Here is a 105,558-nt window from a genome sequence, read left to right on the forward strand (position 1 = left end):
CCGGGCCACCGGTGCATTCACGCCCCCAACCGGGGATATCACCGACTGGGCCCCGAGTGGAGGTCGCCAGCCGGCCTGGGCGCTCACCCCAGTGCGATTCCCGTCACGGGGCTGTCCAAAGTGACCACTGTGCGGGAGATGCCGCGGGCCAGATCGACCTCGCGGATCTCGCCGGAGAGGTCGGAGACATAGGCGAGACCGCGATCCAAGTCGAGCGCGAGTCCGATCGCCTCATGGAAATCGGTCTCCAGCACGCTGGGCGCCACAATGGCTTTGCCCGGCGCGGGGACCCGTGCCCGGTTGAGTGAGTTGCCCATCGGACCGTCTCCGCGATCTGTCCAGTAGAGCACTCCGGATTCGTGGTCGAGCTCGAGGTCGATGACCTCCGGCAGCCCGGAGGCGATGACGTCGCAGTCGACCCGGTCAGCAGCCGTCGACCCTTCGGGGATCTCGAGACCGGCGCGCAGAATACGACCCTTGCCGCCGTCGGCCGGTCCTTTCAGCGTCCAGTAGAGGACTCCCGCCTCACCGTCGACGGCGACTCCGACGCATTCTTCCTCGACGCTGTTTGCTCCGCGGTCGCGCGTCAGCACCAGCGGGGTCACCTGGCTGCCGTCGGACTCGCAGCGGTAGATTCCGCGACCTTCCCGGTCAGCCCAGTAGATGCGGCCGTCTTTGGGGTTGCGCGTGATCTGCTTACCTGTGGTGAACGCGCCACGTTCGACCACCTCGGCGAGGGTGCCCGTCTCAAGATCGATGGCGACGATGGAGCCGTTGCGGGTGGTGAAGGGCGGCTCGGCCATCGGCTCGTCGGTAGGGTCCGGTTCGCCCATCTGGGTGACCAGTGCCCGGCCGTTCTCCTTGTCGATGACGATCCCGTCGGGGGCTTCCTTGAGCTCCGTGCTCAGGATCGTGGTCTCTCCTGTGCTCGGGTCGATCTGAACCAGATTGCCCTTCATGACTTCGAGGGCGTAGAGGGTCGACGATTCGCCGCGGGCCACAGGAGGCACGTAGCCGTCCCATTCCATCGTGTCCGCTCCGGAGGTGCCATAGCCGACGGCATCGATCGCGCTGGTATCAGCTCCCGAGCTGTCGATGCCGACGATATCGATGGCATTCGTGTCGGTTCCCGAGCTATCGGTTCCGTACATTGGCTGGGTGGACATGGAGTCCTTCTTCCTGTGGACGTCGAAGGCGTGCGGCCGGAAAGGTTCGTTGGCTGAAGTATCTCAGAGGATGAGGCGGTTCGACAGTTGAGGTGCCCTCAGAATGCGAACCCTCTTCATCGCGCCAGCCTCATGCCATCGGCCTTATCTCACGCAGCGTGCTCAACAGCACGGGGCTGCGCAGCCGTAGCCGGCAGGAACCGACCCGCGCCCTTGAGACCGAAGGAGGTGAGGACCGCAGCGATGAGGACGAGGACGACCGCCGCACCTGCCGCCCACTGGACGCCGAGGTCGAAGGACGCCACAGCTGCCTCGGCGAGTTGGTCACCGAGGTTCCCGCTCTGGGCGCTCGCATGCTCGAGTGACGAGCCGAGGGTCTCGAACTCGGGTCCGGCTGCCGTGGTGCCCAGGGTGGATCGCAGGTGGGAGCCGAAGATCATCGTCGAGAGTCCGCCGAGGACGGCGGTTCCCATGACCGACCCGAATTCGTAGGCCGTCTCGGAGATCGCCGAGGCGGCACCCGCCTTGTGCGCGGGCACAGCGGCCAGGATGAGGTCGTTCGTGATGACCTCGGCCGTGCCGATGCCGACGCCCAGGACGAGGAACGAGATGAGCATGCCCGCGACCGAGTGCTCGGGTGTGAAGGCGACGATTCCGAGGCCGACAGCATTGAGCACGAGGGCACAGGGAACGACGACGCGCGGCTGCACTCGCGCCATGATCGGCACCGCCGCGTAACCGGCGACGATCGAAGTGATGAGGCCCGGGACGAGGACGAGCGCCGCCTCGACCGGGGACAGCCCGAGAACCAACTGGAGCAGCTGGGTGCCGAAGTAGAGGAACCCGGCCAGGCCCATGACGCTGAGCAGATTGGACGCCACCGCTGAGGTGAAGACCTGATTGGCGAAGAGCCGGACGTCGAGCAGCGGACGTGAGGAGTAGAGCTGGCGGAGGACGAAACCGGTTCCCGCAAGTGCGGTCACCGTGAGGCTGGCCCAGAAGAGCAGGTCCACACCGTCGGCCATGACGTGCTTGATGGCGAAGACGAGTGGGGTGAGCGTGAGCATGGACAGCACGATCGACAGCGGATCGATCCGGCCCGGGTTCGGGTCACGTGATTCCGGCAGCAGCACGATGGCCGCTGGGATGAAGATCGCGATGAGCGGCAAGTTGATGAAGAAGATCGCACTCCAATGAAAATGCTCGAGCAGAATTCCGCCGACGATGGGACCGAGTGCGGCGCCGCCTGAGAACATGGCGGACCAGGTGGCGATGGCGACTCGGCGGTCCTTGGCATCGAGGAAGATGTTGCGGATGAGCGAGAGCGTCGAAGGCATGAGGGTGGCGCCGAAGATGCCCAGCAGCGCACGAGAGGCGATGAGCATCTCCGCCGAGGTGGAGAATGCCGCCAGCAGCGAGGCCAGCCCGAAGCCGAAGGCGCCGATGACGAGCAGTTTGCGCCGGCCGACTCGGTCGCCGATGCTGCCCATGGCCACGAGGAGTCCCGCGAGCATGAGCGCATAGATGTCGACGATCCAGAGGAGTTGGGTACCGGTTGGATGGAGGCCGGTGCTGATGGCCGGTATCGCGAATCCCAAGACGGTGTTGTCGATCGAGATGAGCAGAACAGGGATCATCAGCACAGCCAGGCCAGCCCATTCGCGCCGGCCGGCGCGCAGTTGTGGTGTCTGTGTGGTGAACATGAAATCTACTGTACCGTCTAGACGGTACAGTAGACAAGGCTGCGGCCGGACATTTCTGCCCGGTCGACGATCCGCCTGCGCGCCTACCTATCTCGGACCAAAGTCAGCACCCAGTCACGCGTTCGAGCAGGATCGATGACGTCGTCGATGTCGAAGATCATGGCCGCACTCATGGCCTTCCCCTGTTCATATTCTGCCGCGATGAGGTCCTCTTCATGACGCTTCCGCTCACCATCGTCCTCGATCGCGGCCAACTCCTTCGCGTACCCGAGTCGCACAGCTCCTTCGAGGCCCATCGGCCCGATCTCACCACTGGGCCAGGCGATGGTGAAGGCGCTCGCGTCGAATCCTCCGGTGGCCATGGCCATCGCCCCGAGGCCGTACCCTTTGCGGATGATGACAGCACCGACGGGCACAGTCAGCGCGGCACCGGCAACGAAGAGGTCCCCGAACGCGCGAACTCCCGGCTCGTTCTCCGCCTCGGGCCCGACCATGAAGCCCGGGGTGTCGATGAGAGAGAGGACCGGAACCCCATGGTCCTGAGCCAACCGCAGATGCTGAGTGAAAGAGCGCGCAGCGTCGACGTCGATCGCCCCGCCGAGGTGGTGATTGTCATTGGCGATGAGCGCCAGGGGGTACCCATCGACTCGCATGAACCCGGTGACCGCTCCCGGCGCATAGCTGCGCCTCACTTCGATGAAGGTGCCGTCGTCCGCGATGGTGTCGATGACGTCGCGAATAGCGAAACTGCGCAGCCTGTCAGCCGGCACGATCGTTCGCGCTCGCTCCGCCTTCTCATCACCGAGGCGGCCCTCGGGTGATTCGTCGAACGAGTCTTTGCGCTCTTCACTTCGGCTTCCAGCCAGAATCCCGAGGGCCTCCCGAGCGATCGCCACCGCGGCAGACTCATCGTCGGTGAGGACGTCGATGACTCCGTTGGCGGTGTGGATGTTGACCGGCCCGATGTCCTCCGGTCTGTATCGACCGAGTCCCCCGCCTTCGATCATTGCGGGTCCGCCCATTCCGATGTTCGCGTCCGGTGTCGCGATGATGAGGTCGCAGACGCCGGCGAGCGCTGCGTTTCCGGCGAATGTTCGACCCGAGACGATGGCGATCAGCGGTACGGTGCCGCGCAGTCTGGCCAGGGACGCAAATGTAGGAACCTGCAGGCCGGAGGTCGGCCCTCTGTCGGTATCTCCGGGTCGGCCTCCTCCACCTTCGGCGAAGAGGACGATCGGGACCCGTTTCGTCTCAGCGAGCTGAATCAGCCGGTCGGTCTTCGCATGGTTGCGGGTTCCCTGTGTGCCAGCCAGAACTGAATAGTCGTAGCTGATGACGACCACTTCACGCCCGTCGACGGTCGCAGGCCCCCCGATGAGGCCGTCGCCCGAAGTCTTGGCGATGAGGTCGTCGATGCCGCGCCTGCGGGTCTGCGCCGCGATGACGAGTGGGCCGTATTCGACGAAGCTGCCGGCATCGACGAGATCGTCGATATTCTCCCGTGCTGTGCGACGACCCCGGCTGCGGATCTTGGCTAGCTGGTCTTCGCGTGCCACATCTCGGATAGCTGCATGCCTGTCCTGAACCTCGGCGACCCCGGGGTGTGGCTTGGAAGCAACGACGTCGTCAGCCTCACCGAATTCGGCACCGGAGAGGACGGCAAGCGGCTGTCCCGCCACAACCTGTTCGCCGACTGCGACGAGATGGCGGACGTTTGCAGACTTCGAACCGCTGACGGGATGGTGCATCTTCATCGCTTCGATGAGGACATACTCACTGTGGTCATCGCTGAGGGCGACAACCGCACCGCTCACGGTCGCGCGCAGCAGCGACTCCCCTGCACTCAGCACAGGTTCACAGCGATTCACGGAGGCTGCATCGCGCAGGTGCGACGATGCCTCGGCTGGGCTCGCAGCTTGCGACTCTCTTGCTCGAGCCTCGATCTCCTCGGCATGTTCGTCGTACGCCGATGTTGTCGAGTTCCCAAGTTCCAGGATTTCGGTGATGGCACGCAGCACCCCGGCGTTCGCCTCGATCCCAGTGGTGTGGAATTCGTCGAGAGCGCGCCTGGCGGCATCGATGGCCGCAGCGAAGGTGGGGCCGTGGATGGTGATCTTTCCGAGCAGAGGGTCGAATCCTCCGGTCACGCGGGTTCCCGCGGTTGCCCAGGTGTCGATGCGCACCCCGGGGCCCGTCGGCCACGTCAGCGACTCGATTCGGCCCGTGCTCGGTGCAGGCTCTCCCGAGTCGAGCAGAGTCTCTGCGGAGATGCGCAGTTCGATGGCGTTTCCCCGTGACTCCACATTGTCCAAGCCCGCGGGTGCTCGCCCCGCGGCGACGTCGAGCTGCGCTGCGACGAGGTCGAGTCCGGATACCGCCTCGGTGACGGTGTGCTCGACCTGGATACGCGGGTTGACCTCGAGAAGCCAGTACTCATTTCCGGCGACGAGGAACTCGACAGTCGCCAGTGAACGGTAATCAGCTGAGGAGACGAGTCGTACTGCGTCAGCATGGAGAGTGCGCCGCAGGTTCTCGCTGATCCCCTGTGCCGGGGCGATCTCGATGAGCTTCTGCCGGCGCCGCTGAATCGAGCAGTCACGGTCGCCGAGGACCACAGTCCCGTCAGGGGTGCCGATGACCTGCACTTCGATGTGGCGGGCACCGATGACCAACGCCTCCGCGAAGATACGGGCATCGCCGAATCCGGTTGCAGCCTCAGACGCGCATGCCCGCAGAGCACCGGCGAGGTCAGCAGATTCGGTGACGATGCGGATTCCGCGGCCTCCGCCACCGGCCAGGGCCTTGATGGCGATTCCTGCCGGGTGTGCGGCCAGGAGCGCTCGGGCAGCCCGAAGCGCCTCGCCTGCATCGGAGCCAACTCCAGAGCCGTTGTCATCAAGTGTCAGAAGACTGGTGGCCGGTGTGGTCGGGATTCCGATCTCTTCTGCACGAGAACGCGTGGCCTGTTTGTCTCCGAACAGCTCCAAAACATCGGCATCGGGACCGACCCAAGTCAGACCCGCCTCGGCGCAGGCACGAGCGAGCCGCGGAGATTCGGAGAGGAAGCCGTACCCGGGGTGAACCAGTTCACAGCCTGCCGACGTTGCCGCTGCGACGATGGCGTCGGGGTCGAGGTACGCGGATGCACCGACACCAGGAAGGGTGACGACCTCGTCGGCGAGCGTGACGTGCAGTCCGGCCGCAGAGCCCAGAGTTTCCTCATTCGCTGACTGCACGACCACCGCACGGTAGCCGAGGGCCCGGGCCGAGCGGATGATCCGGCAGGCGATCTCACCGCGGTTGGCGACCAGAAGGCCAACAGCCTCGGTGGAATTTGCAGCGATCAACGGTTTCCCTCCAGCAGTTCGTCGATGAGCACCGTCTTGCGGATCTTGCCCGTCGCGGTCATGGGCATGCCGCCGACGAAGACGAACTCGGGCACTTTGTACACGGCCATGTTCTCTTTCGCCCAGGTGGTCAGCGATTCACGGTCGGCAGCGGCGCCGTCGGCCAGGACGATGAAGGCAACAGGCAGCTGGCCGTGGTCGGCATCGTCGCGTGGGGCGACAGCCACCGTCTCGATGTCGGGATGGGCGCGAAGAAGGCCTTCAACCTCGGCAGGGAAGACGCTCATTCCGTTGACCTTGATCATCTCCTTGGTGCGCGCGAGGTAGGTCAGGGCGCCCTGGTCATCGAATCGTCCGGTGTCGCCGGTGCGCAACCAGCCGTCGATGAGCGAGTCCTCGGTCGCCCGCGGATTCTTCCAGTAGCCGGTCGTCACCGAGGGCGAGCGGACGAGGATTTCGCCGGTTTCGCCTACGGGCACCGGGTTGAGGTCGAGATCGACGACGACGATGTCGGTGCCGGGAACCGGGAATCCGCAGTACACGGGTTCGGCGCGCAGATCTCGATCGTCGTCCTGCAGTCCGAGGGTGAAGGTGTCCGAGGTGTGCGTCTCGGTCATGCCGTAGGACGCTTCGCGCAGAACGAGGCCTGTTCGCGATTTCCATCCTTCGCGCAGTTCGACGTCGAGTTTGCGAACGAAGGACACCGCTTGGCAAGTCTCCAACGAGGACAGGTCTGTGTCGGCGAACTCTGCGGTGTCGAGGAGGTCCATGAGTTCGACGTAGCCGTCAGCGGGTGAGACGACGCGGGTGACCCCTCGCTCGGCGATGCTGCGCATGGCCGCCTGCGGGTGCCAACGGGACATGATGACGACTTCGCCGCCGCCGTATATGGGCAGGAGCAGGCCGAAGTTCTCACCGGCGACCCAGAACATCGGCAGGAATCCGAGCGATACGACCCGTCCTTCGCCTGGGGACGTCGCCATTCCAGCCATTGCCGAAATCGCTGTGTACGAGAGGTGCCCGAGGGAGTGTTCGCACCCCTTGGGCAGCCCGGTCGTCCCGCCTGTGTAGTTGAGCGAAGCGAGCCGGTCGGGGTCTGCTGGCACATGGACGACAGGCTCCGAGGCGAGGACTCGGTCCCAATCGCCTGCGTCCTCGGGTGCCGGGACAGTATGAGGACAGTCGGCGCTGGGCTCTGGTGCCGACGAGACGGTGAAAAGTGCAGCGGGATCGGTCCACGTAATGTCGATGGGCTCAGGAAGTTGCGAGACCGCGGCTTCGACGAGGCTGCGCGAATGCGGGTGAGCGATGAGGTGAGTTGTGCCGGAGTCTGCCAATTGATGCCTGAGTTCTTCGGTCCGGTACATCGGGTTGACCGGAACGTAGACAGCGCCGAGCCAGGCGATCGCGATGAAGGAATGGACGAACTGCGGGCAGTTGCCCATGTACACGCCCACTCGAGTTCCCTCGGCGACACCGTGTTCGGACAGCCAGCCGGCCGTCGCCGCGACATCGTCTTTGAGCTGGCTCCACGTCGACGTCCAACCGTAGAAGCTCATTGCCGCTGAATCGGGGCGCTCGTTGGCCCAGTGGATCACCGTCTCGGCCAACCCAGGTCCGGCTGCGGCCTCAGGGACCGTGTGCGGGACCACTTCGGGCCACAGCGCTCGCAGAGAAGCGAGTTCAGCTGCCGATTTCTCCCACCAGGAAGTTCGAGTGTCACCATTGCTGCCGTTCATGGAAACTCCTTCTCACCGATCACCGCTGACCGATTGACGACTCTGTCAATCACAGTTCTAATCGAAGGAGTCTCCGTGTGCAAGCGCTGGATCGGCTCGGACCACTTGGCGAGACAGCTGTTGCGTGGCAGGCCCTGACGAATCAGTCGCTGCCGGATCGCGCGTTCGGGGGTCAGTCGTCGTGGGGGCGCGTTCAGGGATCAGTCGTCGAGAGCGGTGAGATCTCCGGTGAAGCCGATGATCGCGAAGTAGACCCGGGTTGCCTGATCGATGTAGTAATCCAGGCGGCTCATGTCGTTTCTGATCGCCGAGGCGGCATCGACGATGACCGCGTCCATGAGGTGGGCCGCGTATTCCTCATCGACACGAGGAGTCGCGAGGCCGGAATCCCGAACGCTGGTGATCTGACGCAGGATACGGCGGAAGGGCTTGCCGACGATGACCGCGTTGATCTCAGCAACCTGCGGATCTGTCTGTGCCCGCTTCTCAATGACGTCGAGGAGCTCAAGATTGTCGACATAGATGGTGATAAAGGCTTCGATCGAAGCCCGCGCTACGAGCACTGGATCATCCGCCATCGGCTTTGGGTAGTGGTGCGCTTCGAGGATTTCGTCCCTCAGTGTTGCTGCGACGACGCGGAACACCTCTGCCTTGGTGGCGAAGTAGACGTAGAAGGAGGGCCGCGAGACATCAGCCACGGCAGTGATGTCGCCAATCGTCGCCGCGTCGAACCCTTGGGAGGAGAAGACCGTCCGAGCAGCGACAAGGAGTCTGTCCTTGGTCTCCGATGCGAGGTCCCGCCGGATGTCGCGTGCCTTCGTCCAACCCATGTCCCGAATCGGTCGCTGTTCCATCGACACCTCCCCCGTTAGCTCCACCCATGACCCTTCGCCTGGGTATGGCGACAATCCTATCGGCGCACATCGATGCTTTAGCTTCAGCGACCGCGCATCTCCTCCATCGACTAGGCTCAGCGCTATGGCACGAAACCCCTCCGACACCAAAGAGAGACTGCTCGACGCGTTCGATACCCTGCTCGACGAACACGGCATCTCCGGGGCGACCTTGGACGCAGTCGCAGCGAAGGCCGGCGTCTCCAAGGGCGGACTGCTCTACCACTACGGGTCGAAGGCCGAGCTGATCAAGGGCAGTCTTGAACGTCTCAGCAGTCTGGTAGACGAAGATGTCGAATCCATGAAGTCAGCCGGCGATCGACTCCATCTCTATTACCTCGAGACGTCAGCCGAGGTCGGAACGCCCCTCGATCGCAGCCTGATCGCCGCAAGTTGCCTGGCCCAGGAACACGAGGATGCGAAGACTGCACTCCGAAAGACCCGCGAAGCCTGGTTCAACGTGCTCAATGACCACCTCGGTGATGCCGATCTGGCCATGACGATCCAGCTCATCGGCGACGGAATGTACTTCAACCAGAACTTCGGCCTCTCACAGGACGAAGCCTTGGCCCACGTCAAGAACGTCCTGGCACGGCTGGGGTTGTAGCCGCTCGCAAACACGCAGTGCCTGCAATCCGGATCGGCGATGAAGCGACAAAGCGGGTTGCAGGCACTGTTCTATAGTTGCCTACAGTTTCTTCAACCTCTCGTGTGCACCGCCGTATGGATAGCATCCCTTCAGGAGCGTCTTGGGAACCTTGCAGATGACGGTGTAGACCGTGTCCACTACGTTGGCGACCGGTGTGAGTGCTGTCTGGGAGACGAATTGGTACGAGTCCATCTGTGACATGCCAGTAATCTCCGCAACCCACGCGACCATGTCCGAATGGGCAATTCGGAAGGCATCTTCGAGCGGTCGTGCAGACCCACTCGCCATGATGAACTCATCTGTTTCGATGCGTGGCCACGGCGTGTAGACACCGGAAACCACATCGAGTGCGACTGTCGAATTCATCGCAGCTTCGACGGCCGTGCCGCAAGTTTCACCTTCACCCTGCCGGGCGTGCCCATCGCCGAAGCTGAACATGGCACCTTCCACATTCACCCCCAGATAACACGTTGCCCCTTTCCGCAATTCAGGAGTATCCATGTTCCCTCCCCACGAGCCGAGGGTCAGAGACGAATGGACTTCACCTTTCGGCGGAGCCACTCCAACCGTTCCGTGCATCGGGTCCAGCGGCAGGGCGTACACGTGATCGGAGTCATTGGCCACAAAGCCGACAGTCCGACGATCCCGGTCGATCGAGTAGCGCCACACATTTTCCTGCAACGGGTCCTGCAGGGACGCGGTGAGCGGGGTTGATGTGAGTGACCCGAAGAACGGGATCAACGCGCTGATTCCGAAGTCGAACCGAGGTTCGATCGACGTGAAATGCACTGCCAGAGAATCCCCGGGATGAGCCTGCGGAATGAAGAAAGGGCCAGTCTGAGGATTCAGGTAGCCTTCCATTTCCGCGTTGCTGGGCAGAGTCCCAACTTCATTGAGCCGGCCTGCAAAAGCATCCAGAGTAGACGTCGACAGCCGGGCCGGAACACCAACCTCGGCCACCGCATCGGTACCACCGAAAGTGTAGGTCAGCGCCTTCGGATCTCCGTCGAAATCCACCGCGTAGGTGACTTCATTCGCGTTCTTCAACTCCCAACCTCTTTCAGAATTCCGGATGCTTCGTATGAAAATCGGTGACTCTCTGGAAGGCGTTGGCGACTCGTACCAGCTCCTTCTCTGTCAGTGCTCCTCCAACCAGCTGACCGGCGACCGGTAATGTCTCGGCAATTGTGAACCCGATCGGGAACGTGATCGTCGGCATCTGGCTCATTGTGAATGGCACCGTGTAACGGTGCACTTCAGCCAGTTGCTCGGCTCCCATCGTCAACATGTCTACAGCGAGCGGCGCTTCGTAAGGCAACCCTGGGTTGAACATCATATCGACCGTCGACAGGACATTCTCGACCGCGCCCTTGAAGATTGATCGACGCTTGAGCACTTCCTGATACTGCACCGCAGATGCTCGTTTGCCGATGTTGATGACCTCACGTAGCCCCTCACCATATGAGGTTTCGTTCTCATCGAACCAGGCACCGTGAGCAAGTGCAGTCTGCACCCCGCAGACCGTGAACCAATCGTCATTGATCTGCTCGGGGTCGGGAAAGTTCACCGGAACAATCTCCGCACCGAGGGCCTCGAAAGTGGCAAGGGCAGCGATCATGCTGCTCTTCACCGTTTCTGAAACATCAGTGAGCGCCCAAGCAATGTCAATGCCAATCCGGGTGCCGGATAGGCTTATATCAGTTCGGGCGCCGTAGTGATCGACAGCCGCGGACAATGAAGTCGGGTCCTTCGGATCGAAGCCGGCAATAGCTTCGAGGACGATTCCCGCGTCGCGTGCCGACCGTGCCATCGGCCCAACGTGGTCAAGACTTCCTGCCAGTTCGAAGACTCCATATCTGCTGCATCGACCCCAGGTCGGCTTCAGCCCGGTCACCCCGTTGGCAGACGATGGCATACGGATAGAACCGCCAGTGTCTGAACCCAAAGTCGCAAAGGCGAGACCGCCCGCAGTCGAGGATCCACTTCCACTGGAGGAGACTCCCACCCAGCGGTCCAGACCCCACGGATTCTTCGGCGGCTTGAACGGCAGAGTGTGCTCTCCGTATATACCCTCCGTGGTGTGCACCCTCCCCAGGATGACCGCCCCAGCCTCTCGCAGACGCTGGACGACAGTGGCCGTAGTATCTGCCTTCATGCCTTTGCGGCTCGACATTCCAACTTCGAGAGGACGACCTTGGTCACCGTAGATGTCCTTGATCGCCATCGGCACTCCGTGCAGAGGACCCCGCCATTGCCCACGGCGATACTCCGCATCCAAAGCATCCGCAGCGTTGCGGGCAGAATCCACATCGACATAGGTATACGCCTGTAGGACCGGATCGACATCGGCTACACGTTGAAGCATATGGTCGACCACTTCACGCGAGCTGACTTCCCGTCGCATGATCTTGCCGGACACAGATTCCAGGGTCTCAAAGTGCAAACTTTCGTCACTCATGTGTCTTTCTCCTTCTATGCCTGATGCTTGGCCGCGTTGTCAACAAGGGAGTAAAAGCGTCCCTTGGTGATCACCGTCAGAAGTACGTGCAGGATCGGACCGATGAACATCGCAATGAACGATGCGTAGTAGATCGGATACATACCGGCAAGGCCTAGTCCCCCGATGATGACAGCGACTCCCATAGCGATCATTCCGCATGGATTCCAGTCTCTGATGACCTTCTCGTCATAATCGATCTTCTCCGTCGGAGCGTATTTGAACACTTTTCGGCACACGTAATAGTCCGCGAGGAGGATGAAGATCCACGTATTCGTCATGATTCCGGTGACTGCCAAGAAGGTGTCGGTGTACTGCAGAACGTTGACTGGATAGAGCGCAATACCCAAGATCAGGAGTCCGACCATCCACCAGTTGCGCCGGATCGGCCTCTTCGCGAATGCATCCCAAGTGTTGGAGAATGCGAGAGACCCTGAATAGAGGTTCATGACATTGATTCGAATCTGGGTGATGATGGCGAACACAACGCCAAGGAAGCCCATGACCATTGCGAAGACGAACCCGGGATCGGTCGAATAGAGGACTGGATCCCCCTGGGAGATACTCGGGTAGACCGTGAAAGCGAGGAGCGATCCCAGGATCAGGACGACGGCGATCATAATCATCTCGCCGAACATGATTCCTGCGGTCCCCTTGTACCCGATCTGAGGGCGTGAGAAGCGACCATAGTCCGTGGCGAGCAGAGCCTGGAACACGATCTGCCCATTCACCAACGAGAACGCCTGCCACATCACCGTGGGATCATCTGGAGTAAGTGAAACCCATTGCCCGGGCCCCGCAATTGCGTGGCCCTGAGAGAGCATAAAAATTCCGAGGATGAAAAGCCCCAAGAAGATCGGCATGCCGAAACGTTGCAGAATATTCATCGAGTGCATTCCACGCCAAGCAAAATACAATGCCGCGGCACCGACAAGCGCAAAGATAACACTTGCGGTCACCGAGCTCTGACCTACCCCGAAATATTCACTCAACGCATGCGAAACAATGCTTCCTTCAAAAATAAAGTAGAAATGTAGTTGATTCCATAAATGAAGGAAGCAACGGCTGACCCTTTTGCGCCAAACCCCAATCCACGGGTGAGGAGAACAAGACTGAGTCCTTCCTTCGACGCAATCTTCATAATGAGCGAACCAAGCACCGTGGACACCACAACCAGATAGCCGATCGGAATCAACATCATTGGCCAACCGACGAGGAAGCCGATCTGGCCCCCAAGAGTGAACCAGAACATCGCGGTGACGTTGCCCGTCAGAATCAGGAGGATTGCAAATGCAGGCCATCGCTGAGACCGTGGAACTCGCTTCGTTGCGTAACTTTCCATTTGATCATCCAGCGACGTTGCTGGACTTTTGAAGGCATCCCTGAGCGCCAATGTGACCTCTTTCATAGTCGAGACCTAGCAAGACTCACATGTCCAAGGCATTCTTGCAATGAAACTTATGGAAAATCCCAACTGTCAAGACTGCGATACTTCACAGTCATTGTGCAAAAACGCCTATTGCATTCCGGCGGCAGGTAAGGGATATGTTCGTGGTTGCCAAACTTAGTTGCCAATTCCGCTCAATTTACGTACTAAATCAGTGATCATCAAAACGCAATAGCGCGCCTGATTGTTGCCAGACCCGCCGCCCAAAGGCTCTGGAGTTGTGCGCATATAGTAGTGGAGGCTGCGCCGGTTCTCTGACGCAGCCTCCTCCTCATCTAGAGGGGTCGAGACCACCAACGTCTCAGCTCAGGTGGTGAGATTCTTGCAGGCCGTACACCGGCGTATCGATTCCCTCATAGCGCGCTTTGAGCTGGAGCCCCAGGTATAGCGAGTAGTGCCGTGACTGGTGGAGGTTGCCTCCCATGAACCAGAGGTTCTCCTGCTGAGTGGGCTTCCACATGTTCCGCTCTTCGCCCTCCCACGGGCCGGGGTCCTTGGTGGTATCGGAGCCGAGGCCCCAGCATTTACCCACCTTGTCCGCAGTCTCCTGATCGACGAGGTCAGCGACCCACCCGTTCATCGACCCGTATCCGGTTGCGTAGACGACAAGGTCAGCAGGCAGCTCGGTGCCATCGGCGAGTGCTACGGAGCCCTCGGTCAGATGGTCAACGTCGCCCTTGGCCAGTTTCACCTTGCCGTCGGCGACGAGTTCAGCGGAGCCGACGTCGATGTAGTAACCGGAGCCGCGGCGCAGGTACTTGAGGAAGAGCCCGGACTCGTCGTCACCGAAGTCGAGGTCGAACCCGGCTGCTTCCATCCGCTGGTAGAAGTCCTTGTCGCGCTCCTTCATCTGGTCGTAGAGCGGAATCTGGAATTCGTGCATGATCCGATACGGCAAAGAAGCAAAGATGAGATCGGCCTTCTCCGTGGTGACACCGTTGGCGAGCGCCTTCTCCGAATAGAGATCGCCGAGTCCGATCTCCATGAGCGAGTCGCTCTTGACGATATGCGTGCTCGAGCGTTGGACCATCGTCACATCGGCGCCGTGTTCGTAGAGCGCCCCGCAGATGTCGAAGGCGGAGTTGTTGCTGCCGACGACGACGACCTTCTTGCCCGTATAGGCGTCGGGACCCCGGTGTTCCGAAGAGTGCTGTTGCTCGCCCTTGAAGATGTCGGCCCCGGGGAAGCTCGGAACATTCGGCTTGCCGGACATGCCCGTGGCCATGACGAGCTGGGTCGGGTGCAACGTCACCTTTTCGCCATTGCGCTCGACTTCGACTGTCCACTGCTGCGACTTCTCGTCGTATTTCGCCGAGTTGGCCGTCGTCGACGACCAATACGGAATCTCCATCACCTTGGTGTAGAACTCCAACCAATCTGCGATCTTGTCCTTCGGGGCGAACACCGGCCAGTTGTCGGGGAATTTGAGGTAGGGCAGGTGGTCGTACCAGACCGGGTCGTGCAGGCACAGTGACTTGTAGCGTGATCTCCACTGGTCACCTGGACGCTCCCAGCGATCGATGACGAGAGCAGGCACACCGAGCTGACGCAGGCGAGCGCCCAAAGCAATGCCGCCCTGTCCGCCACCGACGACGAGGATGTACGGGTCAGCGCTCTTGCCCCAGGCGGCGTCCTCCTCGGCGAGCTTCTCCGACCAGGACTTCCGGTCGGGGTCGACTCCATGCTCGGCGCCCTTGACTCGGCGGTCTCCGCGGGGCTCTTCGTGGCCGACCAGTTCCTGCAGTGCGGTGAGCACGGTCCACGCTTTGGTCCCGTCCTCGTCGATGAGCCGGACGAGGCCCTTGCCACGTCCCACCGAGGTGGCGAAGGTGAACCAGGCTTCGGTCACTCCGTCAGCTGTCGCGGCGGGTTCGCTGAGTTCGAATTCCGTGGGCGAGACCCGATCCAAGTTGGCCGTCAGCAGATCGGTGACGCCTTCGGGGTTCTCCACCGTCTTGAGGTTCCAGGTGAAGGAGACCAGGTCCCTCCAATAGCTCGCCGTGGCGAACAGTCCCGCTGCGGCCTTGATATCCCGACTGCGCAGTGCGGATTCGAAGTCACCCAACCATTGGGTTGCGATGTCGTCGGCGGTGAGCTGTGGGCGTTCAACTGTCGTTGTCATGTCACTCCTCTTCGTTGAGCTGTGTGATCCCAAACTATGCCTAGGCGAACACCCGCGAAAGAGTTGCATGAAGTTGCATGGTCAGCGGTGCATGCCACACCTATACTCGAGACATGCCTCAGCCGGATCTGGCGCATCTCGCCAAAGATCTGTCACGCATTCACGATGCCGTGATCACCGGTGGATCACCGCCGGAGCAACCACGCGCGCTCGTCAAGCGCTCGTGGGATCGAATGCTGCGCTTGGGCCTCGACCCTGCCGGCGGCAATCACCGCATAGTGGCCGCCGAGGCGGACGTTCAGTCCCGCAGACACCGGTCGAAGCTGCGCCTGATCGTCGAAGAGATGAAATCAGTGCTTCTACAGGCCCCCGAGGCCGCAACGTTCATTCTCGTCGTCACCGATGCCGACGGTGTCATCCTCTGGCGCGATGGTGCCGCCGCCGCTCGCCGACAGGCCGATGGCCTGGGGTTCGTCGAAGGTGCCCATTGGTCCGAATCGATTGTCGGCACGAACGCCATCGGAACCGCCCTGGCCGAGGAAGCACCGGTACAGCTCTTCTCCGCTGAGCATTTCGAATCAGCCCAGCATCCTTGGTACTGCAGTGCCGTGCCCGTCCACGACCCCAATGATGGCCGGCTGCTCGGTGTGGTCGACATCAGCGGGCCTGCCCTCACTCTTCACCCCACTGTGCAGTCTCTGGTGACGACAGCCGTTCGCCTGGCTGAGGCGCGGCTGATGATCCATCAACAGGAGCGATTGAGCAGTCTGCGTACGCGAATGTCCACTGTCCTCCGAGGCAGCCGGTCGCCCGCTCTCGTCGTCGACGATGACGGTTGGGTCGCCTACCAGCAGGGAGTGCAGGCCCGGGACCGGATAGAAGTCCCGGCCCCCGATCGCACGATCCTCATCCCCGGCGCCGGGCTGTGTCTGCCCGAACGGATCGCAGGAGGATGGCTGCTCCAGCCCGCGAGCGGTGACGGCGGACGTCAGGTCGCCGTCGTGCTGCGACAGTCGGTGCAACCGGCGGTCGTCGAGATCGATTCGAACGGTGAGCCTCTCACCGTTCCGCTCACGCCGCGGCGGGCCCAGATCCTGGCGGCGATCACCTCGGCGGGGCCCACGGGCGTCAGCGCCTCCGAACTCAGCCTCAAGCTGTACGGAGATGCCGACCATCTGGTCACCGTACGCGCCGAGGTGTCCCGGCTGCGCAGGTCGATCGGCGCACTCATCGCCACCCAGCCCTACCGCTGGGCGGAAGGCGTGACCGCACGGCTCGAATGACATCGATTCCCGCCGAGGCGGTCCAACCTAATGCGCGTCAGCACCCCGGTAGGTGCCGAAGTTCCACAGCACTCCCTCGGGGTCCTGGACGCTGAAGTCCTTGGATCCGTAGTCCTGTTCGGTCAGCCCCATGACCTCGGTGGCACCGGCCTCAATCGCCCTGCGATAGAGATCCTCGACCTCATCAGTGGCGATGTAGACCGAGCCGGCCGCAACCCCGGTATTCGTCATGACTCCGCCGTCATCACGTACGGACCCGAGCATCACTCCTCCACCACCCGGCCAGCGCAGTTCGGCATGGTCGACGTGCTGCGGGTCATCGGCGTTCGTGTATTCGGCTGCGACCTCGAAACCGAAGGCCTCCTGCAGGAAGGCGATCGCGGCTTTCGCGTCGCGGTAGCGAAACGTCGGCCAGACGTTGGCTCCGTTGCTGTTCGACATGATGTGTCCCTTTCCTCGTCGTTTCGGTACACACCATCATGGGTCGACCCACGGTGCGCAGTCTTGGACAAATGGGAACTATCCCGAAAGTCGCACGATCGGATCGTCATCGAGCCAGCTCGTCGGATTCGTCCCGGTCAGCAGTTTGAAATCGCGATTGAGATGCGACTGATCGGTGTAGCCGCAGACTGCTGCAACCTCGGCCAGCGTTGCCCTGCTCGCCGTGATCATACGTCGGGCCCGGTCGAAGCGGATGACTCGCGCGGCCTCCTTCGGTCCGATTCCGAACTCGGCGCGAAACGCCCCATTGAGATGTCGTCTGCTCCAGCCGACCTCGTCCGCCACGAGCGAGACCGGCAGACCGCCGTGACTGCGCGCGATCCGCCGCCACGATTCGACCACCTCGGCGCGGGGGCCACCACTGCCATGGACGGTGCGAAGAAGAACATCGTCGAAGGCGTCGAAGCGCTCAGGCCAAGACGTTGCGACGTTGACGCGCTCATGAAGTTCGACGGCAACGGGCCGTGCAATGTCGTTGAGGTCAAGGGAATGGTGGGCGAACTCGACGGCGGGAACATCGAAGAAGACTGGTGCAGCGGTTCGCCGATGGCCACGATGAACGTCATCGTCCCTGACGGCAGACCGAGGTGGGTTCCAGCCGGAGCATCCGAGATGTCGTAGCCGACGTAGTCCCCGACGAAGGGCCGCAGCCGCGCATGCGGGCTGCGGATCAGGTCACCGTTGGCCGCCGCGGACATGTTCGCAGTGTAGTCCGGGCACCCGTGCCGCCTCCAGCAATCAGCGTGAATATCGCCGCGTCCAGCAATCAGCGCGAATATCTGCGCACACCTATTGACTTATGCAGGTAAATGCCTGCATATTGTAAAGGTGAGCGATCACAGCAATCTCGACCAGGTGTTCAAAGCACTGGCTGATCCGACGCGAAGACTCCTTCTGGATTCTCTTCGCCGCGAAAACGGACAATCCCTCCGCGAACTCAGCGAAGAGGTCTCCATGGCCCGCCAGTCGTTGACGCAGCACCTTGACCTTCTGGTCGAGGCTGATCTCGTTGTCGTAATCCGCCGTGGGCGAGAACGACGCCACTATCTCAATCCGCATCCTATTCACGAAATCGAGCGACGGTGGACACGCGATTTCGACCAACAGCACTTCAACGCCATCGACGCCGTGAAGAGCCGAGCTGAGGAGACAGCAATGAGCACCGATGAATTTCCCGACTATGTCTACGTCACCTATATCCGAGCCGCCCGCGAGGACGTCTGGGATGCTCTCACCAATGCCGACATCACACCGATCTACTGGAGTGGGATCGCGAATGTCTCGAACTGGCAGGTTGGCTCCGAATGGACCCATTGCAAAGACGGTGACCCCACCGGTGACTACGACATCTGGGGCCAGATCCTCGAGAGCAGTCCACCGGAGAGGCTGGTATTCACCTTCCAGCCCGCCGCACAGCCCCTCGAGACTCAGGGATCGATCGTCACCTATGACATCGAGCAGGCCGGTGAGGTCGTCAAGCTCACCGTGACCCACACAAACCTGCCCGACAAAGGCATGCTCAACGGGATCTCCCAGGGCTGGCCGGCCATTCTCGCCAGCCTCAAGTCCTACCTGGAGAGCGGCGAGGCGCTCCACTACGAGTCGCGCTGAACGCAACGCTGCAGCTCTCATCTGAAAGGCAATCGCAATGGACAACGACAATCACAATTTCACTCACACCTTCGAGGCACCGTGCTCACCGTCCGAAGCATTTGCGTGCGCAGCCCAGCCGGACCTCTGGTGGAACACGATGATCTCAGGAACTGCTCGCCACGTGGGTGAATCCTTCATCTACCAGGTGCCGGAATTCCACTACTCGGTATTCCGTGTCATCGAGTCCCTCGAGGGGAAGAGGCTGTCCTGGCGGGTCGTCCCCTCTGGACATCCTCAGGAGCTCGAGGAGTGGGTGGGCACCGAGGTCGTCTTCGATTTCGTCGAACTTCCCACCGGCACGCGGGTCGACTTCACCCACGTCGGCCTCCGGCCGCAGCTCGCCTGTCACACCGTGTGCACGACCGCATGGGGACACCACCTCACAGTCGGACTCCAGGCGCTGATGACCGGTGCCGACCCCCGCCCCGTTACCCCGGACTCAGGCGCCGAGGTGGCCGCTGAGGTCGGTGCCCAAAAGGCTGGGTGATGCCTTGCCGGGGCCGGGCAACAGTCACACCCCGGCCTGTGATCTCACGCCGTGCTGGCTGCGGATCAGGTCATCGATGGCCGCCGTGGACGTGTCCGCGCGGGTGGCCCCACCTCCGGATCATCAGTCATCCGGCATCGACTTCCAGATGATTTCGGAGGACTCCCTGTCCATTCCAAGTCCGAATCCGGCGGTGAGAACCTCGGCGAAGTCTGCGGCGTCGGTGACAGTGCGCTCGCAGCGATCGCCGTCGGGACTGTAGGACACTCGTCGCAAGCGGTGCCCGTCCAGGGTCAGCTTGAAGCCGTCGGGCAGTGACCTTACGAGGACCGGAGGCCCGGTGAATGGAGTTCCAGGCTTCGTTGATGTGAACCAGTTCGCCAGATCAAGATCGGCCTGGGGCCGAGGCACATCTGCGAATGCATAGACGGTGCGGAACTCCTGGTCGTCGCTCGTCCGAGACTGCAGAGCCCACTTCGCCTCTGCACGTATGTCCGGTTCCAATACCGCTTCGGCTGGGACGAGGCGGTGTTCACCGCGCGGCGTCCTCCGCGCTCGGCTGGAGGTCGACAGTTCGAGCGCGACTTCCGGCGTTCCGCCGCCGAACCCAGGATCCACGAGGAAGTTGCGGCCATCGACTCGAACGATCGTCGCCTGGTGCGTCAGCCCACCTGGTGCGACCCGACCTTCACCGAGGTGGACCCGAGCCAGGATCGGGTGTGCCGACAGTCCCAGGTCAGTCAGAACTGCACGGATGAGGATGGCGTGTTCGTGACAGTATCCACCGCGCCGAGAATCGAGCAGCTTGTCAGCCACCGACTCGAGATCGAGCGAAACCGCCCTCAGTTCACCGCGGGCAAGGTTCGCAACGACTTCGAGGTTCTCGAAGCAGATCGCCTGCGTGTGCGCCTGCAGAAGCTCATCGAGAAGGTCGATCAGCTGCGCAGGTGTCCCCTCTGTTCGGCGGTGCAGTTGTGCAGCAGAATCGCGAAGACCGAGCCGTTCTGCGTACCGATTGAGAAGTGAGAGCTGTGCCATGGGACGGCCTCCTGGGATGCAATGTCGAGGTGAGCACGGTATCGAGGTGGTTGCTGTCACCCCCGCAGCACGGACTCCAGCAGTCCAGGGAAACGGGAGTCAATGTCCTCCCGACGCAGTGTCAGGCGACGGTTCCGGCCGTGCAGTTCGCTGACGATAACACCGGCTTCGCGCAGGACTTTGACTTGATGCGAGCGCGTCGACTTCGGTGCGTTCGGATCCAGCGCCGAGCAGTTCGCCATGTCCATCGGACCCTCCTTGAGCTGCTGAACCAGAGCCAGTCTGGCTTCGTCGCTCAGTGCGAAGAGCACTGAGGTCAGCTCGATGTCCTCGCGATCGGGATGCGGCAGTTTCTCATTGGCAACCATAGTTCGATAATAGTTGAACTGTTTGAGAATGTCGTATAACCTCCAAGAATGGTTCCAAAAGTTTCGAACACTATGGAGGAGGCTTCTGTCTCCGCAGTTCAGCCGGCTCCCACCTTTGCTTGGTGGTCGCGCGAGCGCTGGCGTCTGCGCCTAGTCCTGATCGCAACCTCGGCGATGATGGCCGGAGCCAGCGCTCCGTCGCCGTTCTATCCCGTCATCCAGGCCGATTTCGGCTTTGCTCCGGTGATGATCACGGTGGTATTCGCCGCCTACGCCGTGGCATTGCTGGCGGCACTGCTCACTGCAGGCGCACTCTCCGATCACATCGGGCGCCGCCCCGTCATCTGTGCGGCACTCGTCGTGCTCGCCATCAGCATGTTTCTGTTCTGGCATGCCGACAGCGCTGCGGCACTGATCCTCTCTCGAGTCGTCCAAGGAATTGCCAGTGGAATTCTGCTGTCGACTCTCTCGGCGACGGTCGTCGACCTGGAACTGCCGCACAAGCCAGGCTCGGCCTCCTCGTGGAACGCAATTTCGGCTATGGCGGGCCTGGCCATCGGCGGACTGTTCGCCGGAGCAACTCTCGCCGTACTCGTCGAGGGCAGCGGCGCCTCGGTGGTCTTCGGAACCCTCGTGTGCACATATCTGCTGCTGGCCGGCATCGTCTGGGTCCTGCCGGAGACCTCGGCGCGACGCCGAGGAGCCTGGGCATCTTTGCTGCCGCGCGCGGCTCTGCCCCGGGAAGTCCGCAAAGCGTTCCTATTCGCGGTGCCGGCCTTCGTCGCCGGCTGGGCTACGGGAGGCTTGTACCTCTCCCTCGGCTCAAACATCATCACCACCGAGTTCCATACGAGTTCCCACCTCGTCAGCGGACTCGTCGTCACGATGCTCGCCGGCTCCGGAGGACTGGCCGGATTCTTCATGCGCAACCGATCCGCGCGCACCGTCACTCTCTACGGCACGATCTCACTCGCCGTCGGCAGCACTCTCACCCTGGTGGCGCTGACCCTCACCTCGCCCGAACTGTACTGCCTCGCCGTCATCATCACCGGAACCGGCTTCGGCACGGCCTTCCCGGGTGCGCTGAAGACCATCCAGGCAGTCGTGAAGCCTGAGGCCAACGCCGAGGTGATGGCCGCAGTCTTCGTCGTCTGCTACCTGGCATTCGGCCTTCCGGTCGTCATCGCCGGGATCCTCGTCCCCGCCATCGGGCTCTTCGCAACCGCATGCTGGTACGGCGGCTTCGTGGCATTCCTCGCCCTCTGCGCGGCGCTTCTCCGCTGGTTCAGCGGCGGACGCCTGCACTCGGCCGGCGCCCAGAGCGCTTAAGCTCATCCCCAGGGCTGGGGCTTCAGCCCATGCCCGCCCCGATAGTTCGGTGAGCTCGGTTCCCTCCAGTCACCGAGGAGCTCCTCCGGCAACGCATAGACGGTGACTTTGAGAGGGTGACAGTTCTCGACAGGGTCCTCGGTGTCCTCGCCGAACATCGGCGTGGACAGGTCTCCCCCGGGACAGGCCGAGAGTGCTGCCAACAGATCCTGCTCCGCGAAGAACTCAAAATGGTCACCCGGTTGGGCAGGACAGGTCTTCATGAAGTATTGGTCGTTGCCATTCAGGCCCGTGCATTGGAAGACGTTGAGGACATCGTGGACGTCGAACTCCGTCAGCCCGTACGGGAGGATCGCGCGCACCAGGTTCGAGTGGCAGTGATAGTCGAAGTCGACGCCGTTGAGCATCTGTGAGACATAGGGGTCGCAACGAGTCCCGAGGGTGTCGTGGAGACGACCGCCGTCTGGATCTGTGCCGTAGTCGGCCAAGGTGTCGCCGACGATCGTGGCCATGGGGCGCAGGAACGGCAGCGTCGACCACAGCCGGTCGAACGTCGAGACGTGCGCGGCCTGCAGCTGACGGGTCCGCGAGGCCCAGAATCTCTCCCGGGGATCGTGGCGGTTCCACAGGTTGAGGTCCCCGACCTGCGGCCCCTCAACAGTGGAGATCCGACAGACATGGCCGGCTGGTACTTCCCAGGCCTGCCCTGAACGGATCGGGATGGTGAACTCCTCGACGATGCGACGGTCTTCGGTGCTCTCCTCGATCGCTGAGTAGAAGTCACGATCTGCCTCGAGGGCAGGATCCTGGTAAGCGGCCTCGGTCAATCGCGGGTTGTGCGACATGAACGCTCCTCACATACTTTCGGATTCCTCATCTGCCGGCAACGATGCCAGCATGTCGACCAGTGTGCGAACGAGCCGCGATCCGACTGACCAGAGAGGTGACCGCGGGCGACCGGCAGGAACCTACCGGCTAAGGTTGGAGCGTTTCAGCGTCAGCGGCCCCGGGACCCACCCCGTCGTCGAAAGCAGACTGCACCCTCGCCACAATCGTCGAAAGCAGACCGCAAAGCCGACGGGCGACTTCAGGGAGTCTGCCCTCGACGTTGCGGTCTGCTTTCGGTGATGACGAGCTTCCTGCCGCGCACTGATTCCAGCTGCGGTCGGCGGTCCCCAGCACACCGACCGCACACGTTAGCGTCGCTGTACCGCCGCACAAAATGCCACAGCGTCGCTAACGTGTGCGGTCGACGAGTGGAGTCGAATGAACACGACTCGAGGCCACTCTCACCCTCAGTCCAGCAGGTCGTGCCTGACGATCGACTGTTCACGATCGGGGCCGACGCCGATGACCGACATCCGGCAGCCCGAACGCTCTTCGAGTGCGAGTACGTACTTCTGTGCGTTCTCGGGCAGGTCCTCGAAGGTCCGAGCTCCGGTGATGTCCTCGGTCCAGCCGTCGAAGTATTCGAAGATGGGCTTGGCGTGGTGGAACTCGGTCTGCGACATCGGCATCTCGTCCTGGCGGACTCCGTCGACCTCGTAGGCCACGCAGACAGGGATGCTCTCAATGCCGGTGAGCACGTCGAGCTTCGTCAGCACGTAGTCGGTGAACCCGTTGACGCGTGCGGCGTAGCGGGCGATGACGGCGTCGTACCAACCGCAGCGGCGCGGGCGTCCGGTGTTGACTCCGAACTCACCGCCGGCCTTCTGCAGGTACTCCCCCATGTCGTCGAAGAGCTCGGTGGGGAACGGTCCGGCACCCACACGCGTGGTGTAGGCCTTGACGATTCCGACGACTCGGTTGATGCGCGTGGGTCCGATGCCCGAGCCGACGCAGGATCCGCCAGCGGTCGGGTTCGACGACGTCACGAACGGGTAGGTGCCGTGGTCGACGTCGAGCATCGTGGCCTGGCCGCCCTCCATGACAATGACCTCGCCACGATCAAGGGCGTCATTGAGCATGAGTTCGGTCTCGGCGACGTAGGGTCGCAGGCGTTCGATGAAGGGTTCGAAGTATTCGACGATCTCTTCGACGTCGACGGCACGACGGTTATAGACCTTGACGAGGAGTTCGTTCTTCTGGCGCAGCGATCCCTCGATCTTCTGACGCAGAATCGATTCGTCGAAGATGTCCTGGACGCGGATGCCCAGGCGCCCGATCTTGTCCATGTAGGCCGGCCCGATCCCGCGGCCGGTGGTGCCGATGGCCCGCTTGCCCAGGAACCGTTCGGTCACCTTGTCCAGAGTCTGGTGGTAGGGCGCGACGAGGTGGGCATTGGCCGAGATTCGCAGCTTAGACGTGTCCGCCCCACGCGACTCCAAGGCTTCGATCTCCTCGAAGAGGGCTTCGAGGTTGACGACGACGCCATTGCCGATGACCGGCGTGACGTTGGGAGAGAGGATGCCTGCCGGCAGAAGCTTGAGTTCGTACTTCTCACCGCCGACGACAACCGTGTGGCCTGCATTGTTCCCACCATTGGGCTTGACCACGTAGTCGACGCTGGTGCCGAGGATATCGGTCGTTTTACCTTTACCTTCGTCGCCCCATTGAGCGCCGACGACAACGATTGCTGGCATGAGAGTTCTTCACCTCAAAGTGAAAGCCGGGATGTCATTACCGCATTAGTCTACTGGGTCACTATGACACGACAGCGAGCAGGTCGCCTCCGCGCCGAGCATGTGGAGATAGACCCAGCGCACCAGCATAGGCTCCACCTTCGCCGAGGTGGTCCGCCGTTGATCAGCCGACCCACCGGCCCGGCCACGCCCCTTGCCCCGCCGAGCGTGTCGTACTTATGCTGAGTTCACCAGTAGTTCCGTCGTTCGGGCACAGTGCTTCTGAACATCGCCGGTGACGTCGACGTCAGGCCTGCAGCCCCGTTGGAGGTCGTCATGTCAATCGCGAGCCAGTCAGCTTCATCCTCGGCGCCATCGCGTCCGCCCCTTCCCTTCGCCAGCCGGGCCGACAGCCTCGTCGGCTCTGTCATCGATTCCTCCGTGGCGATGCTCGCCGCCTACGATCACGACATCGTCAAGTTCGGTATGGGCTCACCTGCCCCCGATATGCTGCCGGCCGCGGACTTCGCCCGGATCGCGAACAGCGTGTTCACGCCGGAGAGCTTCACCTACGGGGAGACTCAGGGCGAGCCGGTCCTCATCGACGCCTTGCTCAACTACCTGCAGGAGACCGGGCAGATCCCGGCCGAGCACTTCGGCAACCGTGATCGCATCGTCATCACCACCGGCGGCATGCAGGGCATCGACCTCGGGTTCAAGCTCTTCGTCAGCCCCGGCGACCTCGTCCTCTGCGAGGCCCCCACGTACACGAACGGCTCGGCCACAGCGCTGAGCTATGAAGCGGAGATCGCCGAGGTGCCGGTCGACGAAGAGGGCATGCAGGTGGATGCACTCGACGAGATCGTGGCGCGGGCCGGCCGGGCACCCTCGGTGATCTACACAGTCCCGACGTTCCAGAACCCGGCCGGTGTGACGATGTCACTGGCCCGGCGCGAGAAGCTCCTCGACTTCGCCCACCGCCACAATTCGGTCATCCTCGAGGACAATCCGTACGGCACTCTGCGCTTCTCCGGGGAGGACATCCCCTCGCTCAGCCAGCTCAGCCCCAACGATCCGCTGATCTTCGGCGTACGCACATTCTCCAAGTTCGTCGCCCCTGGCCTGCGCATCGGCTGGCTCGACACCGATCCCGAGCTGCGCGGCCTCATCATCAACGCCAAGCAGACCATGGATTCGTGCACAAGCCTGCCCACCCAGCACATGGTCGCGAAGTGGCTCAACGACGGCAATGCCGAAACCCACGTCGCCCATCTGCGCGGCTCCTATGGCGAGCGCAAGACGACCATGACGGCCGGGCTGGAGCGGCTCTTCGGCGAGGGGATTCGATCGACGGATCCCGACGGTGGCTTCTTCCTGTGGGTGACGTTCAACGACGAGACCATCAACACCGAGGACCTCCTGCCGGTGGCTCTGGAGGAAGGCGTGGCCTACATTCCCGGCACGGCGTTCTCCCAGACCGGTGACTTCACGAACGCGCTGCGCCTGTGCTTCGCCTCGGCAGCCCCGGAGCGCATCGAGGAAGGTCTGGCGCGTCTGCGCCGCGCCGTTGACAAGTACACGTCGACTCGTTCACACGCCCGCCACTGATCCCGCACTGATCCTGCACTGATCCGTCGAGGACCGTCGGATACCCGTCATCCGGCGGCCTCGTGGTTCATACGCCTCGAACACCTCGAGTGCCCATGTGGCAGGATGAAGGTGATACATACCAGTGTCACGGCGGTGGGGCTCGCCGTACCAAACCTCGGTTCTCCGACAACAGTCCCTACCTCAACCGGCGTCAGCATGCCCGAAAGGTAGGAGATCCCGTGAACAACGTCACCGGCACCGCGACCACCGAACCGCCACCGCCCCCGAGAGCACAGGCCCACATCATCGTCGGGGTCGCTCCCGGCGAGGTCGTCGCCACCGCTGCGACCTATGCGGATCGCTTCGACGCCGACCTCATCTGCGTCCACGTCGACGACTTCCGCTATACCGTTGAAATCCGTTCCGATGGGTCCGTCGTGTCGATACCCATCGACCCGGACCTCGTCGCCGAGGCGGCCCCTGAATTCGATCCACTCCTGCACTCCGCGATCGCCGAAGTCCTCCGAGGATCGAGCGTGAACTGGACACTTAAGACTCTGGCAGGCAGTGCCTCTCAGGAGTTGGCTAGCTTGGCAGAGGAGGTCGATGCGCAGATGATCGTCGTCGGTGTCCGCAAGGCCGGCATCAAAGGCTCGTTTCACGAATTCTTCAACGGTTCGGTCGCCATTCAGTTGGCACAACATCAGCACAGGCCCCTTCTCGTCGTACCCTTGGCGTCAGATCCTGCGGTGGGCCCGTCATATCCCGAGGTGGGGGCGTCGGGCCCCGAAATAGCTGGAGGGGGCGAACAGTGAACCGGCCGCTTCACCTGCGGTTGCCCTATCTTGGCCTCGCCATCCTCGGCGGCACCATGGGTACGGCCGCGCGCGAGGCAGTGTCTCTGGCGTTTCCTCCGTTCGCTGGGATCCCGCTCGCAATTTTCATGGTCAACATCCTCGGCGCGTTTCTGCTCGGTCTTCTTCTCGATACTCTGGCCCGCAGTGGCCCCGATGAGGCAGGTCGACGCACGGTGCGCATCATGGTGGGCACCGGCTTCATGGGCGGCTTCACCACTTACAGTGCCTTGGCGACCGACGCGGCCCTACTCATCGGCAACGGCTCCGTCGGCACCGGCATCACCTACGGGTTGGCCACCCTGTTCATCGGCGGGATCGCCACCTGGGCGGGAATCGCGGTGGCCAGCGCAGCTCACAATCGCCGCGGTGCTCACTCGTTGCAGCAAGCAGGAGATATGCCGCCATCGCCAACGAACACCAGCACCAGCTCCGGCACCACTGCCGAGGCTGACGCCGACGTTCAGGGCGGAGGCGCGCAATGACCCTCCTCGTCTTCATTGCTCTGGCAGTCACCGGCGGACTCGGAGCCTCGACGCGCATGTTCCTCGATGGGCTCATCAAATCGCGAGTGAGCGGACCGACCCCCTGGGGCACGATCATCATCAATGTCAGCGGATCATTGGCGCTTGGTCTCGCCACCGGACTGGCGACCGGTCAGATCCTGCCGGAAGCATGGCATCTGATTATCGGCACTGGCTTCCTCGGCGGCTACACCACTTTCTCCACTGCGAGCTTCGAGACCGTCCGCCTGATCCAAGAGCGCAAATGGGCCATCAGTCTCGTCAATTCCCTCGGCACTCTTCTGCTCGCAACCGCTGCCGCAGGTGTGGGGCTCTGGGCAGGCGGATTGGTCTAAGACTCAAGAGCGTCAAGGAAGTGACGAGCCCAGTCGTGGACGTCGTGGCCAGTGACCACGTCGGCCATGACATCGATACGACTGTTGGCTTCTTCGGCATCCATTTCCACCGCTTGCGTGATCGCGGATTTGAGTTTGTTGAGGTTATGGGGATTGATGAGCAAAGCCTCGGTGAGCTCATCAGCGGCACCGGCGAATTCGGACAGCACCAGGGCACCACCTCGTCCTCTCCGCGCGCAGACGTACTCCTTAGCGACGAGGTTCATACCGTCACGCAGAGCCGTGACGAGCAGGGCGTCGGCAGCCAGATAGAGGGCGATGGTGGATTCGAAGGTATAAGAGCGGTAGAGGTAGTGGACGACCGTACCGCTGAGGCCCGCAAACTTTCCGTTGATGCGCCCAACCAGCTGCTCGACGTTCTCGCGCAGCTCTTGGTAGGCGGCCATCCCCTCGCGCGACGGCACGGCAACCTGGACGAGGCACGTGCGGCAGGGGTCGAGTGCTCCTTCGTCGAGGAGCTCTTCGTAGGCGAGCAGCCGCTCGATGATTCCCTTCGTGTGATCGAGACGGTCGACTCCGAGGAGGAGAGTCTCGGGCGAACCGAGGTCCGCGCGGACGGCCTCGGCCTCCCGGAGCACCGTCTCTGAATGCGCGGCATTTTCAACATCTTCGACGTCGATGGAGATGGGATAGCTGCCTAGTGCCAGCGTTAGGCGACGGGAGTCCTTGGGAGCGAGCTTGTCCAATGCTGTGGAGAAATTCGTGACGTCGGACTCCCGCTGGAAGCCGATGACATCGGCCCCGAGGAGGCCGCTCAGTATCTCGTCTCGCCACGGAAGCTGGGAGAAGAGTCCTGACGGTGGGAAAGGGATGTGACTGAAGTAGCCGATCGCCACGTCCGGGCGGCGTTGGCGGAGCAGGTTCGGTACCAGCTGCAGCTGGTAGTCGTGGATCCACACGGTGGCCCCAGGCGCAGCACACCGCGCAACAGCCGCGGCGAATCGCTCGTTGATGACCTGATAGGCGTTCCACCAGGATCGGTGAAACTGCGGGGCGACCACCTGGTCATGATAGAGCGGCCAGATAGTGGCGTTAGAGAATCCTTCGTAGTATTCGCGAAGCTCCGCCGAGCTCAAAGCAACCGGTTCGAGCGAGATCCCATCGAATTCGAAAGGGTCGAAATGCTCATCACAGGCGCCGGTCCATCCGACCCAGATACCGCCGCGTTCACGCACGACCGGAGCCAGCGCAGAGACCAGTCCGCCCGGGGACGCAGACCAGTGATCTCCACATCGATCGACAGGCAACCGGTTGGCAACAACGATCAAGGACTTGCCTACAGAATCTTCCGACATCAGTGACCCTCCGCGGCAAGATCAGCTCGCACCCGTCAAGGTACGCGCTTCACGGTGCCTACATTATTATTGTTTACACGATAAACTTTCAAAGATCGACAGTACACCAGAAGCATCGACCTACGGGCTCATTGCTGATTTTCAATATACCTGATATGTTGTTTACTTAATAAACATTTATTGCATTATAGGCTTGCAGTAATGAGCATAGAGACCTGCGGACCAGCCGCAGGTGCATGCAGACAAAACGAAGGAACTCACCATATGGGCTTTATCGCTTACCTCATCCTCGGCCTCATCGCCGGAGCCATCGCCAAGCTGATTCTGCCGGGGCGGCAGGGCGGCGGCTGGATCGCCACACTGATCCTCGGCGTCATCGGTGCTGCCCTGGGCGGTTGGCTCGGCAGTGCGATCTTCGGAGCGGGAGTCGATTCGTTCTTCGACCTCTCCACCTGGCTGTGTGCAATCGGCGGGTCGCTGATCGTACTCATCATCTGGGGACTTATCACCGGCCGGAAGCGTCCAGCCAAAGCATAAGGATCGGGCCCCTGGAACGAATGTCCCGGACATCTCTGCACACGGGTCACTGCGCTCCGGTCGCCTCCCGGCGGGCGGAGCGCAGTTCGCGTGTCATAGACTTCCCAGTCGCAGGGATCGTCTAGTCAAGAGTAGGATCTGTACCATGGCTCAGAGGCCGCAACCCATGTGGGCTGCACGCCGACCGGCGATATAAGGAGATTTCGTGGTTCGCCAACGCTTGCACCGACGCGATGTCGTTCAGGCAGCGATCGCGTTCATTGACGAATACGGAGTGCAAGCACTCACCATGCGACGATTGGGCGCCTCGCTCGATGTGGAGGCGATGGCCTTATATCGACATGTTCCTGGTCGTGAAGAGCTCCTCTCTGCAGCCGTGAGCGAACTCATCGACAATCTGTTCGATGATGACCTGATGCAGGAAACCCCCTCGTCATGGGAGCGCTACCTCCAATGCGTGGCCCACGCAACTCGCAGAATGGCCTTGAAACATCCGAAGGTGTTCCCCTTGATGATCTCCCAGCCGCCGGAAGCACCGTGGCTGCGTCCTCCACTGAGGAGCATCCGCTGGGTCGAGCACTTTCTGTTCTCACTCAACCACTATGGCTTCTCCGACAATCACGCCGTCGCCTCTTACAAGGCCTTCACCAGTTTCCTGCTCGGTGACCTTCTGCTCCAAGTCTCGGCTATGGATAGCGATGCCACCCCAATCCCTGCTGACACACGCGAAGAGCAGGACGACGAGGATCTCGAGGATTTCCCCACAGTTCAGCGACTGCAGAGCAAACTCGCACAGAATCATTCTGACCGAGAGTTTTCCGACGGTCTCGATGATCTCATCGAACGAATCCGCACGTCACTGGCAATCTGACTCTCAATGCCGTCCGTCGGCCACGGCGGACACGCACACCCGGTGACGAGCGGCACACGCACTCACCTCTCACCGAAGGACACGTCTTTACAATGCGCACCGAAAACCACCTTGACCTCCAATCACAAATCCTCTCCGCTCCGCTGGCCCCCTGGTACGGCGATTCACTCGCTACGGACACCTTGACCAAGCTGGTCACCGGCAACGCAACTGCGGCACAGAAGATCACATCTCTGCAGAGCTGCCTCGGGCTCTCGGGCACGTCCTCACAGCTGCGCCAGTGGGAGTCTTTGGCCCGGATCGCGTCGATCGACATCGCTGTCGCTCGCATGCTCGAGCCGCATGTCGATGCCCTCGGGATCCTCGCCGAGGCTGGGCTCGAGGCTCCAGCCGCGCAGTCCACCTGGGGCGTGTATGCCGCGGAGGTCCCAGGCAAGGTCGTCACCCTCACCGAGGCGGACGGCAGTGTGATCATCAACGGAGAGAAAGCCTGGTGCTCCTTGGCGTCAGAGCTCAGCCATGCCGTCGTCATCGCCCATCACGGCGAGCACCGGCGCGCATGTGCTGTCGGGCTCGACCATCCCAAGGTCAAGGCCGATCCCAGCTCGTGGCCAAGCCTGGGACTCAAAGAGATTCCGAGTGGATCCGTCGCATTCGACCACGTTCCGGCCGAGTTTGTCGGACCCGATGGCTGGTACCTCGACCGCCCCGCATTCGCTTGGGGTGGGATCCGGGTGGCCGCCTGCTGGTTCGGCGGGGCATTGGGCTTGGCACGCAATGCAACTCGACGCCATCTCGCCCGACCCTCTCCTGCCCAGATAGGCGATATGGCAGTGGGGCAGATCGATGCCGAAATCTTCACGGCGCGCTCGGTCCTCGCCGAGGCGGCCGGGGCCGCCGACGGTGAGGAGCCGTACTCGCGAGCCCAGGCATGGACGCTGGCACTGCGGGTGCGCAATATCGTCTATCGAGCGTCTCAGCGCATTCAGCACTTGAGCAGAGAGCTCGCCGGGCCAGCCGCGCTCACAGGTGATGCCGCGTTCGCGAAGGCCGATGCCGACCTCACTGTCTACCTCAGTCAGCACCACGGTCCTAGGGACGAGGCGTCTCTGGGCGCCGAGCTCGGGAAGGCACTTCAGCAATGACGACGTTCAGTCACCTCGATGAGAGCACACCGGAAAGCGCATGGATCCGTGCTGGGGTTCTGGATCTGCCGCTCCTTGCCACCGACACCTTCGCGGGCGGAGGCACCATTGTGGTGCTGGCAGCTCACCCGGACGACGAAGCTCTCGGTGCAGTCGCACTCCTGTCTCGTGCTCGCGACTGGGACTGCGACGTGTCCGTGGTGCTGTTCACCGCGGGAGAGGGATCGCATCCGAACTCACCCACGCATACGCGTGCCCAGCTCAGGGACATTCGCCTCGACGAGTTCGACACCGCACTGAGCGCACTCAACCCATCGGTGACCAGTAGAGTTCTCAATCTGCCTGACGGCGCCCTGCCAGAGTGCAGCGATCAGGTGTTCGACGAGATCATGAGAGAAATCGCCGAGGTGCGTGGCCCGGTGACGATCGTCAGTCCATACAGTGCCGACGGTCACGGCGACCATGAGGCTGTGGGAGCAGCGGCACTCGAGGCGGGACGTCTCAGCCGCGCCCTCGTCCTCGAATACCCCATCTGGTATTGGCATTGGGCTTCTCCCGAGGACAGTCGCTGGCGGACGTGGCGATTTCTCCCCGATCCCGGCGATCGTGCTCGTCACCAGGCGCTCGACTGCTATCGCTCACAGACTCTGCCTCTCTCGGAGCACGTCGGTGACGAAGCAATCCTCGGTGCCGCGCAGCTTGAGCATCACGATCGCAGCGGAGACACCTTTGCGGTCACCGACTTCAGCAGCCGGAGCTCCGCGGTCAACGACGCGACCACAGCCTCGGCGGTCTTCGACAACGTGCATGCCGATCGTGTTGACCCCTGGTCCGTTCAGGACTCCGAGTATGAGATCGCCAAGCGAGACACTCTGCTTGCCCACCTCCCGCAACGGCCCTATTCGCACATTGTCGAGATCGGCTGCTCGATCGGCGCCCTCAGCCGAGAGCTCGCCCTGCGCAGTCGCAGAGTCACTGCAATTGATGCCAGTCGGGAGGCGCTGAAGAGCGCAGAGTATTTCAACTCGACGAATACCGCGGCTGGTCTCAGCTTCATCCATGCCACGGTGCCCTTCGAATGGCCGGAAGGGCGCTTCGACGCCGTGGTGCTTTCGGAGACGGGTTTCTATCTCTCACGTGCTCAGCTGGAACGGACACTCGAACGCATTAATGCAACGACGACACGGAGCTTCGTGTTGGTGCTCTGTCATTGGAAAGGCGAGATCCGCGACTGGCCGCTGGATGCCGACGAAGTACATGAGGTCGCCCTGGGATTTTGGCCGCACCACAGCACCGTCGTCCACCTCGATGCCGAGTACCGGCTCGACATCGCCATAGTGACAAAAACCGGCCCTCCGGCTGAGACAGTGGCTGAACGGTGATCGACCACCTCGCGGTCATCATTCCGGCACACAACGAAGAAGACGAGATCGTTGACTGTCTGACCTCAGTCGTGTGCTCGGCAGTGCTCGCGCAGCGCAAGGACCCGGAACTCCGTGTGCAAGTGATCGTCGTCGCCGACGCCTGCACCGACGGCACACACGATGTGGTCGCCGGATTCGCCCAGCAGAATCCACTGGTCGAGATACTCAGCACCTCATACAGCAATGTGGGTCGCGCGCGCGATGCCGCAGGAAGGTTGCTTCTTCGCTCTCTCCGTGACGCTCATCCGCAGGCTCTTGAGACTGCTTGGATGGCCTTCACCGATGCAGACAGCCGTGTTCCCGAGCAGTGGGTCGCCACACATCTTCACGAAGCACTGCTCGGCGCGGACTGCCTGGTCGGCACGGTCGCGCCCCGGCCTGAGACAGGATCGGCAGACCTCATCGCCAGATGGCATGAAACGCATCACCTGGTCGAAGACCACCCTTATGTGTTCGGAGCGAACCTCGGGCTCCGCGCAGCCTATTTCGAGAGGATCGAGGGCATCCCTGCTTTGTCGTGCGGTGAGGATGCCGCAGTGGTGGCAGAGATTCTCAAAGCCGGCGGGAAGGTGCGCCGCACGGACAGCTGCAGGGTGCTGACCTCGGCTCGGCTGGATGGCCGAGTACAAGGCGGATTCAGCACCTATCTGCAGAGCCTGATCTGATACTGCTGCTGAGCTTTACTCCCCCGCAGCGATCGCATCGATCGCAGCAGGATCGGACGAGCGCAGAAAGTCTTCGATCCGCGCGGCTTCCTCGCCCTCGCCGATCGCCCCGGCAGCGCGACCCAACGCATTGAGAGCACGCAGGAATCCACGGTTGATCTCGTGCTCCCACGGGATCGGACCCGCTCCCCGCCATCCGGCGGCGCGCAGGGCATCGAGACCGCGGTGGTAGCCCACACGAGCGTAAGCGTACGAATCGACGAGTCGGCCTTCGCCATAAGCTTCATCTGCGAGAATCGCCCACGCCAAGGACGAGGCCGGCAGCGCGGCGGCAACGTCGATCGGCTCGTCACCGGAATCGAGGCGCTTCTTCGCCTCGACGTCGACGTGATCGCCGGGCAGGTACGTCGGCTGTGGGCCGAGTTGCGAGGCATCGAGGTTTCCGATGTGCGATGGGTTGCCGATGGGCTGTGTCATGTCATCTCCTGTTCGTTCGTATGGCGGTTCGTGCGCTCGTGCCGATGTTCATCTGACGAGGAGACTTTCGATATCCGAGGTGGCCCCCGGCGACCGTGTCATCGTCAGTCGGTCTTCACGTCCGAAGGCTGAATAGTGTACGGGTTGGTGCTGAGAGCCCCGAAGAGGCCCTGCTTGGCGAGCTCGGTCAGCTGTTCCTTGTCTTTGACCCCGGTGGCCCAGACATCGAGCCCAGAGTCCAACCAGTTGTCGAGATTATCCGCAGAGACAGCAACCATGGTGAAGCCCTCGTTCTCGATCTCAGAGGCCTTGACCGTCGCCGGATCTCCGGAGAACATCACGGCAATCTCGGCTTCGGACGCGACCTTGGCGACCTCGGGGTTCGAGGTTCGCACGATCACGGCTTCCTGGTCTCCGGCCTCGGCGACCTTGTCGAGAGCTGGACCTGCCACCGATGCGTCCTCGATCAGGGGCATGAGCACAGTGTTGCCGCCGGACAGGTCGACGAGCTGATCCCAGGTGATGGGCTCACCAGGTGCGGTGTCCTTCCGTGGCGGCTTGATGGTCTGGTCGAGAAATGTCTTGCGGTCGAGCTTAGCGAGACCACCCTTGATCCCCATGGCCTTCGGGGCATTCTCGGGGTCTGCCGCGACAATAGTGTCATCACCGAGTTTCGCCAGGGTGGGTGCCGGCAGGTAGCCGAACTTCGTGTTCTCGGTGAAGGCAAGCTTCGAATTCGCGGGATAGACCTCGGAGCCGCCGTCGAGGGCCGCGACCGCCGGTGTATTGAGCGAGTCGACAGTCAGATGGTCCTTGCTGCCGAAGATGTTGACCCCGATCACGATGACGAGGCCGATGACGACGACCGCGCCTGCCCACAGGGGAGCGTTGAATCTTTTGCGCTCGGAGCTCTCGGGCATCGGAGTCCGCTCGTTGCTGTGCGGCTCTTCGTTCTCGATCGGCCTCCGGTGCTGCCCAGATCCGGGGTTCTTCCGGTTCTTCTTCGCGTTCAACGGCTGCCGTCCTTCGTTGTTCCGGCACCGGTGACGAGGCCTTTGAGGAAGCCGGCGCCCCAGCTCAGGTGCATGGTCGGCAAGACGATGCCGAACCAGAAACGTTCGCGTCGTCCGCAGTCCTTGGCTGCCGAGGCGGTCGCCAGGATCCCCGCCACGTACCCGAGGCTGGGGACGTGGACGAGGGAAGTGAACCGGCGCAGGAACTTCGGCCAGGTCTTCGTCGTTCCCGTCAGCTGCAGGAGCGTTTCGATAAGGCTGGCGGTCATGCCGAGGACCAGCAGCGGCGGCGCAAAATAGCGCAGGGAGTTCTTCGATCCGTAGCGTCGGATGAGTTCCGCGCGCCAGATGCCGGTGGCCCAGAACTGCTGGGAGATCTTCGGCCAGGATGCCCGCGGCCAGTAGGTGACCTCCATGTCCGGGTTGAACCAGATGCGCCCGCCCGAGGTACGGATACGCAGATTTAGCTCCCAGTCCTGACCGCGTTTGATGCCTTCGTCGAACCCGCCGAGGTGGTCGAAGACCTCACGTCGATAGACACCGAGGTAGGCGGATTCGGCCTCGCCGGCTTCGTCACCGGAATGGTAGGCGGGACCGCCGAGTCCGACGGGCGACATGTACGCCCGGGCGACGGCTTTCTGGAAGGAAGTCCGACCGCGGGCGAGCATCAGCCCGCCGCAGTTGGCGGCCTTGGTCTCGTGCAGGGTATCGATGGCCTGCTGGGTGTAGTCGGGACCCAGACCCGAGTGGGCGTCGACGCGGATGATCACCGGGTGGTGGGTGGCCGCGATGGCGAGGTTGAGGCCGATCGGCGTCGCAGCCTTCGGATTGTCGACGGTCTGGATCCGATGATCCTCAGCCGCCATGTCGGCGATGATGCGGTTCGTGTCATCGGTGGAAGGACCCAGAGCGATGACGATCTCTTTGTCACCGGCGTAGTCCTGAGCCAGAATCGTGGTGATCGCCTGGCTGATGTGCTCGGCTTCGTTGAGCACCGGCATGATGAAGGAGACTCCGGGGCGCTCGGCCAGCGGCGGCAGGCCTTCCGGGGAGAGAATCTGAGAACGTTTCGACACGCCACCAATCTTCCCACACCCGCGCGGGACCGGCCTTGAGGGGTTGCTCAGACGCCGATGCGTCATCCTCGGCCGGGCCCGCTGTCGATCACCGAAGTTCAGCGCGGTGCCATGCGGATCGCTCCGTCGAGGCGGATGACCTCACCATTGAGCATGCGGTTGTCGACGATGTGGGTGACGAGGTTCGCGAACTCGCTGGGATCACCGAGGCGCGAGGGGAACGGAACCTGTTTGCCCAACGAGTCCCGGGCCTCCTCGGGCAGGCCCGCCATCATCGGAGTGAGGAACAGGCCGGGAGCGATCGTGACGACGCGGACGCCGATGCTCGCCAGATCACGGGCGATCGGCAGGGTCATGCCGACGATGCCGCCCTTGGATGCGGAATAGGCGGCCTGACCGATCTGACCGTCGAAGGCGGCGACCGAGGCGGTGTTGACAACGATTCCGCGTTCGCCGTCTTCACCCGGTTCATTCGTCGCCATCGCGGCGGCGGCCAGGCGGATGACGTTGAAGGTGCCGATGAGGTTGACCCCGATCACCTTGCCAAAGTCGCCGAGGTCGTGCGGACCCTTCTTGCTCAAGGTCTTCTGTGCCACGCCGATGCCTGCGCAGTTGACGACGCCGGAGAGCGCACCGTCCTTGTTTGCGAACTCAACTGCGGCAGCGACGCTGTTTTCGTCGGTGACATCGGTCGCGACGAATTCGGCTCCGGCCGGTGCCTCACCCTTGACGTCGGCCACGACGACGCGGGCCCCGCGTTCAACGAGTGCCGAAGTGGTCGCTCCGCCGAGCCCGGAGGCTCCGCCGGTGACGATGAAGGTCCTGTCTTGGAACTGCATGTACTTCCCTTTCAAATGATGAAATCAGAGCCCGCGAGAGATGAGTTCCTTCATGATCTCGTTCGTACCGCCGTAGATCTTCTGCACCCGAGCGTCGGCGTACATGCGAGCGATCGGGTATTCGAGCATGTACCCGTAGCCGCCGAAGATCTGCAGGCAGCGGTCGATGACGTTGGTCTGCGCATCCGTTGCCCAATACTTGCCGGCCGAAGCCTGCTCGGTCGTCAGCTTCCCGTCGATGTGAAGCTGCGTGAGATGGTCGACGAATGCCCTGGTCGACAATGTCTCCGTGGCACATTCGGCGAGGACGAACTTCGTGTTCTGGAATTTGATGATCGGCTGCCCGAACGCCTCACGTTCTTTCGCATACGCGACCGCTTCACGCACGGCAGCCTCGGCGGTCGTCGCACCGAGCACGGCCAAGGCCAGTCGCTCCTGAGGCAGCTGCTGCATGAGCTGGACGAACCCCCGCCCCTCGACACCACCGAGGATGTTCTCAACAGGCACCCGCATGTCCTCGAAGAACAGCTCCCTGGTGTCCTGGCCTCGCTGTCCGATTTTATCGAGGACGCGCCCACGGGAGAACCCTGGAAGATCGGCCACCTCGGCAACGATGAGTGAGACACCTTTGCCACCACCGTCTTCGCTCGTGCGAGCGACGATGACGACGATGTCACAGTGGGTGCCGTTGGAGATGAAGGTCTTTGACCCATTGATGACGTACTCGTCGCCGTCACGAACGGCTTTCGTCTTCACGTTCTGCAGATCCGATCCGGTGCCGGGCTCGGTCATCGCAATTGCCGCGACCAGTTCGCCTGAGGCCATGCCCGGCAGCCACTTCTTCTTCTGCTCTTCGGTGCCGAACGCATAGATGTAGTGGGCGATGATCGTCGAATGAACACTGTTGGCCCAGGCCGAATCACCAGCGAAACCCTGTTCCTGCAAGATGACAGCCTCGTGGGCGAAGGTGCCGCCACCGCCACCGTATTCCTCAGGGATGGAGATGCAGAGCAGACCCGCATCGCCGGCCCGGTTCCACAGTTCGCGATCAACCTGGTGGTCTTCGACGAACTTGGCCTGATTGGGCACGATCTCTTTGTTCATAAAGCTGCGAACGAGTTCGCGCAGATCGTCTGTTTCCTGTGTTTCCCAGGAACCGCGGTATCCGTCAAGAATCATTGTCATCTTCCTTTGCAGTTGGTGTGGCGTCGTTCGGTGAAGGCAGGCACAGCTTCGTTGGCATCCTCGGTCCGCAGAAGCAGGAGGAGGATACAGCGTTAGAGGTCGAGGTCCTGACTGTAGGGCGCTTCGTCGGCGTGGCGGACGATGTCAGAGACGAGCCCTGCCGACTCGGCCATCCATGGTGTCGTGCCGGTCATCGTTCAGATCCTTTCGATGATGGTGGCGTTGGCCATACCGCCGCCTTCGCAGATGGTGAGCAGTCCGTAGCGGGCGTCGCGGCGTTCGAGTTCAGAGATGAGCCCAGTGAGCAGGCGTGCTCCCGTGGAGCCGATTGGGTGACCGATCGCGATGGAGCCTCCGTTGACGTTGAGGATCTCATCATCGACGCCGAACTCCCGTTGGAACAGCAGAGGCACCGGTGCGAAGGCCTCGTTGACCTCGACGAGGTCGATGTCGCCGATCGACAGCCCTGCCTTCTTGAGCACCGCGTGGCTGGCGGGCAGGACCGCAGTGAACTGGAGGACGGGATCTGCGGCTGCGGCGACACTGGCGACGATCCGAGCGCGTGGTCGCAGACCGGCTGGCTCCGCGACACTGCGATCGGCAAGCAGCAGCGCCCCGGCTCCATCGGAGATCTGCGAGGAGTTGCCTGCTGTGATTGCACCGTCGACTGCGAATACTGTGGGCAGTGAGGCGACCTTGTCCGGATCCACGCTGGGACGGATGCCTTCATCCGAGGTCAGGGCCACCTCGGCGCCATCCGTGGTCAGCCCTGTGAGTGGAACAAGGTCACCAGTGAAACGGCCGGCGTCCGTCGCCGCGGCGGCGCGGTGGTGGCTGCGGACGGCGAAAGCATCGAACTCCTCACGGGCGAACCCCAACTCCCTGACGACGAGTTCGATGGATCTCCCCTGCGAGGGTAGGTCGCCGTCGAAGCGCGCCAGCGCCTTCTTCCCGTACCAGTCACCGCGGGAGCCGTGAGGGTCGAAGAGGGGGCCCATGTCGACTCGGCTCATCGATTCGACTCCCCCGGCGATGGCGAAGCGATAGTCACCCGCGCGGATGGCCTGGGCGGCGAACTGCACGGCCTGCTGGCCCGATCCACACTGCCGGTCGAGGGTCGTCCCTGGCACGGAGGTCGGCAGTCCCGCACCGAGGAGGGCGTTGCGAGCGACGTTTCCTGACTGTTCTCCGCACTGGCGGCCGACACCGACAATCACATCGTCGATGACTTCTGGGTCGACCCCAGCCCGCTCGACGAGGTGGCTCATCGTGCTCGCCAGGAGATCGACGGGATGGCTCTCGCGCAGTGCTCCACGGAACTTGCCGACGGGGGTACGGACCGCGTCGACGATGACCGCCTCGTGTGCTCGCGTGTATGCCTCTGCCATCACCGGAGACTCTCTCTGATCTTGTGCTTCTGGATTTTGCCCGAAGGATTTCGCGGGATCTCGGAGATGATGAGCTCGCGAGGGATCTTGTAGGACGAGAGCAACGGCTCCGCGAACTCCTTGAGACCTTCGAGGGTGGGCTGCCCGTTCTGGGCCGGAGTGACGACGGCGACGATCGTCTCGCCCCACTCTTCGTTCGACCGCGAGATGATCGCGATGTCGATGATCTCCGGGTAGGCGGCGAGCGCGTTCTCCACTTCAGCCGAGTACACGTTGTGGCCGCCGGTGATGATCATGTCCTTGAGCCGGTCGACGATGGTCATGAAGCCTTCATCGTCGACCTGGACGAGGTCGCCGGTATGTACCCACCCGTCGACGATGGTCTGTGCGGTCGCGTCCGGTCGGCTCCAGTACCCCTTCATCATCGTCTCCCCGCGCATGATCATCTCACCCACCTCGCCGGATTGGACGTCCTCTCCATCGGCGTCGACGATGCGGACTTCGGTGTTCGGGATGGGGAAGCGACCCGAGGCTGAGGGTCTCCGCTTGACGTCGTCATGGGCGAGGATGATGCCACCGGGTCCACCCTCGGTCTGTCCGCACGCCTGGATGATCTCCGTATGGGGGAAGGCTTCGAAGATGCGTTTCGCGACGGTTGCCGGCATCGGTGCCGCACCGTAGATCGCGACGCGCAGGCCCGAAGTGTCACGACTCGAGAGACTGGGTGCGCGCAGCAGGAATGCGTACATCGTCGGCACTCCGAAGAAGACGCTGATCCGGTGCTCCTCGAATGCGGCGAGGACCGCTTCGGGGTCGAAGGCCGAGTGGATGACCTGGTGGGCACCGGCCATCATTCCGGGGAAGAAGAGCAGGTTGAGCGCCGCCGAATGGTAGAGAGGGGCGACGTGGAGGATTCGATCATGCAGCCTCAGACCGAAGGCCACCGTGGCGTTGACCCCCACCCAGATGATGCGGTGATGATCGAACAGAGCACCCTTTGGCTTCCCCGTCGTGCCGGACGTGTAGATGATGACAGCATCGGCGTCCTCGGCGATGTCCAAGTTGACTTCCTCGACGGGCCGGCAGTGCGCGGCAGCGAAGACATCCTCACCGAAGTCCGCCGGTCCCAACGACAGCGCGGAGACTACGGCGGCGGTCGTCGGATAGTCGCTGGCCCATGCGCTGACCGGTTCAGTGCAGTCCGGCCCGAAGAGGAGGACTGTCGCCCCGGTGTCGGTCATGAAGTGTTCGATCTCGGCCGAGGCCGATTTCGGGTTGACCGGGGCGATGATCGCTCCCGCGCGCAGTCCCGCATAGGCACCGATGGCGAACGCATCGGTATTGGGCGAGACGATGACGATCCGGTCTCCCGGCCCAACTCCGCGGGCTAAGAGCTCAGCGGCAAGCTGGTCGACTCTGGCGTCGAATTCGCTGTACGTCGTCGTGGTCTTCTCGAATGTCAGTGCGGGACGGTCGGGATAGGCGCGAGCGGTGGTGCGAAGTATTCCTGGCAGTGTGGGCATGTCGACTCCTTCGTCGGCGGATGAGCAGATTCAATTCGCTCGCTCAGATAGTTTAAATTCTGCGTTTCAAGTCTGTCGTTCAGTGGGGAACTGCGGCTGTCTATGTGGCCATGGCGACGGGTTCGAAGGGAAGATCGTGAGCCCGGGCGAGGTCCACCCATTCGCTCGTCGGCTTCGCGGCGAATGCACGCTCGAGCGTGTCGAAGTCGCTTCCGACGTGCTCAGCCAGGGCTTGGGCGAAGGCTGGTTCGACACAACCGACTGCGATCGCTCCGTCAGCGGTGTCATAGGTCCGGTAGAACGGCGAACCCCCACCTAGCGGACCACCCGGCGAGGTGAGTCCATGCCGGGCCGGACCCGCGGCCCAGGCCGCGGCTTCATCGAGAACGACGCGCTTGACGATGCCGCTGATGCCAATCTCGGTCTGCGATTCGCGCTGGCGCAATCCGCCCAGAGCGGCAATCGTTGCGGCCTCGCCTCCGACGATGTCAGCGACGGGAATGGTCGGCGTACTGCCTGGAATGAGCGTTCCGTGGGCCGCCTGATACGTGAGGTCGTGGCCGGGAATGTTCGCCCGATCTCCAGCGAACCCGACGATCTCAACGTGGACGAGTCCGTACCGCTCGACGATGCCGGGGATTCCGAGCCCCTCGGCAGCTCGCGGTCGCATAGCGGTGATGAGAATATCGGCTTCAGCGGCGAGCGAATTCAGCTGCGCGATCCCCGCCTCGTCCTTGAGATCGATCGTGACGACTTCGTGTCCTGCAGACAGTTCCCTGTAGTACTCGGGAGCAACATGAGCCACCGGATCACCTGCTGGCGGTTCGACCTTGATGACCCGCGCCCCGAGCGCCGAAAGGCGTGCCGCGGCGAGAGGTCCAGGCAGGTTGATCGCCAAGTTGATGACCGTGAGACCGGCCAAGGGTTCGTGTTCGTTCATTGAGTTTCCTCCCGTTGCACACAGTCGAATGATTCACCTCTATTGAATGACTGTATAAGCAGTTGAAAGATTGTTCAATGCATTGCATGCGAGAATTGTTGAGGAGGGACGAACAGAACTCAAGTGAGACAGAGACTGGTGAGATGACGGCGACCGACGACACAGGCTTCGACGAAGCCGCACATGACGACCTCACGAGTCGTGCCCGCATTCGCAATGCCGCCCTGCACCAATTCGCAGCCAAAGGGTTCGCTGGCACTCCATTGCGCGCCATCGCCTCCGAGGCGGGCGTCGCAGTGGGCTTGATCGGCCATTACTTCAGGTCCAAGGAGGGCGCACGCGAAGGGGTCGAACAGTGGATCGTCGGACTCTTCGCAGCGGCTCTCGAGCGCGCCGATAGCCAGTCGGACGGCAGGGTCGCAGATGTCGCGGCGCGAGATGCCAGCGTAGCGGCGATGCTCAATGACAATCCACTCGTCGTCGACTACCTGCGCCGCCAGGTCCTGGAGCTGCCCACCGATGGAAAGCTCATCTCGCGGCTGGCTTCCCTGTCTCTGGAGAGTGTCGAGGCCATGCGCAACGCAGGACATGCTTCGGCCAGCCGCCACCCGGTGGAACAGGTCGTGACCGCCATGGTGCGCCAGCTGGGCAGGCTCTTTCTGCAGCCTCTCGTTGATCAGATCGTTGATGCGTTCCCCGAGGACGAACAGCCGACCAAGCATCCGGAGCTGAGGGTCGAGGTCAAGACTGCGCAATGAGCCGGTCAGCCCGAGCTTCACTCCCTCGCGCATCCGAATCAGCTCTCAGTATCGGCCCTGCCCTCACAGTCTGGGTCAGATGGCCACTAGAGTGGGTCAGCAACAGATGTTGTCGAAAACAACAGACCCCACCTAGTTCGGAGTAAACATGGAAATCCTAGGCGGAAGCGTCATCGCCGTTGTGATCGTCGTCGTCATCCTCGCCATATTGCTGTTCGGCAAACTGCGAACCAGTATGTTCTTCACCGTCAAGACGCAGGAGAACGTCATCGTCGAACGCTTCGGGAAGTTCAAGAAGGTTGCGAAACCGGGCCTGAACTTCAAGATGCCGCTCGTCGAGACCATCAGCAAGCCGATCTCGTTGCGCGTTCAGCAGCTCGAGGTCAATATCGAGTCGAAGACGAGTGACAACGTGTTCGTCACCGTGCCTGTGGCTGTTCAGTATGTCGTTGAAGAAGACAATGTCACCGACGCCTACTACAAGTTGGCGAATTCTGAGGAGCAGATTCGGTCGTATGTCTTCGACACCGTTCGCTCCGCACTCTCGGGCCTGACCTTGGACACGGCATTCGAGTCCAAGGACGACATCGCCGAAAACGTCGAGCGTCGACTCTCGGAGTCGATGCGCCGCTACGGGTTCAAGATCGTAAGCACCCTGGTCACCGACATCACCCCGGATTCCAAGGTGCGCGATTCCATGAACTCGATCAACGCCGCACAGCGTGACCGAGTGGCAGCGCAGTCTCTGGCGGAGGCCGACAAGATCAAGCGAGTCACCCAGGCTCAGGCCGAGTCCGAGGCGATGCGCCTGCACGGTGAAGGCGTGGCCGCTCAGCGCAAGGCCATTGCCCAAGGCATCGCCGAACAGTATTCCAAGCTGCAGGAAGTGGGCATCGACAAGACCGCAGAGCAGCTGCTGATGATGACGCAGTACTTCGACACCATGCAGAACGTTGCCCAGGAGGGCCGCTCGAACGTCCTGTTCATGCCGTCGAACCCCGGCGGACTCGGCGACATTGGGGCCGAGATCAGGACCGCCCTGTTCGCAGCAAATGCGTCTGAGGATGCAGCGAACACCGAGGGACTGCACGGTGCAACCGGCCCACAGTCCTACGGACAGTCTGTCTCGAAGAGCGCGAAGAGCGGTGCCAAGGCCGATGCCAAGGCACAGGCTCAAGCGGCGATGCGCCGAACCGAAGGTGCACTCAGGGCTGACGAGGACGAGTCGACCATCGACGAGTCCTGAGGCACTCAGCTGAGAGCATCCCTTCCCGCAGTTCCTCGAACACACGATAGATCAAGGACACGGGGGCAATACCCGCACAGCAAGAGGGTCGGACCCAGCCTTTCATCGGCTGGTTCCGACCCTCAATCGGTGCTGATCCTATTCGAGGATCACTGCGACCGCACGACCCCTCCAATCAGGCCCCTCAGAGTCCGGCCTCTCCTCCCATTGGCTTTTCGCCAGGATGCTTCCGGTAGTAGTCATTCCGCGCTTTGTCCCTGGCACGCCGTTTCACCTCGTCGACGTCGTCGGCGAAGGTCACCTTGGTCGTGTCCTTGAACTGCTCGTAGCGCTGATGGAACTCTTCACGCGACTCACCGGGCTGCCACGGCCTGCTGAGGACAACCTCGACAGTGGCGGGGACTGCGAGCGCGGCGAAAGTCGCCATCGCCGCAGCAGCCGAATTGCCGAGGACCAACCAGCCGACGAAGATGCCGACCACCGGGGTCGTCCACCAACCGAGGAGTGCATAGTTCCACCCACCGGGGTTCGGCCTTCGTGCCTTGATGACGAAGGGCCTCTCCACCGCCACGGTGAGAATCTCACCGATGAGGTAGGCCACGATGATGGTCACGATCAGCGAACTCGCCTCAATCCGGCCCACCGCGGGCAACAGAGTCGCCAGCCACAGCAGCAGAAACGCCACAGGCGCTTTCAGCACAGCCATGAACAGGTGGCCGGAGAGAGCAGCAGAGAGTGGAACGGGTTCCGAATCGCGGCCTTGGCCTACGTAATTGTCAGTCATCGTTCGCACCTCCACTGCTGTCGTCGGATATCAGCTGCAAGCGGTGATGACACCGTCGACGCCGAGGATACCGCCGAGAATCACAGCAGCGTCCTCACCGATCTCTGCCATTGCGGCTCCGCTGCGGATCGCATTGATCAGATTCCTGACACCGCCGAAGATCTTGTAGCCGTCTTTGAGCCATTTGAGCACCTTGGCCACTGGAACTCCGTATTCGGCGACAACGCCTGCCAGCGCAAGGCCGCAGTTCCACCAATTGACCTGGGGGCTCAGTTCTCCGCCCTTGACGACGAGCGAGCGGTCCTTCTGCGCAACCTTCACTCCACCCAGCGCCTTGTTGAGTCGCTCTTCGTAGTTCTTCGTCGTATTGGGGTCGGCGTTCTTAAGATCTTCCGGCAGTGACTCAAGGAGCGTAGTCAGCTGTCGCGCACCGGCCTCGGATGAGAGGTTGATGGTCTTGTTGGGGCCGAGCTCTTCGAGCACGGCCTGCGCGGATGCCTGTGGAACTTCCGCTGCCTGCGCCGAAGGAGGGGCGCTCAGAGATGCTGCGGCGAATGCGACGGCAACGGCGCCTGCCGTTATCGCGGTACGCGTCCTGTACGTTCTGGCCGGGCTGGCCGTCTTTGTCGATGCGGAAGACTTCGTGGGCGTAAATGCAAGTGTCATTGCGTTCCAATCCTCGTCGATTCAGCTGACGGAACTAGGGTAAACACGTTTCAAAACGAGATTCAAGTCACATTGAAAGTACAACTATCCTTTTCGTAAAGAGTTCGTGAAGAGGATGGGCGCCAGCGAGTTTGCCCAGGCCAGCTCTGCGTCCACGAGCGCGGGGGCCGGGATGACGAGCTCACAGCTCACCATCCCGACCCCCGATTTCCGCGAGGAACCTGGCCTTGATTTACGCGAGAAACTCGGCCTTACTGCGCCACCCCATCAGCGGCAGCGGCAGCCTGCACAGCATCGGCCACAGCAGGGCCGACGCGTGAGTCGAGCGCACCGGGGACGATGTAGTCCGCTGCGAGGTCGTCGCCGACGAGGTCAGCGATGGCACGCGCCGCCGCGAGCTTCATCGCGTCGGTGATGTCGGTGGCACCGGCGTCCAGGGCTCCGCGGAAGATTCCGGGGAACGCGAGGACGTTGTTGATCTGGTTCGGGAAATCGCTGCGGCCCGTGGCCACCACTGTCGCGTACTTCGTGGCGATGTCCGGCGTGATCTCCGGGTTCGGATTCGACAGGGCGAAGATGATCGCGTCGTCGGCCATGTTCGGCAGATGCTTCTCGTCGATGGTTCCACCGGAAACGCCGATGAACACGTCCGCGCCGTCGAGCGCGGCGTCGATCCCGCCGGTGACGCCCCGGGGATTCGTCTCTGCGGCGATAGCCTGCTTCGTGGCATGGAGGTCGGTCCGCGAGGACTCGATGATGCCCTTGGAGTCGAGGACGACGACGTCGGCGACACCGGCGTCGCGCAGGATCTTGGCCACGGCCACACCGGCAGCACCTGCGCCGGAAAGGACGACCTTGACCGAGCCGAATGACTTGTCGACGACGCGCAGCGCGTTGGTCAGCGCGGCGAGCACGACGACGGCGGTGCCGTGCTGGTCATCGTGCATGACCGGGATGTCGAGGGCAGCCTTGACGCGGTCCTCGATTTCGAAGCAGCGAGGCGCGGAGATGTCCTCGAGGTTGATGGCGCCGAAGGTCGGGGCCATGCGCACGATGGTCTCGACAATCTCGTCGGCGTCATTGGTGTCGAGCACGATAGGGATCGCGTTGAGCCCGCTGAAGCTCTTGAACAGCGCGCACTTGCCCTCCATGACGGGAAGGGAGGCCTTGGCACCGATGTCGCCGAGGCCCAGCACAGCCGAGCCATCGGAGATGACGGCGACCAGGCGGCCGGTCCACGTGTGGGTGCGAGCCATTTCCGGGTCGTCTTTGATCGCGGTGCACACCTTGGCCACGCCCGGGGTGTAGGCGATCGAGAGGTCGCGCTGGGTCTCGAGCGGACGAGTGAGTTCGGCGGAGAGCTTGCCGCCCTCGTGGGCGGTGAAGATCTCTTCGTCGGTGATCGCGGGAGCAGAGGTCTGGGCCGAAGCTGCGGCGTTGTCGGTCGTAGTCGTCATGATTGATCCTTGAGGTCGTGTGACGGCCGGCGGGAAACCAGTGCTGTCATCGAATGTCGTCATTGGAATGCGCCCGGATCTCAGAATTCGCGGGACAGCGTTCATGACGGAATAAAAGCCACGCGATGGTTGGCGCGGCGACGTCGGCGCAAGTAAACGATCGAGCTCCTTTGTGAAGGGGCGAACGTATACGCGCAGTGCAGGAGGGCGACGCATCTCAGCGGATCTCGACTTGGTCAGTCGCTCCTGGCAACTGGATCAGCATAACGCACCGATTCGGTGGCGCCGATGAAAATCCTCCCCTTCGCCGAGGCGGCGCACCGGCACGTATCCCGCTCAGCAGCCCTATCCATGAGTTCGCCGGCCGAGCAGCCGGGACCCTGCACTCCCCCGGAATGACAGGGAACTCCGCGGTTCTCGCACCGTCTCTCCGACCGTGGAACACGGTGATTCAAGACGACGTTTCTGGCCGCGAAACAGCCATGAGAGGGTCTGCACGTCGACTGAAGGCATGAAGTTCACACCACCACACGAGCGCGGGCTACGTACCGCTGCCTGCCCCACGAAGCGAATAGGTCACCAGGCGATCGATATTGAGATCGGCGAGCGGCACCTTGAGGATGAGGAGGCGGTGATAGCAGGCTCCCCACAGCTGGTCGACCATGATGTCGAGATCCGCCTCGGCGTCGAGTTCGCCGGTCAGCTGGGAGACCCGCAGCCGCTGTCGTGCCAGCTCTTGTCGCGGAAGGGCGTAGGTGCGGCTCCATACATCGGCGGCATCGGGGTCGATCTGCACCGCGCCGATGAGCTCCGTGATCGACTTGCCCACTTTCTCATCTGTCAGGAACTTCACGAATGCGGTGAGCTGTGCGACCAGATCTGCATGCAGGTCGCCGGTGTCTGGGAATTCGAGCGTGGGTTCGCTGCTTGCGAAGTACGCCTCTGCGGCTATCGCACCGGGCGAGGGCCACCATTTGTACAAAGTGGTCTTGCTCGCACCGGACTCCTTCGCGATCCGCTCGAAGGTGACCGCCTGCATACCTTCTGCAAAGAGAAGTCGAGCCGTTGCGGTCAGTACCTCGGATCGAACCTGGGCGGCGGACCTGCGGCCACGCCCCCTCTTCTCCGCTGACGACTCCGTTGATGCCTTCACCACTGCCCCTCACTTAGGAACACGCCGTCCATTACCGTGCTAGTCTATTTATGAACGAATCGTTCATATCTTATCGCAGGGAGAGACCATGGCCAACACACAGGATCGGGTCGCAATCGTCACCGGCGGCTCCGGAGGGATCGGACGCACCAGCGCCGAGCGCCTGGCCGCCGACGGCCTTGCCGTCGTCGTCCACTACGCCGGCAATAAGGACCGCGCCGACGACACTGTCGCCGGCATCATCTCGAAGGGCGGCAACGCCGTCGCCGCGGGAGGCGACGTCGCCAACGAACACGCCATGGCCGCCTTGTTCGATGTCGCTCAGGAGGAGTTCGGTGGCGTGGACGTGCTTGTGCACTCGGCCGGCATCATGCCCCTGGCGCCGCTTGCGCAGCTGGATCTCAACGTATTCGACCAGGTGCAACGAACGAACGTGCGCGGCACGTTCGTCGTCGACCAGCTCGCGGCGCAGCGAATGCGCGACGGCGGGGCAATCATCAACTTCTCAACCTCTGTCACTCGCCTGCAGATCCCCGGCTACGGCGCGTACGCTGCGTCCAAAGGTGCGGTCGAAGCGATCTCCCTGATCCTGGCCCGGGAACTGCGCGAACGCGACATCACGGTCAACGCGGTCGCTCCCGGCCCGACCGGCACCCCGCTGTTCTTCGAGGGCAAGACCCAGGAACAGATCAACGGCATCGCGTCCGCAAATCCCATGGGACGGCTGGGCACACCGGAGGACATCGCCGAGGTGGTGTCATTCCTTGCCGGGCCCGGCCGGTGGGTCAACGGCCAGACCTTGTACGCCAATGGTGGCGCCGCGTAAGCGATCCCACCGACCGCCACCGACCGAAAGTTCAGGCCTATGCACCTGCTGACTGTCTTCGCCCACCCGATCCGAACGAGCTATCCGGGTGCGGTGATGGATGCATTCCACGAACCGTTCGCGGCAGCAGGGCACTCGATCGACGTCCTCGACCTGCATGCTGAGGGCTTCGATCCTCGCTTCACCGCGGCTGACCATCAGCATTTCTGGGGTGGGCCCATACCGACAGGCATCGCCGACATGCATGAGCGCGTTGAGGTCGCGGACAGACTGGCCTTTGTCTTCCCCGTCTATTGGTGGTCGATGCCGGCGCTGATGAAGGGCTGGATCGAACGAGTCTTCACCGGCGACTGGGCCTACCAATACGGTTCGGGGGTCGCCGACAGAGGCAAGGAACCGCTGAACGGTCTCCTCCCCCGCGTGCCCACAACCCTCATCGGGGTCGGCGGCTCGAAGCAGCGCACGTATGACAAATACGGATACGGAGACGCCATGCATGCCCAGCTCGACATCGGCGTCTTCGCCTACTGCGGCATCACCGATGTCGAAAGCCATCTCATCTACGACGTCGAGGGCGAGCACAACGCAGGCAATCGGGTTGCTGGGCTCGACCAGGCCCGCGAGATCGCCACAGTATTCGTGTCCCCCAATCGCACGCCGGTCAATGCCAAAGATGAGTACCTGCGCAGGCGCCGAACAAGTGAGGTCGCAACCGCGGAATTCTCTCAATGAAGTCCCCGGTGGGGAGGCCATCGCGCCTGACCCTATACTCGCAGGCATGAGTCCCACGTCGAGATCACCGTACGAGCGGGCACTTGGTTCCCAGGTGGCGCAGCTGCACCCGGTCCTGCAGCGCTATTTCGCCGCAATTCCTGAAGGCTCCGTCGGTATCGGCGAAGGCATCTTCGACTGCTTCGGGACTGATCGCCGGTGGCTCCGGCCGGTCTTGGCGATCCTGGGCCGGTGCCACGTGATCATCCCCGGAATGCACTCCCAGGTTCCGTTCCGGGTTGAGAACCGAACTGTCGATGGCGCCCAGACGGCAACCCGGACCCTGAACCTGAAGTCGGGCCCCTGGTCAATGGTCGACGCGGTGTCACTTTCGCGGTCGGGCCGAGTGGTCGATGTCCTGGGCCGCCCCGCCGTGGTGGACGCCGACTTCGACGTCGCAACGGTCGACGGCGGGTTGAGCTTGAGGAGTCGCTCCGTGGCCGTGCGCCTCGGAGTCACCGGGCGGCTCGGACGTATTCGCCTGCCGCTTCCCAGTTTCATTCGTCCCGTAATCGTCCTGAGTGAGCGCTTCGACGCCGAGGCCGCCCGCCAACGCGTCGATCTCACCGTTGATATGCCCGCCGTGGGCCGGATCTATCAGTACCGTGGGACATTCACGTACCGAATCGAGGAGGCGAAGTGACGGAGCCACAAGCAGGACGCGGTCGTGTCGTGATCGGCGGATCGAGCGGATTCATGGGGCGTCGCCTCGTTGCGAAGTACCGTGCGGCAGGACGGGAAGTCGTGACGATCTCCCGCACGAACGCAGATCTGACGTGGGACGACACCGCTGGTATTGCCCAAGCAGTCGACGGCGCGGCATTGGTGATCGGGCTGGCAGGCAAGAGCGTCAGCTGTCGCTACACACCGCGGAACCGTGAGGCGATCTTCTCCTCACGTCTGACCACGACTGCGGCACTTGCACAGGCCATCTATGAGGCGGAGAATCCGCCGGCATTGTGGGTCAACTCCTCGACGGCGACGATCTACCGTCATGCCGACGATCGCCCGATGACCGAATCTGACGGGGAGCTTGGTTCAGGGTTCTCCGTCGACGTGGCCAAGGCCTGGGAGCGGCAGCTTTTCGCAGGGGATCTTCCGGCCACGCGTCGGGTGGCGCTGCGCACCGCGATCGTCCTCGGTGACGGCGGTGTGCTCGGGCCCCTGACCAAATTGGCTCGGGTTGGTCTCGGCGGTGCCCAGCACGACGGGTGGTGGCCGGTCTCGCGAGCGCGTCGCACGGCGGCAACGGCGCACTTTCCTGGGACAGCTGGTGCGCGGCAGCGCTTCAGTTGGATCCATCTCGACGATGTCGCTGGGATCATCGACTTCCTGGAACAGCATCCTGAACTCGACGGTCCAGTCAACGCTGTCTCACCTTGCCCTTCGGACAACCGGACGTTCATGGCCACCATCCGTCGAGCCTGCCGGGTGCCGCTCGGATTGCCGATGCCACGATGGATGCTCGAGCTCGGGGCGATCATGATCAGAACTGAGACGGAGCTGATCCTCAAGAGCCGTTGGGTGCTGCCGGAACGACTCAGCGCGGCAGGCTACTCGTTCCTCTATCCCGAGCTGGAGCCTGCGGTCCGCGACGCCGTGCGAGGATGAGGAGTCCGATGGCCACTGCCAGAAGCACCGCACAGCCGAGGAACACGAAGAACGGCCACCCGTAGTACGTTGTCGTGAAGTCATGACCCGACACAGTGCTGCCGCGGCACGTGAGATGCGGTGGGACGTAAACGGGACTGACCGAATATCCCCTCATCTCTTCGCCTTGGAAGGTGTCCGGACAGACGGGTGAACCGTCGCCTGAGTTCGATGCCATGTACCACTGGCCGTGCTGAGCAAGAAACGTCCAGGGCGTGAGAATGCATGCGGTGATCATGAGGCCAACGCCCCAGGCAGCCAGCCGGCCCCCACGATTCCCAAGAAGCGCTCTGATCGCCCGTTTCGCCACTGCGGCCAGGAGTACTCCGAGGAGGCCGACGACGCTCACCGCAATGAGTGCGAGCGTCAGGGAGAACAGCGCCGAGGTGGCCCCCGGGTGATCCTGCACCGCGAATCCTCCGCCGGTAATGGTCTTCTCGCAGGCGTAGCCCCAGGGCGCGCGGCTGACGATCTCGAAGTCGTCACTGCCGATCTCTGGAAGCGCCGGTTCACAGACGTCGCCGGCTCCGCGCCGTTGGGCATCGAGCAGGATGACGCCCGAGTAGACCCATTGCGCTGTATGCAGAATGAGGGCAGTGATCATGCCGAGGACTGCCAGCAGGAGACCCCACTGCAGAAAGGACAGTCTGCGCAGCCTCGACAGGAGCCGTCGCTTCGCCAAAGTGTGGTTTCGCTGCCTGAGGGCCATGCCACAGATGTTACCGCAAGAGTTCTTGCCGTTTTGCCTGTGCCGACGTGGCCGTCGCGGTCATGCAGCTGCCTAAGTCACTGCGACTTCGCTCGGCTGGCCGCGAGGCGTCCGAGCAGATGCACCTCGGTGCCGGCCAGACCGACTGAGCAGAAGACCCGCGCCCAAGCATCGGCACTGACACGGCCCCGGCGACGACATCGGCGAGGTCTGTCATAGCGGAGGCGCTATCTGCGACCAATGTCGGCGGGTCATACGATGCGAGCTGCGCCGGTGAGTCGGTCACGACGAAGTCAGCCTCGGTCACGAGGTCTGAGGGGAACTCGGCCCGGCCGACCTGTTTGGGTCCAAGAGTGGTCACGACGACGTCATCTCTCAGCCACTCTGTTTCGATCACGGGAACAGAACTGTTCGTCGCGAGGATGACAAGATCAGCATCGTCAACGGCAGTCCGCGCGTCAGCGACCGCCTCGGCGCTCAATCCGAGCGAATCCTTGATCCTGGCCGCGAATGCCTCTCGCGATTCAGGAGTCCGTGAGTACACGCGAACAGTCTCCGGAGTCGCGAATCCGCTCAACGCCCAAAGCTGAGTCCATGCCTGCTGGCCAGTGCCGATGATTCCGACGCTGCGGACAGCTCCGCCAGTGAGATGCTTGGCGGCCACTCCCCCGATGGCGCCGGTGCGCCTGGGCCCAAGTTCGTTGCCGACAGCAATGCCGATGACGTCTCCGCTGTGACGGTCATGGGCGACGACGACTTGCTGTCCCGCCGTGGTGTCGACCGTGTCGTAGGCTCGGTAGCCGTACCAGTCGCTTCCGCTCGATCCGACGGTGAAGACCATCCGACCGTCGGGAAATTCGGCGTTGAGGCGCGGGGGTGATTGGAGTTCTCGGTCGGCGCGACGCTGCAGGGCCTCTTCGATCCAGGCGAGTGCGTTCGTCGCAGTCAGACTGTCGCGGATCTGGTCATCAGAAAACAACAATGGGTTCACAGTGGCCATCCTACGTTCGTGTCAGCGTGCTCAACTTGAGGCAAGCAGATCAACGGAGCGGCCCGTCTTCACCCGTTGATCGCGAGTAGGCTCAGCCGTGGTTCAGGACCGGACGGGGGCTTCCACCCGAGTCTCGACCCGATCATCGACCGCATCCACCTCGGTGGTCAGGTCACGCCCTCGCGTCTCCGGCGCGAAGTAGGCACCCAGCAATCCGCAGCCGGCGAACAGGATGAGAACGATGGCGACGGGCCACCAGGAGTCCGTGATCACTGCGACGAGTCCCGCCGCGATCACTGGAGCCAGACCACCCGAGACCACCGAACCGATCTCCTTGATCGTCGTCATGAAGGTGTAGCGATGTTTGGAGCCGAAGAGCTCCACCAACCAGCTCGACTCGACGCCGTAGAGATTCGGCAGAGGACCGCCGACGAAGATGGCGAAGACGCAGGCGATGAGAATCGGATTGCCGGTGTCGATGAGCAGCATGGCCGGCACAGCGAAGAGGATCTGGAATACGGTGAAGGCCAGGAATACCGGTCGACGGCCCACCTTGTCGCTGAGCTTGCCGAAGAAGGGGACGGTGGCGAATCCGATGACCGTTCCGATCATGATTCCCGTCGTCACGACGGAGGAGTCGGTGCCTGTCGTGGTCACGACCCAGCCCACCATGAAGCCCTTGACCAGATACACCGCAGAGTTCTCACCCATCCGAATACCGAGGGCGAGCAGGAACGACTTCGTCGAACGTCGAGCCTCGACGAGGATGCTCGGCTGCTCCTCCGCAGCCGCACTGAGGGCGGCACGCCGCTCCTTGGCCTCTTCGAACACGGGCGATTCCTTGACTTTCGTCCGGATGGCCAGTGCCACGAAGGTCGTGACGATGCTGAGCAGGAACGGCACTCGCCAACCCCAGCTGAGGAAGTCATCGTCGGGCAGCAATGTCAGCAGAGTCCACAGGACCGTGGCCAGGAAGATTCCGCTGTTGGTGCCCATCGCGACGATGGCCCCGAAGAGCCCACGCCGTCGCACTGGTGATGATTCGACCAGGAGGACGGAGGCGCCGGCCAGTTCGGCTCCCGCGCCGAATCCCTGCACGAGGCGCAGGACCACGAGGAAGACCGGAGCCCAGACCCCGATCTGAACGTAGGTGGGCAGGAGCCCGATGCCCATAGTCGCCAGGCCCATCATGGACAAGGTAGTGATGAGGACGATCCGCCGTCCGTATTTGTCACCGACACGACCGAAGATGTAGCCGCCGATCGGTCGGACGACGAACCCGGAACCATAGACGCCGAGGCTGGAGATCAGTGCAACGGCGGGCGTTTCGTTGGGAAAGAAGAGAGGTCCGAAGACCAAGGCTGACGCCAGGGTGTAGAGGGTGAAGTCCATGTACTCAAGCGAGCTGCCGAGCCATGACGACCAGGCTGCGCGCCGCAGTTCGGGCTTTGTCACGTTGGGATCTGGAGGGGGTGCGATAGAGCCGCTAGTCGTCATCGACATAGGTTCTGCCTTCTTCGGTTGGAGAGTTGGGCTGTTCGGTTGGTTTCAGCGCAGATAGACGCGGCTGGGGTCGAGGGTCTCCCTCAGCAGCGACAGTTCTTCGGGCGTGGGCGGTCGGGTCGATTCCAGGTCGGCGGCGACCTTGAGGTCCCACCCTGTCTGACGCACCACCTCGGCGGGATCGATTCCCGGGTGCACTGCCGTCAGCGTCAGCTCTTCGTCGCGCGCGGAACGGGTCATGATCCCCAGATCGGTGATCACGTGGGTGACTCCTGCCCCGGCCGGCATCGACCCGACCTCGGCCTGCGCCGCCTGTCTGGGACTCGGCGAGGTGACGAAGTCGAGGGTCTCCACGAAGGTGCGAGGGGTGTGCCGACGCATGACGAGGAAGACTTCGGCCGCTCCGGCCATGGCTTCGATGGCGCCGCCGGAGCCGGGGAGTCGACTCTCCGGATGTTCCCAATCATCACCGATGAGGGTGGAGTTGAGACTGCCGTAGCGGTCGACCTGTGCTGCGCCGAGGAAGCCGACATCGACCCGCTGTCCCTGGAGGACGTAGTTGAACAGGTGGGTCATCGGCATCACCGAGGCGGCCCCTGGCACGAGGACCGAGTCGGATATGCTGCGGGGCAGATCCGGCGGTCGGGCGCCGGTGACTCCTGATTCGTAGACGATTTCGATCTCGGGTGCCACTGTGTGCTGGGCCAGTGCGATGGCCAGTGTCGGCAGTCCGTGTCCGGCGAAGACGACTCTGCGACCGGCAAGCGCTCGAGCCGAGTGGATCGTGAGCAGCTCGCTGCTCGTGATATCGGTGCCAATGTTCATCCCCGACCTCCATAGTTGACGGGCGTCGAGAAGGCGTCTTTGATGCTCAATCGATCGAAGTGGTCGTCTCCCAGCAGTGCCAGGAACTCAGCGTGGTCCGCGGTGTCGTGGATGTTGGTCTGCAGCCAATCCCTGACCGCCTCGGCGTCGCGAGCCAGAGTTGACCAGTCACGCGAGAACTCGTCATCGCGGTCGTAGTAGCCCTGCACAGAGTGCGGATGGGCACCGCGTGGAACGGCGACGACGGCGTCGACGATGTGAGCGGGAATGATGGTGCGGTTCGGATCGGACCGGATGATGCTCTCATCGACGATCTCTTCGACGGTGACGATGAGTCGACGGCCGGCGAATGCCGCCTCCGTCTGAATTCCGAGCATTCCCCAGGCCTGAACGTTGCCCTCCCTGTCGGCGCGTTGCGCGTGGACGATCGTGAGGTCGGGGTTAAGCGCAGGGACGACGTGGATCGGTGGGCCGCCGAAGGGATCGGTCACGGACTTGATCCGAGGGTTCTTGATCGCCAGATCACTGCCGCGGTAGGAGGCGATCGGCTGGAAGGGCAGCTTCGAGGCACCTGCCTGATAGCGGGCGACCATGCCGCCGTGGCTGTATTCGTCGAACCACAGCGGCTCCGGATCCGAATGCTCCACTCGCCGTCGCAGTTCGTAGAGTGAACCGGCTGAGCTGTTGGCCACGAATGAGGAGATCAGGCCCTGCAGGCAATCGGCGCCGAGCAGCTGGTCGACGATGACGTCGCAGGACATGCGGGCAAGGGTGAGGCCGGTGAATTTCTGGCGGATGATCTCATGCGCAGCGGCGACAGGGACGAGATGGCCGAAGCCCTCGAGTGCGACGGTGTCGCCATTGTGCAGGTGCGTGCCGATCGCTTGTGACAGGCTCGTCGTCTTGTCCATCGCGTCCTCCTTGAGCATCGATTGACTGTGACCTCGGTCATCCTGTCAAAATCATTTATGCTAGTCCAATGCAAAGAGTGCCGACGATTAATGCAGTATTGACATGATTCATCTGCGACAGTGATCTGCGCCCGCTGACTCTGCCGTCAGCCGGGCGATGAAGTTCACTGCACACGACAACGGAGACTCAGACATGGACGTCAAACACATCAGGGCATTTCTCGTCGTTGCCGAGGAACTCCATTTCGGTCGCGCTGCGGAGAGACTGCATATGACGCAGCCGCCCGTCAGTCGCCTCATCCGCAGCCTGGAGCGAGACATGTCAGCTCAGCTCTTCGAACGCAGCACCCGAACAGTGCGGCTGACGGCAGCCGGTCAGGCGCTCATCGAACCGGCGCGTGACATTCTCATGAGCTACCAGCTAGCCAGTGCGGCAGTCGATGCCGCAGGCAAGGGTGAAATCGGGCATCTGCGGCTCGGGTTCACCGGGATCGCCACGCACACGTTGGTGGGTCGGCTGTCGAAACTGGTGCGCAACACCCATCCGGGGATCCACTTGAGCCTGCAGAGTTCCTCATTCGCACTCCCGGCCATGGACAGTGTCGCCGACGGCACCTTCGACCTGGCCTTCGGCCATTGGCCGTTCGTGCCACAGACGGTCTCGACGCGGACTATCGCCGAGGAGTCTCTGGTCGTCGCCGTCCACAACGACCACCCGCTGGCGGATCGACCCTCGGTGTCCATTGCAGAGCTGGAGGCGGAGGACTTCATCACCTTGCCGCCCAACCCCGGCTCGACCACCATCGAACGTCTCTACACGTTGGCTCAGGCAGCCGGGTTCAGTCCCAATGTGGTTCAGGTGGCCCCGGACAGCTGGACCATCCTCTCGCTGGTCGGAGCCGAGTTCGGGTGCTCGGTCACGGTGTCGTCGGTGCCGCGAAACTTCACCTTCTCCAACGTCTCGTTCATTCCGTTGGATGATGACCAGGGGCCATTCCCTCTGCTCATGGCCTGGCGAAAATATGACGACAATCCGGCGCTGCATGAGGTTCTGCGCCTGTCGGAGGAGCTGTTCCCCACTCCTGCCGAGCCAGCATGACGGGCTCCCCCGCGCCGCCTGCAAATACTTCGACCGAACGATCGCTTAGTTCCTATCGGCACCGTAGACTCGAACTCGAGTGACATTTGCGCGCACCGATTCCATAGGCGGACGGTCGATATGAGGAGAAGCATGAGTGTTCTGTATCTGGTCCGGCACGGGCAGGCATCCTTCGGTACCGACGATTACGACCGGCTGTCCTCGCTGGGGCACGAACAGGCCCGCATCACCGGCGAGCACCTGGTGTCCCAGGACGTTGCGCCAAGACGAATCGTCCACGGTGAGATGCTGCGCCAGCGCCAGACTGCGGTTGGCGTCCTGACCGGCCTCAGCGCCGATCTCCAGGGCGAGATCGACCCCGGGTGGAATGAGTTCGATGCGGGTGAACTCGTCAATGCCCTCCCCGAGAGCGACCCTCGTGCCTCCACCGATTCCACGGTCTTCCAAGGCGTCCTGGAACAGGCATGCACCAGGTGGGCCGCCGGCGAACACGACGCCGACTACACCGAAACGTTTTCGGCGTTCACCAACCGTGTGGACCGAGCACTCGACGATGCGTGCGCGAGAATGCAGTCCGGCGAAAGCACGGTCATCGTCTCGAGTTCAGGCGCCATTGCCTGGACCGCGGCAAGGCTGCTGGGCGCAGGATTCGACCAGTGGCTCACGCTCAACCGAGTGACGATCAACTCCGGTGTCACAAAGATCATCACCGGCGACCGCGGGACCAGCCTGATCTCCTTCAACGATCACGGACACCTGTCACCGGCCCAGGTCACCTACCGCTGAGCGACGAACCGCTCGATTCTGCGCCGCTCACCCGTCGCTGTCTGCCCTCGCATGCTTCCGCGCCGTGAGTTCGGTGACCAGGGTGCGCACGAGCGCGCCGAGGCGGAACCTCTCGGGAACCACCGGCTCGATTCCATGCTCCACCAGTGGTGCCGCCGTGACATTGCCGACCACTGCAGCCAGCACGCCGGACTGGTCCGTGAACGCGGCGAGGACCTCCGGCAGTAGGCCCTGGTCGCGGGCGGCATCCAAGAACGCGGTGACCCCGGGCGCCGAGGTGAAGGCCACGGCATCGCATTGGCGCCGTGCGACGAGACCGACGGCTGCCACCACGGCTTCCCGGTCGGGGGCGGGACCCCAGCGGTAGACCACCAGCGAGCTGACCTCGGCACCTGCTGCGGCGAAGGCCTCGTCCAGTCCATCGGCGCCGGCTCCATGGTGCTGCACCGCGATCCGGAGGCCGCGCACACCCTGACCGAGCAGCACCTGCTGGATCTCGGAGTTGGTCTCGGACTCGGCAACCCAATCCGGTGTCAGCCCTGCCGCTTGGATCGCACCACGCGCCTTGGGCCCGCGTGCGATGATCCGAGCACTCGCGAGCATTGCGTGCCACTGCTCGCTGAGGCCCTCGGACTCGGCTACCTCGGCCCAGCCGTTGAAGCCGACGCCGGTGGTCACCACGACAACGTCGGGCTGCTTGTCGATGAGGGCGCGAGTGCGGGCAACGAGCTCGGGGTCGTCGATGTTCGGGATGACCGACAGCGTGGGGGCGTGCACGATGGTCGCGCCATGCCTCTCAAGGGCTGCAGCGAACTGCGGGGCCTTCCGCTGCGCGGTGAGAACCACACGGCAGCCGGACAGTTGGCTGCTCAGGTCACTTCGAGACTCATCCATGCACACATCCTGGCCTGGGCAGCTCATCAGAGCAACTCACGGATCGAGTCGAGAACTACCCATCTCGGCTCCACTTCACCCGTGCATCCGCGCGCCCTTGACCACCCGGTCGACCGCGTTCTTTGGACCCCGCAGTGCGATTCCCACCACGTTAAGGTCCTCCGCCGCCACGGCTGCGACGGCTTCACGGTTGGCCGCATCATGCCCCGTTGAGAACAGTTCCTCCGTGTACACTGCCAAGGCCATGCCTCGACTCAACGCCTTGGTCCGAGCCTTCGCGAGCACCTCGGCGTCGGCGGTCATCACGAGCACTGGCTGGCGCAGCATCGGGAGGTAGTCGTTGCCGTCGGCGTCTCGGTAGTTCTCGCCCACCAGGTTCGATTCGCTAGTGGCGATGCCGGACATGAGGAATGCGGTGACGTTGAGTTCCTGCCAGGGCAGCAGGTCCTCGCGGAGGACCACGGCGACCTTCGTGTCGAAGCGGATTTCGGACGTCGGCGCTGCCGTGGCTATGGTGTTTTCGTGCATGCCTTCACTTTGGTTCAATTCCCCAGATGGGTCTTGTACGTTTGTGACATGGCAGATGTGATCCACGCGTGGCACCCGGATGTGGCCTTGGTGCAGGAAGTGCTCCACGCACGGTTCGAACATCATGCCTACCCGTCCCACACTCATGATTCGTGGACGGTCCTGCTCGTCGATCAGGGAACAGTGACCTACGATCTGGATCGGCACGAGCACCAGACGTCGAACTCGGCGGTGACGCTGTTGCCGCCGCAGGTGCCCCATGATGGCCGCTCGGCGACTCCGGATGTCGCCTTCCGTAAACGTGTGCTCTACCTCGAGCCCGAATGGCTGCCTCTGGGCGCCGTCGATGCCGCCGCGGAGACTCCGACGCTCTTCGATCCGAATGTCATTTCGGCCGTCGACCAGATCCATGCGGCGCTGAATGACCCGGCCGATGCCCTCGCCGCCGAGTGCGGTGTCCTTGCCCTACGCGACCTCGTGCAACCGCATCTGAAGTCACCGGTCGATACTGCAACAGATCAGCCCCTCGCCCGTCGACTCCGTCATCTGCTCGATGATCGACTGGAAGAGACGATCACCATCGCCGAGGCGGCCGCCGACTTAGGTGCCCACCGCAGTCATCTGGTCCGGGTCTTCACCCAGACCTACGGGATCGCCCCGCATCAGTACGTCGTCGGCCGCCGCATCGACCGCGCCCGCAGGCTGCTCCTGGCCGGTCACTCCCCCGCCGAGGCGGCCGCTCAGTCAGGCTTCCACGACCAGTCCCATCTCACCCGGCACTTCCGCCGGACTTTGGGGACGACTCCCGGAGTGTTCGCGGCCTGAGTCTGCCCACTGGCACACGCAGCCATTAGGCGATCTGAACGTGCGCATCACCTGTCGAGTACTCAAGCGCGAGACTGCCGCCGACGGCCTCCAAGTAACCACGAATCGTTCCGACTTTGGAGTTTTCCAGATCACCGTGCTCAATTTTGGAGATCTGACGCTGTGAGACTCCGATACGATCTGCAAGCTGCTGCTGAGTCAGCCCGGCATTTTCACGTAGCTCCCGGAGTCGATAAGCGCGAACTTCGGCAAGCATCCGCTCCTTGTGCGCCTCGACGTTTTCCCGGTTCACCGGGTGTTTCGATAGGAAGTCATCAAGACTCATAGCCATATCGATCACTTTCCCTTCAGCCTAAATAGATGGTCGTCAAACAAGTCGTCGGCAATCGGAATGTTCCGGTGATACCAGCGCTTCCAATTCCCGGCCTTGTCGCCCGCAATCAATAGGATTGCCCGCCGGGCGGGATCGAATGCGAACAGAATTCTCAGTTCAGAGTGCCCAGCGGAACCAGGTCGCAACTCTTTCATGTTCTTGTGTCGGGAGGCGATCACAGTGTCTACCAAAGGCCGCCCCAGCTGAGGACCGCTGTCTCTCAGCAACTCCAGTGCGGCAACAACCTGGTCTCGCGAGTCGCCATCCAGTGAGGCGAGCCATTCTGCAATGTGCTCAATGTCGACGCTCCACATGTCCTCATCTTAGAACCTGCAGGTTCTATTTACAATGGGCAGAGACAATTGACCCACCATCAATTCCACCGATAGTCACTCGTCGGCGGCTTATGCTTTCGTAGGCTCCCGGCGATCTGGTCCGGGTCTTCACCCAGACCTACGGGATCGCCCCGCATCAGCACGTCGTCGGTCGCCGCATCGACCGTGCCCGCAGGCTACTCCTGGCCGGTCACTCCCCCGCCGAGGCGGCTGCTCAGTCAGGCTTCCACGACCAGTCCCATCTCACCCGGCACTTCCGAAAGACGCTGGGGGCGACTCCCGGAGTGTTCGCGGCCTGATATTCGACGCCGCCAGCTCAGTCCACGAATGTGCAGGTGACGACACCCAGGCCGTCAAACCTCGTAGTCAACGAATCGCCTGGTTCCACCGGGATGGGTTCACTGCAGGTGCCGGTGGTGATGAAGTCGCCGGGGACAAGTCCGATGCCGATGGCTGAGAGCTCGTTGACCAACCACGTCAGTGCGGCAACAGGATCGCCGAGGACATTTCTTCCCACGCCCTCGCTGGTGCGATGGCCTGAGGGGCCGTCGACGTCGGCAGTCATCGACACCGCTGCCAGATCTGCTGGGGCCCAGGTGGTCCTCACCGCGGAGCCCAGCACGAATCGGTGGCCGCAGGCGTTGTCGGCGATCAGTTGCAGAGCGCCGGCGGCGGTGACGTCGGTGAAGCGGGTGCTGGGCAGTTCGATGCCGAAGTGCAGAGCAGTCACCGCTTCCATCACCTCATCCGGCGTGTAGGGGTTCGTGCGCGGGTCAAGGCCGGAACCGAGTACGAACACGAACTCGGGCTCTGCCAGACACATGGTATTTCCGCTCAGGGACACTGCGTCCCCGTCGGCATGGACGCGATCAGAGAGCACACGTCCGCCCAGAGGGCCGTCGACGTTGATGTGTCGTTGCCCGGCCTCACTCGTCGCCGCGATCTTCCACCCGACAGTGGGTTGGCCTTCCAGCTCGGCATAGCGAGTCTGCACCGCATAGGCTTCTGCCCGAGTTGCAGGCACCGCTTCTGCGGGAAGCGCATCGATCACCGAATTCTGCAGAACCGTCTGGCGCAGCGTGGTGGCACAGCGCTCGATCTTCTCCGTCGAAGACATCGTGTTCACATCCGTCATGGGATTAGTGTCAGCACTGTTTTAGGCAGCCGGCCGTCGTCCATCTGCCGATGGACCTCCACGACATCCTCGAGCGGTGCCGTTGCTGGAGCGGGCACATGAAACTCCCCATTCTCGATGAGCGTAGCCACGTAGTCGAGCGCGACATGATCCGGTTCGACGATGACGTTCGTCCAGCGGACACCTGCCTGGGCAGCAGCAGCGTCGAGTCCCTGCTGCTGTCCCGAAGGCACTCCGACGACGATCCCATCCCACTTGGTCAAAGGAACTGCACGGAGGGCGAACTGCCCGCCGATGAGGTCGATGACGACGTCGACATCGCTGACCGGTCCACCGCCCAGGTTCGGGTCGTCGAATTCCTCGCTCGCATAGTCGATCACGCGGTCGATGCCGAGGACTTCCAGACGCTTGAGCTTCCCACCGGTCGCATGTCCGATGACGGTCGCTCCCAGCTTCTTCGCCATCTGCACGACGTAGGTGCCGACGGTGCCACCAGCGCCGAGGACGAGGACGGTCTGTCCGCTGCGCACATCCGCAGCCTCATGCACGATCTGGTACGCCGTCGTGGCAGGCAGAGGGATCGATGCGGCAGTCGCGGAATCCAGAGAATCAGGAATGCGCACGAGGTGGCGAGACGGTGAGGTCACATACTCTGCGTATCCCTTGGCCGGGTAGGGAAAACGAGGCATCCCAAAGACACGGTCACCGACTGCGAAGCGATTGACCCCAGCGCCCAGGGCCGAGACCTCACCGGCGATGTCCCATCCCACAGTGATGGGGAATGGGCCCATGAGCTTTGCCACGGATGCTCCGCCGCGGGTCTTGCCGTCGACGGGGTTGACTCCCACATGGCTGACCCGCACCTGCACCTCGGTGGGGATGGGATCAGGTACTGGTGCGTCCTCAATCAGAGTGAGGACTTCCGGGCCACCGAATTCGTTCTGGACTACCGCGCGCATCTCACTGCTCCCGCGCCAAAGCGATGGTCTCGCGTGCAATCTCGCCGGGATGCGATTCCGGGAGCCAGTGCGAGGCACCTTCGAGGGGGACGAAACGGTACGGGCCTTCGACATAGCCAGCAGTCAGCTCCGCAGTGGCCCGAGGGAAGGCAATATCGCGACTGCCCCACACAAAGGTCGTCGGCACGGTGACCGGGGTGCTCGACAATCGGGCACGGCCATCCGCCGCCTGATAGTACTTGAGCACGGCGTCCATGGCACCGGTCTCGCTCAGTCGCGATACGTAGGAGGCCGCCATGTCATCGGGGACGTCACCGGAATAGAGATCGATGAGTCGTTGACCCTCGTCGCGCAGCAGGGTTCGCGCAACGCCGTCCGGATGGTCCTGGATCGCGCGCATGTACGCCATGCGCTCGTATTGATCCGGATCCGCCTGCACCTGCTTGACGTGGGCGATCGGGTGCGGGGTTGAGACGACGGTGCTCGTCAGCAGACGCTCCGGATGGTTGGCCGCAAAATGCCAGGCAACCATCCCACCCCAGTCATGGCCGACAAGATGAAACCGGTCAAGACCCACAGCACGAGAGACCTCGTCGAGGTCTGAGACCAGATGCGGCATCGTGTACTCATCGACGGAGTCGGGACGCGCCCCAGGAGAATATCCTCGCTGGTCATAGGCAAACACGCTCATCCCGTGGTCAAGGAGAATCGCTGCGGTCTGCTCCCAACAGGCGGCGAATTCTGGCCACCCGTGCAGCAGCAGCGCATCGCCGAGCTGCGGGTCCGGATGAGCCGGCGTCGCACGGAACCCGGCGAAGTCCCCGTGCTCGGTGGTCACCGTCAGTGCTTGCGCGTCTGCGACCAAAGGCAGTTCTGCTAACCGAGCCGCCACCGACTCGTTGTCGAATGGGTCGCCGCTATTGAGATGAGACCTCTGTGTCGATGCCATCGTTCAGCCTCCTCGCTGAAAATACATTGCTTGCTGCACGTACCTGCTGCGGAAGCAGGCGTTACTGGGCGCCGACGACCTTATGCCTTCGGGTCTCGGCGGGAGCCATCAGCGGGGATTCCCAACGCGTTGACCCACAACTTTGTTGCAGTCTCCACGAGAAGATCATCAGTGCCCCACCCCGGCTCTTCCAATGCGTACTTGTAATAGGCCATGCGGCCGACCATCAACGACAAGGCATTGGCCGACATGACCGGATCAAGACTCGGATCAGCAAAACCCTCATCTTGGAGCTTCTTGATCCACTTGCAGTTTCGCTTGGCAAAGGCCTGTCCCCGGTCAAGGCGCAGACGCCGGAACTTCGGGTCGATCGATGCGACCTGCTCAAGCAGGAGCATCAGTTTGGCATTGCGTTTGTATGCCTCGATATAGGCACGATTGCCCGCATCGAGGGACTCGACGACAGTGCGATTCGCGTGATGCTCCTGCGGCGGACCGGGATGGAGCATATCGTCTTGAGCTTCCTGCAGAACTGCAGCAAGAGCCTCTTCTTTACTGTCGAAGTACGTGTAGAAGGTGCCCGTGGAGCACCGGGCTTCCTTCGTGATATCCGTCAGGCGCGAATCGATGAACCCATCGCGTTCAAAGACGGTGCGGGCAGCAGCCACCAGGGACGCACGAGTACGCAAGCCTCGCGGTGTGGACGGGAGATCACGCTTCAGTGTGGAGTGGACAAGCGTGGGCAGTTCCTCACCTTGTTCTTCGGTCTTCGACATGATCAGCCCATCATACAATCCGCGGCTGGAGCGACCTCGCCCACCGACAGGCCCAGCGCCTGTGCCGATGCCCCGCCGACATCGACAACTGGCACCCTCATGGTGCCAACCCGTTCTCCCGGGCGACGTCCCACCCGTGGTCGATCACGGCCTGGATATTCTCCGGGGTGAGGGTGACTCCGGCAGCGTTCTCCGGGTTGTCGAGAACCCTGCGATAGACGCCCTCGGCGATGATGGCGACCTTCCACACTCCCAGCAGATGCCAGAATCCCAGACTCTGCCCGCTGCGCCCCGAGGCACGCAGATATTCCTCGGCGATCTCCGCCCGTGTGGGAAATCCGTCCAATGTGGACGCCGCGAACATTCCGCCTGGCATCTCACCTGCTTGCGTCCAATAGGCGAGTGCGCTGCCCGTGTCGGCCAGCGGATCGCCCAGGGTCGAGAGCTCCCAGTCGAGGACGGCACGGATCTCACCTGTGCCCTCGTCGATGATGACGTTGCGGATGTGGAAGTCACCGTGGACCAGCGCGATCTCATCCGTTTCCGGCTGATTGTTTCGCAGCAGCTCGGTGAGGGCATCGAGGTCGGGTCGGTCCTGAGTTCGGCTGTCCTCCAACTGTCGACTCCACCGTTTGAGCTGCCTCGGCGCGTAGGGTTTCCGGGAGGCCAGGTCACCCAGTCCCACAGCATCGATGTCGACTGCGTGGATCTTCGCAAGCGTCCGCGCGAGCTCGAGGCCGAGGCTGCGGCGCACATCTGGGGAGAGCGAATGGGCGCTCTCCTCATCATCGACGACCGTGCCCTCGACATGTGCCATGAGGAAGACGGGAACATCGGCGACGGCCGGTTCCGTGCACACACCGATGGTGGCCGGAACCGGGACTCCCGTTCCCTGCAGAGCCGCCATGATCCTGTACTCGCGTGCCACGTCATGCGCCGAGGCGAGAAGCTTGCCCAGCGGGGGCCGCCGGGCAATCCAGGACTGCCCGGCTTCGTCGTCGATGCGGTAGGTGAGATTCGACTGCCCCTGACCGACCCGAGTCCCGCTCAGGGCTCCGACAACTGGCTCCCCTGCCTCTCGCATCCAGACGGCAAGCGCCTGCAGGTCGAGTTCGACACTCATCCGGATTCCCGAGCGGTCTTCCGTCGGCGCAGTTCCCGCCTGGCGATCGAGCGCTTGTGGACCTCGTCGGGTCCGTCTGCCAGGCGCAGCGTGCGCTGGTGGGCGTAGAAGCTCGCCAGCGGGAAGTCATCGGTGACTCCGCCGCCGCCGTGGACCTGGATGGCCCGGTCGATGATCGTCAGCGCCATCTGGGGAGCCTTGACCTTGATGGCAGCGATCTCGGTCGCTGCTTTCCGGTTGCCCACGGTGTCCATCATCCATGCCGCTTTGAGCACGAGGAGGCGGGTGGCTTCGATCTCGATGCGCGCCTCGGCGATCCAATCCTGGATGTTCGAACGCTCCGACAGAGGCACCCCGAAGGTGACTCGCTGCTGCGCACGATCGATGAGCAGATCGAGGGCCCGTTCGGCCATGCCGATCGAGCGCATGCAGTGGTGGATGCGGCCCGGGCCCAAGCGTGCCTGGCTGATGGCGAATCCTTCGCCCTCCCCGGAGAGCAGCGCGGTCTTCGGCACCCGAACGTCCTCGAAGAGGATCTCGGCGTGGCCTTCGCGGTCCATGTATCCGAACACGGGCAGTCCGCGGACAATGGTGATTCCGGGAGTGTCCTTGGGCACGACCAGCATCGACTGCTGACGGTGGGTTTCAGCACTCGGATCGGTCTTGCCCATCACGATGAAGACCTTGCAGTTGGCGTGCAGCGCATTCGACGCGAACCACTTCCGCCCGTTGAGCACGTAGTCATCCCCGTCGGCAACGATGCTCATTTCGATGTTCGTCGCGTCGGAGCTGGCGACCGCTGGTTCTGTCATGCAGAAGGCTGAGGCGATCTCACCGGCCAAGAGCGGCTTGAGCCACTTCTCTTTGTGCTCCTCGGTGCCGAAGAGGGTGAGCACCTCCATGTTTCCCGTGTCCGGGGCATTGCAGTTGATGGCCTCGGGCGCGATCTCCGCGCTGCGGCCCGTGATCTCTGCAAGGTGGGCGTACTGCAGGTTCGTCAGTCCCGCACCCCACCCTTCGTAGGGCAGGAACAGGTTCCACAGTCCCTGAGATTTCGCCTCCCGCTTGAGGTCCTCGAGGATCGGCGGGTGGAAGTTCGGCTCCCCGGACTCCGCCCGCTGCTGGTGGTAGACGGACTCTGCCGGGTAGACGAATTCGTCCATGAAGGCGTTGAGTTTGGTTTGGTATTCGACAGTCTTCTCGTCGGGTGCGAAATCCATGATGTCTGCTTTCTCTGCGGTTCTCTTCGGTACTGCGAAATTCTTGAATAGGGGGAAATGCTGAGCCTCATCGGGCGATTGCCGCGCTGGGGCGGATGCTCACCTCGTCGGCGGGGCTGTTTCTAAGCTTCGCCGCTGACTTCGAGGAGGACTTTGCCGCGAACTGAGCGGGAGTCGATGATCTCGAGTGCTTCACCGGCCTGTGCCAATGGCAGGACGGTGTGGATCGCGGGATCGAGGGCTCCGGCAGACAGGTGGGGCCACAGGGACTTCCACTGCTCGGCCACCATTTCGGGTCGGCCTGCTACTGCGGCACCCCAGCCCACGCCTGCCACAGAAACGTTGTTGAGCAGCAGTCGATTGACCTTGACTTCCGGAATCTGGCCCGCGGTGAAACCGAGGACCAGGAGCGTGCCGAACGTCGACAGGCACCGCAGAGAATCCGTGAAGCGATCTCCACCGACGGGATCTGCGACCAGGTCGACTCCGCGCGGGAAGATCTCTTTCACGGCGTCTTTGAAACCATCGGCGAAGACCACATGCTGAGCGCCGAGGTTGGCCACCGTGTCCGCCTTCTCCTGAGTGGAGACGACGGCGATGACTTCCGCACCGTAGGCGAGCGCGACCTGCACCAGGGCACTGCCGAGGCCGCCGGCAGCACCGTGGATGAGGACGCTCTGTCCTGCTTGAAGTTTCCCACGCACACGCAGAGCGAAGTCCGCCGTCAGCAGGTTCATCGGCATCCCGGCCCCGGAGCGCAGAGTCACCGACTCCGGCAGCGGAAGAACGCTGCCAGCAGGGACCGCCATGACTTCGGCATAGGCTCCGGTGCCGGCAACACCGACGACACGGTCACCGACAGCGAAGCCGGCGACTCCCTCACCCAGTTCGCGCACTGTTCCGGCGACCTCAGAGCCCATCGTGTAGGGCAGCGGTGGCTGCATCTGATATTGCCCGCGCGACTGCAGCAGTTCGGGGAACGTCACGCCTGCATAGGCGACGTCGATGAGCACGGTGCCCGGTTCGGCGGTGGGGGTGTCGACGTCTGCAAGTCCGAGCGAACTCGGCCCGTCGGTTGCGCTCAGCTGTACTGCCTTCATGATGTCTGCTCTTCCTTGTTCACTTCGTTCTAGATGCCTGTTGATGCGACGACGCCGCCATCGACGACGATGGTGTCGCCGACGACATAGTCACCGGCCCGCGAGGCGAGGTAGGCTGCGGCGCCGGCCATGTCCTCGGGGGTGCCGATCCGGCCTGCCGGGATGCGCTGCTGGACTTCATCACCGTGATCACGGGCATCCTTGTTCATCCGTGAGGGGAATGCTCCGGGTGCGATTGCGCTGACGATCACGCCGTCGGGTGCGAGCCTGGCCGCCAGGCGCTTGGTCAGGTGGATGACTCCGGCCTTGCTCGCGTGGTAGCTGTACGTCTCGTTCGGATTCGTCCTGATGCCGTCGATGGAGGCGACATTGATGACCTTGGCCAGGTGGTCTCCCCCGGCAGCGGCTGCGCGCAGGTCGGGTGAGAGTTTCTGGGTGAGGAAGAACAATGCCTTGAGGTTGAGGTCCATGACCTTGTCCCAGCCGTGTTCCGGGAACTCGTCGAAGGGTGCTCCCCACGCGGCTCCAGCGTTGTTGACGAGGATATCCAGGCTCGATTCGTGTTCGCGGAGGCGGGAGACGACAGATTCGAGTCCCTCCGGCGTTGAGATGTCACCCGGAATGGAGGTGCAGGTTCCCTGCTGAGACATCTCGGCTGCTGCCGCATCGCATTCCTCGGCCTTGCGGGCCGTGATGTAGACGCGCACGCCCAGCTGGACGAACCCTTCTGCGATCATTCGGCCGATGCCGCGCGAACCCCCGGTGATGAGGGCGCAGCGTCCTTCCAGATCGAACAGTGTTGACATGTTCATGCGGCTTCCTTCGTTTGATTCGTCGAGTCGTCTGCGACTCAGTGTCTGTCCCTCGACCATAGTTGAACCCGATGTCAACTTCAATAGTGCGGGGTGGGCATCCGCAGGTCAGACCTCGGCGCCGTGTTCGGTGAAGAATCCGATGGATTCTGCGACGCAGACGGGCTTCTCGATTCCCTCGGCCTCGAAGACCTGGGTCGTCGTGATCTGCGCGGATCCGGTCTTACGTCGTTCCACCTCGGTGACGGTGGCGCGCATGCGAACTCGCGATCCCACCGGCCGGGGATTCGGGAATCGCACCTTCCCGTACCCGTAGTTAAGGCTGTGAGCGAAGCCGTCGAAAGCCATCAGCTCTTCCATGAATGCCGGTCCGAGCGAGAGCGTGAACAGGCCGTGCCCGATCGTTCCGGCGAAGGGGCCTGCCGCCGCCCGCTCCTCGTCGACATGGATCCACTGATGATCGTTCGTCAGGTCGGCAAAGGAGTTGATGTCGTCCTGGACCAGCACGTGCCAGCCGGTCGGGCCGAGCTCCTGGCCGACGAGTCCTTCGAGATCGGAGATCGAGGTGGGACGAATGGGAGTGGTCATTGTCTGCCTTTCGGTGGGGCGCAGCGCGGTACAGGCGAGCGCAAAGCGGAGAAATGAGAAGCCGAACTTGAAATTGACTTCATATTCGATAACGTAAGACTAACCGTGTGAGCCGCATCACTTCAAGTGGCATCGGCGCCGACCACACGGCCGAGCTACGTATGCGAAGGAGCAGCACCATGGCAGAAGTGCAGACCGTCACCGGCACCATCGACAGCAGCCGCCTCGGCAAGACCCTTGTCCACGAACACGTCTTCGTCCTCAGCGAAGAGATGCGCCAGAACTACGACTCCACCTGGGACGAAGAAGAGAAGATCGCGGACGCCGTGACCAAGCTCAACGACCTCAAGGATGCGGGAATCGACACGATCTTCGATCCCACGGTCGTCGGGCTCGGTCGCTTCATTCCGCGCGTCCAGAAAGTCGCCGAGCAGACAGACCTCACCATCGTCGTGGCCACCGGCCTCTACACCTACACCGATCTGCCGCACCGTTTCGACGTCCGCGGGCCCGGCCTCCTCATCGATGAGCCCGAGCCCCTAGTCGGCCTGTTCGTCAGCGACATAGAGGACGGAATCGCGGGCACCGGAGTCAAGGCGGCGTTCCTCAAATGCGCCATCGAGGCACCGGGGCTGACCACTGGGGTGGAGCGGGCCATGCGCGCGGTCGGACAGGCGAGCGCCCAGACGGGTGCCCCGATCACCGTGCACACCAATCCGCACACGGAATCCGGGCTCGTCGCACAGCAGGTGCTCAAGGAAGAAGGTGCGGATCTGAGCAAGGTGGTCATGGGCCATTCAGGTGATTCGACGGACCTCGACTACCTGATGAAACTGGCAGACAATGGGTCATTTTTGGGCATGGACCGATTCGGCCTCGACGTGTACCTGCCGACGGACAAACGCATCGACACGATCGTCGAACTCGTCCGTCGTGGCTACGCCGAGAAGATCACTCTGGCCCACGACGCCTCGTGCTACATCGACTACCTCTCACAGGAGGAGAAGACGCAGATCCAGCCCAACTGGCACTTCCGGCACATCTCAGATGACGTCATTCCGACCCTGCTGGAGCGAGGTGTCACCGAGGACGACATCGACACCATGCTGGTGAAGAATCCGCGCCGCTACTTCGAGTGACAGCTACTTCGAGTGACCTCTACTTCGAGTCACCTCGATACACACAGAACCAAGGACACGCAGCGCCCTTCAGCAGTCTTCAACGAACAAAGGACACCGCATGCCCTCTTCCACCACCAGCCTCAGTCGCAGCGATTCGAAGGTCCGAGACAAAAAGCACGGACGCCTGCGGGCGGCCGGACTCGTCGGCTCATCGATCGAGTGGTACGACTTCTTCCTCTACGGCACCGCCGCCGCACTCGTCTTCCCCCATGTGTTCTTTCCCGACGCAGAAGGCATCAACGGTGTACTCCTGTCGTTCTCAACCTTTGCCACAGGCTTCATCGCCCGTCCGATCGGTGGACTGCTCGCCGGTAACTACGGCGACAAGCTCGGCCGCAAACCCATGGTCGTCATCTCTCTGCTGGGAATGGCGATCTTCACGTTCGCCATCGGTTGCCTACCCTCGACCGGCAGCATCGGCCTCATCGCACCGATCCTGCTCGTGACATGCCGCTTCCTCCAGGGCATCGCCTGTGGGGCACAGTGGGGTGGCCTTGCCCTCCTGCTCAGCGAGTCGGCCGGACCCAAGCACCGGGCATTTTCGGGCTCCTTCATGCAGGTGGGCGTCCCCTGCGGAGCCTTGCTGGGTAACCTCGTCTTCGTCATCGTCTCCACTTCCATCAGCCACGAAGCCTTCGTCTCGTGGGGATGGCGGGTCCCGTTCTGGGCCACAGCACTCCTCGTACCGGTCGTCATGTACATCCAGCTCAAGATCGAGGACTCCCCGGAGTTCGAAGCGCTCAAGCACGAAGTCTCGTCGAACAAACCTGCCGTCGTGCGTGCACCGCTGTGGCAGGCCGTGAAGTCGAACTGGAAGACGATCCTGCTCGCCTCCGGCACGCTGTCGGCCACGAACTGCGTCTTCTACATTACGATCGCCGGTGCCCTGTCCTATGGCACGACGTACCTCGCCATGGATTACAACAGCATGCTCATTGCAGCCATGCTCTCCACCGTCGTCGCGATCCCGGTTACTCTGCTCGGGGGCAAGTTGGCCGACAGGATCGGGCGTCGACCGGTCATCATCATCGGCGGAGTCGGGATTCTCATCTGGGCATTCCCCTACTTCGCCCTCATCAACGCAGCGAACATGGCCATGTTCACGATCGCAGTCAGCGTTGCCGCAGTGTTCCAGTCGCTCGTCTACGCCCCGGTCGCCTCGTATTTCGGTGAGCTGTTCGCACCACAGATCCGGTTCTCCTCGGTGTCCTTGGCCTATCAGCTCAATGCGATCATCGTGTCGGGCTCGACACCCATCGTGATGACCTGGCTGATCGCGAAGATGGACGGCTCAACCCTGGGCATCACTCTCTTCGTTTGTGCCATGGCGGTTCTCACGGTCGGGTGTGCCGTCGCGCTGAAGGAGACCAACCCGAAGTCGGTCAGGCAGTCCCCAACTGCTGTTCCCGGCGAGCATCTGCATGCCAACAGCGTTGCAGGCTCCGCGGACTGAGAGTCAAAGCCGTCTGAAGATTCACAACCACTCGAGGATCCAAGCACACGTTGAGCGGCAGGGACTTTCCCTGCCGCTCAATCGTTTCGTCAGCGGCCTGAAGTCGAGGTGCCCTGCAGCTTCGCCTGGTAGCGGCGCATGCCGCGGATCCAGCGATCGTAGTCCGATCCCTTCATGCGGTACATGTCGAGGACTTCGGGGTGGGGCAGGATGAGGAAAGTCTCGGCTTCGATGGCAGCCATCACGGTCGTGGCGACGTCTGCCGGCTCGAGGACATTGCCCGCCTCGGCGACTGCACGCTGACCGGTCAGGGCTGTGCCGGTGATCGCGTCGGGATCCTCGCCCCACAGGATCTTCGTGTTCACGCCCATGGGTGCCAGCACGGACACGCGCAACCCCTCATCGCCATAGGTCACGGACAGCCATTCCGCGAAGGAGAGAGCGGCGTGCTTGGTCACCGAGTATCCTGCCGATCCGATCTGGGTGAGCAGTCCCGCCGCCGAGGCGGTGGCGACGAAATATCCTTCCCCACGAGCCGTCCACGTCGGTACAAGGCGTTCGGCTGCGCGGATGTGGGCACGCAGGTTGACGTCGATGATCCGGTCCCAGTCTTCGTCGCCGCCGAGCCCGGTGACTCCGGTGATCCCGGCATTGGCGAAGTAGAGATCGACCTGGCCCAGTTCACGCTCGGCCGTGTCCACCAGCTCGGCCACCCCGACTGCCGAGGAGACATCCCCCGTCCAGTGCGGCTGCCCTAGCTGCGCTGCGGTCTCAGCAACCTCCTCGGCGAGGTCGGCGAGGAGCACTCGCGCCCCGCGCTCATGGAGTGCCGCTGCGATCGCGGCACCGATCCCTCCGGCCGCGCCGGTGACTACTGCGTTCCGTCCTTTGAGTTCCATCGTCTCCCTCTCCGCAAAATAGCCTCACCTCATTGTGTGCGAGGCCACATCCATCTATAGTTGAACCTGCACTCAGTTTCAAGTAACTAGATCGACGATGATCGGCATCGGGCCCAGCGCGGGCTCGGACCTGCACCGTCGTGAACCGAAGGAGTTTCATGGCCGCGACCCTGCGCACGTCAATCGTCGATCTGCTTGTCCCCTGGGCAGAAACCATCCCCGATTCCATCGCTGTGCGCACTCCCCCTGGTCCCGACCGGGTCTCGCTGACCCAGCTGCGCTTCCTCGGAGAGATCGGGGCAGCCCGCGATCGCTACCGCGCAGCGGGCCTGAACCCGGGTGAGCGGACGGTGCTCATCGCGCCGTCCTGCCCGGAGTTCCTCATCGAGTTCCTCGGCGCCCATGCTGCCGGACTGGCGGTCGTGGCCGTCAACCCGCTGTCGACGGCCCGAGAGCTCATGTACATCCTCGAGGACTCAGAAGCCCGTCGCCTCGTGGCCCATCCGGCCATGGCGGAGGCGGGACGACTCGCTGCAAGCGAGAAAGACATCGGCTTCGACACCCTGCCGTTGGTCGGCAATGAGGGCCCGATTCTTCAGCTGGGAGATGGCGGTGCCGCTGACTTCGATCGTGTCGAGTTCGAGTGGGATGATCTTGCCGCTCTGCTCTACACGTCCGGCACCACCGGCAAGCCGAAGGGCGCCATGCTGTCGTTGGGCAATTTCATCGCGACGACGGACATCGTCAAAGAGATGACTCAGACTTCCCCGGATGACCGGTCCGCGACCGGTCTGCCGCTGTTCCATGTCTTCGGACTTGCCGACATGGCACTGCCCGCGCTGAGCGCGGGCGCACCTCTCACCCTCTTTCCCCGGTGGGACCCGCAGGCCTTCGTCGACGCCCTCACCGAGGACGAGATCTCCATCATCTCGGGCGTACCCACCATGTGGATGTCGGTGCTGACGAATGCCGATGGGGCTGCCACGCCGAACCTGCGCCTCGTGAGCTCCGGCGGTGCGGCGATCGCCGGAGAGGTCATCCGCAAGGTCGAAGCGCGTTTCTCTGCCCCCGTGGCAGAAGGGTACGGGCTGACGGAGACGGCCGGGCTGGGAACGTTCAATCCGCTGTTCGGGACGAGGAAGGTCGGAAGCGTCGGCCCGTCCACACCAGGCTTTCAGGTCAAGGTCATCGACCCTGATGGTGCATCGCTGCCTGCCGGTGAGGTCGGTGAAGTGGTCTTGCGCGGTCCGGCAGTCATGCTCGGGTATTGGAAGAAACCCGAGGCCACCGCCGAGGTGCTCGATGATGACGGCTGGTTCCGCACGGGAGATCTGGGCAAGTTGGATGACGACGGGTACCTCTTCATCGTCGACCGAATCAAGGACCTCATCATCCACGGCGGGTACAACGTGTACCCACGCGAAGTCGAAGAGGTGCTCTACGAGATTCCAGGAGTCGCTCAGGCCAGCGTGGTCGGAACCCCGGATGAGAAGTATGGACAGCAGGTGACCGCAGTCATCGCCCTGTCCCCCGGCGCCCACCTCGACGCGGCAGAGGTAGATAGATTCGCCAGGGAGAACCTCGCTGCCTACAAGATTCCGCGGATCATCGAATTCGTCGAGGAGCTACCCAAGGGACCCAGCGGCAAGATCCTCAAGCGCGAGATCGTGCGGATGTACACGCAGACTTCATGACGATGCGGGTGCCGAGGCAGCAATGCCGGAAGGCAAGCTGACATCCACCGACCATATTCGTGCTTTCACGTCGTTGCAGGTGCATTGATGGACGTGATTATCTGCTTGAACCACTCTCGCGCCGAATCTATATCTGCCAGCACCGGTGAGTCACCATCGATCTCTGTCTCTTCACGGGAAAGTTGGTATGCGGGCTCCCCGCCGTCCATCGGGCGTACCGGCAGCGGAGGCCACTCCTGCGCGCGTCGGAAGTCGAATGTGCGCACACAGAACTCTCGCACGGAGTCCAGATCAGGATCAGCAGCCCACAGCAGCTGCAGATCCACCAGGTCATGGGCACGGGAGTAGTCGGGGTCCGTCAAGGCGTGGATCTTCTGCGCGATCTGGTACTCCAGCTCGATCAGCTCCACCGGCTGTAGCGCACCGAAGCCAAATCGATTAGTCAGCTCAATGAGCTCGCTATCGATCTGGCGACGGGCATGAGCATGCGGCTCGATCTCAGGATCGGATACCTCCACATCGAGACCGCCCCATTCCCTGCCGAGAAATGACAATGTGACCCGGTAGGGGTGCATCACGTACTGAGGCTGAGCAAGCCCGGGGTCGTGCAGCGGCCGAGACTTCAAGTCCGCAGTAAACGCCACGCGATCCGGCGCGTCAGGATCTTTTTTGCGTGCGCCCTTGGTCGCTGGCACCGTGCCCCAGCCCGGTGCCAGACCTGCCCGGAACGCCTCTTCAAACTCTTTACCCCGCCGTAGCGTGGAGACGTCAAGGTCGGCTGTGGCTCGTGTCCCGCTCTCCCCCATGCGCAGCTTTACGCCCATGCCACCCTTGATGGCGACGGCGCCAGGCAGCATTTGGGACACGATGAGCGTGCAGAGCATTCTACGCACGCGATTCGCAGGCACCCCAAGGTCTCGAGCAGCCTCTTCCACCCGGGTGTTCAACTGCGCCAAGTTCAGAGGCGGTGTCGCGGTGTTCATGCAGCGTCCTGTTGACCTGTCAGATTCGCGACGTCGTGGTTGTCGATCATCTCGCGCCGACGTGCCTGTTCGACCAGCGTTTTCCACCGCTCCGGTGGCATCCTGTCACGCACGTCGAGGAGAGCGCGACGAACAGTGGTCGCGGGGATGCCTTCGTAACGTGTCAGGTCCTCGTCAGAGACATCCGTCCGCGTCTCGAGGTCAACCCACTCAGGAAGAGCCCTGCGCACTCGGCGACGGGTCGCCACCCGGATGCGGAGCGGATTGAACTGCCCCAGGCCCAGCAGATCGAGCACAGTCTCCCGCTCAAGGAATGCTCCGTCACCAGCCAGCGCCACCGCCGCCGCCGGCTCGGTCAGATCCGTCGTGGGCACACTACGGTGGATGTACACGCCCTTGCCATAAGCCTGCAGTGCGCCGCGGTGGGCAAGCTTGCGCACCTCGACAGCGGGCACCCCCGCGTCCTCAGCCTCGGTGATCGTGACAACACCGTGCTGTTCTGCAGCGATCTCCCACAGATCGTGTCGATAGCCCATGACTCCGCCTCTCTCCTTATGTCAAAAGCGTACCAGTTTCGGTACGTTTTTGACAGTTTCGGGAGGCTAAATCAAACCCACCGATACTCGTACTCCGGGCGCCCCGGAGTCCCATGCCGCGGCTGCTTGACCGCCTGTTTGGTCTTGACCAGGTGCTCCAGATACCGGCGCACCGTCACGCGTGAGAGATCCAATGCCGTCGCGACCTCGGTGGCCGACACAGCGGAGTCAGCATCCCGCACGACCCCAGAGATCGCGGCCAGCGTTTCCTCGATGAGGCCCTTCGGCAGTCGTTCCGAGGACACCGAACGCAATGCGCTGAGCGCATTGTCGACAGAGGCCTGAGTCGCCAAGGAGCCAGCACCAGCCCCGGTGAGATTGAGCCGGAACGCCCGCTGGTTCTCCAGCTTCTCGCGGAAGGCGGCGAAGGTGAACGGTTTGATGAGGTACTGCGTGATCCCCGTCGAGATCGCGGACCTGATGACCTGCAGGTGGCGCACTGCGGTGATCGCGATGATGTCGGCCCCGTGACCGCGCGTGTTCATGCGCTTGGCCACGTCGAGACCGTGGGAGTCGGTGAGGTTCATGTCGAGCAGCACGATGTCGACCGGGGTGCCCGCAGCCGCCAGTGCATCATAGCGGGCCAGCGCCTCGTGTCCGCTGAGGCAGATGGCCGCGACGGTGAAGCCGGGGACCTTGCGGACATAGTCCCCGTGCGCCTCGGCGGTCATCGGATCGTCTTCGACGATGAGCACCCGCAGCTCGGCATCATTGCCGGTCATCGTCACCCTCCCCTCCGCGCCCGGAATCGTCTTCCACCACAACATCGACACCCTCACCGAGGTTGTCCTCCGTCAGTGGCAGCGTCACCGTGAAGATCGCTCCCCCATCGGATTCGACGTCCAGTTCCCCACCGAGTCTCGCCACGGCCTGCTTGACGAGAACCAACCCGAATCCGCGTCCTCCGGTCCGCGGTGCCGCCGCCTTGTCGGAGGCGCCGAGGTGGAAGATCGCGTCGATCTCCGTGCTCTCGATGCCCGGACCCGAGTCCGCGATCGTGATGATGAGCTCACCATCGGCGGCCACGAAGTCGGCCCAGACGTGCCTTTCCTCGGACTCCACCGCCGCGTCGAAGGCGTTGTCGAGGAGGTTGCCGGCCACGGTCACAAGATCACGTGCGTCGAGGCTGGCAGGTGGCAGCTCACCCGTGGCGGTGACGGTGAGTTCGATGCCGCGCTCGTTGGCCTGAGCGGCCTTGCCGATCATGAGTGCGGTGATGAAGGGTTCGTCGAGGGAGTCGACGAAGGAATCGGTCAGCCGCTGTGACTCCTGCCGGTCGTGCACCGCGAAGTCCAAGGCCTCCCGCGTGCGCCCCAGCTCTATCAGTGTCGCTACCGTGTGCAGACGGTTCGAATGCTCGTGGGTCTGGGCCCGCAGCGCCTCGGACAGGGTCCGCATCGTCTCGAGCTCACCGGTGAGTTCCTGAATGTCCGTGCGATCGCGCAGGGTCGCCACGGTTCCGCTGGCCCCGTCGCTCTCGCGCCCGTTCCGCAGAAGGCCACCCCGCCGAGGCTGCCCGTCGTCACCGCGCACCGAACCGCCACGATCCGGTTGGCTCGCCTGCTTCTGGTTGACCACCAGCACCCGGTCACGGGTCAGGTGGATCTCGTCGACGGCGTCCCGACCGGAGGACAACAGGGATGACACGGACGAGGGCAGGGCCACCTCGGCGAGGGGAATCGGATCGCGATCATCGGGCTCGGGCAGACCCAGCAGCTCGGCGGCCTCATCGTTGTACAGGACCAACTGCCCGTCATCGTCAACGAGGATGAGGCCCTCGCGCAGCGAATGCAGCGCGGAGTCGTAGAACGCGAACAGGGACTTCAGCTGCTCGGGCCCGTAGCCGAGGGTGACTCGGCGCAGATAGCGGCTGAGGAGCCAGGAGCCGAGCCCGCCCAGGGCGATCGCGGCGAGGCCGACGATGATGATCTGCGGCAGTGCGGCAGCCCGGGCCACCGACAGGGTCTTCAGCGTCACCCCGACCGCGACCATGGCCGTGACCTCGCCGGATGAGTCCGTGACGGGCACGATCGCGCGTACGGACTCCCCCAGCGTGCCCTCATACTCCTCGACCTGGCTCTCACCGGACAGGGCCTGGTCGATGCTGCCGATATAGTGCTTGCCCAGCTGCTGAGGATCCGGGTGCGTGTAGCGGGTGCGGTCGCGGTCCATAATCGTCACGAAGTCGACATCGGCAGTGGAGATCACGGTCAGCGCATAGGGCTGCAGCTTCGCCGAGGCATCAGAACCCGAGCCCTCGACGGATTCGATGACGAAGGGGTCATGGGCCAGGGTCTCGGCGATGGAGAGCACCCGCTCCGCCGTCGACGCCCGGGCGGAGGCCAGCGTCGAGACGTAGCTGGTGATGGACAGTGCCGTGCAGACGATGACGATGAGCGCCAGCTGCATGAAGAAGAGCCGCCGGGCCAAGGTACCGCTGCGCCGCCGGTGCCGGGTACGGACTCGCGGCCCGGATGCATTCACTCTCCAACTGCTCCTTCGACGATGTCGTCGATGTCGTCGATGTCGTCGATGACTACTGCGACGCCTACTTCTTGTTCTTCTTGGTCTTCTTTTTCTTGTCTCCGGTCGTGAACATCAGGGCCAGCCCGATTGCGGCCAGCCAGGTGTCCTTGGCCACGGCAGTGCCGTCCTCGGAGGGGCGGATGCCGTCGTCCTTAGTCATGGAGTCGATGGCGAAGTAGTTCGCGACGAGTCCGGAGGCGAACGTCGTCAGCGCGGCTCCGGCGATGCGGGTGGGCACGAAGGGCAGCAGCAGTGCGGCACCGACGGCGATCTCACCGTAGGACAAGAACTTCCCGAACTGGGCGGGAGTCATCTCTTCAACGAACGGGACACCATTGGCAGCCATCTGCTGCAGGCCGGCGGCGGATTCCTCATCGAGGCCGAGTTTGCCGATGCCGGAGTTGAGGATGAACGCACCGGGAACGGCGCGCAGAAGTGCTGTATCGAGTCTCATGAGCATTCCCTTCGTTTCGTGATGTCGTACAGCCCCACAATAGTCGACGATGTGATCGCGGCCATGAACACTATGAACGCAACCGAGACAGCCGTCACAGTCTCTGGAATGCTCATGGAGAAATTCTTCGCGGCCCGATGTCGCGAGCACCACCACTCAAGGAGGAGACATGGCAACGTTGCCATCAGACAACACCGTAGCCGAGGCGGATCCCACCCCGCCCCAGCGCAAGAAGGACCGTACGCACTGGCTCTACATCATGGTCATCATCGCCGTGTTCGCCGGTGCCGCCATCGGACTCATCGCCCCCGAAGCCGGTAAGGCGCTCGAACCGTTGGGCAAGGCCTTCATCGCACTCATCAAGATGATCATCGCCCCGATCATCTTCTGCACCATCGTCCTCGGCGTCGGCTCCGTGGCCAAGGCGGCCACCGTGGGCAAAGTCGGCGGCATCGCTTTGATCTACTTCCTCATCATGGCCACCTTCGCCCTGGTCATCGGCCTCGTCGTCGGCAACCTCATCCACCCGGGTGAGGGCCTCAAGCTCGAACCCTACGAAGCGGCCGCCGGCGGGGAATCCAACGGAACCGTTGACTTCCTCATGAGCCTCATCCCCGGTGACATCGCGGTCCTGCCGACCCTGGTCCTCGCCCTCCTCGTCGGATTCGCCCTGCAGTCGATGGGCAAGGCCGGCGAACCGGTCCTCAAGGGCATCCGCCACATCCAGGCCGTCGTCTTCAAGCTCATGATGATGATCATGTGGGCCGCCCCCGTCGGTGCCTTCGGTGCGATCGCCGCGGTCGTCGGCAAGACCGGTTGGGCCGCGATCGGTGCGATGGCGACCCTCATGGGCGCCTTCTACCTCACCTGCGCTCTGTTCATCGTCATCGTCTTGGGCTCCATCCTCAAGATCGTCACCGGCCTCAACATCTTCCTGCTGCTGAAGTACCTGGCCCGTGAGTTCCTGCTCATCTTCTCCACCTCGTCCTCGGAGTCGGCTCTGCCGCGCCTGATCGCGAAGATGGAGCATGCCGGAGTCTCGAAGCCCGTCGTGGGCATCACCGTCCCGACCGGGTATTCGTTCAACCTCGACGGCACCGCGATCTACCTGACCATGGCTTCCCTGTTCGTCTCCACCGCGATGGGCATGCCGATGAGCCTGGGCGAGCAGATCTCGCTGCTGGTGTTCATGATCATCGCCTCGAAGGGTGCCGCCGGTGTCTCCGGTGCGGGACTGGCAACGCTGGCAGCAGGCCTGCAGTCACACCGCCCCGAACTCCTCGACGGCATGGGCGTCATCGTCGGCATCGACAAGTTCATGTCCGAGTGCCGTGCTCTGACGAACTTCACCGGCAACGCCGTGGCCACCCTGCTCATCGGCAAGTGGACCCACGAGATCGACATCGACCAGGCACGGGCCGCGCTCAACGGCTCCAGCCCGTTCGATGAGCTCTCACTTGAGCCCGACGCTCACGGCGCCCCGGCTCCCGGAGCTTGGGACGATCAGAGCGAGAAGGCCAAGGTCTCCACCAACGCCTGATCCCCACCTGAGCAAGGCCATCCTCAACGCGGGTGCCGATACTCCCCCAATTTCGGGAGTATCGGCGCCCGCGTTGTTTCATTTCCAATCCCGCCGAGGCGGGCGTAGCGTTTTCGTGGCATCGTTCCCTGTGGGACGGCTTCCCGTCCAGTGACCGACCCGCACGACGCATAAATGAAGATCCGCACAGAGGAGGCAGGACCGTGGGCTCCACCGCCGGCAGCACCATCAACCCCACCGCCTTCCGCGGCACGCTCGGACTGGCGCTGGCCATGGGGATGGGCAGGTTCTTCTACACCCCTGTTCTGCCCCTGATGGTGGCGGCGCTGCACTGGGGTTCGGCGCCGGGGGCATGGATCGCGACCCTGAACTACGTGGGGTATTTCATCGGCTGCCTAGTCGTTGCTCGCGGCTGGGTTGAGCCAGACCGCCTTGTCTACCGGGCCAGCCTGATCGTCTCTACTCTGTGCCTGGTCGCCATTCCGTTGAGCGAGAACCTCATCTGGCAAGGGTCGGTGCGCACCCTTGCGGGGATCGCCTCGGGGCTGATCTTCGTCTGCATCACCCAGCGCATCCCATTCGTGGCCCGCCGGCCACTCGACTCCGGCATTGTCTATGCCGGCGTGGGCACCGGGATCCTCGTCTCCGGGGCCATCGTCCTGGCCGCCAGCAGCTTCATCGATTGGCACGGACTCTGGCTCATCTGCGCGTTCCTCAGCGCTGTCTTCACCGTCATCGCCTGGACCTGGCCCATGCCTGGCCGCGGCGAAACCGACGCCCAATCCGCCGAGGCACCGGCCGGCAGCACGCAAACAGCCACGGTCGAGACTCCTGCCCGACGTCGAGCCATGGCGATCCTGACGACCGGCTACTTCTTCCAAGGTTTCGGCTACATCATCATCGGCACCTACCTGGTGGTGCTGGCCAAACCGGTCTTCGGCCAGAGCGCCGCCGCATCGACATGGGTCGTCGCCGGCATCGCGACGGCTGCCTCACCGTTGATCTGGTCGTACATCGTGGCCCGGATCGGCACCCACCGGGGTCTTGCCGTGTGCTACACGTTGCAGGTCGGCGGGGCGATACTCGCCGTCTTCGGCACCAATCCGGTCTTCCTCTTCATCTCGGCTGCGCTGTTCGGCGGGACCTTCATCGGTGCGGTCATGATGACCATCGGCGAAGGCACGCGCATGGGCATCACCTCGGCGTCGGCGAAGCTGACGACCTGGTACAGCCTCGGCCAGATCGCCGGTCCCGCGCTGGTGGCCGTTGCGTTGAGCGGGACCATCGTCGGCAGCTTCATCGCCGCCGCGATCGCCCTGATCCTCGCCATGGTGCTGAGCCTGATCGGTGTGCTGGTCGGCCACAGCGAACAATAGCGCCGAGGCGGCCCCAGTCCTCCGTGAACCGTCGCATCACTCGTTGGCTGCGAAGTCCTCCCGCAGCTTGTGCTTCTGCAGTTTGCCCGAGGCGTTGCGCGGCAGCTCGGCGACGACTTCGAGCCGAGTCGGCTTCTTGAACGAGGCGATCCGGTCGGTGAGGAAGTCGCGGATTTCCTCAAGCACCGGCGGATCGGCAGGGTCGGACGAGACGACGAACACCACCGGGGTCTCGACCCATTTTGGATGCGGCATGCCGATGACGCTGGCATCGGCAACCTTGGGATGCGCGGCCACAGCATGTTCGACCTCGACAGAGGAGATGTTCTCTCCGCCGGAGATGATGATGTCCTTGGCCCGGTCGACGACGAAGACGAACCCCTCCTCGTCTTCGCGCACGAGGTCCCCGGAGTGAAACCAGCCACCGTCCGTAGCCTGCGCGGTCTGCTCGGGCTTGTTCCAATACTCCTTCATCAGCCCGGGGCCCCGGTAGACGATCTCGCCCGTCTCCCCCGGCCTCACATCCTCGCCGAGCGGGTCGACGATTCGCGCCGCGACCAACCCGATGGGACGCCCGACGGACCCCATCTTCCGCACAGAGTCCTCGCCAGGCAGGGAGCAGGTCGTCGGTGACATCTCGGTCTGCCCGAAGGCTGCGCTGATGTGAGCATCGGGGAAGGTGTCTGCCATGAGCTGGAGGGTCTCCCGGCTCGCCGGCGAAGCACCCCAGGATAGCCCCTTGAGCTTGAGGTCTCGCTCGCGCACACCTGGTGTCGAGCACAGGGCCTGCCACAGGGTGGGCACGAGAAAGAGGTTGGTTACCCGTTCGGTCTCGAGCAGATCGGCGAGCGACTCCATCGACGCCAGCGCCTTCGGTGGTGCGATGACGACCTTGACCCCATTGAGGAAGCAGGGGTACAGGAATGCGAGGCCGGCGATGTGGAAGAGCGGGACGACGACCATGTTGCAGTCGGACGGAGCTCCCGGCGGCGCCGTCCGTGTCGTGTTCAGTGCTTGGGAGATCATGTTCATGTGCGTGAGCAGCACACCCTTCGGCGCCGAGGTGGTGCCTGAGGTGTAGATGATGAACGCATCGTTGGTCTCTGCGACGTCGACGGCCTCCGGTTGGGCCCCGGATTCCGCGATCGCCTGGAACTCCTCGCCAAAGCAGATGACGGAGACCTCGCTGGCGATCCCGCTGCGCTCGCGCACGGCCGCGCCCAGGTCGTCGACGAAGCCGAAAACTGCGCCGGAATCGGCGGCAAAGTAGTCGAGCTCGGCGGGAACGGAGCGACTGTTGAGCGGGCAGGCGATTGCACCGACAGTGTTGATCGCCAGCAACGCGATGACGTACTCGACGCTGTTGAGGGAGAGGATGAAGACCCGGTCTCCGACGTTCACTCCACGGCTCTGCAGCTCGGCGGAAACGGCTCTCACTTGGTTGCGTACATCTCGCCAGGTCAGTCGCCGTTCCTCACCGACGAGCGCATCCTGATCGCCGCGGGAGATCGCGTGCAGTTCGAGAATGCTCATCCAGTGCAGTCGTCTGCTCGCAGCCAACTCTTCTTCCGGGGTCATCATTGACCGCCCTTCTTCGAACGATTGATCAGTTCCTGATGCTGCTGTCAGCGTAGCGCACCATCGTGATGCCGGTCACAGTCAAAATCACTGGTCGTTGACGTTGCTCATGCAGGAGCGTGACTACGATGATGAGACGGAGAAGAACCATGGCGCAGAGGAAGATGAGCGACAATGGCGAAGCTGAAGAAGATGGTCTCTGCTCTCGGGTCGCTCAAGGATCTGGGCAGTGCTCGGGCGGAATTCGACGATCCTGCTCGCACGCTGCCCGCCGATGAGATCTTTCCGCCCGACGACATCCGTCCGGCTGCCACCGATGCGCGCACATTGCTGCTGCGCATCACTCACGCTTCAGTTGATCACCCGACATCCAGTCAGGGCGATACGTTCGCGCTCGTCCATGTTCCGGCCGCGCATGACTTCGCAGCCATTGTCACGCTCAACCCCTCGACGCAGATCGAATCAGGTCAGACGTTCGCCACTTTGGCCGATGAGGGCGGATGGCCCGTCATCGTGGCCATCGTCGAGGAGTTCCTGGGCGTCAGGGTCGATCATGTGGCCGAGCTGGAATCGGCCGCTCTCGGCGGAGTCATTGACGAGCTGGGCGCGTTGCCGGTCTACAGCCGTGCCGCCTTCAGCGCCAGCGGGGTCGACTTCGTCGAAGGCACCAACCGTCTCACCGGCGCAACGGCACCGGTCTTCACGACGGCGGACCCGGTCGACGATGCCGGGCAGACGCGGACCCGCAACCAGCGTGCGGCCCTGCGTGCACTAGTGCAAGGGCTCAAGGCAGGCGGTTTGGGCAAGGACCCGAACAAGGCGGCAACGGTGTTCGGGCACTTCGCCTCCGGCATCCACCATGATGCGGCGCTGACTACAATCGAGCTGGGCAAGATCGCGAACAACCTGCGCCACCTGCAGAAGGACGACATCGCAGTCGTCACGGCTCCGACGAATTCGCGGCGGGAGGACGACGGCACCGTCATCGTCGACTTCGATCCCGAGGCGTTGCCAGCCCTCAAGAATGCCCTGGCCGGCAACGATCTACCCGACTTCTTCCGTTACCTTGTGTCGCTGGGATACTGACTCCCCCGCTACTACTTCCGCATGATGAAGACCGTGACTGAGCTTCCCGCGAGGTCGATCCTCAACTTTCCATCCCCCGCCCCGTCACTTGGCACAGCCGACGCACTCGCGGCGGCCGGTTCCTTCCCGCTGAAGGGAACATCAGCCGGCAGCGGGTTCGCGGGGACGACCTGAGTGGCGCTCTTGACATCATTCGAGGTCCCGAACACCTGCGTCGCTTTGTCGACCTCAAATCCCGAAGGCATCGACAGCGTCACTGGGTTGCCGCCGACTTTCGCAGCGTCGTTCGCATTGATCACCGTCGTCACCAAGGTGCGGCCGTCGTTCTTGACCACGGTGTAGGCGCTCATGTTCCCGCCACCCTTGACCGTGGATTTCGTGAAATGCCCGCCGACACTCGGCACCAGCAGCCGCAACCCGAGCATGTTCGGCCTCACTTGAAATGAGTTCGATTGATCCCCGCGATCGGCCGGATCGCAGATGAGCGACATCGGTGCTCCGCCTTTGCAGGCACCGAGCATCGAGTGCATCGCCATGCGTTCGACCCCGAGGGTCGCCGCATAGAGCGTGTAATCGGCGGCCCACAGCGCCGAGGCGTTCGTCAGTGACGTGTCATTCGTCCCCGGGCAGCTCGTCGGCCCGGTCTCCTCGAGCCACAGCGGCAAATCCGCAGCGTCAGCCTTCGATTTTCCGATGCCGAGGTTCTTCTTCGCCGCCTCTTTCGCCAGGGGAACGATGAGGTTCGCGGCCTGCGGGCCGCGACCGGGCACCTTGGTGGAGTCGCATTCGTAGAGCTGGTACCAATGCTGCGCAAGCGCGGTCTTGTTCTTGACTCCAGAATCCAAGAAAGCCGTCATCCACGCCCCGTCGTAGACATCGGGACCGATGATCGGCGCCTCGGGCCGTTTCGCATGGATCGCCTTGGCATACGCCTCGAGCTGACCCACGTACTTGTCTTCGTTCCAGCCGTCCTCCCGGACAGCACCGTCAGGAACATCGTCGACGGTATAGCCATTGGGTTCATTCCCGATCCCCAGACCGATGAGTGAATCGCCGAGGATGTCGACCGCGTGCGCGGCCATGTCGGCTCCCCGCTCCGGATCGTAAGTGCCGAGGGGAACGCCGAGGGTGACCGTCGACCCGGTGACATCGACGAGCTTCTTCAGTCTCTTGAGATCATCAGGAGTGACCGTGGTCTTCTCACCGTGCTTCGGCTTCTCGCCCTTGGACGTCCAGAACGTCCTCCGGTCGAGGGCATTGCCGGCGAACCGCAGCGCCGGAGACCCGAGCGCTCTCAGTTGCTCGTCGAGATTCGACTTCGCCGGGTCGAGCCGTGGGTCGGCAAGGTCGGTGGCTTCGAAGGAGACTCCGATGTTGTCGGACCTGAAGCTCGGTCCCGTCTGTTCAGCGGTCGCGGTGATCGATGCGGCATCGCCCGAGGCGCTGTCAACATTCGCCTGCTCGAATTCGGTCGGCGTAGGGCTCGGCTCCGGGGACTGGCTCGAGGACGACGAACCGTCCGAATCGAACCACGAACATCCCGACAGCACGAGGGCGAGCGCCACCACGCCGCCCTGGACACTCCTTCTGAGGTTCACTCCGATAACTCTGCCCTGTCCCCGCGGAATCAACAACTTCCACACTCCCTTTCGAGACACCCCCGCCGCACCAACCCGCGACGCCACCCCACCCCACCACGTCGGAGCCGAGTGTCCGAATCCCCACCCGCCGAGGCACCCGACCCGCAGCCATGGCATCGTAGTGCTGGAGATCACGCCACCTGAGCCCACCCGAGAAGAGGAATCGCCATGCCCGACAGCATCGCCAGGCCCTCCCTCACCCCCGTCCGCGGGGCGCTCGGCCTCTCGGTGGCGATGGGCATGGGCCGGTTCTTCTACACCCCGGCCCTGCCGCTCATGGTCGCCGCCCTCCACTGGAGCTCGGCGCCCGGCGCATGGATCGCGACGCTGAACTACGTCGGCTACTTCATCGGCACCCTCGTCATCGCCCAAGGCTGGGTCGAACCCAACCGCTTCGTCTACCGCCTCAGCCTCATCGTCTCCACACTCGGCCTCGCCGCGGTCGCCCTGACCCCGAACCTCATCTGGCAGGGCGGCATCCGCACGATCGGCGGCATCGCCTCGGGGCTGATCTTCGTGTGCGTGACCCAACGGATCCCCGCGAACTCCCGCCGGCCCCGCGACGGCGGCATCTCCTACGGCGGAGTCGGCTTCGGCATCCTCGTCTCCGGAGCCATCGTGCTCGCCGCCGGCAACGTCGCCGACTGGCGGCAGCTGTGGCTCATCTGCGCGGCCGTGTCCGCGATCTTCTCCATCATCGCCTGGACCTGGCCGATCCCCGCCCGAATTCCACACACTAACCCCGCCGAGGCAGCCGACCCGACCACAACCGACGACCCGACCGAAACCGCCACCGACGATCCCGCCGAGGCGGCCACCCCCTTCGACGCCAATCGCCGCCGAGCCATGGCCGTCCTCTCCACCGGCTACTTCTTCCAAGGCGGCGGCTACATCATCATCGGCACCTACCTCGTCGTCCTGGCCGGTCCCGTCTTCGGAGCAACCGCGGCCGCCTCGACGTGGCTCATCGCCGGGATCGCGACGGCGGCCTCTCCCCTGACGTGGTCAGCGGTCGCAGCCCGTATCGGCACGGTCAAGGCGCTGACGCTCTGCTACTGCCTCCAGGTCTTCGGCGCCCTGCTCGCCGTCTTCGGCTCGACCCCGATCGTGCTGATCATCGCCGCGGCGCTCTTCGGCTTCACATTCATCGGGGTGGTCATGATGACGATCGGCGTCGGCACGCAGATGGGAGTCGCGAACGCCTCAGCGAAGCTGACGTCCTGGTACAGCATCGGTCAGATCGTCGGCCCGGCCATCGTCGCTGCGGCCCTGAGCGAACACATCGCCGCTGCCTTCATCGCCTCGGCGATCGCTTTGGCAATCGCCATGGCGCTGACCTTGGCCGGCGTCCTCACCGGCAACGTCGACCGCTGACGCCGGGCGATCGGGTCGGCTCTCTCACACCGCCGTGGTCCTGCCGATGATCCTCCTGTCAGAGGGGGAGGTATCGCTCGCGGTGTTTACACTGTAATCTTCTCGGCGAGTGTTGTTTATGGTCGGCAGAGTCCGCGGATGAAGCAGCATCTGGAATCGCATCCGCAGGCAGACCAAGAAAGAGACAACTCTCCAACGTCGGCTGCGCGCAGCCTCGGCGTCGATCAGATTCCTCACCGGCTCTCGATCCGGTGATGCCGCACTCACAGTGAAACCGATAAGGAAGTTAAATTATGGCTATTGTTCTGTGGATCCTCGCAGCGCTGCTCGTCATCTCGGGCATCTTCGCAATTCTGCGCAAACAGATTCTGTGGGGCGTCGTCCTCATCGTCGTCGGCTGTCTCGTCGGCCCAGGAGGGGTGAGCATCTTCGCCTGATCTTCTCCCGCCTTCACGTGAGGTGTCATTCCCGATAGGGAGGCCTCGCGTGAAGCCGGGAACGACGGCGACACCTTTCGGTGCACCGCTGAGGAGGACAGGCTCCGACTCCGCTTCGGCAGGAAAGCACCGTCGCTTCACGTCAGTTGACGCAAGTAGCTGCTGAAGCCCCCGTTCACGCGACCGGACAGACGAGCAGACGTGAGCACTCTGCAGTCATCGGTTCTGCGAATGCGGCCGCCCTCCCGCAGCACCGCATCAACGATTGCTTCGTCCTCACCACATTCCAGCGGAGGCACGCCTCCTATGGCTTCGAGCGCGCTGGCGCGCAGCCCCATGTTCGCTCCGAATATGTACGGGTGATTCTCGAGCAGTTCGTGGTTGGCATGCCAAGTTGCGACCAGGTCGGCCGTTGCTGTCTCAGGGCGTGGGGCCACAGTGCCCACCAGGCAATCGACGCCTCTCGCGGCGAGTTCGAGATGGGTGGTGATCCAATGCCCGGGCACTCTGCTGTCGGCGTCTGTGAATGCGACCCACACCCACGCCGAGTCGGAGCCTTCCCCTGTTGTGGATTTCTCGGTTCGCATGAAGTGCCTCCATCCGAAGTCGCGGGCTCGACCGACGGACTGAAAAGAGGTCGCGAGGACGAATACGTTGCGATGCCTGGCGGCAAAGTCCTCGACGATGCCCGCCGTGGCATCGGTGCAGGCATCTGCCACGACAACGACTCGAAACCGACAGTTGATGCCTCTCTCGACAGCGTATGAGTGTGATCGCTGCAACGACTCGAGACACCCGAGGATGTCGTCCTCTTCATTGTGGGCCGGAATGATGACACCTAAACGCCTGATCATGCGTGCCTCTCCGACGCGGCTGGGCGAGAGCCCTTGTCGACCGTGATGATGTCAAGACGGTAGCCGCCTTGATACCGGTGTTCGACCCGATGATGAGGCCAGGCGCCCAAGCAGATGCGATGGACTTCATCGGCATCCAGCGGCCAATCGTCGATCTCGCCCCTCCAGTGGCAGAGCACCAGGATGAAACGAACCGTTGTCGAGCCATCGATCTTCTCCAAGGTTTCGAGAAGCTGAGAACGACTGAGGTAGAAGCCGGTCTCCGACAGCACGACGCAGTCGAAAGTGCCCTGAGGCCATTCGAAGGGGACGGTGGCGTGGACGAAGTGGATTTCCGCCGACGGGATCGTCCCTCGCCGTCTGGCGATTCGCAACGCCTCTTCACTGGCATCGACTGCCGTCACCTGCGCGCCGATACCGGCGAGATCATGAGTCAAAGCGCCTACCGAGCAGCCGATCTCAAGGATATGAGCGTACGGAACCGCAGGCAGATGGGTGAGGAGATTCCTGCGTTTGGCGATCTCATATTCGGAACTCCACACCTGCCAGGGGTCGCACCGTCGGACGTGGACTTCGTCGAAGACCGCAGAAGCCGCACTGGCGTCGTGGAGCTTCGCTGAGCCGTCGCCACCGGGCACCGGAGCCGCACCGTCGCGGAAGTCCGAGACCGCGAAGATGTCTCCACCACGACGGAAGTGTTCGAGATGAGCGGGGCTGAGGATTGCTTCGTCTCCGGGCTGATCGGATAGCGCTGACACCTGCGACGGATACCCGTCGAACACTGCCTGTCTGTCGAAGTTCGCCGGATCGGACAGAAACGACCAGCTGCGCCAAGCCTCATCGGCAGGGACTGCCCAATGCCAGTACCAGATCGGGTACTCGAGCACCATCGTGTGATGCTCACGCCCCAACTGCAGGGCCGCTGCACCGATCGCCTCATGATCACTATGTCCGTCCCGACTGTAAGGTGAGACGAGCACCACGGGTCCCCGGTGCTGGTCCACTTCGGCCCCGATCTCGTAGACGATCCTCTGGCTGAATGCGCTCAGCTGCCCATCAGGCAACCCCACGAAGCGGCGAGACAGACAACCATGGTCGAACAGATCCAGTGCCGCATTGAACTCGCGCAGACGAATCTCTCTGAGTTTCTTCGTCGAGTGGGTGGGAGAACCCGGATGGGATTGTTCCCCTGCGGTGAAGAGCTGCACGACGACTCGGTGAGCGGACCGACGCAGGCGAGCCAGCAGGCCAGCAGCTCCAAGGGCTTCATCGTCCGGATGTGCGGCAAGGATGATGAACGTGGCCCCAGCGGGCATGGCCTCGACCCGGAGCGCGGGAAGACCCTGGACGCCGGCTTCCCGCCAAGAGCTCTCGCGCGTGCCGGGGTCTCGATGGTCAAAACCCATCATGGTCGTCCCTCGTGCGAAGTTCCGTGCCCAGAGCGGCTTCATCGCGGGGACCGTGGTGCTGACTGATGTAGACGGTGAGATCAGCGTCGGCTTTGGCGAAGCGAGCGTCACCTGTCAGCGCTGCCGGTCCCGCGATTTCGCGACTCAGGTGCTGGATCCTGCGAACTCCTGAGCAGATGATATTGCGCACCGTCAGGGCCAGAGTCCAGGCACGTGCGCGGGAATACTCGTCACACCCGTCGGCTGCGGCCGCTGCCTGCGCGAGGACGCTGCGAATCGAGAAGATCTCAGCCTCGAGCTGACCGATGAGCATCTGACCGACTGAGGATGGGTTGGAGCGCTTGCTGTGTCGTCGCACGGCGTTTCTTGCCAGTCCCACGGCTGCGCCGAACCAGCACGCTGCCACTCGGATGCCTCCCCATGCGAATGCAGTTCGCTCCAGATACCAGTTCGGCGATCCGAGGACGGCGACGGGTGCTTTCGTGAACGCGACACTTCCGCTCGGGATCTCTTGCAGCCCTACGCTCGGCCAGGCAGTCGGCTGGACCTGCACTCGGGGGTCCCTGAGGTCCACGGTACAGGCGTACGATCCCCCGTCGCTGCCGGCGATGACGATCGCGTGCGTGAGCTCGGCGGCCAAGGAACACCAAGCTTTCTCCCCATCGATTACGGTCTGTTCGCCATCTGTACACACGGTGAGGACGTGAGCTGGAGACTCGGCGGCGTAGACGCCCCAGGTCGAGCCATCAGGTGCGTCGTGTCCGGCTTCGGCAAGGATGCCCAGCGCATCCACATGGGGTTCGAGCATCCGAGCGACAGCGACATCGATGGCCGCCACCTCGATCAGCGACTCCCACTGCCGCATGCGAGACGAGGTCCCGGTGAGTTCGAGAAATCGACCTATGGCGAGAACCTTGTTAGCGGTCTGCGCAGTGCTGGTGACCAGCTTCCTGAGATCATCCTGGCAGGAAGGTTCGTTGCGCCAGGAGGCCAGAGGCATTGAAATCATCCCGGTGACATCTAAACGATGCTGCGTGTTCATGTCATTTCTTTCTGGAGTCGCTGGACGTGTCCTCATCAGCCATCAGGAGTTCTGGCTGACATCATCGGTGTCCGGGTCGTTGTCGGTGTATACCCGCTGTCGCATCCGCTGTCCGTGAGTCAGTCGCTTCACATCTAGGTCTGAGTCGAAGCTCGCACCGATACCGCCGGCGACGACGCCCATCGCTGCACTCAACCAGGCGAGATCGAGATAGTTCGCCACCGTCGCCTCCTGCCGGATCTGGGCCGTCATGAACTCGGGATCGATGACGATGAGTCCACCCAGCAGAATGAGGCCCACCAGTCCAGCGTAGAGCGCGAACACCGTGATCAGCAGCGTCAGGACGGTGGAGAGGTTGTAGTACATCACTACCGTGGCCAGGCTATCGCTGCGTGGCTCGTCCCAGAGTTTGTGGTTGACGATCAGCCAGGAGACCATGACCAGAATGGCTGTTGCACCGATCGACAGCAGCCGCGCGGTGGACAGATAGGTCGACATCTGCCAGATCGAGCTGTAGAAGATGCCGAAAGCTCCTGTGGCCGACGCCGCCGCGAGCGCTCCGGAGAGCTTCGGGACGGTGCGCCACGGGTCGTTGGCCATCGTCATTCCCAGCACCAGACGTGCGCCTCCAGTGAAGGTGTGGGCGTGCAGCGATTGGTGCTGCGTGTCTTCGTTCCTCGACCAGTTCGACCAGCGCAGCAGGAATCGTCGGGTCGCCTCTTCGGGATCCCACGGCACCAACTTGTTGACCGAACTCATCAGCACTTTGATGATGCGGCGCTTGGTCGACCATGCGCCAAGAGTGGGACAGGACACGATAGCTAAGTTGCTGTCGGAATGGACCTCGGCGATCAGCGGGTCGCCCTGAGTATGGCGCGGGATCTCGGTGAGGATCAGAACGATGTTGACGTCCGGGTAGTCGGCCCGAAGGTCCTCGACAGCGCTGAGGTCGAGTTCGCTTTCCGGTGTCAAGCGGATGGTGTCAGTCGCCGTGTACAGGGTCGTTGTGACCCCATACGCGTCTTGCAGAAGCCTTTCGAGTCGTTGATGAATAGCGGCGGCTCGGCGGCTGGGCAGGCCCGGGTCGGCCACGAGAAGGACCTGGAGGGCCTCTGAAGAGGTGTCGAGCATATTGATCCTTCTCAGCTCAGTGAGCTGTCTGAGTGTATGGCTAATTGGTTGGTGAGAGGCGGATGCGTTCGATGAGTTCGTCGAGGGCATCGTCGAACTGGCGTTGGCGATGATCTTCGCTGAGCAGGTCACTCAGCTCGTTCACGGTGGGATACTCCGATAAGTCGGAGTCGTCATCGGACCTCTCGTGATCGTCTTGGTCGGTGATGGCGAAATTCGTGGAATGGACTTGCAGGAGCAGATCCCCGATGAGGAAGCTGGTGAACGATTTGTAGGCACCGACCGCGGCCGCATCGGAGAACTCGAATTGCTGCAGCGTGGAAAGGAACTCTTCGACCCAGCGCAGGCTGCGCAACGGAGGGCGCAGCCACGGAGCTTGGGACGGTTGAGTAGCAATCAGAGGAAAGATCCCGGGATGATCGAGCGCCAGTTCTTTCGTCGTATTTGCCACCCGCTGGAGATAGTCCTCCCACGACGACGGCGTCTGCCTCATCAGCCGGTTATCGAATAGACTGTCGATGAGAGCTTCGACCATCGCTTCGAGAAGGTCTTCGCGTCCGGAAACATGCCTATACAACGCCATGGCTTCGACCCCGAGGGACTGCCCGAGACGTCGCATTGTCAGCGCATCGAGCCCGTGTACGTCGACGAATGTGATCGCCGCTCGCACGATGTCGTTTCTGGTCAGACGGTTCTGGGCCATGGGATTCTCCCTGCCCGGATTGACGAAGGTTGAACCTGCTCGCTCATCTTGCGTGTCACACAGGCGAACACATCCTCTCAAGTCCCTGACGCGATTAGTGTGTAAACATTTTTGGGTTGCGCCCTCTAGGCTACATCGACTACGCCACCAGGAGAACCCCCTTGAAAGTTCGGCTTCGACCCCTCGGTCAGACGCATGGCTTCTGTTAGCGTGATTACGTCGTAAACATGAAAGGAGTCGACATAAACCCGCAGTCAAAGAATTCCAGGACGATACCGAGCTGATGGGTGAAGTGAAGCGCCAGGCGGCAGCGGGCATCGCCAAAGATGACCTCTTCGTCATCTCACATGACGATGACCGCACCGACCGCGTCGCAGGCAGTGTCAATGCCAACGAACCCGACGATCTCAGCAATCCCGTAGGCACGCGGTATGACAAGAAGGGCGACGAGCTGCGCGCGATCTTCGAGGAGTTCGGCTTCACGTCGAACGAGTCCGACGACCTCGAAGAGAAGCTCGACCACGGCAAGATCCTGCTGCTGATCAACAGCTGACGCACAGGCAGCCGAACACTTCTCAGACAGGATCTCCCTCACCCTGACGACAGGCGCTCAATCGCCGTGGAACCCACCGACTTGGCGAGTCGTGATGTACGGCGGAGACTCGTAGACATGCACGCCCCAATGCTGGACGTCACTGATGCGATGACTCCCCACGAGCGAGGTGTCGTCACTCGGTTTCTGCGTGACCTCAATCATGCGATGGACAAGCGCCCGGAGGATGCCGGCTCATCAACGACGAGCTTCACCGAGATACGCCAGCCGGGGCACGCCTCAGCCGAGACCAGCTGAAGCGCAGCACAGCTTTGAATGCTCGGGCGACCAAAGCCCGTACTCGTCAGCGCGATCATCGCGTTGCTGCTGAACTAGCTCACCGAGCGTTCTGCGGTGAAGACAGGCGTCGGCGTCATTTGCCTTAGAACTTTCTCGGCGCCGGGCGGCGCCTGTCAATGATCGCGTGGAGAAGGGCAATGTATGAGACCGCTCAGCAGCCGGTCACGGCAGGATCTGGTTATTGTCTTTCGGGGAGGAACGTGAGTGCGCCGCTGGTGAGTCGACGATCGACTCGCCAGCGGCGCATAGTCAGCCTGAAGAGCGGACCTCAGGCCCTACCTGTCAGTTCTCGGGACGTCGATTCTCGGCGCTGAGGAACCAGGCCTGCTGCTCGAGACGCGCGATGAAGTCATGGAAGATGTCGGCGGTGGTCGCATCCGCCTCATCAACTTCATCATGCACTTGCCGCATCGTGGCCACGGTAGTCTCGACCGCTCGGACAGCGAGGTCAACCACGTCGCCGGTCAGCACTTCACCTGCCGGGAACTCCGGCAATGCAGTCTGCTCAGCGACCACAGCGGGACGTCCATCAGCGGTGGCGTGGAGTGCGCGCATACGTTCGGCGATTGTGTCGGCACCCTCTCGGGCGATATCGACTACCTCGTCGAGGTTGAGATGAAGGTCCCGGAAGTTTGGGCCCACAACATTCCAGTGCGCCTGTTTGCCGACGAGCTGGAGGGCGATGAAGTCAACGAGAACTGTCTGCATGTTCTTCGCCAACGCCGGCGACGCTGCGAAACCGCGCTCCGCGTTCTCAGTCCGTGTCGTCTCGCTCCCAGCCGGTTGCGGAACTTTCACTGTCTCAGTCATATCTGTTCCTTCCTGATTCTCACGGTCAGTCACGTGGCTCATTTTTCTGAGGCGTGAAGTCTGTTCATATTACCCCGGCTTGGAAACGACAAAGAATCGTCGCGTCGATCATCGAGGCAGGCGCACTGATCAACAACGCAGACTCCCTGGTGAACAACATATCGACGTTCACATTCTAAGCGGGCCATCTGGCCGATATTCCAGGTCGCTGGAACGGCATTGCATGCCTACACATCGGGAATCCTGGCAAGAATGCTCTCGAACTCATTCGCCTTTGCGTAACCACGGTCTCGCAACTCAGCCAATGCGTCGAATCGCTCGAAACCGGCTCGTCGTCAATGACTTCCACGGTTTCACCATTGCCGTCGACGGCTGCGTCGTTCATTCTTACACTGGCACCCACATTGGACGCGGTCGTTTCAGAAACTTCAGGACCGTGTGTGAAGTACTCAGTCACCCGGCCATTCGCCGATGAACTTTGTGAACACGTTTGCCATGCCCCGATCGACCAATGCTTTCACCAGAGCGAAGAGCGCACCCTGCAAAGCGGCTGCCACCAAGATCTCACGTAGCCTGTGCTCAGACTCCAAGGCACCGGGAGCATCGGCGTTGTCACCAGGAGTGGCACGCTTCCAGATCTGTTTGAACACCACCCCAGCCACGGCACCACCGGCGACGCTTCCGATCAGCCCGAACGGACGATACAACAGTTTAGCCGCGGTATTGCCGGTTTTGTCATCGGTCTTGACCATGTCTCACTCTCCTACGAGTCATCATTTCCTGTTAGTCGTTGCGAGTCGGCTGGGCGCTTTCGCCTCGGGTTTTCCTCAGGGCCCGTGCTCGCCGAGCATCTTTGGCGTTCTTCCGCTCTGCCTTATCCAGTGTCGTCGTCTCACGCGGAGGCAGTTGAATATCCTCTTCGGCCCGTATACCGCCCTGAAGCTGACGCCCGCGTTCGATTTCAGCATTGAGCTCAGCCCCCAGCAGCAAGGCAATGTTCGTGATCCACAGCCAGAGCAAGAAGATGATGACCCCTGCCAGGGACCCATACGTCTTCGCGTAATTCGAAAAGTTCGCGATGTAGAACGCAAAAGCCGCCGAGGCCAGCACCCACACGACAATCGCGGAGACCGATCCGAGACTGATCCACTTGACCTTCGGCTGTCGAACATTCGGTGTCGCATGATAGAGCAAAGCGACCAAAGCGATCACGATGATGAGCAGAACGGGCCATTTCGCGATCTGCCACACCAGCAGAGCACCCGAGCCGAACCCGATCGCACCACCAACCGCCTGTGCCACCGGCCCCGAGACCACGAGGATCAACGCTGCGATGACAACCAGAATCACAGCCACCAGGGTGACAAGAAGCATGAGAGGGCGAAGCTTCCAGATCGGGCGACCTTCACCTTTCTCATAGATGCGATTCATCGCCTTGCCGAAGGCAACTACATATCCAGATGCCGACCACAGAGCCACGAGAAGACCAATGACGAATGCCCATCCCGCCGACGAGTTCTGTGCCAACTGCATCAGAGTCGGCCTCAGCGTATCCGCGATGGATGTTCCGCCAAGATCGGTGATGATGCCGGTGACCGTCTCAACCGTCTGCTGACTTTGGCCCACCAGACCCAGGATCGACAGAATCGCCAGAAGAGCCGGAAACAATGCGAGAACCAGATAGTAGGTCAGACCAGCAGCTAACTGCAGGCAGTCATCGCCTAGGAATTCCCGCAGTGTCTTGCCCGCCACGTACTTCCACGTCGGTCCGGTCAGCTTCTGTGGAGTATCAGGTTTGGTCGGATGCTCAGCTGCGACACCGTGCCTCGAATCCTTCGCCTCGTCATAGGATACCGGACCAGTATCATCAGCATCCACACGCTCATCGCGGCTCGATTGCCGGTCAGAGCGTATCGGAGGCCCGGATGCTGACCGTCTTCTGCCGGTCATCGCCGCCACCCCACCGCAACAATGACAGCAGTCAGGGCCAGGCCCGAGGCGATCATCAACGGCGCAAGACTGGCCCAGTCAGGTCGAGACCTCAATGCCAGATGGGTCTCTACCGTTGTGTCCGGCCCGGCTCCGGCAGCCGCGGAGGTGGTCTCATCGTCGTAGGAGAACACAGACTTCACTGCACCGGTGGCTGCTGAGAGCTTCTCAGTCACCTTGTGACCCGCCTCGTCGAGAGTATGGGTCGCGTTGTCTTTGATCTCCTCGATCGTGCGCTCGGCCCGGGCTCTGACGTCGAATTTCTCGACGAGCTGGGCCAGTGTCTGGCCAAGCTGCTCACGGGTACGGGCAATGTCAGCCTCGACCTCGGCTTGGGAGGCGTCCGGACCCGGTCTATCCGACGACGAGGCGGGACCCGCATCAATGGTGTCCGCCATCACGGGCACCCTTCTTCACTGTGTCCACAGAGCGCTTCGCACCCTCGATTGCGCGCTCGGGCACGGGCGTAGTCGCAGTGACTCTAGTCTTCCCGACCAGTACGGCAATCCCTGCGACAGCGAGCAGAAAAACGGTGACAATCAGACCCGCTAACCATGCCGGCACGACGAGAGCGAGGGCGATGATGCCGGTCGCGATTCCCGCACCGAGACCAAATAGGGCGATAATGCCGCCCGCACCGAGCAGGCCCGCACCAACGCCGGCCTGTTTGGCTTTCGCGCTCATCTCGATCTGCGCGAGCTGAATTTCATCACGGACCAGGCGTGTAGCCTGCTCTGACAATTGCGAGACGAGCTCACCAGTGGAGACGGCGCTCGTTGAACTAGGGACATAGTCAGACATCAGGCACCTGCTTTCGAAGGCGAGGGCGGACTGGACCCTCTGTTTCTGAGATAAGAGAATCGACACACACGCTGACCCAGAGGCCGTTCAATACGAAGAGTTGCGGAGGCTGATCGTTGTCGAAGTCTGCTAGGCGTCCGACTCGTGGCGAGGTGCCTGTGTCGGCGCAGCCTCAGGCGAGGTCTCCGCGCTGGTGTCAGTGGGTGAGCTCCCATTGGAATCGCTGCTATGTCGAGCGGCAGCATCTGACGCGGCCTCCCCCACGGACTTGGCTGCGCCTTGCGCGAAGTCGCTGGCCTTGTCGAGAGTATCGGCTAAACCGGCTTGTCCACGCGAACGAGCCTCATCCGCGGCTCCGGCTCCGAACTGCTTCGCTTTCGCGCCCGCCTGTCCGGCGATGTCAGGTGCATGGTCTTTGACCGAGCCAGTCACAGCACCGATGAACCGCTGGAGCTGAGGACTATTCCACATCTCGCGAGTCCTGGCAACGAGGGCGTTGTACTGTTTTCGGCCCGCTCGAGAACCGAGCACGAACCCGACCCCGATGCCAGTCGCTAGGATTAGCTTCTTCTTCATGAAAATCGATCCCCTGACCTTTGTGCGAAGTCAACGTCGTGGGTAATCACCCATTTCAATGTGGTGTAGATTACAGTATAAACACGTTTGGGGCGTGGATGGCAATGTCGTCAGTGCGCGTCATGGCTGGGCCACTTTCATCCCAATGCCCACGCGTAGTCCGGTACTCGGCAATTATCTGCTCTTTAGGCAGTACCTTCTTCTCGGCTGCTGGCAGAGCCTCATAGGTATAGGTGGCCACAGACATAGAAAAATCTGATCGTGTCAAGGCGTAGCGGACACTGTGGTCGTTGGAACGCGTATCGCTCCGGCCTCCGTGTTTCAAGTTTTCAGCTCAGCCACCCGCGCAGCACACGCCGTAGAGCGGAGTATGTGGCCGATCTGGCTCTCCCCAGAGACGTCCTTGGCGGCGCGGTGTCAAGAGAAGGCAGCCGTTCGTTGCAGATTCGACCGCGAATCGCCGCCTGGCCGGCCCCGTCCCATCACCGACAGTCAGATCCGCAACGCGATTCGACTCATCGACAGTGGTGAAACTGCTGCACAAGCAGCCCGGGGCCTCGGAATGTCCACAGCTGCGCTTTGTCGAAGAGTCCGCCTACTCAGCGACTAGCGCTATCATCGCGCCCGGGACTCAGCCCAGCCCGGAGGCGATGTAGTCGTCAAGCTTGCCCGCGTCCCGGGCCGCTGCGACAGCCAGCGCCTCGTTGGGGTCTTCGAGATGGATCACCAAAGCCGCGTCATCGTAGGCTCGACCCGCGCAGATCATTTCGCCATCGTTCTCACCACCGTCGATGATCCAGACTTTCAGATCCTGCTCTTCCAGCGCATCCCAGACATCCGCTGCTTGCTTCTCATAAGCGGGAGAGAAACGCTCGAAGACCTTCTCGACCTCGTCACCGGTGGGAGCCTGTGCCCGCCCAGGTCGGGGAAAGTCTGGTCGCGTCGTTATCTTTTCAGTGCTCATAATCACAATCTAGCACTCCCCCGATTCGGCGAGTGCCCACCAAGCCCGACCACGTCGATGAGAGCGGCATCTTTCAGTGCGCACAATTGAGCGTGTCATCTTCGCCCAGAGCGTTGCCTGACCTAGAACGCCTCGGCCGCCGGGAGATCGCGGAACTTAAGGACCACGCAGGACACCGGGCGCACCGTACAGTGCGCCCGGTGAACCACCTCAACTGGTTCTCAGACTGCGGATGGATGTTCTGTTCGGGCATACCTGGCGATCTCGTAAGCCTCTGGTCGATAGACCACGGCGTGAGGCCGACTCGTCGTCAGATAGTCACGAGCCCAGGACAGCACCGCCCCGGCACGTTGTTGCCAGCCTGAGAGGAGAACTGCGTGGACTGCCAGCCAGCCAAGGAATGCCGGCATCCCTTGCACTTGGTATCGGCGCGGAGTCAGCTCGGCCACTGACTGCCCTCGACCGATCATGGCCATATACCCCATATCGACGAACTTGAATTCGCGGCGGGGCCGCCCAGTCAGGTCGGCTCGAATATTGTCTGCCGCCCATCGGCCCGACTGTTTGGCCACCGATCCCAGCTGCGGCAGCTTCCGATCCTTGGCATCGACGATATTGGCGGCATCACCAAGGACATAGACTCCCTGGCAGTCCGGTGCCGTCAGGTCTTTGGCCACATCGACCCGTCCTCCACGACCGGTCGTGAGTCCGGCAGGCTCCAGTAGGTGTGAGGCTTTCAATCCGGCGGCCCAGATGACGATCTCCGCATCGATCTTCGTCCCATCGGCAAGGGAGATATCTGTATCGGAGACTTCCGAGACCGCACTGCCCAAATGCACCTTGACGCCGAGTTTCTCCAACCGGTCCCTGGTGTATTGCTGCGATGCCTGCGAGAAGGGCGGCAGCACAGTGTCGACCATGTCCACCAGGTGGACCGCGCACGACGACGCGAAATCGTGCGAATAGTACTTGCCGACTACGTCCCTGATGTTTTCGGCGATCGCCCCGGCGGTTTCGACACCATTGGGCCCGGCGCCGACCACGGCAACCGCGAACTTCCTGTTGGCGGAGTGATCTTGGTTCGCGGATGCTCGCTCCACAGCTCCGAGCAGTGCTGATGACAATCGGGCGGCGTCGTCGACCGAATACAGGGGGTAGGCGTGATCTTCCGCTCCGGGAGTATCGAAGAAGTTCGGCTCCGCACCCGAGGCGATCACTAAGATCTCCGCTCGGTAGCGCACACCGTCTGCGGTGGTGACCGTTTTCCTCGCTGCATCGATCGCAGCTACTTGCGCAGTGCGAATTGTGACATGCCTGCTCTCCCTGTGGAGGATGGAGCGCAGTGGGCGAGCCACCGTCGACAGGGCGATCTGGGCGGTTGCCACTTGGTACAACAGGGGCTGGAACTGGTGATAGTTGTTCTGATCGAGCAAGAGCACGTCGACTCCGCCCCTCCCGAGGCGTTTGGCTGCTTCGAGGCCAGCGAAGCCGGCGCCGACGATCACGACTTCGTAGGTTCGTGCCACAGATTCCTCGCCCGCCGCCCGCGGTTCGGCAATAGTTTCGTTCATGCTGTCTGTCCTCCTAAGACATGCTGTCGAGCAACCGTGTCGCAGACGCAGTCGCTGAACTGGTGCCGTCCTGCTTTCTGCGAGCAGATCGCGCCCACAACCGGCGGATGATGGTCGGACTCTTGGACCAAGTCTGCCAGCGATGCTGAGAACGCGATAGACCCATCTACTCGACCGGATATTCCAGCTGTGAATTCCTCGCAAGCACCGAAACGAAGCTCTGCCGCCACCGAGCTCATCACAGCCAGCGAGAATGCCCAACTGTTAGTCCTGGGAACCTGCGGCCACGGCGAGTTCGCCAGCCTCATCCTCGGCTCCGTCAGCCTCGAGTGCATCGCTCACGCTCATCCACCAGTCTTGACCGCCCGCGCACAATGAGCAGCGACTTCGGCACGCCCGCTATGACCTGAGTTGGCGTTCTCGGTCTCGAAGCCCACAGCATTCCGATGACTCAATGTTCCACGGTGGCGCGACGCGTATGCTGGTGTCGAACCGAGAAGAGGAGAATCGTGGACGCCGACGTTGTAGTCGTGGGAGCAGGTCTCGCAGGCCTGCAGTGTGCCAGACGGTTGCAGCGCAACGGCCTGACTGTCCAGATCTGCGAATCGCGTGATGGGGTGGGCGGTCGCGTGCGCACCGATCGAATCGACGGCTTCCTCTGTGACTGCGGGTTTCAGCTGCTCAATCCTGCGTACCCCGCAGTGCGCGCCTTCATCGACGTCGCCTCACTGGACCTGCAGACCTTCGGCGCAGGAGTGATGGTCCGCAAGGGACAGCGTCTGACCACGCTGCGCGCATCCTTGGGTCGGCCTGGCAGCGAGTCATCGGTGTTGAGCTCTGGACTGATCAGACCGAAGGAGATCCGCGGGCTTCTGAGATGGCTGGGTCCGACTCTGCTGCGGCCATCGTCAGTCTCGCGGGCGACGCGGGACTCAACTCTCGCAGACTCTTTGGATGCTGTGGGAGTCACGGGAGCATTGCGCCGAGACGTCATCGACACGTTCCTGGCCGGTGTTCTGGCCGACAGTTCTGGCGCAAGCTCGGCGAACTATGCCCGCCTGCTGATGAGATCGTTCGTGCGCGCGATCCCCGGTCTGCCCAGTCAAGGCATGGCGGCTCTGCCCGAGCAGATGGCGGCTTCTCTCGAATCGCCGGTGCGCGTGAATACCGCCGTGCGAGACCTTCGCGAGACCGACAATGGTGTGGAAGTCGACACCGACCGGGGACGGATACGGGCGCGTGCCGCTGTCACCGCAGTCGGTGCTGAGGATCTCGAGGAGCTGACCGGCGAGAAGACTCCCCCTACACGCGGACTGACGACCTGGTGGTTCCAAGCTCCGGAACCTCCTCTCGAGGATCCGCTGTTGGTGCTGGGTGCCTCGGCTCCCCACGGAGGCCCAGATGGGCCCGTCTGGCACACTGCAGTGGTCTCAAATGCAGCACCGAGCTACGCGCCTGCGGGATCGGCGCTCATTGAGGCAACGACGCTGCTCGATCGGCCCGACGGTCTGGCCGACGAACGGGAGATCCGGCAGCATCTCGAACGCATCTACGCCACGTCGACGCGCCGGTGGCAGGTTCTGATCAATCATCGGCTTCCGCACGCACTGCCGGCCTCCGCTCCCCCTCTGATCGACCGATCGGTGCAGCGGATCTCCGAGAGAATATTCGTCTGCGGCGACCACCGTGACACCGGCTCGATCCAAGGCGCTTTGGTCTCCGGTGATCGAGTCGGGCAGGGAATCGCCGGAATACTCTCGTCTGCCTCCCGCCGTTCCGACAACGAACCTAGTGCGAAACGATGATCGCAACCTGCGGAACTCCCCCATCTGTGTCCGAGGAGTCCGGGTGTGCCCCGGGCCGAGCATCATGACCGCCCCCATCCGACGAGCCGTTGCAGCTCTCTTGGTCGGTCTCTTCACCGCGGCCGCCTCCGTGGGCTGTGCCGCCGCAGACACTTCAAGTCCGGATTCACCGCTAGTGGCCGTGTACCGCGGTGAGGCCGCGTGCGACGGGTGCCCCGAGACGGTCGCACAACGGCTGAGAGCCTCGTTCACCGACGCCGAGGTGGTCTTCATCGGTCGCGGTGAACGTCTGCCGCTGCAGGCCGATTCCCTTGCAGACGTGGACCTCTACGTCCAACCCGGTGGCGGGGATGACATCGACGCTGCCGCCGAAGCGCTGCCCCCTCGATTCGTCGGGGGCCTTGAACAGTATGTTGCAGACGGCGGTGGTTACCTCGGTCTGTGTATGGGCGCCTACCTGGCGGGGCCGGTCGCCTTCGGCCTCGTCGAATCGGACCTCGACGGTGAGGTCGGCCGTCCCGAATTCCCAGTCACCGACAGCAGAGAGACCGTGGTCGACGTCGCCTGGGACGGTCATCATCGCAAGACATTCTTCCAAGAGGGCGCAGTCCTTCCTCCACCCGAGGATCGCGCCGACGTGTTCGCGCGCTATGGCAACGGCGACATCGCCGCAGCACGCTACGACCACGGTGACGGTGTGGCAGGTCTGGTCGGCCCGCACCCCGAGGCTGACCAGACCTGGCTGGACGAGGCGGGAATTGCCGATCCGGACGGAGACGACTGGAATTACGCCGTCCCCTTCGTCGCAGCACTATTGGACTGACTTCGCTACGAGGGCGAAAATCGAGTCTGCGGCGGGTGATCTCTGAATCGGACGGTCGGCGGTCGACGTCAGCGCCGCCATCGCCTCACCAGCCCGCACCGAGGTGGCACACACCCGACCGCCCGTGTAAGACTACGTAGGCGATTGCTCATTCAATGATCGCTCGATCAGCGAATGAGCACACCGACTACGACAGCCTCCCCCTACAGGAGCGCGGAGGAACCGAAGGAGCTGCCCCCATGACAGAAAATCCTGGGATCACAGGTCATTGGGACATCGATCCCTCACATTCTCGACTGGGATTCTCCACACGCCATGCCATGGTCTCGCGTGTGCGCGGAGCGTTCAATGATGTCTCCGGCTTCGCCAACATCGCCGAGGATCTCGCCGACTCGAATGCCGAGGTCATCATCCAGACCGCGAGCGTCGACACCCGCAGCGAGGGCCGCGACGAGCACCTGCGCTCGGCAGACTTCTTCGACGTCGACGCCTACCCGGAGATCCGCTTCGTCTCCTCCGCCATCGACGAGGTGGACGAGGGTTCCTATATCGTCACCGGTGATCTGACGATCCGTGACATGACGAAGACCGTGTCCATCCCGCTCGAGCTCATCGGCGTCGACACCGATCCGTTCGGCAACCTGCGCGCCTGCCTCGAGGGCACTCGCCGCATCGACCGTAAGGACTGGGGCGTGACCTGGAATACGAAGCTCGATTCCGGTGGCGTGCTCGTCAGCGACAAGATCACGCTCGAGTTCGAGCTCTCCCTGATCAAGAACGTCGCCGAGGATGCCCCCACCGAGTCGTCCGAGACCGCAGGTAAAGACGAGGCCCCCGCTGAGGCGCCGGCACCCGTCACCGATGCTCCGGAGAATGCAGCATCGGTGGCCCCAAAGGCAGAACCAGCCAACACGGAGTTCCCTCCCCCGCCACCGGTCAAGCCAGCCGAAACTCCCGCCGACAAGCCGGCAGAGAAGGCGCCAGAGGCTAAGCAGTCGGATGCTCAGTCGTCCGGCGGTGGCCTCGGCAAGCTCTTCGGCCTCCGCTGAGTCCAGCACTACAGTCTTCACCGCGGGTGGGATCGGTACGCGTACC

106 protein-coding genes and 2 pseudogenes are annotated in these 105,558 nt (G+C 62.6%); 40 read left to right on the forward strand and 68 right to left on the reverse strand.

What is annotated here, in order from left to right:
• Nucleotides 1–83: 83 nt before the first annotated feature.
• The 5 genes from MPN20_RS04780 to MPN20_RS04800 all read right to left on the reverse strand — a co-directional run bounded on the left by MPN20_RS04780 (nucleotide 84) and on the right by MPN20_RS04800 (nucleotide 8,809).
• Nucleotides 84–1,166, reverse strand: a complete 1,083-nt coding sequence (locus tag MPN20_RS04780) for a hypothetical protein (protein WP_242780054.1) — start codon at nucleotides 1,164–1,166, stop codon at nucleotides 84–86.
• A 149-nt stretch (nucleotides 1,167–1,315) separates the two neighbouring features.
• Nucleotides 1,316–2,869, reverse strand: a complete 1,554-nt coding sequence (locus MPN20_RS04785; RefSeq protein WP_242780056.1) for an MFS transporter — start codon at nucleotides 2,867–2,869, stop codon at nucleotides 1,316–1,318.
• A gap of 83 nt (nucleotides 2,870–2,952) precedes the next feature.
• A complete protein-coding gene (locus MPN20_RS04790) occupies nucleotides 2,953–6,216 on the reverse strand; it encodes a carboxyl transferase domain-containing protein (protein ID WP_242780058.1) in 3,264 nt (1,087 codons plus the stop codon).
• A complete protein-coding gene (locus MPN20_RS04795; RefSeq protein ID WP_242780060.1) occupies nucleotides 6,213–7,955 on the reverse strand; it encodes an AMP-binding protein in 1,743 nt (580 codons plus the stop codon). Before MPN20_RS04795 ends, MPN20_RS04790 begins: the two co-directional genes overlap by 4 nt.
• Nucleotides 7,956–8,155: 200 nt before the next feature.
• Nucleotides 8,156–8,809, reverse strand: coding sequence for a TetR/AcrR family transcriptional regulator (locus tag MPN20_RS04800; RefSeq protein WP_242780062.1), 654 nt, complete (start codon nucleotides 8,807–8,809; stop codon nucleotides 8,156–8,158).
• 124 nt (nucleotides 8,810–8,933) lie between these two features.
• Between MPN20_RS04800 and MPN20_RS04805 the strand changes: the two genes are divergently transcribed.
• The gene (locus MPN20_RS04805) at nucleotides 8,934–9,455 is read left to right on the forward strand and encodes a TetR/AcrR family transcriptional regulator (RefSeq protein WP_242780063.1); all 522 of its coding nucleotides are present in this window, start codon (nucleotides 8,934–8,936) and stop codon (nucleotides 9,453–9,455) included.
• 81 nt (nucleotides 9,456–9,536) lie between these two features.
• Here MPN20_RS04805 and MPN20_RS04810 read toward each other — a convergent pair whose 3' ends face one another.
• From MPN20_RS04810 to MPN20_RS04830, 5 genes are all read right to left on the reverse strand, one after another.
• On the reverse strand, nucleotides 9,537–10,544 hold the full coding sequence (locus tag MPN20_RS04810) for an acetamidase/formamidase family protein (protein ID WP_242780065.1): 1,008 nt from the start codon (nucleotides 10,542–10,544) through the stop codon (nucleotides 9,537–9,539).
• 13 nt (nucleotides 10,545–10,557) lie between these two features.
• Nucleotides 10,558–11,955, reverse strand: a complete 1,398-nt coding sequence (locus MPN20_RS04815; protein ID WP_242780067.1) for an amidase — start codon at nucleotides 11,953–11,955, stop codon at nucleotides 10,558–10,560.
• Between the two features lie 14 nt (nucleotides 11,956–11,969).
• The gene (locus tag MPN20_RS04820) at nucleotides 11,970–12,881 is read right to left on the reverse strand and encodes a hypothetical protein (RefSeq protein ID WP_242780069.1); all 912 of its coding nucleotides are present in this window, start codon (nucleotides 12,879–12,881) and stop codon (nucleotides 11,970–11,972) included.
• A 101-nt stretch (nucleotides 12,882–12,982) separates the two neighbouring features.
• Nucleotides 12,983–13,402, reverse strand: coding sequence for a hypothetical protein (locus MPN20_RS04825; protein ID WP_242780071.1), 420 nt, complete (start codon nucleotides 13,400–13,402; stop codon nucleotides 12,983–12,985).
• A 340-nt stretch (nucleotides 13,403–13,742) separates the two neighbouring features.
• Entirely contained in the window at nucleotides 13,743–15,563 is a 1,821-nt protein-coding gene (locus tag MPN20_RS04830; protein ID WP_242780073.1) for an NAD(P)/FAD-dependent oxidoreductase, read from the reverse strand.
• A 113-nt stretch (nucleotides 15,564–15,676) separates the two neighbouring features.
• Here MPN20_RS04830 and MPN20_RS04835 point away from each other — a divergent pair, with 113 nt between their 5' ends.
• Nucleotides 15,677–16,846, forward strand: coding sequence for a GAF domain-containing protein (locus tag MPN20_RS04835; protein WP_242780075.1), 1,170 nt, complete (start codon nucleotides 15,677–15,679; stop codon nucleotides 16,844–16,846).
• Between the two features lie 27 nt (nucleotides 16,847–16,873).
• On the opposite strand, the gene MPN20_RS04840 is transcribed toward MPN20_RS04835, so the two are convergent.
• Together MPN20_RS04840 and MPN20_RS04845 are read right to left on the reverse strand one after the other, a co-directional pair.
• The gene (locus MPN20_RS04840) at nucleotides 16,874–17,287 is read right to left on the reverse strand and encodes a VOC family protein (RefSeq protein ID WP_242780077.1); all 414 of its coding nucleotides are present in this window, start codon (nucleotides 17,285–17,287) and stop codon (nucleotides 16,874–16,876) included.
• Between the two features lie 78 nt (nucleotides 17,288–17,365).
• A complete protein-coding gene (locus MPN20_RS04845; RefSeq protein WP_242780079.1) occupies nucleotides 17,366–17,632 on the reverse strand; it encodes a helix-turn-helix transcriptional regulator in 267 nt (88 codons plus the stop codon).
• Between the two features lie 21 nt (nucleotides 17,633–17,653).
• On the opposite strand from MPN20_RS04845, the gene MPN20_RS04850 reads away from it, so the two are divergent.
• From MPN20_RS04850 to MPN20_RS04865, 4 genes and pseudogenes are all read left to right on the forward strand, one after another.
• Nucleotides 17,654–17,968 carry a hypothetical protein gene (locus MPN20_RS04850; protein WP_242780081.1) on the forward strand — a complete coding sequence of 105 codons (315 nt, stop codon included), beginning with the start codon at nucleotides 17,654–17,656 and terminating at the stop codon, nucleotides 17,966–17,968.
• A 234-nt stretch (nucleotides 17,969–18,202) separates the two neighbouring features.
• Nucleotides 18,203–18,304: pseudogene (locus MPN20_RS17480) on the forward strand (ArsR family transcriptional regulator); the annotation flags it as partial.
• Between the two features lie 198 nt (nucleotides 18,305–18,502).
• Nucleotides 18,503–18,958 carry an SRPBCC family protein gene (locus tag MPN20_RS04860; protein WP_242780251.1) on the forward strand — a complete coding sequence of 152 codons (456 nt, stop codon included), beginning with the start codon at nucleotides 18,503–18,505 and terminating at the stop codon, nucleotides 18,956–18,958.
• Nucleotides 18,959–18,995: 37 nt separating this feature from the next.
• The gene (locus MPN20_RS04865; RefSeq protein ID WP_242780083.1) at nucleotides 18,996–19,487 is read left to right on the forward strand and encodes an SRPBCC domain-containing protein; all 492 of its coding nucleotides are present in this window, start codon (nucleotides 18,996–18,998) and stop codon (nucleotides 19,485–19,487) included.
• Nucleotides 19,488–19,610: 123 nt separating this feature from the next.
• Here the strand turns inward: MPN20_RS04865 and MPN20_RS04870 are convergent, their stop codons facing one another.
• Together MPN20_RS04870 and MPN20_RS04875 are read right to left on the reverse strand one after the other, a co-directional pair.
• Entirely contained in the window at nucleotides 19,611–20,525 is a 915-nt protein-coding gene (locus tag MPN20_RS04870; protein ID WP_242780085.1) for an arylamine N-acetyltransferase, read from the reverse strand.
• 56 nt (nucleotides 20,526–20,581) lie between these two features.
• Nucleotides 20,582–20,893 carry a transcriptional regulator gene (locus tag MPN20_RS04875; RefSeq protein ID WP_242780087.1) on the reverse strand — a complete coding sequence of 104 codons (312 nt, stop codon included), beginning with the start codon at nucleotides 20,891–20,893 and terminating at the stop codon, nucleotides 20,582–20,584.
• A gap of 48 nt (nucleotides 20,894–20,941) precedes the next feature.
• Between MPN20_RS04875 and MPN20_RS04880 the strand changes: the two genes are divergently transcribed.
• Nucleotides 20,942–22,222, forward strand: a complete 1,281-nt coding sequence (locus tag MPN20_RS04880) for an MFS transporter (RefSeq protein ID WP_242780089.1) — start codon at nucleotides 20,942–20,944, stop codon at nucleotides 22,220–22,222.
• Between the two features lie 2 nt (nucleotides 22,223–22,224).
• Here the strand turns inward: MPN20_RS04880 and MPN20_RS04885 are convergent, their stop codons facing one another.
• Together MPN20_RS04885 and MPN20_RS04890 are read right to left on the reverse strand one after the other, a co-directional pair.
• Complete coding sequence (locus MPN20_RS04885) at nucleotides 22,225–23,067, reverse strand: urea carboxylase-associated family protein (RefSeq protein ID WP_242780091.1); 843 nt, start codon at nucleotides 23,065–23,067, stop codon at nucleotides 22,225–22,227.
• 450 nt (nucleotides 23,068–23,517) lie between these two features.
• Nucleotides 23,518–24,804: an adenylosuccinate synthase gene (locus tag MPN20_RS04890; protein ID WP_242780093.1), complete on the reverse strand. Its 1,287-nt coding sequence runs from the start codon at nucleotides 24,802–24,804 to the stop codon at nucleotides 23,518–23,520.
• A 315-nt stretch (nucleotides 24,805–25,119) separates the two neighbouring features.
• Here MPN20_RS04890 and MPN20_RS04895 point away from each other — a divergent pair, with 315 nt between their 5' ends.
• From MPN20_RS04895 to crcB, 4 genes are all read left to right on the forward strand, one after another.
• Nucleotides 25,120–26,391 carry a PLP-dependent aminotransferase family protein gene (locus tag MPN20_RS04895; RefSeq protein WP_242780095.1) on the forward strand — a complete coding sequence of 424 codons (1,272 nt, stop codon included), beginning with the start codon at nucleotides 25,120–25,122 and terminating at the stop codon, nucleotides 26,389–26,391.
• A 221-nt stretch (nucleotides 26,392–26,612) separates the two neighbouring features.
• Nucleotides 26,613–27,188: a universal stress protein gene (locus MPN20_RS04900; RefSeq protein WP_242780097.1), complete on the forward strand. Its 576-nt coding sequence runs from the start codon at nucleotides 26,613–26,615 to the stop codon at nucleotides 27,186–27,188.
• Nucleotides 27,185–27,712, forward strand: a complete 528-nt coding sequence (locus tag MPN20_RS04905) for a CrcB family protein (RefSeq protein ID WP_242780099.1) — start codon at nucleotides 27,185–27,187, stop codon at nucleotides 27,710–27,712. Before MPN20_RS04900 ends, MPN20_RS04905 begins: the two co-directional genes overlap by 4 nt.
• The gene (gene crcB / locus MPN20_RS04910) at nucleotides 27,709–28,086 is read left to right on the forward strand and encodes a fluoride efflux transporter CrcB (protein WP_242780101.1); all 378 of its coding nucleotides are present in this window, start codon (nucleotides 27,709–27,711) and stop codon (nucleotides 28,084–28,086) included. The genes MPN20_RS04905 and crcB overlap by 4 nt, the downstream gene beginning before the upstream one ends.
• Here the strand turns inward: crcB and MPN20_RS04915 are convergent.
• Complete coding sequence (locus tag MPN20_RS04915; RefSeq protein WP_242780103.1) at nucleotides 28,083–29,441, reverse strand: trehalose-6-phosphate synthase; 1,359 nt, start codon at nucleotides 29,439–29,441, stop codon at nucleotides 28,083–28,085. The genes crcB and MPN20_RS04915 overlap by 4 nt on opposite strands.
• Nucleotides 29,442–29,705: 264 nt before the next feature.
• Between MPN20_RS04915 and MPN20_RS04920 the strand changes: the two genes are divergently transcribed.
• From MPN20_RS04920 to MPN20_RS04940, 5 genes are all read left to right on the forward strand, one after another.
• Nucleotides 29,706–29,978: a GlsB/YeaQ/YmgE family stress response membrane protein gene (locus MPN20_RS04920; protein ID WP_242780105.1), complete on the forward strand. Its 273-nt coding sequence runs from the start codon at nucleotides 29,706–29,708 to the stop codon at nucleotides 29,976–29,978.
• A 205-nt stretch (nucleotides 29,979–30,183) separates the two neighbouring features.
• Nucleotides 30,184–30,849, forward strand: coding sequence for a TetR/AcrR family transcriptional regulator C-terminal domain-containing protein (locus MPN20_RS04925; protein ID WP_242780107.1), 666 nt, complete (start codon nucleotides 30,184–30,186; stop codon nucleotides 30,847–30,849).
• Between the two features lie 92 nt (nucleotides 30,850–30,941).
• Nucleotides 30,942–31,994 (forward strand): hypothetical protein, encoded by a 1,053-nt coding sequence (locus MPN20_RS04930; protein ID WP_242780109.1) that lies wholly within the window; start codon nucleotides 30,942–30,944, stop codon nucleotides 31,992–31,994.
• Entirely contained in the window at nucleotides 31,991–33,376 is a 1,386-nt protein-coding gene (locus tag MPN20_RS04935; RefSeq protein ID WP_242780111.1) for a bifunctional PIG-L family deacetylase/class I SAM-dependent methyltransferase, read from the forward strand. The genes MPN20_RS04930 and MPN20_RS04935 overlap by 4 nt, the downstream gene beginning before the upstream one ends.
• Nucleotides 33,373–34,083, forward strand: a complete 711-nt coding sequence (locus MPN20_RS04940) for a glycosyltransferase (protein ID WP_242780113.1) — start codon at nucleotides 33,373–33,375, stop codon at nucleotides 34,081–34,083. Before MPN20_RS04935 ends, MPN20_RS04940 begins: the two co-directional genes overlap by 4 nt.
• Before the next feature lie 15 nt (nucleotides 34,084–34,098).
• Here MPN20_RS04940 and MPN20_RS04945 read toward each other — a convergent pair whose 3' ends face one another.
• From MPN20_RS04945 to MPN20_RS04980, 8 genes are all read right to left on the reverse strand, one after another.
• Entirely contained in the window at nucleotides 34,099–34,560 is a 462-nt protein-coding gene (locus MPN20_RS04945; RefSeq protein WP_242780115.1) for a DUF3151 domain-containing protein, read from the reverse strand.
• A gap of 104 nt (nucleotides 34,561–34,664) precedes the next feature.
• Nucleotides 34,665–35,573: a hypothetical protein gene (locus MPN20_RS04950; RefSeq protein WP_242780117.1), complete on the reverse strand. Its 909-nt coding sequence runs from the start codon at nucleotides 35,571–35,573 to the stop codon at nucleotides 34,665–34,667.
• Nucleotides 35,570–36,649 carry a glycosyltransferase family 2 protein gene (locus tag MPN20_RS04955; protein WP_242780119.1) on the reverse strand — a complete coding sequence of 360 codons (1,080 nt, stop codon included), beginning with the start codon at nucleotides 36,647–36,649 and terminating at the stop codon, nucleotides 35,570–35,572. The genes MPN20_RS04950 and MPN20_RS04955 overlap by 4 nt, the downstream gene beginning before the upstream one ends.
• Nucleotides 36,650–36,747: 98 nt before the next feature.
• Entirely contained in the window at nucleotides 36,748–37,488 is a 741-nt protein-coding gene (locus tag MPN20_RS04960; protein ID WP_242780121.1) for a 3-hydroxyacyl-CoA dehydrogenase, read from the reverse strand.
• 24 nt (nucleotides 37,489–37,512) lie between these two features.
• A complete protein-coding gene (locus MPN20_RS04965; protein ID WP_242780123.1) occupies nucleotides 37,513–38,667 on the reverse strand; it encodes an acyl-CoA dehydrogenase family protein in 1,155 nt (384 codons plus the stop codon).
• A gap of 203 nt (nucleotides 38,668–38,870) precedes the next feature.
• A complete protein-coding gene (locus MPN20_RS04970; RefSeq protein ID WP_242780125.1) occupies nucleotides 38,871–40,061 on the reverse strand; it encodes a thiolase family protein in 1,191 nt (396 codons plus the stop codon).
• Nucleotides 40,061–41,584, reverse strand: a complete 1,524-nt coding sequence (locus tag MPN20_RS04975; RefSeq protein ID WP_242780127.1) for an AMP-binding protein — start codon at nucleotides 41,582–41,584, stop codon at nucleotides 40,061–40,063. The genes MPN20_RS04970 and MPN20_RS04975 overlap by 1 nt, the downstream gene beginning before the upstream one ends.
• Nucleotides 41,585–41,684: 100 nt before the next feature.
• Nucleotides 41,685–42,524: a CoA transferase gene (locus tag MPN20_RS04980; protein WP_242780129.1), complete on the reverse strand. Its 840-nt coding sequence runs from the start codon at nucleotides 42,522–42,524 to the stop codon at nucleotides 41,685–41,687.
• 143 nt (nucleotides 42,525–42,667) lie between these two features.
• Here MPN20_RS04980 and MPN20_RS04985 point away from each other — a divergent pair, with 143 nt between their 5' ends.
• The gene (locus tag MPN20_RS04985) at nucleotides 42,668–43,282 is read left to right on the forward strand and encodes a TetR/AcrR family transcriptional regulator (protein WP_242780131.1); all 615 of its coding nucleotides are present in this window, start codon (nucleotides 42,668–42,670) and stop codon (nucleotides 43,280–43,282) included.
• Between the two features lie 148 nt (nucleotides 43,283–43,430).
• Nucleotides 43,431–44,528 carry an SPFH domain-containing protein gene (locus MPN20_RS04990; RefSeq protein WP_242780133.1) on the forward strand — a complete coding sequence of 366 codons (1,098 nt, stop codon included), beginning with the start codon at nucleotides 43,431–43,433 and terminating at the stop codon, nucleotides 44,526–44,528.
• A 184-nt stretch (nucleotides 44,529–44,712) separates the two neighbouring features.
• Here MPN20_RS04990 and MPN20_RS04995 read toward each other — a convergent pair whose 3' ends face one another.
• From MPN20_RS04995 to MPN20_RS05010, 4 genes are all read right to left on the reverse strand, one after another.
• A complete protein-coding gene (locus MPN20_RS04995; RefSeq protein ID WP_242780135.1) occupies nucleotides 44,713–45,312 on the reverse strand; it encodes a hypothetical protein in 600 nt (199 codons plus the stop codon).
• A gap of 30 nt (nucleotides 45,313–45,342) precedes the next feature.
• Nucleotides 45,343–45,978 (reverse strand): hypothetical protein, encoded by a 636-nt coding sequence (locus tag MPN20_RS05000; RefSeq protein ID WP_242780137.1) that lies wholly within the window; start codon nucleotides 45,976–45,978, stop codon nucleotides 45,343–45,345.
• Between the two features lie 251 nt (nucleotides 45,979–46,229).
• Complete coding sequence (locus MPN20_RS05005; RefSeq protein WP_242780139.1) at nucleotides 46,230–47,435, reverse strand: NADP-dependent malic enzyme; 1,206 nt, start codon at nucleotides 47,433–47,435, stop codon at nucleotides 46,230–46,232.
• Between the two features lie 541 nt (nucleotides 47,436–47,976).
• The gene (locus tag MPN20_RS05010; RefSeq protein ID WP_242780141.1) at nucleotides 47,977–48,588 is read right to left on the reverse strand and encodes a TetR/AcrR family transcriptional regulator; all 612 of its coding nucleotides are present in this window, start codon (nucleotides 48,586–48,588) and stop codon (nucleotides 47,977–47,979) included.
• Between the two features lie 88 nt (nucleotides 48,589–48,676).
• Between MPN20_RS05010 and MPN20_RS05015 the strand changes: the two genes are divergently transcribed.
• Genes MPN20_RS05015 through MPN20_RS05030 form a run of 4 tightly spaced genes read left to right on the forward strand, consistent with a single transcriptional unit; the run spans nucleotide 48,677 to nucleotide 51,796 of the window.
• Entirely contained in the window at nucleotides 48,677–49,414 is a 738-nt protein-coding gene (locus MPN20_RS05015; RefSeq protein ID WP_242780143.1) for an SDR family oxidoreductase, read from the forward strand.
• 39 nt (nucleotides 49,415–49,453) lie between these two features.
• A complete protein-coding gene (locus MPN20_RS05020) occupies nucleotides 49,454–50,146 on the forward strand; it encodes an NAD(P)H-dependent oxidoreductase (protein ID WP_242780145.1) in 693 nt (230 codons plus the stop codon).
• 46 nt (nucleotides 50,147–50,192) lie between these two features.
• Complete coding sequence (locus MPN20_RS05025; RefSeq protein ID WP_242780147.1) at nucleotides 50,193–50,828, forward strand: DUF4166 domain-containing protein; 636 nt, start codon at nucleotides 50,193–50,195, stop codon at nucleotides 50,826–50,828.
• Nucleotides 50,825–51,796, forward strand: a complete 972-nt coding sequence (locus MPN20_RS05030; RefSeq protein WP_347566798.1) for a DUF1731 domain-containing protein — start codon at nucleotides 50,825–50,827, stop codon at nucleotides 51,794–51,796. Before MPN20_RS05025 ends, MPN20_RS05030 begins: the two co-directional genes overlap by 4 nt.
• On the opposite strand, the gene MPN20_RS05035 is transcribed toward MPN20_RS05030, so the two are convergent.
• From MPN20_RS05035 to MPN20_RS05055, 5 genes are all read right to left on the reverse strand, one after another.
• Entirely contained in the window at nucleotides 51,726–52,544 is an 819-nt protein-coding gene (locus MPN20_RS05035; protein ID WP_242780149.1) for a hypothetical protein, read from the reverse strand. The genes MPN20_RS05030 and MPN20_RS05035 overlap by 71 nt on opposite strands.
• Before the next feature lie 10 nt (nucleotides 52,545–52,554).
• A complete protein-coding gene (locus tag MPN20_RS05040) occupies nucleotides 52,555–53,535 on the reverse strand; it encodes an NAD(P)-binding domain-containing protein (RefSeq protein ID WP_242780151.1) in 981 nt (326 codons plus the stop codon).
• 102 nt (nucleotides 53,536–53,637) lie between these two features.
• A complete protein-coding gene (locus tag MPN20_RS05045) occupies nucleotides 53,638–54,990 on the reverse strand; it encodes an MFS transporter (protein ID WP_242780153.1) in 1,353 nt (450 codons plus the stop codon).
• Between the two features lie 93 nt (nucleotides 54,991–55,083).
• Nucleotides 55,084–55,863 (reverse strand): CoA-transferase, encoded by a 780-nt coding sequence (locus tag MPN20_RS05050; protein ID WP_242780155.1) that lies wholly within the window; start codon nucleotides 55,861–55,863, stop codon nucleotides 55,084–55,086.
• A complete protein-coding gene (locus MPN20_RS05055) occupies nucleotides 55,860–56,792 on the reverse strand; it encodes a CoA-transferase (RefSeq protein WP_242780157.1) in 933 nt (310 codons plus the stop codon). The genes MPN20_RS05050 and MPN20_RS05055 overlap by 4 nt, the downstream gene beginning before the upstream one ends.
• Nucleotides 56,793–56,967: 175 nt before the next feature.
• On the opposite strand from MPN20_RS05055, the gene MPN20_RS05060 reads away from it, so the two are divergent.
• Nucleotides 56,968–57,873, forward strand: coding sequence for a LysR substrate-binding domain-containing protein (locus tag MPN20_RS05060; RefSeq protein ID WP_242780159.1), 906 nt, complete (start codon nucleotides 56,968–56,970; stop codon nucleotides 57,871–57,873).
• Nucleotides 57,874–58,005: 132 nt separating this feature from the next.
• Entirely contained in the window at nucleotides 58,006–58,659 is a 654-nt protein-coding gene (locus MPN20_RS05065) for a histidine phosphatase family protein (RefSeq protein WP_242780161.1), read from the forward strand.
• 27 nt (nucleotides 58,660–58,686) lie between these two features.
• On the opposite strand, the gene MPN20_RS05070 is transcribed toward MPN20_RS05065, so the two are convergent.
• Entirely contained in the window at nucleotides 58,687–59,553 is an 867-nt protein-coding gene (locus MPN20_RS05070) for a uroporphyrinogen-III synthase (RefSeq protein WP_242780163.1), read from the reverse strand.
• A gap of 75 nt (nucleotides 59,554–59,628) precedes the next feature.
• Nucleotides 59,629–60,081 carry a DUF2000 family protein gene (locus MPN20_RS05075; RefSeq protein ID WP_242780165.1) on the reverse strand — a complete coding sequence of 151 codons (453 nt, stop codon included), beginning with the start codon at nucleotides 60,079–60,081 and terminating at the stop codon, nucleotides 59,629–59,631.
• 48 nt (nucleotides 60,082–60,129) lie between these two features.
• Between MPN20_RS05075 and MPN20_RS05080 the strand changes: the two genes are divergently transcribed.
• Nucleotides 60,130–60,906 carry an AraC family transcriptional regulator gene (locus MPN20_RS05080; protein ID WP_242780167.1) on the forward strand — a complete coding sequence of 259 codons (777 nt, stop codon included), beginning with the start codon at nucleotides 60,130–60,132 and terminating at the stop codon, nucleotides 60,904–60,906.
• Between the two features lie 25 nt (nucleotides 60,907–60,931).
• Here the strand turns inward: MPN20_RS05080 and MPN20_RS05085 are convergent, their stop codons facing one another.
• Entirely contained in the window at nucleotides 60,932–61,231 is a 300-nt protein-coding gene (locus tag MPN20_RS05085; RefSeq protein ID WP_242780169.1) for a helix-turn-helix transcriptional regulator, read from the reverse strand.
• Between the two features lie 11 nt (nucleotides 61,232–61,242).
• Complete coding sequence (locus MPN20_RS05090) at nucleotides 61,243–61,593, reverse strand: type II toxin-antitoxin system RelE/ParE family toxin (RefSeq protein ID WP_242780171.1); 351 nt, start codon at nucleotides 61,591–61,593, stop codon at nucleotides 61,243–61,245.
• A 116-nt stretch (nucleotides 61,594–61,709) separates the two neighbouring features.
• Between MPN20_RS05090 and MPN20_RS05095 the strand changes: the two genes are divergently transcribed.
• A complete protein-coding gene (locus tag MPN20_RS05095; protein ID WP_278189677.1) occupies nucleotides 61,710–61,913 on the forward strand; it encodes a helix-turn-helix domain-containing protein in 204 nt (67 codons plus the stop codon).
• Nucleotides 61,914–61,930: 17 nt separating this feature from the next.
• Here MPN20_RS05095 and MPN20_RS05100 read toward each other — a convergent pair whose 3' ends face one another.
• The 9 genes from MPN20_RS05100 to MPN20_RS05140 all read right to left on the reverse strand — a co-directional run bounded on the left by MPN20_RS05100 (nucleotide 61,931) and on the right by MPN20_RS05140 (nucleotide 70,276).
• Entirely contained in the window at nucleotides 61,931–62,749 is an 819-nt protein-coding gene (locus MPN20_RS05100) for a fumarylacetoacetate hydrolase family protein (protein ID WP_242780173.1), read from the reverse strand.
• Nucleotides 62,746–63,708, reverse strand: a complete 963-nt coding sequence (locus tag MPN20_RS05105) for an NADP-dependent oxidoreductase (RefSeq protein WP_242780175.1) — start codon at nucleotides 63,706–63,708, stop codon at nucleotides 62,746–62,748. The genes MPN20_RS05100 and MPN20_RS05105 overlap by 4 nt, the downstream gene beginning before the upstream one ends.
• Before the next feature lies 1 nt (nucleotide 63,709).
• On the reverse strand, nucleotides 63,710–64,657 hold the full coding sequence (locus tag MPN20_RS05110; protein WP_242780177.1) for an alpha/beta hydrolase: 948 nt from the start codon (nucleotides 64,655–64,657) through the stop codon (nucleotides 63,710–63,712).
• 80 nt (nucleotides 64,658–64,737) lie between these two features.
• Nucleotides 64,738–65,433, reverse strand: a complete 696-nt coding sequence (locus MPN20_RS05115) for a TetR/AcrR family transcriptional regulator (protein ID WP_242780179.1) — start codon at nucleotides 65,431–65,433, stop codon at nucleotides 64,738–64,740.
• A 97-nt stretch (nucleotides 65,434–65,530) separates the two neighbouring features.
• Nucleotides 65,531–66,556 (reverse strand): phosphotransferase family protein, encoded by a 1,026-nt coding sequence (locus MPN20_RS05120; protein WP_242780181.1) that lies wholly within the window; start codon nucleotides 66,554–66,556, stop codon nucleotides 65,531–65,533.
• Nucleotides 66,553–67,776, reverse strand: a complete 1,224-nt coding sequence (locus tag MPN20_RS05125) for an acyl-CoA dehydrogenase family protein (protein ID WP_242780183.1) — start codon at nucleotides 67,774–67,776, stop codon at nucleotides 66,553–66,555. Before MPN20_RS05125 ends, MPN20_RS05120 begins: the two co-directional genes overlap by 4 nt.
• A gap of 122 nt (nucleotides 67,777–67,898) precedes the next feature.
• Nucleotides 67,899–68,876 carry an NADPH:quinone oxidoreductase family protein gene (locus MPN20_RS05130; protein ID WP_242780185.1) on the reverse strand — a complete coding sequence of 326 codons (978 nt, stop codon included), beginning with the start codon at nucleotides 68,874–68,876 and terminating at the stop codon, nucleotides 67,899–67,901.
• 29 nt (nucleotides 68,877–68,905) lie between these two features.
• Nucleotides 68,906–69,688, reverse strand: coding sequence for an SDR family oxidoreductase (locus MPN20_RS05135; protein ID WP_242780187.1), 783 nt, complete (start codon nucleotides 69,686–69,688; stop codon nucleotides 68,906–68,908).
• Nucleotides 69,689–69,796: 108 nt separating this feature from the next.
• Nucleotides 69,797–70,276, reverse strand: coding sequence for a MaoC family dehydratase (locus tag MPN20_RS05140; RefSeq protein WP_242780189.1), 480 nt, complete (start codon nucleotides 70,274–70,276; stop codon nucleotides 69,797–69,799).
• A gap of 179 nt (nucleotides 70,277–70,455) precedes the next feature.
• Between MPN20_RS05140 and MPN20_RS05145 the strand changes: the two genes are divergently transcribed.
• Entirely contained in the window at nucleotides 70,456–71,415 is a 960-nt protein-coding gene (locus tag MPN20_RS05145) for a phosphotriesterase-related protein (RefSeq protein WP_242780191.1), read from the forward strand.
• A 100-nt stretch (nucleotides 71,416–71,515) separates the two neighbouring features.
• The gene (locus tag MPN20_RS05150) at nucleotides 71,516–72,910 is read left to right on the forward strand and encodes an MFS transporter (protein WP_242780193.1); all 1,395 of its coding nucleotides are present in this window, start codon (nucleotides 71,516–71,518) and stop codon (nucleotides 72,908–72,910) included.
• A gap of 89 nt (nucleotides 72,911–72,999) precedes the next feature.
• On the opposite strand, the gene MPN20_RS05155 is transcribed toward MPN20_RS05150, so the two are convergent.
• On the reverse strand, nucleotides 73,000–73,809 hold the full coding sequence (locus MPN20_RS05155; protein ID WP_242780195.1) for an SDR family oxidoreductase: 810 nt from the start codon (nucleotides 73,807–73,809) through the stop codon (nucleotides 73,000–73,002).
• A 158-nt stretch (nucleotides 73,810–73,967) separates the two neighbouring features.
• Between MPN20_RS05155 and MPN20_RS05160 the strand changes: the two genes are divergently transcribed.
• The gene (locus MPN20_RS05160; protein WP_242780197.1) at nucleotides 73,968–75,503 is read left to right on the forward strand and encodes an AMP-binding protein; all 1,536 of its coding nucleotides are present in this window, start codon (nucleotides 73,968–73,970) and stop codon (nucleotides 75,501–75,503) included.
• Between the two features lie 65 nt (nucleotides 75,504–75,568).
• Here MPN20_RS05160 and MPN20_RS05165 read toward each other — a convergent pair whose 3' ends face one another.
• From MPN20_RS05165 to MPN20_RS05185, 5 genes are all read right to left on the reverse strand, one after another.
• A complete protein-coding gene (locus MPN20_RS05165; protein WP_242780199.1) occupies nucleotides 75,569–76,486 on the reverse strand; it encodes a nucleotidyl transferase AbiEii/AbiGii toxin family protein in 918 nt (305 codons plus the stop codon).
• Nucleotides 76,483–77,022, reverse strand: a complete 540-nt coding sequence (locus tag MPN20_RS05170) for a type IV toxin-antitoxin system AbiEi family antitoxin domain-containing protein (protein ID WP_242780201.1) — start codon at nucleotides 77,020–77,022, stop codon at nucleotides 76,483–76,485. The genes MPN20_RS05165 and MPN20_RS05170 overlap by 4 nt, the downstream gene beginning before the upstream one ends.
• A gap of 71 nt (nucleotides 77,023–77,093) precedes the next feature.
• Nucleotides 77,094–77,804 carry a response regulator gene (locus MPN20_RS05175; protein ID WP_242780203.1) on the reverse strand — a complete coding sequence of 237 codons (711 nt, stop codon included), beginning with the start codon at nucleotides 77,802–77,804 and terminating at the stop codon, nucleotides 77,094–77,096.
• Complete coding sequence (locus MPN20_RS05180; RefSeq protein WP_242780205.1) at nucleotides 77,791–79,566, reverse strand: sensor histidine kinase; 1,776 nt, start codon at nucleotides 79,564–79,566, stop codon at nucleotides 77,791–77,793. The genes MPN20_RS05175 and MPN20_RS05180 overlap by 14 nt, the downstream gene beginning before the upstream one ends.
• A 64-nt stretch (nucleotides 79,567–79,630) precedes the next feature.
• Nucleotides 79,631–80,068, reverse strand: a complete 438-nt coding sequence (locus MPN20_RS05185) for a hypothetical protein (protein WP_242780207.1) — start codon at nucleotides 80,066–80,068, stop codon at nucleotides 79,631–79,633.
• A gap of 163 nt (nucleotides 80,069–80,231) precedes the next feature.
• On the opposite strand from MPN20_RS05185, the gene MPN20_RS05190 reads away from it, so the two are divergent.
• Together MPN20_RS05190 and MPN20_RS05195 are read left to right on the forward strand one after the other, a co-directional pair.
• Nucleotides 80,232–81,602 (forward strand): cation:dicarboxylase symporter family transporter, encoded by a 1,371-nt coding sequence (locus MPN20_RS05190; RefSeq protein WP_242780209.1) that lies wholly within the window; start codon nucleotides 80,232–80,234, stop codon nucleotides 81,600–81,602.
• Between the two features lie 203 nt (nucleotides 81,603–81,805).
• Nucleotides 81,806–82,978: a YbfB/YjiJ family MFS transporter gene (locus MPN20_RS05195; protein WP_242780211.1), complete on the forward strand. Its 1,173-nt coding sequence runs from the start codon at nucleotides 81,806–81,808 to the stop codon at nucleotides 82,976–82,978.
• Between the two features lie 36 nt (nucleotides 82,979–83,014).
• Here MPN20_RS05195 and MPN20_RS05200 read toward each other — a convergent pair whose 3' ends face one another.
• Nucleotides 83,015–84,559 (reverse strand): AMP-binding protein, encoded by a 1,545-nt coding sequence (locus MPN20_RS05200; RefSeq protein ID WP_242780213.1) that lies wholly within the window; start codon nucleotides 84,557–84,559, stop codon nucleotides 83,015–83,017.
• A gap of 171 nt (nucleotides 84,560–84,730) precedes the next feature.
• On the opposite strand from MPN20_RS05200, the gene MPN20_RS05205 reads away from it, so the two are divergent.
• Nucleotides 84,731–85,642 (forward strand): LCP family protein, encoded by a 912-nt coding sequence (locus MPN20_RS05205; protein ID WP_242780214.1) that lies wholly within the window; start codon nucleotides 84,731–84,733, stop codon nucleotides 85,640–85,642.
• Nucleotides 85,643–85,653: 11 nt separating this feature from the next.
• Here MPN20_RS05205 and MPN20_RS05210 read toward each other — a convergent pair whose 3' ends face one another.
• Nucleotides 85,654–87,240, reverse strand: coding sequence for a hypothetical protein (locus MPN20_RS05210; protein WP_242780216.1), 1,587 nt, complete (start codon nucleotides 87,238–87,240; stop codon nucleotides 85,654–85,656).
• Between the two features lie 210 nt (nucleotides 87,241–87,450).
• Between MPN20_RS05210 and MPN20_RS05215 the strand changes: the two genes are divergently transcribed.
• Both MPN20_RS05215 and MPN20_RS05220 read left to right on the forward strand, forming a co-directional pair.
• The gene (locus MPN20_RS05215) at nucleotides 87,451–88,656 is read left to right on the forward strand and encodes a YbfB/YjiJ family MFS transporter (RefSeq protein WP_242780218.1); all 1,206 of its coding nucleotides are present in this window, start codon (nucleotides 87,451–87,453) and stop codon (nucleotides 88,654–88,656) included.
• Between the two features lie 293 nt (nucleotides 88,657–88,949).
• On the forward strand, nucleotides 88,950–89,093 hold the full coding sequence (locus MPN20_RS05220; RefSeq protein WP_167193803.1) for a GPGG-motif small membrane protein: 144 nt from the start codon (nucleotides 88,950–88,952) through the stop codon (nucleotides 89,091–89,093).
• A 137-nt stretch (nucleotides 89,094–89,230) separates the two neighbouring features.
• On the opposite strand, the gene MPN20_RS05225 is transcribed toward MPN20_RS05220, so the two are convergent.
• From MPN20_RS05225 to MPN20_RS05245, 5 genes are read right to left on the reverse strand one after another with little or no spacing between them, the layout of a single operon-like run.
• On the reverse strand, nucleotides 89,231–89,947 hold the full coding sequence (locus MPN20_RS05225) for a glycosyltransferase family A protein (RefSeq protein ID WP_242780220.1): 717 nt from the start codon (nucleotides 89,945–89,947) through the stop codon (nucleotides 89,231–89,233).
• Entirely contained in the window at nucleotides 89,944–91,356 is a 1,413-nt protein-coding gene (locus MPN20_RS05230) for a PIG-L family deacetylase (RefSeq protein ID WP_242780222.1), read from the reverse strand. The genes MPN20_RS05225 and MPN20_RS05230 overlap by 4 nt, the downstream gene beginning before the upstream one ends.
• Nucleotides 91,343–92,398, reverse strand: a complete 1,056-nt coding sequence (locus MPN20_RS05235) for a hypothetical protein (protein WP_242780224.1) — start codon at nucleotides 92,396–92,398, stop codon at nucleotides 91,343–91,345. Before MPN20_RS05235 ends, MPN20_RS05230 begins: the two co-directional genes overlap by 14 nt.
• 42 nt (nucleotides 92,399–92,440) lie before the next feature.
• Entirely contained in the window at nucleotides 92,441–93,529 is a 1,089-nt protein-coding gene (locus MPN20_RS05240) for a hypothetical protein (RefSeq protein ID WP_242780226.1), read from the reverse strand.
• 40 nt (nucleotides 93,530–93,569) lie between these two features.
• Nucleotides 93,570–94,232 carry a TetR family transcriptional regulator gene (locus tag MPN20_RS05245; protein ID WP_242780228.1) on the reverse strand — a complete coding sequence of 221 codons (663 nt, stop codon included), beginning with the start codon at nucleotides 94,230–94,232 and terminating at the stop codon, nucleotides 93,570–93,572.
• Between the two features lie 262 nt (nucleotides 94,233–94,494).
• Here MPN20_RS05245 and MPN20_RS05250 point away from each other — a divergent pair.
• Nucleotides 94,495–94,785: pseudogene (locus MPN20_RS05250) on the forward strand (general stress protein); the annotation flags it as partial.
• A gap of 117 nt (nucleotides 94,786–94,902) precedes the next feature.
• Entirely contained in the window at nucleotides 94,903–95,082 is a 180-nt protein-coding gene (locus tag MPN20_RS05255; RefSeq protein WP_242780232.1) for a hypothetical protein, read from the forward strand.
• Nucleotides 95,083–95,406: 324 nt separating this feature from the next.
• Here MPN20_RS05255 and MPN20_RS05260 read toward each other — a convergent pair whose 3' ends face one another.
• The 8 genes from MPN20_RS05260 to MPN20_RS05300 all read right to left on the reverse strand — a co-directional run bounded on the left by MPN20_RS05260 (nucleotide 95,407) and on the right by MPN20_RS05300 (nucleotide 101,835).
• A complete protein-coding gene (locus MPN20_RS05260; RefSeq protein ID WP_167193787.1) occupies nucleotides 95,407–95,934 on the reverse strand; it encodes a DNA starvation/stationary phase protection protein in 528 nt (175 codons plus the stop codon).
• A 449-nt stretch (nucleotides 95,935–96,383) separates the two neighbouring features.
• Entirely contained in the window at nucleotides 96,384–96,686 is a 303-nt protein-coding gene (locus MPN20_RS05265; protein ID WP_242780234.1) for a DUF4235 domain-containing protein, read from the reverse strand.
• A 31-nt stretch (nucleotides 96,687–96,717) separates the two neighbouring features.
• Nucleotides 96,718–97,812, reverse strand: a complete 1,095-nt coding sequence (locus MPN20_RS05270; RefSeq protein ID WP_242780236.1) for a YihY/virulence factor BrkB family protein — start codon at nucleotides 97,810–97,812, stop codon at nucleotides 96,718–96,720.
• Nucleotides 97,813–97,880: 68 nt separating this feature from the next.
• Nucleotides 97,881–98,321 (reverse strand): DUF3618 domain-containing protein, encoded by a 441-nt coding sequence (locus tag MPN20_RS05275; RefSeq protein ID WP_242780238.1) that lies wholly within the window; start codon nucleotides 98,319–98,321, stop codon nucleotides 97,881–97,883.
• Complete coding sequence (locus tag MPN20_RS05280; protein ID WP_167193779.1) at nucleotides 98,305–98,724, reverse strand: phage holin family protein; 420 nt, start codon at nucleotides 98,722–98,724, stop codon at nucleotides 98,305–98,307. Before MPN20_RS05280 ends, MPN20_RS05275 begins: the two co-directional genes overlap by 17 nt.
• A gap of 129 nt (nucleotides 98,725–98,853) precedes the next feature.
• The gene (locus MPN20_RS05285) at nucleotides 98,854–99,195 is read right to left on the reverse strand and encodes a hypothetical protein (protein ID WP_242780240.1); all 342 of its coding nucleotides are present in this window, start codon (nucleotides 99,193–99,195) and stop codon (nucleotides 98,854–98,856) included.
• A gap of 736 nt (nucleotides 99,196–99,931) precedes the next feature.
• Nucleotides 99,932–100,264, reverse strand: a complete 333-nt coding sequence (locus MPN20_RS05295) for a hypothetical protein (protein ID WP_242780242.1) — start codon at nucleotides 100,262–100,264, stop codon at nucleotides 99,932–99,934.
• 221 nt (nucleotides 100,265–100,485) lie between these two features.
• Nucleotides 100,486–101,835, reverse strand: coding sequence for an NAD(P)/FAD-dependent oxidoreductase (locus MPN20_RS05300; RefSeq protein WP_242780243.1), 1,350 nt, complete (start codon nucleotides 101,833–101,835; stop codon nucleotides 100,486–100,488).
• 156 nt (nucleotides 101,836–101,991) lie between these two features.
• Here MPN20_RS05300 and MPN20_RS05305 point away from each other — a divergent pair, with 156 nt between their 5' ends.
• From MPN20_RS05305 to MPN20_RS05320, 4 genes are all read left to right on the forward strand, one after another.
• A complete protein-coding gene (locus tag MPN20_RS05305) occupies nucleotides 101,992–102,213 on the forward strand; it encodes a universal stress protein (protein WP_347566801.1) in 222 nt (73 codons plus the stop codon).
• 131 nt (nucleotides 102,214–102,344) lie between these two features.
• A complete protein-coding gene (locus tag MPN20_RS05310; protein WP_242780247.1) occupies nucleotides 102,345–103,640 on the forward strand; it encodes an NAD(P)/FAD-dependent oxidoreductase in 1,296 nt (431 codons plus the stop codon).
• A gap of 64 nt (nucleotides 103,641–103,704) precedes the next feature.
• Entirely contained in the window at nucleotides 103,705–104,463 is a 759-nt protein-coding gene (locus MPN20_RS05315) for a BPL-N domain-containing protein (RefSeq protein ID WP_242780249.1), read from the forward strand.
• Nucleotides 104,464–104,702: 239 nt separating this feature from the next.
• A complete protein-coding gene (locus MPN20_RS05320; RefSeq protein ID WP_347566800.1) occupies nucleotides 104,703–105,512 on the forward strand; it encodes a YceI family protein in 810 nt (269 codons plus the stop codon).
• Nucleotides 105,513–105,558 lie beyond the last annotated feature (46 nt).

This window comes from Brevibacterium sp. ZH18 (assembly GCF_022748595.1).
Taxonomy (GTDB): Bacteria; Actinomycetota; Actinomycetes; order Actinomycetales; family Brevibacteriaceae; genus Brevibacterium.

Coding starts and splice junctions, on each gene's coding strand:
- MPN20_RS05260 (WP_167193787.1), bottom strand. CDS start 95,934: ATGACTGAGACAGTGAAAGTTCCGCAACCGGCTGGGAGCGAGACGACA.
- MPN20_RS05025 (WP_242780147.1), top strand. CDS start 50,193: ATGAGTCCCACGTCGAGATCACCGTACGAGCGGGCACTTGGTTCCCAG.
- MPN20_RS04805 (WP_242780063.1), top strand. CDS start 8,934: ATGGCACGAAACCCCTCCGACACCAAAGAGAGACTGCTCGACGCGTTC.
- MPN20_RS04875 (WP_242780087.1), bottom strand. CDS start 20,893: ATGGTTGCCAATGAGAAACTGCCGCATCCCGATCGCGAGGACATCGAG.
- MPN20_RS05265 (WP_242780234.1), bottom strand. CDS start 96,686: ATGGTCAAGACCGATGACAAAACCGGCAATACCGCGGCTAAACTGTTG.
- MPN20_RS05070 (WP_242780163.1), bottom strand. CDS start 59,553: ATGGATGAGTCTCGAAGTGACCTGAGCAGCCAACTGTCCGGCTGCCGT.
- MPN20_RS04840 (WP_242780077.1), bottom strand. CDS start 17,287: ATGTCGAACAGCAACGGAGCCAACGTCTGGCCGACGTTTCGCTACCGC.
- MPN20_RS05090 (WP_242780171.1), bottom strand. CDS start 61,593: ATGTGGAGCGTCGACATTGAGCACATTGCAGAATGGCTCGCCTCACTG.
- MPN20_RS04865 (WP_242780083.1), top strand. CDS start 18,996: ATGGACAACGACAATCACAATTTCACTCACACCTTCGAGGCACCGTGC.
- MPN20_RS05255 (WP_242780232.1), top strand. CDS start 94,903: ATGCACGCCCCAATGCTGGACGTCACTGATGCGATGACTCCCCACGAG.
- MPN20_RS04920 (WP_242780105.1), top strand. CDS start 29,706: ATGGGCTTTATCGCTTACCTCATCCTCGGCCTCATCGCCGGAGCCATC.
- MPN20_RS05200 (WP_242780213.1), bottom strand. CDS start 84,559: ATGATGACCCCGGAAGAAGAGTTGGCTGCGAGCAGACGACTGCACTGG.
- MPN20_RS04970 (WP_242780125.1), bottom strand. CDS start 40,061: ATGGCAGAGGCATACACGCGAGCACACGAGGCGGTCATCGTCGACGCG.
- MPN20_RS05000 (WP_242780137.1), bottom strand. CDS start 45,978: ATGACACTTGCATTTACGCCCACGAAGTCTTCCGCATCGACAAAGACG.
- MPN20_RS05175 (WP_242780203.1), bottom strand. CDS start 77,804: ATGACCGGCAATGATGCCGAGCTGCGGGTGCTCATCGTCGAAGACGAT.
- MPN20_RS04835 (WP_242780075.1), top strand. CDS start 15,677: ATGCCTCAGCCGGATCTGGCGCATCTCGCCAAAGATCTGTCACGCATT.
- MPN20_RS05155 (WP_242780195.1), bottom strand. CDS start 73,809: ATGGAACTCAAAGGACGGAACGCAGTAGTCACCGGCGCGGCCGGAGGG.
- MPN20_RS05275 (WP_242780238.1), bottom strand. CDS start 98,321: ATGGCGGACACCATTGATGCGGGTCCCGCCTCGTCGTCGGATAGACCG.
- MPN20_RS05015 (WP_242780143.1), top strand. CDS start 48,677: ATGGCCAACACACAGGATCGGGTCGCAATCGTCACCGGCGGCTCCGGA.
- MPN20_RS04930 (WP_242780109.1), top strand. CDS start 30,942: ATGCGCACCGAAAACCACCTTGACCTCCAATCACAAATCCTCTCCGCT.
- MPN20_RS05050 (WP_242780155.1), bottom strand. CDS start 55,863: ATGAACATTGGCACCGATATCACGAGCAGCGAGCTGCTCACGATCCAC.
- MPN20_RS04785 (WP_242780056.1), bottom strand. CDS start 2,869: ATGTTCACCACACAGACACCACAACTGCGCGCCGGCCGGCGCGAATGG.
- MPN20_RS05205 (WP_242780214.1), top strand. CDS start 84,731: ATGGCGAAGCTGAAGAAGATGGTCTCTGCTCTCGGGTCGCTCAAGGAT.
- MPN20_RS05085 (WP_242780169.1), bottom strand. CDS start 61,231: ATGAGTCTTGATGACTTCCTATCGAAACACCCGGTGAACCGGGAAAAC.
- MPN20_RS05295 (WP_242780242.1), bottom strand. CDS start 100,264: ATGAGCACTGAAAAGATAACGACGCGACCAGACTTTCCCCGACCTGGG.
- MPN20_RS04890 (WP_242780093.1), bottom strand. CDS start 24,804: ATGCCAGCAATCGTTGTCGTCGGCGCTCAATGGGGCGACGAAGGTAAA.
- MPN20_RS04885 (WP_242780091.1), bottom strand. CDS start 23,067: ATGTCGCACAACCCGCGATTGACCGAGGCCGCTTACCAGGATCCTGCC.
- MPN20_RS05060 (WP_242780159.1), top strand. CDS start 56,968: ATGGACGTCAAACACATCAGGGCATTTCTCGTCGTTGCCGAGGAACTC.
- MPN20_RS04825 (WP_242780071.1), bottom strand. CDS start 13,402: ATGAAAGAGGTCACATTGGCGCTCAGGGATGCCTTCAAAAGTCCAGCA.
- MPN20_RS05160 (WP_242780197.1), top strand. CDS start 73,968: ATGGCCGCGACCCTGCGCACGTCAATCGTCGATCTGCTTGTCCCCTGG.
- MPN20_RS04815 (WP_242780067.1), bottom strand. CDS start 11,955: ATGAGTGACGAAAGTTTGCACTTTGAGACCCTGGAATCTGTGTCCGGC.
- MPN20_RS05285 (WP_242780240.1), bottom strand. CDS start 99,195: ATGTGGAATAGTCCTCAGCTCCAGCGGTTCATCGGTGCTGTGACTGGC.
- MPN20_RS04995 (WP_242780135.1), bottom strand. CDS start 45,312: ATGACTGACAATTACGTAGGCCAAGGCCGCGATTCGGAACCCGTTCCA.
- MPN20_RS04830 (WP_242780073.1), bottom strand. CDS start 15,563: ATGACAACGACAGTTGAACGCCCACAGCTCACCGCCGACGACATCGCA.
- MPN20_RS05300 (WP_242780243.1), bottom strand. CDS start 101,835: ATGAACGAAACTATTGCCGAACCGCGGGCGGCGGGCGAGGAATCTGTG.
- MPN20_RS05225 (WP_242780220.1), bottom strand. CDS start 89,947: ATGATCAGGCGTTTAGGTGTCATCATTCCGGCCCACAATGAAGAGGAC.
- MPN20_RS04980 (WP_242780129.1), bottom strand. CDS start 42,524: ATGAACGAACACGAACCCTTGGCCGGTCTCACGGTCATCAACTTGGCG.
- MPN20_RS05315 (WP_242780249.1), top strand. CDS start 103,705: ATGACCGCCCCCATCCGACGAGCCGTTGCAGCTCTCTTGGTCGGTCTC.
- MPN20_RS05105 (WP_242780175.1), bottom strand. CDS start 63,708: ATGCGCGCGGTAGTCCAGAACGAATTCGGTGGCCCGGAAGTCCTCACT.
- MPN20_RS04915 (WP_242780103.1), bottom strand. CDS start 29,441: ATGTCGGAAGATTCTGTAGGCAAGTCCTTGATCGTTGTTGCCAACCGG.
- MPN20_RS05145 (WP_242780191.1), top strand. CDS start 70,456: ATGGCAGAAGTGCAGACCGTCACCGGCACCATCGACAGCAGCCGCCTC.
- MPN20_RS05190 (WP_242780209.1), top strand. CDS start 80,232: ATGGCAACGTTGCCATCAGACAACACCGTAGCCGAGGCGGATCCCACC.
- MPN20_RS05055 (WP_242780157.1), bottom strand. CDS start 56,792: ATGCTCAAGGAGGACGCGATGGACAAGACGACGAGCCTGTCACAAGCG.
- MPN20_RS05120 (WP_242780181.1), bottom strand. CDS start 66,556: ATGAGTGTCGAACTCGACCTGCAGGCGCTTGCCGTCTGGATGCGAGAG.
- MPN20_RS04965 (WP_242780123.1), bottom strand. CDS start 38,667: ATGATTCTTGACGGATACCGCGGTTCCTGGGAAACACAGGAAACAGAC.
- MPN20_RS05245 (WP_242780228.1), bottom strand. CDS start 94,232: ATGGCCCAGAACCGTCTGACCAGAAACGACATCGTGCGAGCGGCGATC.
- MPN20_RS05320 (WP_347566800.1), top strand. CDS start 104,703: ATGACAGAAAATCCTGGGATCACAGGTCATTGGGACATCGATCCCTCA.
- MPN20_RS05035 (WP_242780149.1), bottom strand. CDS start 52,544: ATGGCCCTCAGGCAGCGAAACCACACTTTGGCGAAGCGACGGCTCCTG.
- MPN20_RS05100 (WP_242780173.1), bottom strand. CDS start 62,749: ATGACGGATGTGAACACGATGTCTTCGACGGAGAAGATCGAGCGCTGT.
- MPN20_RS05125 (WP_242780183.1), bottom strand. CDS start 67,776: ATGGATTTCGCACCCGACGAGAAGACTGTCGAATACCAAACCAAACTC.
- MPN20_RS04800 (WP_242780062.1), bottom strand. CDS start 8,809: ATGGAACAGCGACCGATTCGGGACATGGGTTGGACGAAGGCACGCGAC.
- MPN20_RS04895 (WP_242780095.1), top strand. CDS start 25,120: ATGTCAATCGCGAGCCAGTCAGCTTCATCCTCGGCGCCATCGCGTCCG.
- MPN20_RS04870 (WP_242780085.1), bottom strand. CDS start 20,525: ATGGCACAGCTCTCACTTCTCAATCGGTACGCAGAACGGCTCGGTCTT.
- MPN20_RS05005 (WP_242780139.1), bottom strand. CDS start 47,435: ATGACGACTACGACCGACAACGCCGCAGCTTCGGCCCAGACCTCTGCT.
- MPN20_RS05065 (WP_242780161.1), top strand. CDS start 58,006: ATGAGTGTTCTGTATCTGGTCCGGCACGGGCAGGCATCCTTCGGTACC.
- MPN20_RS05150 (WP_242780193.1), top strand. CDS start 71,516: ATGCCCTCTTCCACCACCAGCCTCAGTCGCAGCGATTCGAAGGTCCGA.
- MPN20_RS04960 (WP_242780121.1), bottom strand. CDS start 37,488: ATGCAGTTCCAAGACAGGACCTTCATCGTCACCGGCGGAGCCTCCGGG.
- MPN20_RS05235 (WP_242780224.1), bottom strand. CDS start 92,398: ATGAACACGCAGCATCGTTTAGATGTCACCGGGATGATTTCAATGCCT.
- MPN20_RS05140 (WP_242780189.1), bottom strand. CDS start 70,276: ATGACCACTCCCATTCGTCCCACCTCGATCTCCGATCTCGAAGGACTC.
- MPN20_RS05135 (WP_242780187.1), bottom strand. CDS start 69,688: ATGAACATGTCAACACTGTTCGATCTGGAAGGACGCTGCGCCCTCATC.
- MPN20_RS05185 (WP_242780207.1), bottom strand. CDS start 80,068: ATGCTCATGAGACTCGATACAGCACTTCTGCGCGCCGTTCCCGGTGCG.
- MPN20_RS05130 (WP_242780185.1), bottom strand. CDS start 68,876: ATGAAGGCAGTACAGCTGAGCGCAACCGACGGGCCGAGTTCGCTCGGA.
- crcB (WP_242780101.1), top strand. CDS start 27,709: ATGACCCTCCTCGTCTTCATTGCTCTGGCAGTCACCGGCGGACTCGGA.
- MPN20_RS05165 (WP_242780199.1), bottom strand. CDS start 76,486: ATGAACACCGCGACACCGCCTCTGAACTTGGCGCAGTTGAACACCCGG.
- MPN20_RS05080 (WP_242780167.1), top strand. CDS start 60,130: ATGGCAGATGTGATCCACGCGTGGCACCCGGATGTGGCCTTGGTGCAG.
- MPN20_RS04935 (WP_242780111.1), top strand. CDS start 31,991: ATGACGACGTTCAGTCACCTCGATGAGAGCACACCGGAAAGCGCATGG.
- MPN20_RS05230 (WP_242780222.1), bottom strand. CDS start 91,356: ATGATGGGTTTTGACCATCGAGACCCCGGCACGCGCGAGAGCTCTTGG.
- MPN20_RS05075 (WP_242780165.1), bottom strand. CDS start 60,081: ATGCACGAAAACACCATAGCCACGGCAGCGCCGACGTCCGAAATCCGC.
- MPN20_RS04880 (WP_242780089.1), top strand. CDS start 20,942: ATGGTTCCAAAAGTTTCGAACACTATGGAGGAGGCTTCTGTCTCCGCA.
- MPN20_RS04985 (WP_242780131.1), top strand. CDS start 42,668: ATGACGGCGACCGACGACACAGGCTTCGACGAAGCCGCACATGACGAC.
- MPN20_RS04780 (WP_242780054.1), bottom strand. CDS start 1,166: ATGTCCACCCAGCCAATGTACGGAACCGATAGCTCGGGAACCGACACG.
- MPN20_RS04990 (WP_242780133.1), top strand. CDS start 43,431: ATGGAAATCCTAGGCGGAAGCGTCATCGCCGTTGTGATCGTCGTCGTC.
- MPN20_RS04820 (WP_242780069.1), bottom strand. CDS start 12,881: ATGAATATTCTGCAACGTTTCGGCATGCCGATCTTCTTGGGGCTTTTC.
- MPN20_RS05220 (WP_167193803.1), top strand. CDS start 88,950: ATGGCTATTGTTCTGTGGATCCTCGCAGCGCTGCTCGTCATCTCGGGC.
- MPN20_RS04945 (WP_242780115.1), bottom strand. CDS start 34,560: ATGACACAGCCCATCGGCAACCCATCGCACATCGGAAACCTCGATGCC.
- MPN20_RS05280 (WP_167193779.1), bottom strand. CDS start 98,724: ATGTCTGACTATGTCCCTAGTTCAACGAGCGCCGTCTCCACTGGTGAG.
- MPN20_RS05170 (WP_242780201.1), bottom strand. CDS start 77,022: ATGGGCTATCGACACGATCTGTGGGAGATCGCTGCAGAACAGCACGGT.
- MPN20_RS05240 (WP_242780226.1), bottom strand. CDS start 93,529: ATGCTCGACACCTCTTCAGAGGCCCTCCAGGTCCTTCTCGTGGCCGAC.
- MPN20_RS05020 (WP_242780145.1), top strand. CDS start 49,454: ATGCACCTGCTGACTGTCTTCGCCCACCCGATCCGAACGAGCTATCCG.
- MPN20_RS05115 (WP_242780179.1), bottom strand. CDS start 65,433: ATGTCGAAGACCGAAGAACAAGGTGAGGAACTGCCCACGCTTGTCCAC.
- MPN20_RS05110 (WP_242780177.1), bottom strand. CDS start 64,657: ATGGCATCGACACAGAGGTCTCATCTCAATAGCGGCGACCCATTCGAC.
- MPN20_RS04860 (WP_242780251.1), top strand. CDS start 18,503: ATGAGCACCGATGAATTTCCCGACTATGTCTACGTCACCTATATCCGA.
- MPN20_RS04795 (WP_242780060.1), bottom strand. CDS start 7,955: ATGAACGGCAGCAATGGTGACACTCGAACTTCCTGGTGGGAGAAATCG.
- MPN20_RS04975 (WP_242780127.1), bottom strand. CDS start 41,584: ATGCCCACACTGCCAGGAATACTTCGCACCACCGCTCGCGCCTATCCC.
- MPN20_RS05215 (WP_242780218.1), top strand. CDS start 87,451: ATGCCCGACAGCATCGCCAGGCCCTCCCTCACCCCCGTCCGCGGGGCG.